103 protein-coding genes (2 of these 103 only partly in view) are annotated in these 112,874 nt (G+C 66.1%); 49 read left to right on the plus strand and 54 right to left on the minus strand.

All coding sequences use genetic code 11. The features are described from left to right. The 4 genes in view from AC5P5W_RS00550 to purM are tightly spaced (at most 41 nt apart) and all read right to left on the minus strand, a layout consistent with a single transcriptional unit that may run on beyond the window. Positions 1-52 carry the 5' end (the start) of a DUF2238 domain-containing protein gene (locus tag AC5P5W_RS00550; RefSeq protein ID WP_069117523.1) on the minus strand. The gene continues 611 nt to the left of window position 1, outside the view, so 52 of the gene's 663 nt are visible here — the first part of the coding sequence; it begins with the start codon at positions 50-52; its stop codon lies beyond the left edge, outside the window. Between the two features lie 41 nt (positions 53-93). Continuing rightward, positions 94-516: a hypothetical protein gene (locus tag AC5P5W_RS00555; RefSeq protein ID WP_014646242.1), complete on the minus strand. Its 423-nt coding sequence runs from the start codon at positions 514-516 to the stop codon at positions 94-96. Next, positions 513-1,001 (minus strand): hypothetical protein, encoded by a 489-nt coding sequence (locus AC5P5W_RS00560; RefSeq protein ID WP_032957615.1) that lies wholly within the window; start codon positions 999-1,001, stop codon positions 513-515. Before AC5P5W_RS00560 ends, AC5P5W_RS00555 begins: the two co-directional genes overlap by 4 nt. A 21-nt stretch (positions 1,002-1,022) precedes the next feature. Continuing rightward, entirely contained in the window at positions 1,023-2,081 is a 1,059-nt protein-coding gene (gene purM, locus AC5P5W_RS00565; protein WP_014646244.1) for a phosphoribosylformylglycinamidine cyclo-ligase, read from the minus strand. Between the two features lie 99 nt (positions 2,082-2,180). Between purM and AC5P5W_RS00570 the strand changes: the two genes are divergently transcribed. Genes AC5P5W_RS00570 through hda form a run of 3 tightly spaced genes read left to right on the plus strand, consistent with a single transcriptional unit; the run spans position 2,181 to position 5,193 of the window. Then, positions 2,181-3,320: a DUF2066 domain-containing protein gene (locus AC5P5W_RS00570; RefSeq protein ID WP_032957235.1), complete on the plus strand. Its 1,140-nt coding sequence runs from the start codon at positions 2,181-2,183 to the stop codon at positions 3,318-3,320. Beyond that, positions 3,317-4,486 (plus strand): AI-2E family transporter, encoded by a 1,170-nt coding sequence (locus tag AC5P5W_RS00575; RefSeq protein ID WP_014646246.1) that lies wholly within the window; start codon positions 3,317-3,319, stop codon positions 4,484-4,486. The genes AC5P5W_RS00570 and AC5P5W_RS00575 overlap by 4 nt, the downstream gene beginning before the upstream one ends. Continuing rightward, positions 4,486-5,193 (plus strand): DnaA regulatory inactivator Hda, encoded by a 708-nt coding sequence (hda, locus tag AC5P5W_RS00580; protein WP_014646247.1) that lies wholly within the window; start codon positions 4,486-4,488, stop codon positions 5,191-5,193. The genes AC5P5W_RS00575 and hda overlap by 1 nt, the downstream gene beginning before the upstream one ends. Before the next feature lie 469 nt (positions 5,194-5,662). Here hda and murU read toward each other — a convergent pair whose 3' ends face one another. The 4 genes from murU to AC5P5W_RS00600 all read right to left on the minus strand — a co-directional run bounded on the left by murU (position 5,663) and on the right by AC5P5W_RS00600 (position 9,292). Next, entirely contained in the window at positions 5,663-6,373 is a 711-nt protein-coding gene (murU, locus tag AC5P5W_RS00585) for an N-acetylmuramate alpha-1-phosphate uridylyltransferase MurU (protein ID WP_049408158.1), read from the minus strand. Beyond that, the gene (locus AC5P5W_RS00590; protein ID WP_197575434.1) at positions 6,370-7,395 is read right to left on the minus strand and encodes a phosphotransferase; all 1,026 of its coding nucleotides are present in this window, start codon (positions 7,393-7,395) and stop codon (positions 6,370-6,372) included. Before AC5P5W_RS00590 ends, murU begins: the two co-directional genes overlap by 4 nt. Before the next feature lie 64 nt (positions 7,396-7,459). Next, positions 7,460-7,729, minus strand: coding sequence for a GlsB/YeaQ/YmgE family stress response membrane protein (locus AC5P5W_RS00595; protein ID WP_005415577.1), 270 nt, complete (start codon positions 7,727-7,729; stop codon positions 7,460-7,462). A gap of 69 nt (positions 7,730-7,798) precedes the next feature. Further along, entirely contained in the window at positions 7,799-9,292 is a 1,494-nt protein-coding gene (locus AC5P5W_RS00600; protein ID WP_495220869.1) for a M20 family metallopeptidase, read from the minus strand. Positions 9,293-9,491: 199 nt separating this feature from the next. On the opposite strand from AC5P5W_RS00600, the gene AC5P5W_RS00605 reads away from it, so the two are divergent. The 4 genes from AC5P5W_RS00605 (at position 9,492) to AC5P5W_RS00620 (ending at position 12,638) form a co-directional block, all read left to right on the plus strand. After that, positions 9,492-9,818, plus strand: a complete 327-nt coding sequence (locus AC5P5W_RS00605) for a ComEA family DNA-binding protein (RefSeq protein WP_014036262.1) — start codon at positions 9,492-9,494, stop codon at positions 9,816-9,818. A gap of 351 nt (positions 9,819-10,169) precedes the next feature. Continuing rightward, positions 10,170-11,252, plus strand: a complete 1,083-nt coding sequence (locus AC5P5W_RS00610; RefSeq protein WP_041863141.1) for a L,D-transpeptidase — start codon at positions 10,170-10,172, stop codon at positions 11,250-11,252. A gap of 17 nt (positions 11,253-11,269) precedes the next feature. Beyond that, complete coding sequence (locus AC5P5W_RS00615) at positions 11,270-11,995, plus strand: murein L,D-transpeptidase catalytic domain family protein (RefSeq protein ID WP_032957373.1); 726 nt, start codon at positions 11,270-11,272, stop codon at positions 11,993-11,995. A gap of 34 nt (positions 11,996-12,029) precedes the next feature. Next, positions 12,030-12,638, plus strand: coding sequence for a HutD/Ves family protein (locus tag AC5P5W_RS00620; RefSeq protein WP_046429337.1), 609 nt, complete (start codon positions 12,030-12,032; stop codon positions 12,636-12,638). A 147-nt stretch (positions 12,639-12,785) separates the two neighbouring features. On the opposite strand, the gene AC5P5W_RS00625 is transcribed toward AC5P5W_RS00620, so the two are convergent. The 13 genes from AC5P5W_RS00625 to AC5P5W_RS00685 all read right to left on the minus strand — a co-directional run bounded on the left by AC5P5W_RS00625 (position 12,786) and on the right by AC5P5W_RS00685 (position 26,209). Next, complete coding sequence (locus AC5P5W_RS00625) at positions 12,786-14,390, minus strand: flavodoxin domain-containing protein (RefSeq protein WP_197575432.1); 1,605 nt, start codon at positions 14,388-14,390, stop codon at positions 12,786-12,788. Then, complete coding sequence (locus AC5P5W_RS00630) at positions 14,387-15,358, minus strand: FAD:protein FMN transferase (protein ID WP_197575430.1); 972 nt, start codon at positions 15,356-15,358, stop codon at positions 14,387-14,389. Before AC5P5W_RS00630 ends, AC5P5W_RS00625 begins: the two co-directional genes overlap by 4 nt. Positions 15,359-15,410: 52 nt before the next feature. Next, complete coding sequence (locus AC5P5W_RS00635; protein ID WP_134808582.1) at positions 15,411-16,214, minus strand: DUF4198 domain-containing protein; 804 nt, start codon at positions 16,212-16,214, stop codon at positions 15,411-15,413. A gap of 122 nt (positions 16,215-16,336) precedes the next feature. Then, positions 16,337-16,855 carry a DUF2271 domain-containing protein gene (locus tag AC5P5W_RS00640; protein WP_005408420.1) on the minus strand — a complete coding sequence of 173 codons (519 nt, stop codon included), beginning with the start codon at positions 16,853-16,855 and terminating at the stop codon, positions 16,337-16,339. A 26-nt stretch (positions 16,856-16,881) separates the two neighbouring features. Further along, complete coding sequence (locus tag AC5P5W_RS00645) at positions 16,882-17,520, minus strand: PepSY-associated TM helix domain-containing protein (protein WP_014646258.1); 639 nt, start codon at positions 17,518-17,520, stop codon at positions 16,882-16,884. Positions 17,521-17,711: 191 nt separating this feature from the next. Continuing rightward, positions 17,712-20,132: a TonB-dependent receptor domain-containing protein gene (locus AC5P5W_RS00650; RefSeq protein ID WP_197575216.1), complete on the minus strand. Its 2,421-nt coding sequence runs from the start codon at positions 20,130-20,132 to the stop codon at positions 17,712-17,714. Positions 20,133-20,277: 145 nt separating this feature from the next. Continuing rightward, entirely contained in the window at positions 20,278-20,679 is a 402-nt protein-coding gene (locus AC5P5W_RS00655; RefSeq protein WP_075077025.1) for a hypothetical protein, read from the minus strand. 163 nt (positions 20,680-20,842) lie between these two features. Continuing rightward, positions 20,843-21,520 (minus strand): Fe2+-dependent dioxygenase, encoded by a 678-nt coding sequence (locus AC5P5W_RS00660; RefSeq protein WP_032957365.1) that lies wholly within the window; start codon positions 21,518-21,520, stop codon positions 20,843-20,845. A gap of 10 nt (positions 21,521-21,530) precedes the next feature. Further along, entirely contained in the window at positions 21,531-22,250 is a 720-nt protein-coding gene (locus AC5P5W_RS00665) for a tetratricopeptide repeat protein (RefSeq protein ID WP_014646262.1), read from the minus strand. 68 nt (positions 22,251-22,318) lie between these two features. Further along, complete coding sequence (locus AC5P5W_RS00670; protein WP_197575215.1) at positions 22,319-24,613, minus strand: TonB-dependent receptor domain-containing protein; 2,295 nt, start codon at positions 24,611-24,613, stop codon at positions 22,319-22,321. 151 nt (positions 24,614-24,764) lie between these two features. Then, positions 24,765-25,166 (minus strand): hypothetical protein, encoded by a 402-nt coding sequence (locus AC5P5W_RS00675; RefSeq protein WP_197575214.1) that lies wholly within the window; start codon positions 25,164-25,166, stop codon positions 24,765-24,767. 174 nt (positions 25,167-25,340) lie between these two features. After that, positions 25,341-25,673 (minus strand): non-heme iron oxygenase ferredoxin subunit, encoded by a 333-nt coding sequence (locus tag AC5P5W_RS00680; RefSeq protein ID WP_014646265.1) that lies wholly within the window; start codon positions 25,671-25,673, stop codon positions 25,341-25,343. Continuing rightward, entirely contained in the window at positions 25,670-26,209 is a 540-nt protein-coding gene (locus AC5P5W_RS00685) for a GNAT family N-acetyltransferase (RefSeq protein ID WP_197575213.1), read from the minus strand. The genes AC5P5W_RS00680 and AC5P5W_RS00685 overlap by 4 nt, the downstream gene beginning before the upstream one ends. A gap of 102 nt (positions 26,210-26,311) precedes the next feature. On the opposite strand from AC5P5W_RS00685, the gene AC5P5W_RS00690 reads away from it, so the two are divergent. Then, positions 26,312-26,962: a transposase gene (locus AC5P5W_RS00690; RefSeq protein WP_197576174.1), complete on the plus strand. Its 651-nt coding sequence runs from the start codon at positions 26,312-26,314 to the stop codon at positions 26,960-26,962. A gap of 15 nt (positions 26,963-26,977) precedes the next feature. Here AC5P5W_RS00690 and AC5P5W_RS00695 read toward each other — a convergent pair whose 3' ends face one another. From AC5P5W_RS00695 to AC5P5W_RS00715, 5 genes are all read right to left on the minus strand, one after another. Further along, entirely contained in the window at positions 26,978-28,234 is a 1,257-nt protein-coding gene (locus AC5P5W_RS00695; protein WP_046429365.1) for a cysteine desulfurase, read from the minus strand. Then, positions 28,231-29,493 (minus strand): Fe-S cluster assembly protein SufD, encoded by a 1,263-nt coding sequence (sufD, locus tag AC5P5W_RS00700; RefSeq protein ID WP_495220761.1) that lies wholly within the window; start codon positions 29,491-29,493, stop codon positions 28,231-28,233. The genes AC5P5W_RS00695 and sufD overlap by 4 nt, the downstream gene beginning before the upstream one ends. Continuing rightward, positions 29,493-30,257, minus strand: a complete 765-nt coding sequence (sufC, locus tag AC5P5W_RS00705; protein WP_032957818.1) for a Fe-S cluster assembly ATPase SufC — start codon at positions 30,255-30,257, stop codon at positions 29,493-29,495. The genes sufD and sufC overlap by 1 nt, the downstream gene beginning before the upstream one ends. A gap of 74 nt (positions 30,258-30,331) precedes the next feature. After that, positions 30,332-31,807 (minus strand): Fe-S cluster assembly protein SufB, encoded by a 1,476-nt coding sequence (gene sufB / locus AC5P5W_RS00710; protein WP_014646271.1) that lies wholly within the window; start codon positions 31,805-31,807, stop codon positions 30,332-30,334. Between the two features lie 16 nt (positions 31,808-31,823). Then, on the minus strand, positions 31,824-32,279 hold the full coding sequence (locus AC5P5W_RS00715) for an SUF system Fe-S cluster assembly regulator (protein WP_005408436.1): 456 nt from the start codon (positions 32,277-32,279) through the stop codon (positions 31,824-31,826). Positions 32,280-32,488: 209 nt separating this feature from the next. On the opposite strand from AC5P5W_RS00715, the gene AC5P5W_RS00720 reads away from it, so the two are divergent. Both AC5P5W_RS00720 and AC5P5W_RS00725 read left to right on the plus strand, forming a co-directional pair. Then, positions 32,489-32,956 carry an SET domain-containing protein gene (locus tag AC5P5W_RS00720; protein WP_197575207.1) on the plus strand — a complete coding sequence of 156 codons (468 nt, stop codon included), beginning with the start codon at positions 32,489-32,491 and terminating at the stop codon, positions 32,954-32,956. A 163-nt stretch (positions 32,957-33,119) separates the two neighbouring features. Continuing rightward, positions 33,120-33,662: a type 1 glutamine amidotransferase domain-containing protein gene (locus AC5P5W_RS00725; RefSeq protein WP_032957815.1), complete on the plus strand. Its 543-nt coding sequence runs from the start codon at positions 33,120-33,122 to the stop codon at positions 33,660-33,662. A gap of 72 nt (positions 33,663-33,734) precedes the next feature. Here the strand turns inward: AC5P5W_RS00725 and AC5P5W_RS00730 are convergent, their stop codons facing one another. The 4 genes from AC5P5W_RS00730 to AC5P5W_RS00745 form a co-directional block, all read right to left on the minus strand. After that, the gene (locus tag AC5P5W_RS00730; protein ID WP_197575286.1) at positions 33,735-34,331 is read right to left on the minus strand and encodes a DUF1439 domain-containing protein; all 597 of its coding nucleotides are present in this window, start codon (positions 34,329-34,331) and stop codon (positions 33,735-33,737) included. A gap of 82 nt (positions 34,332-34,413) precedes the next feature. Beyond that, entirely contained in the window at positions 34,414-34,959 is a 546-nt protein-coding gene (locus AC5P5W_RS00735) for a hypothetical protein (protein WP_014646274.1), read from the minus strand. 56 nt (positions 34,960-35,015) lie between these two features. After that, entirely contained in the window at positions 35,016-35,324 is a 309-nt protein-coding gene (locus tag AC5P5W_RS00740) for a DUF3861 family protein (protein ID WP_495220762.1), read from the minus strand. A 254-nt stretch (positions 35,325-35,578) separates the two neighbouring features. Continuing rightward, a complete protein-coding gene (locus AC5P5W_RS00745; RefSeq protein WP_010483539.1) occupies positions 35,579-35,977 on the minus strand; it encodes an HU family DNA-binding protein in 399 nt (132 codons plus the stop codon). A 371-nt stretch (positions 35,978-36,348) separates the two neighbouring features. On the opposite strand from AC5P5W_RS00745, the gene AC5P5W_RS00750 reads away from it, so the two are divergent. Further along, on the plus strand, positions 36,349-36,780 hold the full coding sequence (locus AC5P5W_RS00750; protein WP_014646276.1) for an OsmC family protein: 432 nt from the start codon (positions 36,349-36,351) through the stop codon (positions 36,778-36,780). Positions 36,781-36,946: 166 nt separating this feature from the next. Here the strand turns inward: AC5P5W_RS00750 and AC5P5W_RS00755 are convergent, their stop codons facing one another. Together AC5P5W_RS00755 and AC5P5W_RS00760 are read right to left on the minus strand one after the other, a co-directional pair. Then, entirely contained in the window at positions 36,947-37,825 is an 879-nt protein-coding gene (locus AC5P5W_RS00755; RefSeq protein WP_049441090.1) for a PhzF family phenazine biosynthesis protein, read from the minus strand. Positions 37,826-37,955: 130 nt separating this feature from the next. Then, positions 37,956-38,828 carry a PhzF family phenazine biosynthesis isomerase gene (locus AC5P5W_RS00760; RefSeq protein ID WP_197575285.1) on the minus strand — a complete coding sequence of 291 codons (873 nt, stop codon included), beginning with the start codon at positions 38,826-38,828 and terminating at the stop codon, positions 37,956-37,958. Between the two features lie 75 nt (positions 38,829-38,903). On the opposite strand from AC5P5W_RS00760, the gene AC5P5W_RS00765 reads away from it, so the two are divergent. The 4 genes from AC5P5W_RS00765 (at position 38,904) to AC5P5W_RS00780 (ending at position 44,938) form a co-directional block, all read left to right on the plus strand. Next, on the plus strand, positions 38,904-41,498 hold the full coding sequence (locus tag AC5P5W_RS00765) for a bifunctional aspartate kinase/diaminopimelate decarboxylase (protein WP_046429381.1): 2,595 nt from the start codon (positions 38,904-38,906) through the stop codon (positions 41,496-41,498). A 76-nt stretch (positions 41,499-41,574) separates the two neighbouring features. Beyond that, positions 41,575-42,927 carry a UDP-N-acetyl-alpha-D-muramoyl-L-alanyl-L-glutamate epimerase gene (gene murL, locus AC5P5W_RS00770; protein ID WP_014646280.1) on the plus strand — a complete coding sequence of 451 codons (1,353 nt, stop codon included), beginning with the start codon at positions 41,575-41,577 and terminating at the stop codon, positions 42,925-42,927. Continuing rightward, positions 42,908-44,317 (plus strand): UDP-N-acetylmuramoyl-L-alanine--D-glutamate ligase, encoded by a 1,410-nt coding sequence (murD, locus tag AC5P5W_RS00775; RefSeq protein WP_197575284.1) that lies wholly within the window; start codon positions 42,908-42,910, stop codon positions 44,315-44,317. The genes murL and murD overlap by 20 nt, the downstream gene beginning before the upstream one ends. Positions 44,318-44,404: 87 nt before the next feature. Then, entirely contained in the window at positions 44,405-44,938 is a 534-nt protein-coding gene (locus tag AC5P5W_RS00780; RefSeq protein ID WP_134808590.1) for a hypothetical protein, read from the plus strand. 60 nt (positions 44,939-44,998) lie between these two features. Here the strand turns inward: AC5P5W_RS00780 and AC5P5W_RS00785 are convergent, their stop codons facing one another. Both AC5P5W_RS00785 and AC5P5W_RS00790 read right to left on the minus strand, forming a co-directional pair. Then, complete coding sequence (locus AC5P5W_RS00785; RefSeq protein WP_134808591.1) at positions 44,999-45,589, minus strand: SMI1/KNR4 family protein; 591 nt, start codon at positions 45,587-45,589, stop codon at positions 44,999-45,001. A 70-nt stretch (positions 45,590-45,659) separates the two neighbouring features. Further along, a complete protein-coding gene (locus tag AC5P5W_RS00790; protein ID WP_423179619.1) occupies positions 45,660-46,895 on the minus strand; it encodes a hypothetical protein in 1,236 nt (411 codons plus the stop codon). A gap of 153 nt (positions 46,896-47,048) precedes the next feature. On the opposite strand from AC5P5W_RS00790, the gene AC5P5W_RS00795 reads away from it, so the two are divergent. Continuing rightward, positions 47,049-47,840, plus strand: coding sequence for a dienelactone hydrolase family protein (locus AC5P5W_RS00795; RefSeq protein ID WP_197575280.1), 792 nt, complete (start codon positions 47,049-47,051; stop codon positions 47,838-47,840). Between the two features lie 173 nt (positions 47,841-48,013). On the opposite strand, the gene AC5P5W_RS00800 is transcribed toward AC5P5W_RS00795, so the two are convergent. Next, a complete protein-coding gene (locus AC5P5W_RS00800) occupies positions 48,014-49,012 on the minus strand; it encodes a polyprenyl synthetase family protein (RefSeq protein ID WP_126411812.1) in 999 nt (332 codons plus the stop codon). A gap of 214 nt (positions 49,013-49,226) precedes the next feature. Between AC5P5W_RS00800 and AC5P5W_RS00805 the strand changes: the two genes are divergently transcribed. Next, positions 49,227-50,840, plus strand: coding sequence for an alpha-glucosidase family protein (locus AC5P5W_RS00805; RefSeq protein ID WP_032957799.1), 1,614 nt, complete (start codon positions 49,227-49,229; stop codon positions 50,838-50,840). A 211-nt stretch (positions 50,841-51,051) separates the two neighbouring features. Here the strand turns inward: AC5P5W_RS00805 and AC5P5W_RS00810 are convergent, their stop codons facing one another. Both AC5P5W_RS00810 and AC5P5W_RS00815 read right to left on the minus strand, forming a co-directional pair. Further along, positions 51,052-53,805, minus strand: a complete 2,754-nt coding sequence (locus tag AC5P5W_RS00810) for a TonB-dependent receptor (protein WP_185741874.1) — start codon at positions 53,803-53,805, stop codon at positions 51,052-51,054. 275 nt (positions 53,806-54,080) lie between these two features. Continuing rightward, positions 54,081-56,135 carry a glycoside hydrolase family 97 N-terminal domain-containing protein gene (locus AC5P5W_RS00815; protein WP_197575316.1) on the minus strand — a complete coding sequence of 685 codons (2,055 nt, stop codon included), beginning with the start codon at positions 56,133-56,135 and terminating at the stop codon, positions 54,081-54,083. A 237-nt stretch (positions 56,136-56,372) separates the two neighbouring features. Here AC5P5W_RS00815 and AC5P5W_RS00820 point away from each other — a divergent pair, with 237 nt between their 5' ends. From AC5P5W_RS00820 to AC5P5W_RS00840, 5 genes are all read left to right on the plus strand, one after another. Next, positions 56,373-58,565 carry an MGH1-like glycoside hydrolase domain-containing protein gene (locus AC5P5W_RS00820; protein ID WP_495220764.1) on the plus strand — a complete coding sequence of 731 codons (2,193 nt, stop codon included), beginning with the start codon at positions 56,373-56,375 and terminating at the stop codon, positions 58,563-58,565. Continuing rightward, on the plus strand, positions 58,562-60,049 hold the full coding sequence (locus tag AC5P5W_RS00825) for an MFS transporter (RefSeq protein ID WP_049404963.1): 1,488 nt from the start codon (positions 58,562-58,564) through the stop codon (positions 60,047-60,049). Before AC5P5W_RS00820 ends, AC5P5W_RS00825 begins: the two co-directional genes overlap by 4 nt. Beyond that, positions 60,049-61,764: an alpha-amylase family glycosyl hydrolase gene (locus tag AC5P5W_RS00830; RefSeq protein ID WP_197576159.1), complete on the plus strand. Its 1,716-nt coding sequence runs from the start codon at positions 60,049-60,051 to the stop codon at positions 61,762-61,764. The genes AC5P5W_RS00825 and AC5P5W_RS00830 overlap by 1 nt, the downstream gene beginning before the upstream one ends. A 121-nt stretch (positions 61,765-61,885) precedes the next feature. After that, positions 61,886-62,272: an SseB family protein gene (locus tag AC5P5W_RS00835; protein ID WP_062606668.1), complete on the plus strand. Its 387-nt coding sequence runs from the start codon at positions 61,886-61,888 to the stop codon at positions 62,270-62,272. A 142-nt stretch (positions 62,273-62,414) separates the two neighbouring features. Continuing rightward, positions 62,415-62,732, plus strand: a complete 318-nt coding sequence (locus AC5P5W_RS00840; protein WP_197574586.1) for a hypothetical protein — start codon at positions 62,415-62,417, stop codon at positions 62,730-62,732. Positions 62,733-62,847: 115 nt separating this feature from the next. On the opposite strand, the gene AC5P5W_RS00845 is transcribed toward AC5P5W_RS00840, so the two are convergent. The 3 genes from AC5P5W_RS00845 to AC5P5W_RS00855 all read right to left on the minus strand — a co-directional run bounded on the left by AC5P5W_RS00845 (position 62,848) and on the right by AC5P5W_RS00855 (position 68,509). Further along, on the minus strand, positions 62,848-66,432 hold the full coding sequence (locus tag AC5P5W_RS00845; RefSeq protein ID WP_197574587.1) for a M1 family aminopeptidase: 3,585 nt from the start codon (positions 66,430-66,432) through the stop codon (positions 62,848-62,850). Between the two features lie 12 nt (positions 66,433-66,444). After that, positions 66,445-67,347: an ABC transporter ATP-binding protein gene (locus AC5P5W_RS00850; protein ID WP_046429400.1), complete on the minus strand. Its 903-nt coding sequence runs from the start codon at positions 67,345-67,347 to the stop codon at positions 66,445-66,447. Between the two features lie 130 nt (positions 67,348-67,477). After that, positions 67,478-68,509, minus strand: coding sequence for a LacI family DNA-binding transcriptional regulator (locus AC5P5W_RS00855; RefSeq protein ID WP_014646297.1), 1,032 nt, complete (start codon positions 68,507-68,509; stop codon positions 67,478-67,480). A 291-nt stretch (positions 68,510-68,800) separates the two neighbouring features. Between AC5P5W_RS00855 and AC5P5W_RS00860 the strand changes: the two genes are divergently transcribed. The 13 genes from AC5P5W_RS00860 to AC5P5W_RS00920 all read left to right on the plus strand — a co-directional run bounded on the left by AC5P5W_RS00860 (position 68,801) and on the right by AC5P5W_RS00920 (position 87,592). Continuing rightward, positions 68,801-69,373 (plus strand): single-stranded DNA-binding protein, encoded by a 573-nt coding sequence (locus AC5P5W_RS00860; protein ID WP_043034165.1) that lies wholly within the window; start codon positions 68,801-68,803, stop codon positions 69,371-69,373. A 126-nt stretch (positions 69,374-69,499) separates the two neighbouring features. Further along, complete coding sequence (locus AC5P5W_RS00865) at positions 69,500-70,786, plus strand: tyrosine-type recombinase/integrase (RefSeq protein WP_262238502.1); 1,287 nt, start codon at positions 69,500-69,502, stop codon at positions 70,784-70,786. Further along, positions 70,783-72,327 carry a site-specific integrase gene (locus tag AC5P5W_RS00870; RefSeq protein ID WP_495220767.1) on the plus strand — a complete coding sequence of 515 codons (1,545 nt, stop codon included), beginning with the start codon at positions 70,783-70,785 and terminating at the stop codon, positions 72,325-72,327. Before AC5P5W_RS00865 ends, AC5P5W_RS00870 begins: the two co-directional genes overlap by 4 nt. Positions 72,328-73,135: 808 nt before the next feature. After that, positions 73,136-74,386, plus strand: coding sequence for a hypothetical protein (locus AC5P5W_RS00875; protein WP_239504603.1), 1,251 nt, complete (start codon positions 73,136-73,138; stop codon positions 74,384-74,386). Beyond that, the gene (locus tag AC5P5W_RS00880; protein ID WP_164124417.1) at positions 74,383-74,784 is read left to right on the plus strand and encodes a hypothetical protein; all 402 of its coding nucleotides are present in this window, start codon (positions 74,383-74,385) and stop codon (positions 74,782-74,784) included. The genes AC5P5W_RS00875 and AC5P5W_RS00880 overlap by 4 nt, the downstream gene beginning before the upstream one ends. A gap of 215 nt (positions 74,785-74,999) precedes the next feature. Beyond that, positions 75,000-76,763, plus strand: a complete 1,764-nt coding sequence (locus AC5P5W_RS00885; RefSeq protein WP_495220768.1) for a hypothetical protein — start codon at positions 75,000-75,002, stop codon at positions 76,761-76,763. 663 nt (positions 76,764-77,426) lie between these two features. Continuing rightward, complete coding sequence (locus AC5P5W_RS00890) at positions 77,427-81,980, plus strand: RHS repeat-associated core domain-containing protein (protein WP_495220770.1); 4,554 nt, start codon at positions 77,427-77,429, stop codon at positions 81,978-81,980. Further along, on the plus strand, positions 81,970-82,362 hold the full coding sequence (locus AC5P5W_RS00895) for a tetratricopeptide repeat protein (RefSeq protein WP_152906969.1): 393 nt from the start codon (positions 81,970-81,972) through the stop codon (positions 82,360-82,362). Before AC5P5W_RS00890 ends, AC5P5W_RS00895 begins: the two co-directional genes overlap by 11 nt. Positions 82,363-82,594: 232 nt before the next feature. After that, positions 82,595-83,140, plus strand: coding sequence for an Imm57 family immunity protein (locus AC5P5W_RS00900; RefSeq protein WP_160314160.1), 546 nt, complete (start codon positions 82,595-82,597; stop codon positions 83,138-83,140). 510 nt (positions 83,141-83,650) lie between these two features. Continuing rightward, positions 83,651-84,547: a hydroxypyruvate isomerase family protein gene (locus AC5P5W_RS00905; protein WP_049404955.1), complete on the plus strand. Its 897-nt coding sequence runs from the start codon at positions 83,651-83,653 to the stop codon at positions 84,545-84,547. 26 nt (positions 84,548-84,573) lie between these two features. After that, positions 84,574-86,259: a GMC oxidoreductase gene (locus AC5P5W_RS00910; RefSeq protein ID WP_046429409.1), complete on the plus strand. Its 1,686-nt coding sequence runs from the start codon at positions 84,574-84,576 to the stop codon at positions 86,257-86,259. After that, positions 86,259-86,834, plus strand: a complete 576-nt coding sequence (locus tag AC5P5W_RS00915) for a gluconate 2-dehydrogenase subunit 3 family protein (RefSeq protein ID WP_014646300.1) — start codon at positions 86,259-86,261, stop codon at positions 86,832-86,834. The genes AC5P5W_RS00910 and AC5P5W_RS00915 overlap by 1 nt, the downstream gene beginning before the upstream one ends. Next, positions 86,834-87,592 carry a 3-keto-disaccharide hydrolase gene (locus tag AC5P5W_RS00920; protein WP_046429464.1) on the plus strand — a complete coding sequence of 253 codons (759 nt, stop codon included), beginning with the start codon at positions 86,834-86,836 and terminating at the stop codon, positions 87,590-87,592. Before AC5P5W_RS00915 ends, AC5P5W_RS00920 begins: the two co-directional genes overlap by 1 nt. Positions 87,593-87,622: 30 nt before the next feature. On the opposite strand, the gene AC5P5W_RS00925 is transcribed toward AC5P5W_RS00920, so the two are convergent. From AC5P5W_RS00925 to AC5P5W_RS00945, 5 genes are read right to left on the minus strand one after another with little or no spacing between them, the layout of a single operon-like run. Continuing rightward, entirely contained in the window at positions 87,623-87,919 is a 297-nt protein-coding gene (locus AC5P5W_RS00925; RefSeq protein WP_032961525.1) for a c-type cytochrome, read from the minus strand. 18 nt (positions 87,920-87,937) lie between these two features. Next, positions 87,938-88,801 carry a sugar phosphate isomerase/epimerase family protein gene (locus tag AC5P5W_RS00930; protein ID WP_032961528.1) on the minus strand — a complete coding sequence of 288 codons (864 nt, stop codon included), beginning with the start codon at positions 88,799-88,801 and terminating at the stop codon, positions 87,938-87,940. Between the two features lie 19 nt (positions 88,802-88,820). Next, positions 88,821-89,945 carry a Gfo/Idh/MocA family protein gene (locus AC5P5W_RS00935; protein ID WP_197574588.1) on the minus strand — a complete coding sequence of 375 codons (1,125 nt, stop codon included), beginning with the start codon at positions 89,943-89,945 and terminating at the stop codon, positions 88,821-88,823. A 12-nt stretch (positions 89,946-89,957) separates the two neighbouring features. Further along, entirely contained in the window at positions 89,958-91,175 is a 1,218-nt protein-coding gene (locus AC5P5W_RS00940; protein ID WP_197574589.1) for a nucleoside permease, read from the minus strand. A 27-nt stretch (positions 91,176-91,202) separates the two neighbouring features. Beyond that, positions 91,203-92,255, minus strand: a complete 1,053-nt coding sequence (locus AC5P5W_RS00945) for a sugar phosphate isomerase/epimerase family protein (RefSeq protein WP_197574590.1) — start codon at positions 92,253-92,255, stop codon at positions 91,203-91,205. A gap of 95 nt (positions 92,256-92,350) precedes the next feature. Here AC5P5W_RS00945 and AC5P5W_RS00950 point away from each other — a divergent pair, with 95 nt between their 5' ends. The 4 genes from AC5P5W_RS00950 to AC5P5W_RS00965 all read left to right on the plus strand — a co-directional run bounded on the left by AC5P5W_RS00950 (position 92,351) and on the right by AC5P5W_RS00965 (position 97,600). Continuing rightward, entirely contained in the window at positions 92,351-93,358 is a 1,008-nt protein-coding gene (locus AC5P5W_RS00950) for a LacI family DNA-binding transcriptional regulator (RefSeq protein ID WP_046429416.1), read from the plus strand. A 150-nt stretch (positions 93,359-93,508) separates the two neighbouring features. Further along, a complete protein-coding gene (locus AC5P5W_RS00955; RefSeq protein ID WP_197574591.1) occupies positions 93,509-94,561 on the plus strand; it encodes a diguanylate cyclase in 1,053 nt (350 codons plus the stop codon). 106 nt (positions 94,562-94,667) lie between these two features. Next, on the plus strand, positions 94,668-95,693 hold the full coding sequence (locus tag AC5P5W_RS00960) for an AI-2E family transporter (protein WP_032961540.1): 1,026 nt from the start codon (positions 94,668-94,670) through the stop codon (positions 95,691-95,693). Positions 95,694-95,857: 164 nt separating this feature from the next. After that, entirely contained in the window at positions 95,858-97,600 is a 1,743-nt protein-coding gene (locus AC5P5W_RS00965) for a GGDEF domain-containing protein (RefSeq protein WP_164109901.1), read from the plus strand. A gap of 9 nt (positions 97,601-97,609) precedes the next feature. Here the strand turns inward: AC5P5W_RS00965 and AC5P5W_RS00970 are convergent, their stop codons facing one another. After that, positions 97,610-98,116 (minus strand): PaaI family thioesterase, encoded by a 507-nt coding sequence (locus AC5P5W_RS00970; RefSeq protein ID WP_046429424.1) that lies wholly within the window; start codon positions 98,114-98,116, stop codon positions 97,610-97,612. Between the two features lie 36 nt (positions 98,117-98,152). Beyond that, the gene (locus tag AC5P5W_RS00975; protein ID WP_049441137.1) at positions 98,153-98,590 is read right to left on the minus strand and encodes a hypothetical protein; all 438 of its coding nucleotides are present in this window, start codon (positions 98,588-98,590) and stop codon (positions 98,153-98,155) included. Positions 98,591-98,875: 285 nt separating this feature from the next. On the opposite strand from AC5P5W_RS00975, the gene AC5P5W_RS00980 reads away from it, so the two are divergent. After that, entirely contained in the window at positions 98,876-99,307 is a 432-nt protein-coding gene (locus AC5P5W_RS00980; RefSeq protein WP_046429427.1) for a pyridoxamine 5'-phosphate oxidase family protein, read from the plus strand. A 38-nt stretch (positions 99,308-99,345) separates the two neighbouring features. Here AC5P5W_RS00980 and AC5P5W_RS00985 read toward each other — a convergent pair whose 3' ends face one another. After that, on the minus strand, positions 99,346-100,740 hold the full coding sequence (locus tag AC5P5W_RS00985; RefSeq protein ID WP_197574592.1) for a DUF2867 domain-containing protein: 1,395 nt from the start codon (positions 100,738-100,740) through the stop codon (positions 99,346-99,348). Between the two features lie 24 nt (positions 100,741-100,764). Then, positions 100,765-101,076: a metalloregulator ArsR/SmtB family transcription factor gene (locus tag AC5P5W_RS00990; RefSeq protein WP_197574593.1), complete on the minus strand. Its 312-nt coding sequence runs from the start codon at positions 101,074-101,076 to the stop codon at positions 100,765-100,767. Positions 101,077-101,205: 129 nt separating this feature from the next. On the opposite strand from AC5P5W_RS00990, the gene AC5P5W_RS00995 reads away from it, so the two are divergent. From AC5P5W_RS00995 to AC5P5W_RS01015, 5 genes are all read left to right on the plus strand, one after another. Beyond that, positions 101,206-101,787: an NMCC_0638 family (lipo)protein gene (locus AC5P5W_RS00995; RefSeq protein WP_032960801.1), complete on the plus strand. Its 582-nt coding sequence runs from the start codon at positions 101,206-101,208 to the stop codon at positions 101,785-101,787. A gap of 209 nt (positions 101,788-101,996) precedes the next feature. Beyond that, positions 101,997-102,464 carry a DUF2975 domain-containing protein gene (locus tag AC5P5W_RS01000; RefSeq protein ID WP_495220871.1) on the plus strand — a complete coding sequence of 156 codons (468 nt, stop codon included), beginning with the start codon at positions 101,997-101,999 and terminating at the stop codon, positions 102,462-102,464. Then, positions 102,464-102,688 carry a helix-turn-helix domain-containing protein gene (locus AC5P5W_RS01005; protein WP_012479411.1) on the plus strand — a complete coding sequence of 75 codons (225 nt, stop codon included), beginning with the start codon at positions 102,464-102,466 and terminating at the stop codon, positions 102,686-102,688. Before AC5P5W_RS01000 ends, AC5P5W_RS01005 begins: the two co-directional genes overlap by 1 nt. Before the next feature lie 43 nt (positions 102,689-102,731). Beyond that, on the plus strand, positions 102,732-104,273 hold the full coding sequence (locus tag AC5P5W_RS01010; protein ID WP_197574594.1) for a TerC family protein: 1,542 nt from the start codon (positions 102,732-102,734) through the stop codon (positions 104,271-104,273). A gap of 120 nt (positions 104,274-104,393) precedes the next feature. Next, the gene (locus tag AC5P5W_RS01015) at positions 104,394-105,530 is read left to right on the plus strand and encodes a metallophosphoesterase (protein WP_197574595.1); all 1,137 of its coding nucleotides are present in this window, start codon (positions 104,394-104,396) and stop codon (positions 105,528-105,530) included. Positions 105,531-105,585: 55 nt separating this feature from the next. On the opposite strand, the gene AC5P5W_RS01020 is transcribed toward AC5P5W_RS01015, so the two are convergent. The 5 genes from AC5P5W_RS01020 to AC5P5W_RS01040 form a co-directional block, all read right to left on the minus strand. Then, positions 105,586-106,224 (minus strand): ferric reductase-like transmembrane domain-containing protein, encoded by a 639-nt coding sequence (locus AC5P5W_RS01020; RefSeq protein WP_049441148.1) that lies wholly within the window; start codon positions 106,222-106,224, stop codon positions 105,586-105,588. A gap of 83 nt (positions 106,225-106,307) precedes the next feature. Next, entirely contained in the window at positions 106,308-107,042 is a 735-nt protein-coding gene (locus AC5P5W_RS01025; RefSeq protein ID WP_197574596.1) for an HvfC family RiPP maturation protein, read from the minus strand. Continuing rightward, on the minus strand, positions 107,035-107,880 hold the full coding sequence (locus AC5P5W_RS01030) for an HvfB family MNIO-type RiPP peptide maturase (RefSeq protein ID WP_197574597.1): 846 nt from the start codon (positions 107,878-107,880) through the stop codon (positions 107,035-107,037). The genes AC5P5W_RS01025 and AC5P5W_RS01030 overlap by 8 nt, the downstream gene beginning before the upstream one ends. Before the next feature lie 54 nt (positions 107,881-107,934). Beyond that, positions 107,935-108,411, minus strand: coding sequence for an HvfA family oxazolone/thioamide-modified RiPP metallophore (locus tag AC5P5W_RS01035; RefSeq protein ID WP_197574598.1), 477 nt, complete (start codon positions 108,409-108,411; stop codon positions 107,935-107,937). A 95-nt stretch (positions 108,412-108,506) separates the two neighbouring features. Beyond that, positions 108,507-109,151, minus strand: coding sequence for an HvfX family Cu-binding RiPP maturation protein (locus AC5P5W_RS01040; RefSeq protein ID WP_197574599.1), 645 nt, complete (start codon positions 109,149-109,151; stop codon positions 108,507-108,509). 342 nt (positions 109,152-109,493) lie between these two features. Here AC5P5W_RS01040 and AC5P5W_RS01045 point away from each other — a divergent pair, with 342 nt between their 5' ends. The 4 genes in view from AC5P5W_RS01045 to AC5P5W_RS01060 are tightly spaced (at most 57 nt apart) and all read left to right on the plus strand, a layout consistent with a single transcriptional unit that may run on beyond the window. Next, positions 109,494-110,285, plus strand: coding sequence for an alpha/beta fold hydrolase (locus AC5P5W_RS01045; RefSeq protein WP_197574600.1), 792 nt, complete (start codon positions 109,494-109,496; stop codon positions 110,283-110,285). 3 nt (positions 110,286-110,288) lie between these two features. After that, positions 110,289-110,834, plus strand: a complete 546-nt coding sequence (locus AC5P5W_RS01050; RefSeq protein WP_046429445.1) for a redoxin family protein — start codon at positions 110,289-110,291, stop codon at positions 110,832-110,834. Positions 110,835-110,891: 57 nt separating this feature from the next. Continuing rightward, positions 110,892-111,632: a response regulator gene (locus AC5P5W_RS01055; protein WP_032960784.1), complete on the plus strand. Its 741-nt coding sequence runs from the start codon at positions 110,892-110,894 to the stop codon at positions 111,630-111,632. Then, positions 111,629-112,874, plus strand: partial view of a sensor histidine kinase gene (locus AC5P5W_RS01060; RefSeq protein WP_197574601.1) — the 5' portion only. 68 nt of this gene lie beyond the right edge of the window; only the first 1,246 of its 1,314 coding nucleotides appear in the window; it begins with the start codon at positions 111,629-111,631; its stop codon lies beyond the right edge, outside the window. Before AC5P5W_RS01055 ends, AC5P5W_RS01060 begins: the two co-directional genes overlap by 4 nt.

The raw sequence follows: 112,874 nt of genomic DNA on the forward strand, positions 1-112,874 counted from the left end.
AGAAACGGAAGGCGCTGGGCGAAGCGGTCGTGGGGAGGGCAGGCGCGGACATGGGAAGTCGATCAGGAAAGGGCGGGGCGTCTGCCGGCAAGTTCAGACGCGGAGATGGTCGCCGCGGTCGAACAGGGCGGCCATGTCAGGCTTGGACAGGAACACCCAGGCATAGGCGGTCAGGGCCATGCCCAGCGGGCCGGCCAGCACCGCCAGCCAGGCCGCGCGCTGGCACCAGGCCAGCCCGGTGCGGCGCGACAGCAGGCGCGCGGTGTGCAGCTGCACGAAGCCCAGCGCGGCAGCCAGCGCTGAAACGACGCCGTACACGGTGGCCAGTACCGCGCCATCGTCCAGCCCGCGCGAGCTGGCAACCAGGCCAATGAAACCGAGGAAGGCCAGCGCGGCCATCCAGTGGAAAACCGCCAGCGCGTAGAACAGCACCTTCAGCGTCTGCAGGTGGCTGCCCAGCTGAAGGTGCGCCAGGGTCTGCTGCGGCAGCGGCGGCGGTGCGCCCGGGCTCGTCATGCCGCCGTGCCCGCTGTGTCGAACGCGGCCTTGACCTGCGGACGCAGCAGCGTGATCAGGCTGAGTACTCCCAGCACGGTACCGATCGGCGTGAACAGACAGGCCAGCCCGGCCACGATCAGGCACAGCAGGTAGCGGCGGCGGCGGGCCAGGCAACGGCCGGCGTAGGCCACGAACGCGCCCAGGGTGACGCCACCGAACACGATGACACAGCCGATCACGACGAACATCCAGCCGAACACGCGCTGTTCGGCCGGCGACGAGGGCTGGCCGCCGGAGTTCATCGGCAGGTTGCCGGTGAGCGCGGTGACGCCGAGCACGATGTGGACGATGAAGATCAGCGAGAACAGCGCGATCAGGCCGCCGACCACGTAGTGCGCGATTGACAGCATGCGCAGGTGGTCGGCGTCCTGGGGGCTGAACGCCGGTACCGCCGTCGTTGGCGGCGGCACGGGGGTAGGGGGCAGCGGGGGCATTGCGTCCATGCGGGCTCCTCGGGGCCGGGTTCAGCCGATGTGGACGCGCTCGGCGCCTTCAGCAGTGACCACCTGGCCGATGGTCCAGTGGTCCAGGCCCTGCGCCTTGACCGCCTCGGACACGGCGGCGACCTGGTCGGCTGCCACGATCAGCACGAAGCCGATGCCGCAGTTGAAGGTGCGCCACATCTCGCTGTCGGCCACGGCGCCTTCCTTCTGCAGCCACTGGAACACCGGCGGCAGGGTCCAGGACGAGGCCTGGATGTCCAGGCCGAGGCCGTCGGGCACCACGCGGATGATGTTCTCGGTCAGGCCGCCACCGGTGATGTGGGCCATGCCGTGGATGGCCTCGCCGTGCGACTTCAGCAGTGCCAGGATCGGCTTCACGTACAGGCGGGTCGGTGCCATCAGCGCGTCGACCAGCTTCACGCCGCCCTCCAGCTCCAGGTCGGCCGGGCGGCCGGCGCGGTCGTAGATGCGGCGCACCAGCGAGTAGCCGTTGGAGTGCGGGCCGGACGAGGCGATGCCGATCAGCACGTCGCCGGCGGCCACGCTGGCGCCGTCCTTCAGCTCGCTCTTCTCGACCGCGGCGACCGTGAAGCCGGCCAGGTCGTACTCGCCCGGGGCATACATGTCGGGCATTTCAGCGGTTTCGCCGCCGATCAGCGCGCAGCCGGCCTCGGTGCAGCCGTTGGCGATGCCGCCCACGACCGCTGCGGCGGTGTCGATGTCCAGCTTGCCGGTGGCGAAGTAGTCCAGGAAGAACAGCGGCTCGGCACCCTGCACCAGCACGTCGTTCACGCACATGGCGACCAGGTCGATGCCGATCGTATCGTGGCGGTTCAGCTGGTGGGCCAGCTTCAGCTTGGTGCCCACGCCATCGGTACCCGACACGAGCACCGGCTCGCGGTACTTGTTGGACAGGTCGAACAGGGCGCCGAAGCCGCCCAGGCCGCCCATCACTTCCGGGCGGAAGCTGCGCTTGACCAGGGGCTTGATCCGCTCGACCAGCGCGTTGCCGGCGTCGATGTCGACACCCGCGTCACGGTAGGTGAGGGGGGAAGGGGCGGAAGACGGGGTGTTGGTCACGGGCGTCGGCGCTGGCAGGGGTTGAATGAGCGATTTTAACAGGCCGCATTGGCGCAAAGGCCGTATTCGGGCAACAATTCCCCCGGATTCGTCGAGCCAATGGATGTCCTGATGCGCCGCAGCCTGATTCTGACCCTGCTCCTTGCACTGAGCCTGCCGGTGGCCACGATGGCCCAGAGCGGCCTGCGCACCGAGGGAGATGTCGCCACCGCTTCGGGGGCCTACGAGGCCGAAGTGCCCGTCAACAGCCAGGCCGAGGCCGATCGCAACGGTGCCCTGGCCCGTGCCCTGAGCGTGGTGCTGGGCAAGCTGTCCGGCGACCGCAACGTGATGTCACGCCCCGGCGTGGTGCAGGCGCTGCGCAATGCCAAGGACTACGTGGCCAGCTACGACTACAAGCAGGACCAGAGCGTGGGTGCCAGCGGCGCACCGAGCTTCCGGACCCTGCTGGTGGCCCGCTTCCGCGAGGATGACGTCGATTCGCTGGTCTCGGCGCTGGGCCTGCCGCTGTGGCCGCAGCCGCGACCGAAGCCGGTGCTGTGGCTGGCCGTCGACGACGGCAGTGGCCCGCGCCTGGTCAGCGTGCAGCAGGCCAATGCCGCCCGCCCGCTGCTGAACCGCGCCATCGAGCGGGGTTACAAGCTGGGCCTGCCCAGCGGCGGTGCTGCCGAACAGGCCCTGGCCGGTGCCATCTGGCGCCAGGACAGCGCCGCCGTGGCCCGTGCCTCCTCGCGCTACTCACCGCCGATGCAGCTGATCGGCAAGCTTTACCGCGCCAACGGTGGCTGGCAGGCGGACTGGGTGTTCGTCGACAACGGCCGCGAACTGAACAAGTGGACCAGCAAGGACGCCAACGCCATGCGCGCGATGGCCGCCGGTGCCGACGGTGCCGCCGATGCGCTGGTCAAGCGCTATGCCAAGGCCGGCGTGGCCGTCGGCCAGGCCGGCACCTACCGCCTGGTGGTGACCGGCATCAACAGCGCCGATGACTACCTGCGGCTGGCCGCTGGCCTGCGCGAGGTGCCGGTGGTGCGCAACGTCACCCCGCTGCACGCCTCGGCCGGCCAACTGGAGCTGAGCGTGGAGATGACCACCGGCCTGGCCGGCTTCAACCGCATGCTTGGCGACAATGGCGTGCTGGTGCCAAGCGCGCCGCTGCCGGCCCTGCCGACCCCGATCGATGACACCACCGGTGCCCCGGTGGCCGCGCCGGTCAGCAACGAGTACCGCCTGCGATGATCCTGAGCCCGGAAGCTGAAATCGCGCAGTTCCTGCGCCGGCTGAAGTACATCCTGTTCGCCGGCCTGATCGGCTGGGTGGTGTGGCTGCTGGCGCCGATCCTGACCCCGTTCGTGCTGGCACTGGCGCTGGCCTGGCTGGGTGACCCCCTGGTGGACCGCATCGAGGCCACCGGCCGCTCGCGCATGACCGGCGTGGTGCTGGTGTTCGCAGCGATGGTGCTGGTGATCGTGGCACTGCTGCTGGTGCTGGTGCCGATGATCGAGCGCCAGATCACCACCCTGATCGCGGCCGCGCCGCAGGCGCAGGCGTGGCTGATGCAGACCGGCATCCCCTGGTTCGAGCACAAGACCGGCCTGGAAGTGATGCAGTGGCTGGATCCGGACCGCCTGATCGAATGGGTGCGCAGCCATTGGCAGCAGGCCGGCGGCTTCGCCACCACGTTCATGGGCTACGTCTCGCGTTCGGGCTTTGCGATGGTGACCTGGGTGGTCAACATCCTGCTGCTGCCGATCCTGGCGTTCTACTTCCTGCGCGACTGGGACAAGCTGGTCGAGCGGGTGGCCTCGGTGATTCCGCGCAACCAGATCGGCACCATCAGCGCGCTGGCGCGTGAATCCAACGAGGTGCTGGGTGCGTTCATCCGTGGCCAGTTCCTGGTGATGCTGGCGCTGGGCGTGATCTACGCCGGTGGCCTGTCGCTGGTCGGCCTCAAGCTGGGCCTGCTGATCGGCCTGATTGCCGGCCTGATCAGCTTCATCCCGTACCTGGGCGCGACCACCGGCGTGCTGATGGCGGTGATCGCCGCGCTGGTGCAGGCGCAGGGCTTCGACCTGAAGCTGCTGATCCTGGTCGGCGTGGTGTTCACCGTGGGCCAGCTGCTGGAAAGCTACGTGCTGACCCCGCGCATCGTCGGCGACAAGATCGGCCTGCACCCGGTGGCGGTGATCTTCGCGGTGATGGCCGGCGGCCAGCTGTTCGGCTTCCTCGGCATGCTGCTGGCGCTGCCGGTAGCGGCGGTGACCAACGTGCTGCTGCGCTATGCCCACCAGCGCTATCGGCAGAGCGAACTGTACGTGGGCGAGAAGCCGGCGATCGTGCTTGATGGCGTGGTCGACGCGCCCCATATCATCGTTCCGGACGACAAGGGCCCCGACCTGAAGTGATGGGTGTGCCGCAACTGCCGCTGGCCCTGCATTACCCGCGGGACCAGCGCCTGGAGACCTTCATCGGCGCGCCGGATGGCGCGCTGGCGCAGCTGCGCGCGATCGCGGTTGGCGCCAGCCACGACTGGGTCTACCTGGAAGGTGCGGCGGGAACCGGCAAGACCCACCAGGCGCTGGCGATGTGCTCCAGCGCCGAGCAGGCCGGACGGTTGCCGACGTACGTGCCGCTGGCCAGCGCCGCCGGCCGTGTCCGTGCGGCGCTTGATGGGCTGGAAGCGCGCGAACTGGTGGCGCTGGACGGCCTGGACGAGGTTGCCGGCAACCGCGAGGATGAGATCGCGCTGTTCGATTTCCACAACCGTGCGCGCGCTGCGGGCGTGACCGTGCTGTACACGGCACAGAAGGCGCCGGGCGAACTGGGCTTGGTGCTGCCGGACCTGCGCTCGCGGCTGGGCCAGTGCGTACGCGTGCTGCTGCAGCCGCTGGATGAGGAAGGGCGGGCGGCCGTGCTGCGCGAGCGTGCACTGCGACGCGGCCTGGCCATCGACGAAGCGGCCATCGAGTGGCTGCTGTCGCACACCGGCCGTGAGCTGGGTGGATTGATCACCCTGCTGGACTGGCTGGACCGCGAATCGCTGGCGGCGAAGCGGCGGATCACCGTGCCGTTCCTGCGCCAGGTGCTGGAAGAAGGCCGGCCTCGTTACTGAGGGATGTTGTTCGGCAGGGCTGCGCCCTGCACCCGCGGTAGTGCCGGCCGCTGGCCGGCAACGTCAACGTCAACGGCAGAAGTGGCTTCCTGAGGGGGGCGGGGTGGGTCAGGTTGCGGGGGACGGCGCAAGTACGTCCCTGTAGCCTCGGTCGCGCCATCCATGGCGCTCACGCCCCCGCAACCTGAGCCACCCCGCCTTCGACAGGTTCCCGCGGCTGTTGGTGGGTGTCGACCTTGGTCGACACCCGAGCAAGCGCAGCGAAGCGACCCGCTTTTGCTTTTCTTTCTTTCTTCCGTGGCTGGACGCGCACGGAAACTGTCAGAGGCCGGGCGGGTGGGCCATGCAGGGGCGTTGGCGCCATGGATGGCGCCATCGAGCTTACAGGGACGTACTTGCAGCGTCCCCTGCATGGCCCACCCGCCCGGCCAAGCACGCGATCCGCTCTACGCGACCAACCACGAGGGGCTCAGCCGTTCGCCGCCAACTCCGCATCCAGCGCGCGCAGGCGATCCACCGTGCCGACGTCGGTCCAGCGCCCGCGATGGTGCTGCCCGGTCATCAACCCCTGCGCCATGAAGTGCTTCTGCAGCGGCACCACCGAGAACTTCGGTGGCAGCCGCTCGCTGCCCGGCGCATCGCCGATCACCGCGCGCCAGTCGGCCACGATCGAAGGACGGTACACGCCGATGCCGGCATAGGTCAGGCATGGTCCTTCGCGGTCGTGGTGCAGGAACCCCTGTGCATCCAGGCGGTAGTCACCATTCGGGTGCTGAACCGGATTGTCGACCAGCACCAGGTGCGCCTGGCCCTGCGGCTCGCGCGGCAGCGTGGCGAAATCGAAATCGGTCCAGATGTCGCCGTTCACTACCAGGAACGGGGCATCGCCCAGCACCGGCAGGGCGTTGAGGATGCCGCCGCCGGTTTCCAGCGGGGTCTGCCCTTCGTACAGGAAATGCAGGCGCAGGCCCCACTGGCTGCCATCGCCAAGCGTCGCCGGGAACTGTTCGGCCAACCATGCGGTGTTGACCACCACCTCGCGCACGCCGAGTGCGGCCAGGCGTTCCAGGTGCCAGACGATCAACGGCTTGCCAGCCACTTCCAGCAGCGGCTTCGGCGTGTGCAGGGTCAAAGGGCGCATGCGCTCGCCGAGGCCGGCGGCAAAGACCAGTGCCTTCATCGGGCTACGCGCATCGGTGCACCCAGCTCGGCCAGCGCCGGCTTGATGCGGTCGTCCAGCAGCTGCTGCAGCGGTGCCAGCTCGCGGTAGCGCGGCAGCACTTCATCCAGATAGGTGATGAAGCGCGGTGCGTCGTCGAGGTAATGGCCCTTGTTGTCGCGGTAACGCAGCCGGCAGAACAGGCCCAGGATCTTCACGTGGCGCTGGATGCCCATCCAGTCGGCATCGCGCAGGAAGGTGGCGCGGTCGGGCACCGGCAGGCCGGTGTCGCGGGCGCGCTCGTGATACTGCGCCAGCCATTCGTCCACGCGTTGCAGTGGCCAGCTCAGGAAGGCGTCCTTGAACAGGCTCACCGCATCGTAGGCGATCGGGCCGCGCACCAGGTCCTGGAAATCCAGGACCGCGGGGCCGTCGTCGACCGGCATCAGGTTGCGCGGCATGTAGTCGCGGTGGGTCACCAGCTGGGCCTGGCCCAGCGCGTTGTCCATCAGGCGGCGATGCACCAGCTGCAGGCCTTCGATCTCGCCGCAGTCCAGTTCAAGGTTCAGGTGGCGCTGCAGGAACCATTCGTCGAACAGGCCGGCATCGCGCTGCAGCAGTGCTTCGCCGAACTGGCCGAAGTCGGCCGGCACCGGGATCGCCTGCAGGCGCAGCAGCTGCTCGATCGAACGACCGAACCATTCGTCAGCGTTGCGCTCGTCGAGGATCCTGGCCAGGGTCGGGCCGCCGAGATCTTCCAGCAGCAGGAAGCCGGCATCCAGGTCCTGCGCGAGCAGCATGGGCACGCGCAGACCGTTGTCGTGCAGCAGGCCGCGCATGCGCAGCCACGGCCGCGGATCTTCCAGCCCCGGCGGGGCGTCCATCACGATGTGGCTGCCGCGCGTGCTGGTGGCGCGCCAGTAGCTGCGCATGCCGGCGTCAACCGAAGCGCGTTCGACCACCGCGTTGGCATCATCGAGCTGGGTGCGGGCCCACTGCAGGCGCTGCGCGCTGCGCTGGGGATCGGAGGCGGGTTCGGTCATGCGGGCATATCCGGGCGCGCCGGGCGCGCCAACGTCGGCAACAGGAAGGGAAGGGGGAGCGGCGTCAGCGGCGACCGCTGAACAGGCGCAGGACGGCCAGCACGGCCACCGCGCCCACCACCGCGCCGAGGAAACCGGCCGGTTCGCCGGGGGCGTACCAGCCCATGTACTGGCCGAACCAACCGGCCAGCAGGGCACCAAGGATGCCCAGCACGATGGTCAGCAGGCAGCCCATGCGGTTGTTGCCGGGCATGAAGAAACGCCCGAGCAGGCCGACGAAGAAGCCGACCAGCAGGATGTACAGCCAGCTGCTGCTGCCGAACAGACCATTCATGCGCGCGGATTCCGCTTGAGTGTGGACGCAGCCTAGCAAGGCCAGGCTGCGTCCGTCACGAGTGCCGGATCAGCAGCAGCCGTGGTCGCCGTGGCGGGTGCCGCTGTCGGCAGCCACCGGCGAGCCGCTGGTCTCGCCGCGCAGGCTGGCGGCGTAGTGCTCGCTGATCACCTTGGACACGCAGGCGGTGACCTTCTTGCCCATCGGGATGTGCAGGAACTCGTTCGGGCCATGCGCATTGGAGTGCGGGCCGAGCACGCCGGTGATCATGAACTGCGCGCCCGGGAACTTCTCGCCCAGCATGCCCATGAACGGGATCGAGCCGCCTTCGCCCATGTACATCGCCGGCTTGCCAAAGAAGGCCTGGCTGGCGTCGTCGATGGCCTGGGTCAGCCACGGCGCCATCGCCGGGGCATTCCAGCCGGTGGAGGCCTTTTCCAGGTCCAGGGTGACCTGCGCGCCGTTCGGCGGGTCGCGCAGCAGTGCTTCCTTCAGCAGCTCGCCGCAGGTCTTGCCATCGGCGGTCGGCGGCAGGCGCAGCGACAGCTTCACCGAGGTCTGCGGACGCAGCACGTTGCCGGCCGATTCCAGCGGCGGCATGCCCCCGACGCCGGTGACCGACAGCGCCGGGCGCCAGGTGCGGTTGAGCACCAGCTCGGTCAGGTCCTCGTTCATGGGGCGCAGGCCGTCGACCATCGGGAACTTCTCGAAGATCTCGGTATCCACCACTTCGGCGGCACGCCTGGCCTGTTCCAGGCGCTCGGCCGGGATCTCCACGTTCATGCCGTCGATCAGGATGCGGCCGGTGTCCTGGTCCTCGATGCGCGAAAGGATCTGGCGCAGCAGGCGGAAGCTGGACGGGATCACGCCGGAGGCATCGCCGGAATGCACGCCTTCGTTGAGCACCTTCACGGTGAAATTGCCGCCGGTCAGGCCGCGCAGCGAGGTGGTGCACCACAGCTGGTCGTAGTTGGCGCAGCCCGAATCCAGGCAGACCACCAGCGACGGCTTGCCGATGCGGTCGGCCAGGTGGTCGACGTAGGCCGGCAGGTCATAGCTGCCGGACTCTTCACACGCTTCGATCAGCACCACGCAGCGGGCGTGCGGCAGGCCCTGGGCCTGCAGTGCCAGTACCGCAGCCAGTGAGCCGAAGATCGCGTAGCCGTCGTCCGCACCGCCGCGGCCATACAGCTTGTCGCCGCGCAGGACCGGGGTCCACGGGCCGAGGTCGTCGTCCCAGCCGGTCATTTCCGGCTGCTTGTCCAGGTGGCCATAGAGCAGGATGGTGTCGTCGCCGGTTTCGGCGCCGGTAGCCGGAATTTCCAGGAAGATCAGCGGGGTACGGCCTTCCAGGCGCACCACCTCAACCTTCAGGCCGGGCAGCTGCTGGGCCTTGGCCCAGTTCTCCATCAGGGTGACCGCCTGTTCCATGTAGCCGTTCTGCACCCAATTGGCGTCGAACATCGGCGACTTGTTGGGAATGCGGATGTAGTCGGCCAACTGCGGGACGATTTCGCTGTCCCACTTGTCATTGACGAATTGGCCGAGCTTGGCGCTGTCCATCTGAAACTCCGGTTGCATGGGCTGATCCGGCCATTCTACGCCTGTGCCGCGGGTAGGGTTTTTCCTACATCACGTCGGGTATTTGGCTGGCTTACGGAAATCCGGGAAACCGATAGGCTGTGCACATGTGGTGACGGACACTGTTCCTGCCGACGGGATTGCCGGTCGGGGCGGCCAGAATCACAGGGAGATACACGTCGTGCCTTGGTTTGTCGTGTTGAGGGCGCTGGTGCTGGTAGTGGGGATCGCTGGGGCGCATGCCGCCGAACCGATCGACATCAACCGCGCCGATGCCCAGGCGCTGCAGCAGGGATTGACGATGGTCGGAGCCGCCAAGGCCGAGGCGATCGTCGAGCACCGGCGCAGACACGGCCCGTTTCATCGCGTCGAGGACCTGACGCAGGTGAAAGGGATAGGGAAAGCGATCGTCGAACGGAATCGACAGCGGATCACCGTAGGCAACAGGTTGTTGCCGGCGGATCCGGTACCCGGATCGGTACCGGTGCGGACCGTACCCAGGCGCTGACAGCAGGAATCGTCGGAACCGGCAGGAGGCTGGTTCACCGGTCACGGACAGGAAGGCCGTGACCACCGACCGCCGCAGGACGCGGCACCAATCACCAGGATGGTGGCATCACAGACCTGTGGAAGGGGCTGAGATACAAACAGGACAGACGCGGCCGCGTGCAGGATGCAACGCTACCCCCACAGCGCAGGATGCGAGGGGGCGGCAGCAGGCCGACAAGGACGTAACGATTGCCCGGTACGACACATGGCTGTGTCGCCGGGCAATTTCATTTCCGGCGCCTGGTTTTGCCGCGGCCACCACGGGCCGATGGTGTACGGTGGCCGCTCCGCATGGAAAGGACCCCGCTGGATGCTTGTGCACCGCCCCACGACCCTGATGCTCGCCCTGGCACTGACCCTGCCACTGCTGGCCCATGCCGCTGCGCCGACGCCGACAGCCAAGCCTGCGGCCGAAGCCAGCACCGCCGACGTGCGCGGGCCGACCGACCTGAAACCGGGCGAGTACCTGTGGCATCCGGAAATCTCGCCGACCGGCCCGATCGTGCTGGTGGTCAGCCTCGATGAGCAGCGTGCCTACGTTTACCGCAACGGCATCGCCATCGGCCTGACCACGATCAGCTCGGGCAAGGCCGGGCACGAGACGCCGACCGGCGTGTTCACCATCCTGCAGAAAGACAAGGACCACAGGTCCAACCTCTACAACAGCGCGCCGATGCCCTACATGCAGCGGCTGACCTGGGATGGCATCGCCCTGCATGGCGGCAGCCTGCCCGGGCATCCGGCCTCGCATGGCTGCGTGCGCCTGCCGCAGGCGTTCGCGCAGAAGCTGTTCAGCGAAACCCAGCGCGGCGATACGGTGGTGGTGGCCGACGCCAAGAGTTCGCCGATGACCCTGGCCTATCCTTCGGTGCTGGCCCCGGTCAACGCGCGCGGCCAGGCTTTGCCGGAAACCGAGGGCGGGGCCCCGGCGCAGGCCTGGTGGGACGACAGCGCAGCCCCGGCCGGGCAGGTCGGCATCCTGGTCAGCCTGCATGACCAGCGCCTGTACGTGCTGCGCGATGGCGTGATGATCGGCGAGTCGCCGCTGAAGGCCGACGCCCTGCCCGCATTCCAGGGCACCACGCTGTTCGTGATGGGGCAGGGCTACAGCGATACGCCCAGCCCGCTGGACGTGAACCAGCGCCTGCACCAGTGGACGGCCTATCCGCTGCTGGGCCAGGATCGTGCCCAGGCCACCCCGGACCTGCTGGCCACGCCCTCGTTGCCAATGGCGCTGCCGGCCGATTTTGCCCGCCAGCTGTACCAGGTGCTGGTGCCGGGCACGACCCTGCTGGTGACCTCGTTGCCGGCGGTCCGCCCAAGCCCGGCTGAATCCGGAATGCAGCCGGTCTTGGAATCCGAGCCGCCAGGGTCCACCCTCAAGGGCAACTGAGTCCCCTCGTTGTGCCCATGACTGCATCCCGCCTGTGCCGGCTGGCCGCGTTCGGCCTGCTGGCGACCTCGGCCAGCGCCCCGGCGCTGGCACAGACGCCCGCCCTTGCCACCAGCGCTGATGATCTGGCTGCCTTGCTGTCGCGCAGTGCGCCCAAGGCCGACCGCCACGTGTTGCAGCTGGCGGCGCACGCCATGCGCTGTGCGTTGCAGCGGCCGGAGCTGGGCATCAACGGTGATCGTCTCAGCGTGATCGATTATTCGCGGCCGTCCACCGAGCCGCGCCTGTGGGTGTTCGACCTGGCCCACCAGCGCCTGCTGTTCGAGGAATGGGTGGCGCATGGCCGCAACAGCGGCGAGAACCGCACCCAGCACTTCTCCAACCGCGATGGGAGTTTCATGTCCAGCCTCGGCGCGTTCACCGCGCAGGAGACCTACATGGGCGGTAATGGATATTCGCTGCGCCTGGCCGGGCTGGAGCCGGGCTTCAACGACCGTGCGCGCGAACGCGCGATCGTCATCCACGGTGCGCCGTACGTGAACCCGGCCACCGCGCAGCTGCAGGGGCGCTTGGGTCGCAGCCTGGGTTGCCCGGCGGTGCGCCTTTCGGTGGCCAAGCCGCTGATCGATGCGTTGCGTGGCGGCACGATGGTGTTTGCTTACTACCCTGACCAGGATTGGCTGAAGCACTCGCAGCTGCTGGCCGGCGGATGCGGTGGCCAGGGCACGCTCGCTACGCGGTGATGCATGATGGCGCGTGGCGTGATGCAATGCGCCGATGAACGTCGACTCCCTGTTGCACACTCCGAGCCAGGTCATTTCCAGCCTGGACTATCGTCGCGAACGCTGGCGGAATGGACTTGGCTGGACCCGCGAGATCCTGCGCCTGCCCGCGCAGGGTGATGACTGGGCGCTGCGCCTGTCGGTGGCCGAGATCGAGCAGGACGCTGCGTTCTCCACCTTCCCCGGCGTGGAGCGCGAACTGGTGCTGCTGCAGGGCAATGGCGTGCGCCTGCGTTTCGAGGATGGCCGCGTGGCCCAGGTGCTGCCGCCACACGGGCGGGCGCGCTTTGCCGGTGAGGAAACGCTGCACGGTGAACTGGTCGATGGCACCACCCACGACTTCAACCTGATGTGGAAGCGCGAGCTGCTGCAGGCCGAACTGCTGCACCGGCCGCTGGTGGGGTCGATGTTCTTCTTCTGCGAACCGGGCGTTGCGTGGGCGCTGCATCTGCTGGCCGGACAGGCGCAGTTCGGTGCCGATAGTGGCCTGCCGGCGCTGCAGGCGGGAGACACCGCGTGGTTGGCGGGGGGCGAGAGGCAACGGCATGCGCTCAGCGGTGGTGGCGAGTTGTTGGCGATACGGGTGAGCGCGGCGGGGGCATGATTTCTGGGCGCCGGTGGGCGCCATCCACGCATGGCGTGGATCTACTGCCGTGCGGTTGCCACCATGCCTGGACACGCCGTCATGGTGCGGCTGTGGTTGGGGTCAGAGCCCTTTCCTGCGGAAAGGGAACCGACCCCGATGGTTCGTTCAATACACATCGCGCCGGTAACGACCGGCCAGCAGCAGCGCTTCCCTGCCTGCGGTACCCAGCACCCGCTCGATCACTGCATCCACGCCCGGGGCCATGCCCTGCAGGCTGCCGCAGACCAGGATCGTCGCGCCTTCATCGACCCACTGCCGCAGCGTCGCCGCTTCGGCCTGCAGCCGGTCCTGCACATAGCGATGCGCGCCGCCGTCGCGGCTGAACACTGCATCCAGCCGTGCCAGCGTGCCGCTGGCCAGCATCGCCTGCAGTTCTTCGCCGAAATGGAAGTCGTGCGCGGCGGTGCGCTCGCCGAACAGCAGCCAGGTGCGGCGAGCGCCGCGCTGGGCACGTTCGTGCAGGTGCGCGCGCAGGCCGGCGATGCCGGTGCCGTTGCCGATCAGCAGCAGCGGTACATCGGTGGGCACGCCATGGAAATTGTCGTTGCGGCGCAGCCGCAGTTGCACCGGTTCGCCGATGGGCGCGTGGTCGCACAGCCAGCCGCTGCCGATGCCGGGTGTACCGTCGGCGCGCAGTTGGCGGCGCACCAGCAGCTCCACCGCGCCGTCGGCTATCACCGAGGCGATCGAGTACTCGCGATGCGGCAGCGGTTGCAGGGTTGCCAGCAGTGCGGGCAGATCACCCGGGGGAACCAGCGATGGCAGATGTGAGCGCTCGATACGGGCCAGCAACGCCTGCCCGTCATCCAGCATGGTGTCTGCATTGAAGCCCTGTGCATCGAGCCAGGCGCGCGCGCTGTGGCGTGGGTGCTGCGGGCCGATCTCGGCGATGTCGCCGGCCTGCCACTGCACATCGACGCCAGGCGGTGGCTGCAGGCGCACCCGGTACACCGGGCCGCCGGGGCTGCCCGGATTCAGATGCTGGCGTTGCAGCAACGTCCACGGCTGATACTCGGCCGGGCTCCAGTCGGGCAGTTCGGTGGCGCCTCCGCCAAGTTGTCCCAGCAGCTGCTGCCAATGTCGCAGCGCCGCCGGATCGGCATTGTCGACCTCGATCGCATCGAACAGCGGGTGCGCGCCGTGCTGGCGCAGCCACTGGTCCAGCTGGTGGCCGAATCCGCAGAAGTGGCCATAGCTGCGGTCGCCCAGCGCGAGCACGCCGTACTGCAGATGCTGCAACGGAGGCGGCGCGGCCATCACCCCGCGCAGGAACGGCAGGGCGTGGTCGGGCGGATCGCCTTCGCCGGTGGTGCTGGCAATGAACAGCGCGCGCTGGCTGTCGGCCAGCAATGCGGCGTCGACATCATGCAGCCCGCGCACACGCACCGGCACGCCGGCACCACGCAGGGCCTCGGCACTGCGTTCGGCCAGTTCGCGGGCAAAGCCGGTCTGGCTGGACCAGACCAGCAGGAGCGGTGCGGTATCGGCGGACGCCGCATCATCGCGCGGACGAGTGCGCCACCACAGGGCTGCGCAGGCCAGCGCGTACAGCGCGGTGGCGATGATGGCGATCTGCGATTGCCGTGCCGGCGGTGCGCCCTGCCACCAGGCTTCGCCGAGGTGCAGGCGCAGCAGCGCACAGGCGATCAGCGCCAGTACGATCAGTACAAGTGTGTTGCCGAGCCACGCACGCGATGGCCGAGTGCTCATGCGTCCTGCCCGTCGAGCAGGCGCTGGAAGGCGCTGCTGAGAAATTCCTGCGGGCCGTCTGCGGTGCGTTGCAGGTAGCGCGCGGCCAGTCCTTCGCGCTCGGCCAGCGCCATGCCCTGTTCGCGACCCAGCACGGTCAGTGCGGTAGCCCAGGCATCGGCGTGCATGGCGTCGTCGGCCACGACGGTGACCGCTGCGGCGACCTGCTGCACCGGCCTGCCCGTACGCGGGTCGAGGCTGTGGCTGTAGGCCTCGCCATCGGCCTGGTACTGGTGCCAGCGATCGCCCGAAGTGGCCACCGCCTTGCCGTCCAGCGCCAGCACCCGTGGCGGGGTTTCGGTGTGCACATCCTCTTCCGGTGCGGATTCCACCAGCACGCGCCACGGTTGGCCGTCCGGTTTGCGGCCGTAGCCGGCCAGTTCGCCGCCGACTTCGATCAGCGCCGCCCCAATCCCTTGCCTACGCAACCAGGCGGCTACGTGATCGACGCCGAAGCCCTTGGCGATCGCAGAGAGATCCAGTTCCAGCCGGCCCGGTTGCAGCAGCGCATCATCCTGCCACTGCAGGCGCTGCCAACCGCAACGCTCACGGGTGGCCTGCAGGGTAGCGGCGTCGGGCTGGCGGCGTTCACCGGCATGTGCACCGAAGCCCCACAGTGCAACCAGCGGACCGATGGTGGGATCGAAGGCGCCGTCACTGGCGGCAGCGATGGCCTGTGCGCAGGTCACAACGTGGCGGGTCTCCGCCGGCAGCACGCACCATTGGCCAGCGTCGGCGCGGTTGTAGCGGCTCAGATCCGAGCCGGGCTCCCAGGTGCTCATCTGCGCGACCACGTCGTCCAACCGCGCCTGGATGCCGGCGTGCAGCGGGTGCAGGTCGCGCTGGCGCGACGCGACCAGCGACACGCTCCAGGTGGTGCCCATGGTGGTGCCACCGAGGCGGGCGATGTCGAGATGGGAATCGGTCATGGTGATGCGTTGCGGTGGCGATGCCGGGGAATGCCCGGCATCGCGGTCCACATTACTGCGGCAGCACTTCCAGCGTGGCGACGTAGCTCAGGCGGCGCTTGGCGGCCTGCTTCACCGACGTCTTGTTGTCCTCGGTGCCGGTCTCCAGCCAGTACATGCCGGCTTCCGGCCAGGTCACCTTGATCTCGCCCTTGGCATCGCTGGTCAGCTTCAGCTCGTCCTGCGCGTTGCGGTAGCGGGTGGCGCCACGCACGATCTCGAACTGCAGGCCGGCGGTCGGCTTGCCATCGACCAGCACGCGGAAGGTGGCTTCCTCGCCGGCGAACAGGTCATTCGGGTGGCCGACGGCGACCAGCTCGATGCCACGGTTGGTCGGCTTCAGCGCGGTGTCGTTCGGCGCACCGTTGGTGACAAAGGTCTCCACGCGGCCGATCGACTGGCTCACTTCCAGCTTCTTCGCGTCCTTCGGCAGTTCACCGAAGGTAGCCACGCTGCCGCGCCAGCGCTTGCGCTCGCCGTTCTGCTCGTACGTGGCGAACAGGCCGTCATTGACCGACGCGATGCGGTAAGTGCCCGGCTGCTTCAGTTCGATGTCGAACACGCTGCGGTACTTGCCGGTCGACGCGTTCTGCGGCTGCACGGTGCTGCCGTCCGGCGCGGTGATCACCAGCGATTCCAGGCGCAGCGGCACGTGGTTGAAGTAGAACAGATCGTTGGAGACCGCACCGTCGACGGTGATCCACGGCGCGTTGCCGGCGATCACGGTCTGCGAGGGCAGCAGCCAGGCCTTGTGGGCCAGGGCGGAGAAGGGAAGGGCAGCGGCCAGGGCGGCGGCGAGGACGAGCGTGCGCTTCATGCGGAAGACTCCAGTTGGAAGGGGTCGGATCCCTTTCCAGCGGAAAGGGCTCTGACCCCGAGGGATAGGGCGATGGGGTCAGAGCCCTTCCTGCGGAAGGGATCCGACCCCGGCTCAGGCAGTTATGGTTTGACGGCGAGGGTGACCTGGCCCAGTTCGGTGGCGCCCTGCGCCTTGCCGTTCTGCGCGGCGGTGGCCGGCCAGGTGAAGGGGATTTTCAGCAGTTCGCGGCCACCGACTTCGCGCACCGCTTCCACCACCAGGGTGTAGTTGCCCGGGGCCAGTTGCTTCAGTGCCGGCTGCCTGTCGTTGAACGACAGCGCGTGCTTGCCGGCCGGGCGGGTCGGGCCGGTCACGCCGTCCACCGGCACCTGCAGGGTGCGGCCGCTCTTGCGCCACCACTGGCGCAGGTCCGGCAGCCATTTGGTGCCGTGGCCTTCGCTGTTGCTGGTCTGCTGGTACCAGACCGACAGGTTGGCCGCGACCTTCTGGTCGGCGCCTTCCAGCCACACCGCCACGTACGGGCGGTGGTACTCGGCCACGTTGAGCTTGGGCACTTCGACGTTGATGTCGAGGGTGGTGGCGTACGCCGGCGAGGTGGCCAGCAGGCCGCTGAGGGCGATGGTCAGGGTGACGCGCATGGGGCGGCTCCGGAAACGAAGGAAAGTCAGTGGATCAGCAGCAGGGCGATCAGCAGCGGAATCATCAGGCCGAGGCCGACCAGCGGCCAGGTCATGCGCCGCTGGCGTGCATGCAGGTGCAGCAGGAACAGGCCGGTGATGCAGAACACCAGGCAGGCCACGGCGAACAGGTCCAGGAACCAGCCCCACGCCGGGCCCGCGTTGCGGCCCTTGTGCAGGTCGTTGAGGTAGGACACCGCGCCGCGCGAGGTTGATTCGTACTCCACCGCGCCGGTCCCGCGATCGATGCTCAGCCAGGCGTCGCCGCCGGGGCGCGGCAGCGACAGGTAGATCTCCTCGGCCGACCACTCTGCCGGGCGCCCGCCGATGGCGATGCCCAGCTGCGTGTCCAGCCAGTGCCGGGCCGGGCGCGGAATCGGTGCATTGCCGTTTTCGCGCGTGCCGAGCTGGCCGAGCAGATCGGCCGGCAGTTCCAGATGCTGGTTCTGCACCTGGGGTTTGGCTTCGATCTTCGCGGCGTGGTTGAGGGTCAGGCCGGTCACCGCGAACAGCAGCATGCCGATCAGGCACACCGCCGAGCTGATCCAGTGCCACTGGTGCAGCGTCCGCAGCCAGAAGCCACGGTTCTGTTGCTGCGCCACGGTGGAAGAGGCAGGACGGCTCACGGCACGGTTCGAGGCGGACGGGGACTGCCCATTACATCATTGATGAGAATAGCTCGCAATTGCGTGTCGTTCTGTATCGCTGGAGGGCGATTGCCGGCCAGCGGCCGGCACTACCGATCGGTAGATCCACGCCACGCGTGGATGAAGCGGTGCCGACCAAGGTCGGCACCCACCGGGGCCGGGCGCGGCGATCAGAACTTCGCGTTCAACGAGATCCAGTAGCTGCGGCGCTGGTCCTTGGTCGCGTAGTCGTCCACGCAGTTGAACTCGCTCTGGCTGATCAGCAGGCACGACTGCGAAACGAAGTCCTTGTCGAACAGGTTGTTGACCCGCGCGTTCACCGTCAGCCATGGCGTGGCCTTCCAGCTGCCACCGAGATGGAAGATGGTGTAGTCCTCGTAGTAGCGGGTGTGGCTGGCGCCGTTGGCGTCCAGCAGCGTGTCGCGGTAGCGGTCGTAGCGGCCTTCGCCGATCAGCGACAGGCTGATCGCTTCGTTGACCTGCCAGTTGAGGCTTGCATTGGCCATGTGCCTGGCCGGCATCGTGCCGCTGATCGGCAGGCCCTTCTGCGCGCCGCTGGTCTGCTCGCTCCTGGTCCAGGTGTAGTTGCCGCGCAGCTGCAGGGTGTCGAGCAGGTCGACATGCGCGGCCAGTTCGGCACCGCGGGTCTCGGCCTTGTCGATGTTCACGCTCTGGGTGAACGTGCTGTAGCCCAGTGCCGCCCAGCCCGGGCCGATGTCCACGCAGTAGCCGCTGCCGGCGCGGGCCACTTCGCAGTTCGCAAAGGTGCCGCCGCTGGCGATCTTGTCTTCGAACGTGTTGAAGAAGCCGGTGACGTTGAAGCCCCAGCGCTGGCCTTCGTAGTAAGCGGCCAGCTCGTAGTTGGTGCTGGTTTCCGGCTTGAGGTTCGGCGAACCGACCAGTGGCAGCACGCCCTGGCCACCGAAGCCGGTGATGCCCGGGAACAGCTGGTCCGGACGCGGGGTCTTGTAGCCGGTGCTGACGCCGCCCTTGAAGGTCCACGCATCGCTGGCATTCCACACCAGGTAGCCACGCGGACTGACATGGCTGCCGAATACGTTGTGGTCGTCGTAGCGCAGGCCGAAGGTGGCGGTGAGGGTGTCGGTCAGCGCCCAGTTGTCCTCGGCGAACAGCGCCCACATGCGGTGCGTCTGCTTGACGTTGCTGCGGTAGCCGGCGCCATCCATGCCGAACACACCGTCGACCATGTCAGTGTCGTTGTACTGGCCGCCCACGGTCAGCGTGTGCGCGCCGAAGTCCAGGTCGAGCATCGTGTCGAGCACGTAGCCTTCCAGTTCCATGGTGCGCAGCGGGCGCGGCAGGAACGCCTGCAGGCGCGCCATCTCGCTCGGGTTGAGGGCAGCCAGGGCGTTGCCGCGGCCGGCCGCACAGTTGTTGGCAGCACCGGTGCGGCGGCAGACGTCATTCCATAGCGTCTGCAGGTTGGCGCGCTCTTCCAGGGTCAGCGGCAGCGAACGGCCCAGGTTGCTGCTCTTGCTGTGGGTCAGCGAGGTCTGCCAGGTACCGAAGCTGTAGCGGCCCTGATGGGTCAGCGACAACTGGTCGCGTTCGTAGCGCTGGTAGGCGGTGTAGCCCACGCGCGGCTGCACCACGCGACGGGTGACGGTACCGCTGCCGTTCGGGTTGGGAATGACGGCATTGCCGACGCGCCACAGGCTGGCCAGGCTGTCGAGGGTGCCGGTCTGGCCTTCGCTGTTGTCGAACTTCTGCCGCGACACGTCGTAGTCCAGCCACAGTTCGTGATCGTCGTTGATGCGGACGTCCAACCGCACGCCGCTGTTCCAGTTGGTGTTGGCCACCGACTTGCCACCACCGCCGAAGCCGATGCTGCGCTCCCACAGGGTGCCGTCGGGCAGGGACAACGCATCCCATTCCGGGTTGGAAGCCTTCGCGTCGTAGTAGCTGCCGCGTACTGCCAGGCTGAGGCGCTCCTTCAGCAAAGGGCCGCTGAGGTAGAGGTCGGTGGTGCGTGCATCGCCGAACTGGTCGTCCTGCTGCACGGTGAAGCCCTGGCTGACCGAACCGTGCCAGCTGTCCTGGTTGCGGCGGGTGATGATGTTGATGACACCGCCCATCGCGTCCGAACCGTACAGCGTGGACATCGGCCCGCGCACGACCTCGATGCGTTCGATCGCGTCCAGCGGGGGCAGGTAGGCGAACTGGCCGCCACCGAAGTTGTTCGGATAGATCTGGCCGACATTGCTCTGGCGGCGGCCGTCGATCAGCACCAGGGTGTACTCGGACGGCAGGCCGCGCAGCGACACGGTGGCGCGGCCGTTCTTGTCGGTCGCTTCCAGGCCGACGTCGATGCCTTCGACGTCGCGCAGCGCATCGACCAGGCTAGTGTACGGGCGCTTGCTCAGTTCCTCGCGGCTGACCACGCTGATGCTGGCCGGGGCATCGATCACCTTCTGCTCGAAGCCGGCGGCGGTGACCACCACCTTGTCCAGCGTCTGCGGCGCGCCTGCGGCGTCACCGTGGGCGAAGGCGGGGCTGGCGAAAGCCGCCAGCACGGCGCTGGTCAGCAGGGTACGGGACAGGGACGAACGGACACGATGGCGCTGGGCCATGGCAGTTACCTCGAAGGATGCAGGGTGGCGCGGTGCCGTGCGCGAAGGGCGCGGCAGGCACGGAAGGGCCGGCCAGGGGCGGCAGGGATGAAGCAGGCAGCGGCGTGCAGGCGCGACCGCGCAGGCGGTCACGTCGGGCCGTGGATCAGGCGAGCGGCGGCGCCTGGCCGCGTTGCTGACGGCGCCCGGGCGCATCGGCCCAGGGCGTGTCCGGAGCGGCCAGCGGCCAGTCCGGGCGCACGCCGGGCATGGCCGGCATGGCGGGTACGAGGTCGAGCTCAGTGCGCAGCCAGTGGCTGGCCAGCAGCAACGGCGGGCGTGCCTTCTCGGCCGCCTTCACCGGAGCGGAGGCGCAGCGGCGCAGCTTGGCCGGCGCCTCTTCCTGCAGGGGTGTTTCGCCGCCACGTTCTTCCAGTGGCATCTGCACGGCCATTCCGGCCTGGGCCTGTGGCAGCAGCGGCAGGGTGCCCAGCAGCAACGCCAGCATTGCCACCCACGCCAGCAGGCTGGCCAGCGCAGGACGCTGGCCGCGCATGGCGGTGCCCATCTTGCGATGGATGAGTGGGCGAGGGCGAAGCGGGCGCAGCAAGCGGGGGTTCCCTGGGGCTGCCGGCAGCAGCCGGCATCAACGGGGCGTGATTGTAATGAGAGCTGTTAGCTGTTGCAAATGAGAATGATTGCCAAAATGTCGCAGGCCGGCCCGGCAAGGCTCAGACTTCGCTCCAGCGCCGCAACAGGTTGTGGTACACGCCGGTCAGCTGCAGGACCGCCTCGGCGTCGCCGCCGGTCTGCCGCAGGCGCTCGATCGCGCCATCCATTTCCCACAGCAGGCGGCGCTGCACATCGTCGCGGATCATGCTTTGCACCCAGAAGAACGAGGCCACGCGCGCGCCGCGGGTGACCGGCCGCACCTGGTGCAGGCTGCTGGACGGATACACGACCAGGTCGCCGGCCGGCAGCTTCACTTCGTGCTCGCCGTAGGTATCGCTGATGATCAGCTCGCCGCCTTCGTATTCGTCCGGCGCCGACAGGAACAGGGTGCAGGAGATGTCCGAACGCAGCTGTTCGCCATTGGCCAGGTTCATCACCGCGCCATCGACGTGGTAGCCATAGGTGCCGCCACCGCTGTAGCGGTTGAAGCGTGGTGGCAGGTACTTCAGCGGCAGCGCGGCACTGAAGAACAGCGGGTGCCGGGCCAGCGCGACGAGGATGATCTCGCCCAGTTCGCGGCGCAGCGGCGAAGCCTCGGGCAGCTGCTGGTTGTGCTTGGCCTGTGCGCCCAGATGCCCCACGGTTTCGCGGCCATCGGTCCAGTCGGCGGCGTCGAGGCGGCGGCGGAAGTCGGCGACCTGGTCGGCGCTGAGAATGTCGGGGATGTGCAGCAGCATGCGGGACTCCTCAGAGGGACGGCGGTGCGACCAGGGCGCGCACCTGTGGATGCGGTGACGCGGCCAGCTCCGGCACGATGTGCGCCATGAATGCCGGGCTGCCGTGCGCCAGTGCGAGCCGCAGCCAGTGCACGGCCTGCTCGACCTGGCCGGCCTGCAGCAGGATCGAGGCGTAGTTGGCCTGGCCGCGGAAATCACCGGCCTCGGCCGCGCGCTGGTACCAGGCCAGCGCCGCCTGCGGATCGGGTGCGGTATCCAGCCCGTCTTCGAGGTGGCGGGCCAGCAGGTTCATCGATTTGGCGTGGCCCAGGTGCGCGGCACGGGTGTACAGGGCCAGTGCCTGCGCGCGGTCCTGCGCAATGCCGCGGCCGGTGGCCAGCAGGTTGGCCAGGTTGTACAGGCCCCAGTCCAGGCCGGTGTCGGCCGCGCGCCGGTACCACACCGCCGCCAGCGCCAGGTTGACCGCCGTGCCGTGGCCCAGCTCATGGCAGCGGCCGAGCATGTTCATCGCCATCGGCGCGCCGTTGTTGGCGGCGGTTTCGTACCAGAGCAGCGCCGCCGAGGCGTCCTGCGCGGTGCCTTTGCCTTCCATGTGCATCTGCGCGAGCAGCAGTTGTGCATCGACCTGCCCAGCCTGCGCAGCGTCGCGCACGCGTGCGAACGCGGCCTGCGGATCGTGCTGCAGCAGTTCGGCCAGGGCGTCGCTGTCGATGGGGGTACGGGTTGCCATGGGGTGAGTATCGCCGGAAACAAAAACGGCGGCAGGAGAGCCTGCCGCCGTGGTGGAGCGAAGCTACATCAGAACTTCACGTTCAGTGCCAGGGTGGTCGAGCGACCCGGGGCGATGCTCGCGTAGTGCGAGGCATAGGCCTTGGTGAAGTAGGTCTTGTCGGTCAGGTTCTGCACGTTGAGCTGCAGGCTGATGTTGTCCTGGATCGCGTAGCTGGCCATCGCGTCGAAGCGGGTGTAGCTGGCGATCCACTTGGTGTTGGCGACGTCACCGTACTGCTTGTCCGAGTAGAACGCACCGGCACCGACGGTCAGGCCGATGGGGAAGCGGTAGGTGGTCCACAGGTTGGCGCTGTGCTTGGCGGTGTTCGGGAATACGTTGCCGTTGTACGGCGAGGGCACGTAGACGTTGGACGGGCAGGTGCGGCCGACCGGTGCACCACAGACGAAGCCGTTGTCCTTCAGTTCCGAGTCCAGGTAGGTGTAGCCGCCGTACAGGCTCCAGGCGTCGGTCAGCTGGCCGGTGAAGCCCAGCTCGAAGCCGTTGATTTCCTTCTTGCCGGCATTCTGGCTGGTGCCGTTGTCGACCGTCACGCGCGCGTTGTTCATCACCGTGTGGAAGATCGCCGCGGTGAGGTTCAGGCGCTGGTCGAACAGGTCCCACTTGGTGCCCAGCTCGAGGTTCTTCGTATCCTGCGGCTTGAGGTCGGCCACGGCGGCGCTCAGGCCGTCCGAACCATCACCACCGTCCATGCCCGGCGGAGTCGAGGAGGTGCCCCACGACAGGTAGATGCTGCCGTTGGCGGCCGGCTTGAACACCACGCCGGCCTGGTAGTTCAGGAAGTCGTTGCTGTTGCGCACGCGGGTCGGTGCCTTGCCGGCCACCGGGGTGGTCAGGGTGGTGCGGAAGTCGTCGTAGCGCAGGCCGAGGTTGATCATCCACTGCTCATTGAGCTCGATGGTGTCGAACACGTAGGCCGAGGTGGTCCTGGTGCGCTGCTCTACGTCCAGTGCCTTGTCGCTGCGGTACACCGAATGGGTGGCCGCCCACGGATCGCGCGGGTTCGGATTGGCGAAATCGGTGCAGTTGTAGCCGGTGGCTGCGCCGGTGGTCGGGCACTTGCTGTTGCCGGTGAGCGGGTTGCTGGTGCCCGGGGTCATCAGATAGCTGCCGCGGGTCATCTTCTCGTCGCTGTATTCCACGCCCGCGCTGTAGCTGTGCTTGAGCGCACCGGTCTGGAAGGCACCGGTCAGGCCCAGCTGGTCGGCGAAGCTCTTGACGTCGACGGCACGGCTGTTGGTCCGGCGCCACAGGGTGCCGTAGTTGTTCGGGTTGCCCTGGCTGTCGTCCGGCTGGGTCCACAGGTAGTCGTTGCTGGTGTTGCCCAGGCGCGCGATGTTGCGCAGCTTGTGGCCGCCGAAGTCGTAGCTGGCATCCAGGGTGCTGATGTCGGCGCGGGTACGCTGGAAGTCACGGTCGACCAGGCCGTAGTAGTTGTTGCGGTCCGGCACCATCGGGTGGCCGTCGACCCACTTCGAGGCCGGCGCACCGTTCGGGTTGCCATACGGGAAGCCACCCGCGTCCGGCAGGTCATCGCTCTGCATGTGGTAGTGGCTGGCGATCAGCTGGGCCGGGCCGTTCAGGCCGAACGCGATCGACGGCGCGATACCCCAGCGGCTGACATTGGCGGCGTCACGGCCAGCGATGTCCGATTCGTGCTTCATCAGGTTCAGGCGCGCGGCGATGCCATCGCCCAGCACGTAGTTGGCGTCCACGGTGCCGCGCGCGTAGCTGTCGGTGCCGATGCCCATGCTGGCGCTGGTCTCGTTCTTCAGCTTCGGCGTCTTGCTCACAAGGTTCAGGCTGCCACCGCCGGAATCACGGCCGCCGTAGGCCGAGCTCGGGCCCTTGACTACTTCCACCTGCTCCAGGTCGAAGATCTCGCGGGTCTGCGAGCCGACGTCGCGCAGGCCATCGACGAAGACGTTGCTCTGCGAATCGAAGCCACGGATGAAGGGGCGATCACCGGTCGGATTGCCGCCTTCGCCGGCACCGAAGGTGATGCCCGGCACCATGCGCAGCGCATCCTGCAGGTTGGTCGCACCGGTTTCGGCGATCAGCTTTTCCGAGACGATCGACACCGACTTCGGGGTGTCCAGCAGCTCGGCGGTGAACTTCGGTGAGGACGGATTGAACCAGCTGCCGCGCACCTGCACCTTGTCCAGGTCGGTGGCCTTGCGGGAGGAGGCTGCGTCAGCGCTGTCGGCCGCCTGTGCGGCCAACGGCGCGAAGCCGGCGGCCAGGGTGGCGGTGGCGAGCAGGGAAACGCGCGGGGCGCGCTTGCGGGACGTGATGTGGGTCATGGCTTGGGTGGTAGTGGCTGGGATCGGAAAAGGGCGAGGGCCGAAGCGCAGACAGCGCGACGGCATGTAGAGGGCGTCTTCTGTAGAGCCGAGCCGATGCTCGGCTACGCAGCGGACGACTCCAGGCGCACGGCAATGGCCGCAGGGCGCCTCAGCTGGCGTGCGGTGCGGGCGGTGCGTGGCCGGGGTTCAACCGCAGTGCGGGATCGTGCAGCTGCCAGTGCAGGGCATCGGAGCGCCACAGCGGAACATGCGCGACCAGGGCGGCGCGCGGGGGAGCCAGTCCGGTACAGGGCGTTGTGCCCTCGCCATCCAGCGGCGGCTCCGGTACTGGCACCGCATGGCGCGGGCACTCGTCCGCCGGCGGGGCCGGCATCGGCATGGCCTGCTGAAGATCTTCAGCGTGTGCCTGCCAGCCGTAGGTGGCGGGTCCATCGCGCCCTTCGTGCAGGGCCGACCAGCCCAGCAGCAGCGTCAGCAGCAGGGCCACAGCCAACGGCCACCCATGGCGGGGAAGCTGGCACAGCGTGGCGGCGGGCGCGGGCAAAGCCATGGCGCAGGGGGCGGAGTCGTTACGAAGATGTTACGTAGGATAACATCAACGATAATGATTCGCATATGCGCGGGCGAACGAGCGGTCTGGAGGCCCGGGGAGGCCCCTGAACGCCTCTCAGCGCGCTCCGCTGGCTTCCACCCCTGGGCGGAGTCGCCGGCGGCCAGGGGCGCTTCAATCGCGGTCGTCGCGGGTCCAGACGGCGTCGTGTTCGCGCTTCACCGGGAACTTGGGTACCGGCGTATAGGCCGGGGCGCACAGGGCGCGGCCATCGCGCACGTCGAAGCGCGCGCCGTGCAGCACGCATTCCACGCTGCCTTCGTCGGTGTTGAACTCGCCCGAGGACAGCTCGAACTCCTCATGCGTGCACTGGTCTTCCAGCGCGTACAGCTCGCCGTCGAGGTTGAACACCACGATCGGCGTGCCGGTCACTTCGTCGAACACGCTCTTCATTTCACCGGGCAGCAGCTCGTTGCCGGCACACACGAAGGTCCAGGTATCGCTCACGCGGCGGCTCCGGCCAGTGGCTTTTCCAGGACCTCGAAGCGCAGGTCGTCGCGCTTGGGGATTCCGAAGCGTTCGTCGCCATATGGGAACGGCTTCTTGATGCCGGTACGCTGGTAGCCGCGGCGCTCGTAGTAGGCGATCAGTTCGTCGCGTACGTCGATCACCGTCATCTGCATCACCGGCACCTTCCATTCGCGTGCGGCGTGCGCTTCGGCGGCGTCCATCAGCTGCTTGCCGACGCCGCCGCCCTGCTGGGCCGGATCGACCGAGAACATGCCGAAGTAGCCGTTGCCGTCGACGTCGGCAACGTGGGCGCAGGCCACAAGAACGCCTTCGCGCTCGGCCAGCAGGATGGTCGAGCGCGGGCGGTCGAGGTCGGCCTGGATGCCTTCGGCGTCGATGCGGGCGCCATCCAGCAGGTCGGCTTCGGTGGTCCAGCCAACGCGGCTGGCGTCGCCACGGTAGGCCGAGGTGACGAGGGCGATCAGGGCGGGGATGTCGGCCGGCGTGGCGGCGCGGAAGGTCAGGGTGCTCATGGCCCCATTCTAGGTGGGGCGTGGGCGGGCGCAAATGGGGGAGTGGGGGCAGATCCCTTTGCGCAGCGAAGGGCCCTGACCCCCTGCTACCAGGAGCAGCCCATGCCAAGGCCACGGCGCATCGATGCGCCCGGATATCCGCAACATGTCGTCCAGCGCGGCAACAATCGTCAGCGCGTGTTCTTTGCGGATGGCGACCGCGTCGCCTACCTGCGCCTGCTGTGTCATCACGCAGACCAGCAGCACTGCCGGGTCCACGCTTATGTGCTGATGGACAATCACGTCCATCTTCTGGCAACGCCTGATCTCTGCGGCGGGCTGTCGCGGATGATGCAGGCCGTGAACCGGACCTACGTACGTCGGGTGAATGATCGGCAGGGCCGCACCGGCACGTTATGGGAAGGGCGCTTCCACTCCACGGTGGTGGATACGGATCGCTATCTGCTGGCCTGCCAGCGCTACATCGAGCTCAATCCGGTGCGGGCGGGGAGGGTGGCGCATCCCGGCGACTATCGCTGGTCCAGCTATCGGGCCAATGCGCGGGGAACGTGCAACGCGCTGCTTACACCACACCCGGCGTTCGATTTGATGGCCTTCGATGTGGAAGAGCGGCGAAGGCGGTATGTGGAGTTCATCGCGCAGGGCATTCCTGCGGGTGATCTGGTCGCGATCCGGGCAGCGTTGCAGTCACAGCGCCGGTTGGTGGGGACGTTGCTGGGGTCAGATCCCTTTCGCGTCGCGAAAGGGATCTGACCCCGGTGTGCCGGCTCAGCCCAGAAGCTTGCGCACCTTGGTCAGCGCGGTCATGAAGCGCTCGATCTCGGCGTGCGTGTTGTAGAACGCCAGCGAGGCACGGCAGGTGGCGGCGACGCCGAAGTACTGCAGCAGCGGGTGTGCGCAGTGCTGCCCCGAGCGCACGGCCACCCCTTCCAGGTCGAGCAGGGTGGCCAGATCGTGCGCATGCGCGCCATCGATCAGGAACGAGACCACGGCGGCCTTCTCCGGCGCTTCGCCGATGATGCGCAGGCCGTCGACGCGGCGCAGCTCCTCGGTGAAGTGCGCCAGCAGTTCGGCTTCGCGGGCTTCCACGTTCTCCTGGCCGAGCTGCTGCAGGTAGTCGGCGGCCACGCCCAGGCCGATGAAACCGGCGATGTTCGGGGTGCCGGCTTCGAACTTGTGCGGGGCATCGTTGAACACGGTGCCGTCGAAGCTGACTTCCTTGATCATCTCGCCGCCGCCGAGGAACGGCGGCATCGCGTCCAGGTGCTCGCGGCGCGCCCACAGCGCACCAGTGCCGGTCGGACCGCACATCTTGTGGCCGGTGATGGCGTAGAAGTCGCAGCCGATCGCGGCGACGTCGACCTTGCGGTGCGGCACCGCCTGCGAGCCATCGACCACGGTGATGATGCCGCGCTTGCGCGCTTCACGGCAGATCTCGCGCACCGGATTGACCGTGCCCAGCACGTTGGAGACATGGGTGACCGCCAGCAGCCTGACCTCCGGGGTCATCGCCGCGCGCAGCGCATCCAGGTCCAGCGCGCCATCGGGCGTGATCTCGGCCACGCGGATGGTGGCGCCGGTACGTTGCGCGACCAGCTGCCACGGCACGATGTTGGCATGGTGTTCCATGCGTGTGATCAGGATCACGTCGCCGGCCTTCAATCGCGGCAGCGCCCACGAGTAGGCCACCAGGTTGATGGCGAAGGTGGTGCCGCTGCACAGCACCAGGTCGCTGGCGCGCACGTTGAGGAAGCGTGCCAGCTTGTTGCGTGCGCCTTCGTAGGCGTCGGTCGCTTCGCTGCCCAGTGCATGCACCGCGCGGCTGACGTTGGCGTTGTAGCGGCGGTAGAACTCATCCACCGCGCCGATCACCTGTACCGGCTTCTGGCCGGTGTTGGCGTTGTCGAAATAGACCAGCGGCTTGCCGTGCACTTCACGCATCAGCAGCGGGAAGTCGAGGCGGACGCGATCCCAGTCCGGGGCGCCGGTGCGTTCTTCGATCGGGCGTGGCGTGGACAGGTTCATGCCACACCCGCCTCGGCCAGGGCCTTGTCCAGGCGGCGTGCCAGCTGCTCGCGCAACGCGTCCGGCAGGATCTTCAGCGGTTCATGGCAGAACGCAGCGCTCAGCAGTGCCTGCGCCTGGACCTGGGGCAGGCCACGCGAGCGCAGGTAGAACAGCGCATTGGCATCGAGCTGGCCGACGGTCGCGCCGTGCGCGGCCTTCACTTCATCGGCGTCGATCACCAGCGTCGGCTGGGTATCGATCTCGGCATCGGCCGACAGCAGCAGGTTCTTGTTGGACAGGTTCGCGTCGGTGCCGTCGGCGCCTTCGCGGATCTGGATGCCGCCATGGAACACCACGCGGCTGCGGTTGGCGGCAACGCCGCGCCACAGCAGCTCGCAGGCGGTATCGCGCGCGATGTGGTCGATGCCCAGGCGGGCCTCGACGTGGCGGCGGCCATTGCCGAGCAGCACGCCGTTGGCGGTCAGCCGGGCGTTGTCGCCTTCCAGGCGCACGTTCAGTTCGTGGCGGCTGAGCGCGGCGCCCAGTTCCAGGTCCACGCGGTGGTACTGCGCGTCGCGGGCCAGCACCGCGTCGGTACGCAGGAAGCTGGTCTGGCGGGCGCTGCCGGCCTGCACGCGGGCGTGCTTGAGTACGCCGTCGCGGGCGACGTGGGCATGCAGCACGGTGTTGTCCAGGTGGGCGGAGTCACCCACGCTGAAGCGGTGCTCGACCACGCCCAGGCTGGCGCCGGCGCGGAGTTCGATCAGGTGGCGATGGTGCCAGGCCAGGTCGGCTTCGCCGGCGACGCTGGCGAATACCAGCTGCAGCGGCGTTTCGACCTGCACGCCTTCATCCACGCGCAGCACGACGCCTTCATCGGCCAGTGCGGCGTTGAGCCGGGCGAAGATCTCTTCGCTGCGCTCGTAGCGACGGCCAAGGAAACGCAAGGCGTCTTCGCCAGCGGCCAGCGCGGCCGACAGCGGCTGCAGCTGCACGCCGGACGGCAGGGCCTGCACATCGCTCAGCGTGGCATCCAGGCGGCCGTTGACGAATACCAGGCGCGGCGCCGGGATGTCGTCCAGCAGCGCGGCGTCCAGCGCCGGGCCCTGCAGCGGCGCTGCAGCGAACGCACGGCGTTCCAGCTGGCGCAGCGAGGTGTACTTCCAGGCTTCATTGCGGGCGGCGGGCAGGCCGTCGCGCAGGGCCGCATCCAGCACTTCGCGGCGCGCATCGCTGCCACAGAAGGCCTGGGCCATGGAATCAAGCAGGGCGCTCATCAGACCGCCGCCTCGGGCACGACCCGGTCCTTCAGGAAATCATAGCCGTGCGCTTCCAGCTCCAGCGCCAGCTCGGGGCCGCCGCTCTTGACGATGCGACCATCGGCCAGCACGTGCACGACGTCCGGCTTGATGTAGTCCAGCAGGCGCTGGTAGTGGGTGATGACCAGGAACGAACGGTCGGCGCCGCGCAGTGCGTTGACGCCGTCGGCCACGCTCTTCAGCGCGTCGATGTCCAGGCCTGAGTCGGTCTCGTCCAGGATCGCCAGCTTCGGTTCCAGCACGGCCAGCTGGAAGATCTCGTTGCGCTTCTTCTCGCCGCCGGAGAAGCCTTCGTTGACGCCACGGTGCAGCAGTTCGTCCTTCAGGTGCAGCACGGCCAGCTTCTGCCGCACCAGCTTGAGGAACTGCATGGAATCGAGTTCTTCTTCGCCGCGCGCCTTGCGCTGGGCGTTCAGTGCCGCGCGCAGGAAGTAGGTATTGTTCACGCCCGGGATTTCCACCGGGTACTGGAACGCCAGGAACAGGCCCGCGGCGGCACGTGCTTCCGGGTCCTGCTCCAGCAGGTCGACGCCGTCGAACTGCACGCTGCCTTCGGTCACTTCGTAGCCGTCGCGGCCGGCCAGGACGTTGCCCAGGGTGGACTTGCCGGCGCCGTTCGGGCCCATGATGGCGTGCACCTGGCCGGGCTTCACATCCAGCGACAGGCCCTTGAGGATTTCCTTGTCGCCGATGCGGGCGTGGAGGTTTTCGATCTTCAGCATGGTGGGGGTTTCCGTGGGGCGGGCCAGGGCCCGCCGGTAAAGAGAATGCGTTTGCGAGGGGCAGGGGCGGGCGGTCAGCCCACCGAACCTTCCAGCGAGACTTCCAGCAGCTTCTTGGCTTCCACCGCGAACTCCATCGGCAGTTCGCGGAACACCTGCTTGCAGAAGCCGTCGACGATCATCGACACCGCGTCTTCCTGGCTGATGCCACGGGCGCGGCAGTAGAACAGCTGGTCATCGGAGATCTTGGAAGTGGTCGCCTCGTGCTCGACGGTGGCGCCCGGGTTCTTCACCTCGATGTAGGGGAAGGTGTGCGCGCCGCACTGCTTGCCGATCAGCAGCGAGTCGCACTGGGTGTAGTTGCGCGCGCCCTCGGCGTTGCGGTCCACCCGCACCAGGCCGCGGTAGGTGTTCTGGCCACGGCCGGCGCTGATGCCCTTGCTGACGATCTTGCTCTTGGTGCGCTTGCCGACATGGATCATCTTGGTGCCGGTGTCGGCCTGCTGGCGGTGATGGGTCAGCGCGACCGAGTGGAACTCACCGACCGAATCGTCGCCCAGCAGCACGCAGGACGGGTACTTCCAGGTGATCGCCGAGCCGGTCTCGACCTGGGTCCAGGTGACCTTGCTGCGCGCGCCACGGCATTCGGCACGCTTGGTCACGAAGTTGTAGATGCCACCGACGCCGTTCTCGTCGCCCGGGTACCAGTTCTGCACCGTGGAGTACTTGATCTCCGCATCTTCCAGCGCGACCAGCTCGACCACCGCGGCGTGCAGCTGGTTCTCATCGCGCATCGGCGCGGTGCAGCCTTCCAGGTAGGAGACGTAGGCCTTGTCCTCGCACACGATCAGGGTGCGCTCGAACTGGCCGGTGTGGCCGGCGTTGATGCGGAAATAGGTGCTCAGTTCCATCGGGCAGCGCACGCCCTTGGGAATGAACACGAAGCTGCCATCGGAGAACACCGCCGAGTTGAGCGCGGCGAAGTAGTTGTCACCGACCGGCACCACGGTGCCCAGGTACTGGCGCACCAGCGCCGGGTGTTCCTTGATGGCCTCGGACATCGAGCAGAAGATCACGCCCTTCTCGGCCAGTTCCTTGCGGAAGGTGGTGCCCACGGATACCGAGTCGAACACCGCATCCACCGCCACGCCGGCCAGCTTGGCGCGCTCGTGCAGCGGCACGCCCAGCTTGTCGTAGGTGTCGAGCAGTTCCTTCGGCACATCATCCAGCGAGGCGTACTTCGGGCCCTTCGGCGCGGAGTAGTAGCTGAGCGCCTGCAGGTCGATCGGCGCGATCTCCAGCTTGGCCCAGTCCGGCATCGGCAGGGTCAGGAAGTGGCGGTAGGCATCCAGGCGCCACTGCGTCATCCACTCCGGCTCGTCCTTCTTGGCCGACAGGGCACGGATGGTGTCCTCGTCCAGGCCCGGCGGCAGGGAGTCCGACTCGATCTCGGTGATGAAGCCGGCCGAATACTTGCGGCCGAGCTGCTCGTGGATCTCGCGGTTGGGGGTGTCGTCGTGGGCGACGTTTTCGATGGTTTCGGTGGCCATGGGGGCTGCCTACGGATCAGGAGACGACGTCGACAGCGATGGTGCGGCGCTGTTCGTCATCGGCAAGGGGGAGAGGGGGCAGGATCTGCGCGAGGGTGACATCGCGCAGGGCCTCGGAGACCACGTCGTTGATCAGCCGCCAGCTGCTGCGCGCGCCGCACTTGGGCGCCATGCCGCACTGGTGGTGGTCGTGGCTGCATTCGGTCAGGGCCAGTGGCCCTTCCATCGCTTCGACCACTTCGAACAGCGAGATCTCGATGGCCGGGCGGGTCAGGCGGTAGCCGCCACGGACGCCACGCAGGCCTTCGACCAGGCCGGCCTGGGCCAGTGGCTTGAGCACCTTGCTGACGGTGGGCGGCTCCAGACCGGTGAATTCGGCCAGCTCGGTGGCACTGAGCACTTCGCCCGGACGGGCGGCCAGCACGGTCAGCACGACGGTGGCGTAATCGGTGAGTTTGGTGACGCGCAACATGGGGATGCGAGTGGTTCTTAAAGCGGACTGAAATTGTACGCTTTTATTCGCCACCATCCAACCCGGGCATTCAGCCGGCGCTTGGGCCAGGCCGGGAGGACACACCGCGGCCGTTGCCGGGGCGCAATGCTGCGCCAACGGGGTGATTTTCGCAATCACCCGGAATGGGCGAGAATCCCCATTCCATTCGCTGCAAACAGCCCGCGCCGATGCCGAAGAAGATCCAAGCCCGCAAGTCCGCCATCCATGGCAACGGCGTGTTCGCCGTGGCCCCGATCAAGCAGGGCGAGCGCGTGATCCAGTACAAGGGCCTGCTGCGCAGCCACGGTGATGTCGATGCCGATGACAGCGGCGACGTCGAAAGTGGCCATACCTTCCTGTTCACCCTCAACGATGACTGGGTGATCGACGCCAACTACAAGGGCAACGACGCGCGCTGGATAAACCACAGCTGCGACCCGAACTGCGAGGCGGTGATCGAGGAGGACGAGGACGGCGACAGCCGGGGCGACAAGGTGTTCATCGAGGCACTGCGTGATATCAAGGCCGGCGAGGAGCTGACCTACAACTACGGCATCACCCTGGCCGAGCGCCACACCGCCAAGCTGAAGAAGATCTGGGAGTGCCGTTGCGGCTCGTCCAAGTGCACCGGCACGATGCTGCAGCCCAAGCGCTGATCGGTACCGGGTAGTGCCGGCCGCTGGCCGGCAAGGCGCAATCCAGGTGCCGGCCAGCGGCCGGCACCACCCGGGCGGCTCTCCACCTGCCGTGCACGACAGGGTCACCGCCGCGCAAGGGCCGTTCTTCCATCCTGTGGGCTCCCCCAACCGGAGTGCCTCCATGGCAGAGCGATTGAAGGGCAAGCAGATTGCCATCCTTGCCACCCACGGCTTCGAACAGTCCGAACTGATCGAACCCAAGCGTTTGCTGGAAGCGGAAGGGGCGCGCGTCAGCGTGGTCTCGCCCGCAAAGGAAGCGACGATCAAGGGCTGGAAGGAGAAGAACTGGGGCGACGCCGTCGCGGTGGATATCCCGTTGGATGAGGCCGATCCTGCACGCTTCGATGCGGTGGTTCTGCCCGGCGGGGTCATCAATCCGGACACACTGCGCACCGATGATGCCGTACTGGCCTTCATCCGTTCAGTGGATGAAGCCGGCAAGCCCGTGGCGGCGATCTGCCATGGCCCGTGGCTGCTGATCAACAGCGGCCTGGCCGATGGCCGCGAGCTGACCTCCTGGCCTTCCCTGCAGCAGGATCTGGCGAACGCGGGTGCGACATGGCGCGATGCCGAGGTGGTGGTCGACGGCAACGTCATCACCAGCCGCAAGCCGGATGACATTCCGGCTTTCAGCGAGGCGGTGGTAAAAGCGCTTGCCGCCTGATGCGCTACCGGTAGTGCCGGCCGCTGGCCGGCAGATGCAGTGACGTGCTGCCGGCCAGCGGCCGGCACCACCTCATTTGCCCAGCAGGCCTGCCGGTACCAGGTTGCCCAGGTTCTGGTTGAAAGTGACCACCAGCTTGCCGTTCTTCACCTGTGCCGACTGCACCTGCAGGGCGCCGAGCACCCCGGCCACGGCCGGGTCCAGCTTGTAGATCGGTTCGCGCTGGGCGTGGTCGCTCAGCCACGCATTGAGCAGGCCACGGGTGCGCGAGTCGAGGCGGCCGCCCTGGTTGGCCGGGGTGAAGTCATCCACGCTCGGCTGCTGCAGGTGAAAGCCCTGGGTCTGCGCGTCGTAGCGCAGGCCGCTGCTGAGCTTCACCGTGCCCAGTCGGGCCGGGTTGCCGCCGGCGGTGGCCAGCGCGACGTCCATGCCCAGGTTCAACCGTTCGCCGGCCGGAAGGCTCAGCTGCGGGTGGCTCATGGTCAGGGCGATCAGGCCGCCGAGGGCGTCCTGGGTGCGCGGGAAGCTGCCATCGAGGTACTGCTGCACGTCGCTGGCGCCCACCGACAGTTCGCGGCCGGAAATGGAGGGAGCCGCCTGTGCACCGATCGCAGCGGCGATCAGCACGGTGGAGGCCGCGAGGCGGGTCATCAGGGAACGCAGGCGCATGTCGGTGACCGTTGGGAAGCAGATGGATGGATCAAAGAGTAGCCGCGCAGGCTGAATCGCGCGTGCATGCCGCTGCAACGGTTCAGTCCAGCGTTGGACGCAGCTGTGCCGACTGGATCTGCCAGGCGCTGCCGTCGCTGCTGGGCTGCACGCGGTACCAGCCGCCGAAGCGGAACGTGCCATTGGCGGTGACCGCACGGATCTGCACAGGGACTTCAAGCAGCCGCGGTGGCTGCCGGTCATCTCGGGCGATCGGGGTATCGCTGTGCAGGCGCAGCGTGCGCAGGTCCTGCAGCTGCCGCAGCGCGGCGTCGTCTGCATGCCGCGGGTCGCCGGGTGGGATCGTCCAGGCAGCATCGCTGGCGGCGCGGTCGCGGTTGAGCAGTGCGGCGACGTAGCGGTTGAGCATCGTCGACGGCGGCTCTGCGCCGTCGTCGACGGCGGACAGCAGCGTCATATCGCTCGCCTGCAATGCTGCGGGACCGGGACCGGGACCGGGGCCGGTACCGGTGTCCGCTGCTGCGGCGACGGGAGCGGACGCTGCCGTGATGTGATCATTCGTCTGTGCCGCCGGGCGTGAACAACCCAGCAGCACCAGTGGTGCGATCAGGAACAGGATCCTGCGCATGCCCGCCTCCTCCCCGAGGCAACCTGGAGGGCGGCAGTGTATCGGTTGCGCCGCTATCAGCGGGAGGAGGGCAGCTGCTCCAGCGCGTCCAGCGCCGGCAGGACCTGACCGGCGATGGCGGCCAGTGCGTGGCCGTCGGTCTCGGCGTGGCGTTGCACGATGTCGCGCAGCAGCTGGGTGGCGATCACCAGGGTCGCGCGCTCGTCGCCACTGATGCCGGCGGTACGCGGGGCCGCTTCCACCAGGCGCATCAGGTCGCGGCCGGCGCGGTGTTCCAGTTCGATGGTGCAGCGCCCGGTGCACTGCAGCCCGTCCTTTTCGATCGGGGTTACCGAGATCCGGTAGCGGGTGGAGGGGCTGGCCATGAGGGTGTGCTCGCCGTAGCTGTGGAGGATGTGCCCACCATAGGCAAGGCCACGGCTGGCGGCGACGGCCGGCGCTGCACGCAGTGTTCCACCCGGTACGTTCCGCGCCCTTTGCGGAGCACCGGCAGCCAATGCTGGCGGGCCTGTACGGGGATTGCCGGGGCCGCGGCAACGCTGTGTTGCGGGGTGTGGTGCGGACAAAAAAAACGGGACGGCCAGAGCCGTCCCGTCGGAATCCGCGTTGGGGCGCGCGCTTACAGCGCGGCGTCCTTCAGCTTCTTCAGCGGACGCACCTTCAGCTTGGTGGTGGCCGGCTTGGCAGCGAACCACTGCTCTTCCTTGGTGAACGGGTTGATGCCCTTGCGCTTCGGCTTGGCCGGCACATTGACGGTGGTGATCTTCAGCAGGCCCGGCAGGGTGAACGAGCCAGCGCCCTTCTTGTGCACCGAGGAGGCGACGGCGCTTTCCAGCGAGGCCAGCACAGCGCGGACGTCCTTGGCGATGACGCCGGAGGCTTCAGCGATGTGTGCAACCAGGCCGGACTTGGTCAGCACTTCCTTGATCGGCTTCGGAGCGGCCGGCTTGGCGGCTGCCTTCGTCGCGACTTTCTTCACTGCCTTCTTCGGGGCAGCCTTCTTAGCGGTCTTTGCCATGGTTTCCTGTTCCGTGAACGGTTGGTTGTGTGGTCGGCGCCGAACCCCGTCGGCAAGCGCAATGTAGGGCAACTCTCGGGCGCCGCCAATAGCCCGAAGCGCGGAAAGTGCATGTTTTTTCATATCCAGGCCGATTCAGTACATGGCCGGCGGTGGGGGACGGGGGCGCTGCAGCGTGCGCGATGGCTGCTTCCTGCCCGTTGCTGGAATGTGCGAAACCACTGAAAACAAGGGAAAAGTCCACGTCGGTCTGGCGAAGAAGTGACCAGCTGTCCGATGTCCGGCGGACGTGCGGCATGCGGCGGAGCGACGCAGGGCTAACGCGTCCCGTGCGAGAGTGGCCGTTCATCACCGCCACGCAGGAGCAGCACATGGGAATCTCGCGACACGCCACCGCGCACTGGGAAGGCGATCTGAAGTCGGGCAAGGGACAGCTGAGCACGCCGCAGAGCGGGCTGCTGGACAAGACCCGCTACGGTTTCAACAGCCGCTTCGGCGACGAGAAGGGCACCAATCCGGAGGAGCTGATCGCCGCCGCGCACGCCGGCTGTTTCACCATGGCGCTGTCGGCCAAGCTTGGTGAGGCCGGCTTCACCCCGACCTCGCTGGACACCGAGGCCAAGGTCGATCTGTCCCTGGAGGGCGGGCCGCAGCTGTCGCAGATCCGGCTGAAGGTGAAGGCCGTGGTGCCGGGTATCGACGCCGCACAGTTCCGTGCCATTGCCGATGACGCCAAGCAGAACTGCCCGGTGTCCAAGGCGCTGAGCGCGGTGCCGATCAGCCTGGAAGCCGAACTGGGCTGAGCCACGGTAGTGCCGGCCGCGGGCCGGCAACCGCATGATGCCGGGGTCCATGTAGCAGCCGGCCAGCGTTATGGCGGCCTTCCTGGCCGCCACCCTCCGGGCCGTCGCGTCCGACGTTGGCAGCGGCTCCTGCCGCTGCCTTCGGCTCTACCACCCGCCAGCGCGATCACCAATCAAGGGTGCCGGTAATCACCGTCTGCACCTGCCCGCCCGACCAGACCTCGCCGTCTTCATCGACCCGCAGGGTCAGGCGCGCGTCATGGCCGACTTCGCGGCCCTGGCTGACTTCGAACGGTGCACGGCCTCGGGGCAGCGCATCGCGCAGGTCCAGCCACGCGGCCAGCACGGCATTAGCCGCGCCGGAGGCGGCGTCCTCGAAGCGGCGTCCATTGCCGACGAAGGCACGTACTGCAAGATCGAAGCCCTCGCTGCCATCGCTGAAGGCGTAGGCAAACACGCCCATGCTGTCGGTGGATTCGGCCAGAGCCGCGACCGCGTCCCAGTCCGGGCGCAGTGCGCGCAGTGCCGCTTCATCGGCCACCTGCACCACCCACCAGCTGCGCCCGCCCTGCATGCGCGCCGGCGGCAGCGAGCCCAGCGGCCAATCCTTCAGCGCCGCCTGCAGGCGCGGGTCGGTGGCCTCGGCGATCTCCGCCAGCTGCGCGCGCGGGGTGCGGATGGCAATGCGCTGCTGCGCGCCCTCGCCGCTCACGCGCAGCGGCAGCGCACCGGCGATGCCGTCCTGCACGAGCACGCCGTCGACTGGCGCGGCCAGGCCCGCCTGCAGCACCGCATGCGCGGTGCCGACGCTGGGATGGCCGGCGAACGGGACCTCCTTCTGCGGGCTGAACATGCGCAGCCGGTAGCTGGCGCCTGCGACCTGCGGCGGGAACACGAAGGTGGTCTCGGGCAGGCGCGTCCAGCGCGCAATGGCCTGCATGCTGGCATCGTCCAGGCCTTCGGCATCAAGCACCACGGCCAGCGGATTGCCGGCACCGGCGCGCGGGGAGAACACATCCAGCTGCAGGAAACGGCGGGTGGACATCAGGCAGGACTCCAGTAAACAGGCGGCATAGCGTAGCGCGGGGCACAAAAAAGGGGACGGAGGGAATTAAGTCGCTTGTGCCCCAAGTGCCATAAGCGACTTAATTCCCTCCGTCCCCTTTTTTCGTGCGCTACCAGCGAAGGTGGCCGTCGATGACCGGCTGCACCTGGCCGCCGATCCAGACCGTGCCCTGCGCGTCGACCTGCACCTGCACGTGGCCATCGCGGCCGACTTCGCGGCCCTGGCTGGCCACGTAGTGGCCCTCGCGGCCGGGCAGGGCGTTGCGCTGCCGCAGCCAGGCAGCGATCAGGGCATTGGCGCTGCCGGTGACCGGATCTTCCGGCACGCTGGCCGCATCGGCGGGGCAGAATGCGCGCACCACACGGGTGTGGTCGGTACCGGCTTCGTCGGCGAATACGGCCACGCCGGTGGCCTCGGTGGCAAGGCTCCAGTCGCGCAGGGCGGCCATGTCCGGCGCCAGGCCGCGCACAGCGGCGGCATCGCGCAGCGGCAGCAGCCACCAGCGCGCGCCGTTGTCCCAGAGTTCGGGCACGTGCCCGTTGGCGGCGAGGGCCAGCAGTGTTTCGGGTGCCGCATCTGCGCCAGTCGCCAGTTGCCGCGCCGGTGGGCTGGCCAGCTGGATCTGGAGTGCCTCGGCCGGGCCGCTCACCCGCACGGGCAGCACCCCCGCCGCGCACTGCTGCAGCAGGGCGCCGTCGCGAGGCTGGGCCAGGCCGCAGCTCACCGCCGCCCAGGCCGCGCCGACGCTCGGGTGGCCGGCGAACGCCAGCTCTCGGGTCGGGGTGAAGATGCGGATGTGGTAGTCGGCGCCGGGCGCGCTGGGGCGCAGGAAGAACACCGTCTCGGACAGGTTCAGCCAGGTGGCCAGGGCCTGCATCTGCTCGCCGGAGAGCGCATCGGCGTCCAGCAGGGCACCCAGTGGATTCCCGGTTCCGGGGCGGGAGGCGAAGACATCGAGCTGCAGGTAACGGAGGAGGGCCATCTACGGGGATATTGCGCTTAGAATCAAAGGTTCCGCCCCCGAGGGCGGCTTCCCCACATTCTACATAGCCAATCCATGTCAGCTTCCCCCCTTGTCGATCGTTGGATCGTACTGAAGTTCGGCGGCACTTCGGTGTCGCGTCGTCACCGCTGGGACACGATCGGGAAGCTGGCGAAAAAACGCGCGGAAGAGACCGGCTCGCGCGTGCTGGTGGTGGTGTCGGCGCTGTCCGGGGTCACCAACGAACTGACCGCGATCGCCGATGGCGCGCCGGACAGCCGTGATCGCGTGGCCGCGCTGGTCGAACGCCATGAAGGCTTCCTGGCCGAACTGGGCCTGGGCCGCGAAGTACTGGCCGAGCGCCTGGCGGCACTGCAGGGCCTGCTCGACGACCCGCGTGCGGCCACCCGTCCGCTGCAGTGGCAGGCCGAAGTGCTGGGCCAGGGCGAACTGTTGTCGTCCACGCTGGGCGCGGCCTACCTGCACGCCTCGGGCCTGGACATGGGCTGGATGGATGCCCGCCAGTGGCTGGACGCGATGCCGCCGCAGCCGAACCAGAGCGACTGGTCACAGCGCCTGTCGGTGAACTGCCAGTGGCGTGCCGACGCGGAGTGGATGCAGCGCTTCCGCGCGCAGCCGACCCGCCTGCTGATCACCCAGGGTTTCATCTCGCGGCATGCCGATGGCGGTACCGCCATCCTCGGCCGTGGTGGCTCGGATACCTCGGCGGCGTACTTCGGCGCGCTGCTCGGCGCCAGCCGCGTGGAAATCTGGACCGATGTGCCGGGCATGTTCAGTGCCAACCCGAAGGATGTGCCGGACGCGCGCCTGCTGACCCGCCTGGACTACTACGAGGCGCAGGAAATCGCCACCACTGGTGCCAAGGTGCTGCATCCGCGCTCGATCAAGCCGTGCCGCGATGCAGGCGTGCCGATGGCCATCCTCGATACCGAGCGTCCGGAACTGCCGGGCACCAGCATTGACGGCAGTGCTGCACCGGTACCAGGCGTCAAGGCGATCAGCCGCCGCAACGGCATCGTGCTGGTGTCGATGGAAGGCATCGGCATGTGGCAGCAGGTCGGCTTCCTGGCCGATGTGTTCAACCTGTTCAAGAAGCATGGCCTGTCGGTGGACCTGATCGGTTCGGCCGAGACCAACGTCACCGTGTCGCTGGACCCGTCCGAGAACCTGGTCAACACCGATGTGCTGGCCGCGCTGTCGGCCGACCTGTCGCAGATCTGCAAGGTGAAGGTGATCGTGCCGTGCGCGGCGATCACCCTGGTCGGCCGCGGCATGCGTTCTCTGCTGCACAAGCTGTCGGACGTGTGGGCCACCTTCGGCCGCGAGCGCGTGCACATGATTTCGCAGTCGTCCAACGACCTGAACCTGACCTTCGTCATCGACGAGGCCGATGCCGATGGCCTGCTGCCGATCCTGCATGCCGAGCTGATCGACAGCGGCGCGATGCCGGTGGAAGAAACCGAAGTGTTCGGCCCGCGCTGGCGCGAGATTGCCGGCACCGTGCGCCCGCGCGGCACGCCGTGGTGGCGCGGCCAGCGTGCGCACCTGCTGCAGCTGGCCGATGCCGGTACGCCGCGCTATGTCTACCACCTGCCGACGGTACGCGCCCGCGCCCGCGCGCTGGCCGCGATCAAGCCGATCGACCAGCGTTACTACGCGATCAAGGCCAACAGCCACCCGGCCATCCTGCAGTTGCTGGAAGCCGAGGGCTTCGGGCTGGAGTGCGTCTCGTACGGCGAGCTGAAGCATGTGTTCCAGCACCTGCCGGAGCTGTCGCCGCGGCGCGTGCTGTTCACTCCCAGCTTCTGCCCGCGCAGCGAGTACGAGGCGGCGTTCGCCCTTGGCGTGACCGTCACCGTCGACAACGTCGAAGCGCTGCAGCGCTGGCCGGACCTGTTCCGCAACCGCGAGCTGTGGCTGCGCGTCGACCTGGGGCGTGGCGAAGGCCACCATGCCAAGGTCCGCACCGGCGGCAAGGAGTCCAAGTTCGGCCTGCCGATCGCCCGCGTGGACGAGTTCGTGCGCGCGGCCACCGAGCTGGGCAGCCGCGTGGTCGGCCTGCATGCGCACCTGGGCAGTGGCGTGGAAACCGCGCAGCACTGGCGCCTGATGTGCGATGAGCTGGCCGGCTTCGCCCGCCGCATCGGCAGCGTGCACACCATCGACATCGGTGGCGGCCTGCCGATTCCGTACAGCGACGAAGACGAGCCGTTCGACCTGGACGCCTGGGCCGAGGGCCTGGCCGAGGTCAAGGCGCTGCACCCGGCATTCCGCCTGGCGATCGAGCCGGGCCGCTACCTGGTGGCCGAATCGGGCGTGCTGCTGACCCATGCCACCCAGGTGGTGGAAAAGGACGGCGTGCGCCGCGTGGGCCTGGATGCCGGCATGAACACGCTGATGCGCCCGGCGCTGTACGACGCCTGGCACGACATCGAGAACCTCAGCCGCCAGGGCGGTTATGCCGAAGCGGCGTTCGATGTGGTCGGGCCGATCTGCGAATCCAGCGATGTGTTCGGCAAGCGCCGCAAGCTGCCGGTGTCGACCGCGCCGGACGACGTGATGCTGATCGCCGACGCCGGCGCGTACGGCTATGTGATGGCCAACACCTACAACCAGCGGATGCTGCCGCGCGAAGACGTGATCGAATGACCACCGCGCGCGCCCTGCACCCGCCCACCGACACGCCCCGCGCCATCGCGCGGGCCCGTGCCTGACCGGATACACCATGACTGCTTTCGACAAACACCAGGTTTCCCGCTTCCGCTTCGTCCGCTGCGAATTCGCCGCGGATACCGGCGTGGCCAGGCTGGTCTACGCCTTTGATGACGGCCCGGAGATGGTGGAAACCATCACCGTGCCCGGCGCCCCGTTCGTGCTGGACGAAGCGCGTAGCGCCGCCGTGCAGCGCGCGCTGCAGCTGCTGCACCTGATCGCCGGTGTCAGCTACTACAAGGCCGGCGTACCGGATACGGTCAGCATCGACAGCTACAGCATCGATGCCGATACCGCCGCGCTGGTGGAGACCATTTACCTCAACGGCCTGGGCGAATTCGCCTACCGCAACGGCCTGAACCTGCGCGGCCGCTTCCGGTTGCCGGTGCAGGGCGTAGCTGCGCAGGCGCCGGCGCTGGGCCTGCAGCCGCACGCGCTGGTGGCCATCGGCGGCGGCAAGGATTCGCTGGTCAGCATCGAAGCGCTGCGCCGTGCCGGCGTGGACGAGACCGTGACCTGGATCGGTGGCTCGCAGCTGATCCGTGCGTGCGCCGAGCGCACTGGCCTGCCGACCTTGAACCTGGGCCGCACGCTGGCACCGGAACTGTTCGAGTTGAACCGCCAGGGCGCCTGGAACGGCCATATCCCGGTGACGGTGGTGAACTCGGCGATCATGGTGCTGGCCGCGTTGCTGCACGGCGTGGACCAGGTTGTGTTCTCCAACGAGCGCTCGGCCAGCTACGGCAGCCAGATTCCAGGCACCGGCGAAGTGAACCACCAGTGGTCCAAGGGGTGGGCCTGCGAGCAGGCCTTCGGTAGCCATGTGCAGAAGTACGTGGCGGCGGACCTGCAGTACTACTCGCTGCTGCGCCCGATGTCCGAGCTGGCGGTGGCCCGCCAGTTCGCCAAGAGTGACTTCTACGACGCGCATTTCTCCAGTTGCAACCGCAACTTCCACATCCTCGGCGAGCGCCCGGTGAACCGCTGGTGCGGCGTCTGCCCGAAATGCCATTTCGTGTTCCTGGCGCTGGCCCCGTTCATGCCCAAGACGCGCCTGGTGCGCATCTTCGGCCGCAACCTGCTGGACGACGCCGAGCAGGCCGGTGGCTTCGATGCGCTGCTGGAATTCCAGGACCACAAGCCGTTCGAGTGCGTGGGCGAAGGCCGCGAATCGCGTGCGGCGATGGCGACCCTGGCACAGCGCCCGGAGTGGAAGGAAGACGTGCTGGTGAAGCGCTTCTGCAACGAGATCCAGCCGCAGCTGGATGCCGCCGAACTGGAACTGGCACCGCTGCTGCAGCTGCAGGGTGAGCACCGTGTTCCAGCTGCGCTGTGGGAACGGGTGCGTGAAGATTTCGAAGCTTGAAGGAAAGCGCGTCGCGCTGTGGGGCTGGGGCCGTGAGGGCCGCGCCGCGTTTGCGGTGCTGCGCGCGCGCCTGCCCACGCTGGCATTGAGCCTGTTCTGCCCGGTGTCCGAGGTCGAGGCGGCGCGTGCGGAAACGGAGGGCGCGCTGGACGTGCGTGGCGAGCCTTCCGCTGAAGCGCTGGCCGCGTTCGACGTGGTGATCAAATCGCCCGGCATCAGCCCGTACCAGCCGATCGCGCTGGCGGCTGCAGTGCAGGGCACCAGCTTCATCGGTGGCACCGCGCTTTGGTTCGCCGAACACGCGGCCGACGATGGCATCGTGCACGACACCGTGTGCGTGACCGGTACCAAGGGCAAGAGCACCACCACCGCGCTGGTTGCGCACCTGCTGCGTGCCGCCGGCCATCGCACCGGCCTGGTCGGCAACATCGGCCTGCCGCTGCTGGAAGTGCTGGATCCCCAGCCCGCGCCCGAGTACTGGGCGGTGGAACTGTCCAGCTACCAGACCGGTGAGGTGGCACGCAGTGGCGCCCGCCCGCAGGTGGCGGTGGTGCTTAACCTGTTCCCGGAACACCTGGACTGGCACGGCAGCGAACAGCGTTACATCGAAGACAAGCTGCGGCTGGTGACTGAAGCCGCACCGCGCATCGCTGTGCTCAACGCCGCCGATCCGCACCTGGCCGCGCTGTCGCTGCCCGACAGCGAAGTGGTCTGGTTCAACCAGCCGCAGGGCTGGCACATGCGCGGCGACATCGTGCATCGCGGTGAGCAGGCCGTGTTTGATACCTGCAACACGCCGCTGCCAGGCCGCCACAACCGCGGCAACCTGTGCGCGGTGCTGGCCGCGCTGGAAGCGCTGGGGCTGGATGCCGTAGCGCTGGCACCGGTGGTGCAGGACTTCCGTCCGCTGCCGAACCGCCTGCAGCGCATCGGCGTGGCCGATGGCCTGACCTACGTCAACGATTCGATCAGCACCACGCCGCATGCCAGCCTGGCCGCGCTGGAGTGCTTCGCCGGGCAGCGCATCGCGCTGCTGGTGGGGGGGCATGACCGTGGCCTGGACTGGACCGATTTCATGCAGCACATGGCGCGCGATGTGCCGCCGGTGGAGATCGTGACCATGGGCAGCAACGGCCCGCGCATCCACGCGATGCTGCAGCCGTTGGCCGACGCCGGTCGCTTCGGCCTGCATGCGGCGGGCGATCTCGCCGAGGCGATGGCCTTGGCGCGCGCCGCGCTGGGCGAACAGGGCGGGGTGGTGCTGCTGTCGCCGGGTGCACCGAGCTTTGGTGCGTACCGCGACTACGTGGCGCGTGGCCGTCATTTCGCCGCGCTGGCCGGGTTCGATCCGGACAGCATCAGCGCGATTCCGGGGTTGGGCATCGGGTAAGGGGTCGGATCCTTTTCCGCAGGAAAGGGCTCTGACCCCATCGTGCATTTATCATGCAGGCATCCCCGGACGGACCCGGATGCCCGCATGTGCACCTTCATCACCGTGTTCCTGCCCACGTCATTGCCGCACGACGCGGCCGCCGCGGTCTTCACCCGTAGCGGCCGGCGCCTGTTCGCGCAGGCATCACCGAGCCTGCAGGCGGCGGTGGGCCCGGATTGGCAGCCGTGGCTGAGTGCCGCGTACTGCGATTGCGGCACCGCGCTGGCCTCGACGAGTGTGCAGCCGGAATGGAAGGGCGATGCCGAACGTTGGCGGAAGAAGGGCTGGAGTGAGGCCAGGATCGCTCGCGCGCTGTCCGAGCAGTTGGCGCGGCATGAACAGGATCAGCAGGTGTGCCGCGATAGAGCTCTTGCCGACGCCGGCCAATGGCTGCAGCGCATTGATGCCCTGCTGGGTGTGGGTGCGGCGCGTATCGGACTTCTGGTGCGTGTTTACGACGGCTCGGTGGGGGCCCGGCAGCCGAAGCCGCCGGAACATCATTGGTCGCGGGATCAGCTCGCCGCGGCGGATCTGTTGGCGTTCGCGCCCGGCACGTTGCACTGGATCGAACGCGGGTGAGAGCGCCATCCACGCATGGCGTGGATCTACTGTAGAGTCGAGCCCATGCTCGGCTGGGTTTCAATCCTCGTCCTGGTCGATGAACGCGTAATCGCGATCAATCATTTGTTGCAGGTAGGCGTCGAAGCTGGGCGCGATCACCGCGTAGCTGTCCGGATCGTGCAGGTAGCGCACCACCTGGCCGACCGTGCCGCCCGACCCCGGGTCGAAATCCAGGTACAGCATCGACGTGCCGCCGTTGTTCATGCAGTGCGAGAAGCACAGGCGGCGGTTCATCGGCAGATCGGCGTCGATGCCCTCACCCAGGATCTCCGGTTCGTCATCCAGCCACTCTTCGTAGATCGAACGGATGCTGTCGTCCCACTGCTGCTGGTCTTCGAAGATCTGTGCGACCGAGCGCAGGTAGTACGGATAGTCGCCGACATCGGAGCCGAGCATCAGCACGCACACCTCGCCGCCTGGATACTCGCGGAAATGGGTGCCATCCACGCGCGACAACAGTTCCATCAGGCTGTCAGGGACCTGTGGCCACTGCGCCCGCAGGCGCTGTAGGTCTTCGACAGTGGCACCCTGTACCCGCGCCCATTGCGGAGCATCCTCGGCGGGCAAGCGCGGAATCAGGCCAGACAGAAAGCGATCAACAAGGGTCATCGGAAGATGCCAAGAGCAGGGCAGGCACAGCCGGCTTCGCGCATCGAGGCCGGCCGTGCGGCGCGGCGTGTCAGCGTACCACCTGGAAATCGATGATGTCGTAAACCGATGAGCCGTACTTGCCATGCGATTCCAGGGAGATCGCGATGCCGAGGTCCTCGATGAAGGCACGAACACTGCGATCGCCGTCGACCTTGCACTCCAGCCGGATCGCATCGCCAGAAAGCGAGGCTGATACATCGCGTGCCGGGAAGCGTTCTCCGATCACGCAGGACAGCGTGGTGGTGAGTGGCTTGGAAGTGCTGCGTTCCGGATAGAAGACCATCGTCGTCTCTGCGCGGAACCGGCTGCCGGGTGTCCACGCTGCGGGAAGATCCTGCTTCAGCGACCGGGTCTGCAGGGTCATCGCAGCGTCGCGCATGGATGCCAGCTGGAAGAGATTTGCCTTTGACAGCCGATGCATGGTGAACGAGGTGTAGTCCTCGGTGATCTTCAACAGGCCGTTGTCGGCCACCATCGTAATGGTGGTCGGAGTAGTGGAGGGGGCCCTTCCCTTGATCCGGTAGCGGTAGGTCAGCGATGTGAACCGGGGGGCCAGCAACGGGTTGTCCACGCCATCAACAACAGCCTTGATAACCGGCACATCTTCCAGTCGCCGGCCGGCCGCCTGCGGCTGCGGGCGATCGGCAGCGGGTACGTCGGGGCGGAGCTGGGCCATGACATCGGCATCTACCGCCCCTTGCAGCGAACATCCCACCATGGTCCTGCCGCCGCTGGATTCCACCATCAGCACCCGTTCCAGAAGCATGCGTCCGGAGGCAATGCCGCCACGATTGGAAGTGGGCAGCCACTGATCGCCTGCGCGGACCTCGCTACGGGCATGCATTCCGCGATCGCCCTGCAGGCGCTCGGCATGTTCGATCAAGGGCGACAGCTGCTTGACAACCGTGTCCAGTGGCGCATCGAAGGTGAACCCCCAGCTCATATAACGACCCAGGACGCCCAGGTCCGACGTGTTGTCGAAGTAGGTGGCGACCGGCAGGCCGCCGATGCGAGGTCCGTCACGGAGCTGGACCTCGTTGGTGGTCTCGGAACGATCCTTGGTCTCGATCCAGTTGATCGTGCCTGTCCCACCCAACGATGCGTGCGCGGCCCATGCATCTGCGTGCGTGTGCAGGCTGGAGAAGAAGCTGGCGTCGCAGCGGCTGAACGCGGTGAAAGTCTCGTCCAGCGGACTGGCGCTCAGCTGGGCAGCAGGCAGCAGAAGGGCAAGCGAGGCAAGCGAAGTGGAACCCAGGTTTTTCACGAAACGGGACATCCTTGTTGGGGAAGGGGGGGGCACACAGCTGGACACTAGCTATCGGCCTGTTTGTCTGGATCTGAAGTGGGGGCTGCATTGCGTGCTTCGGCTTCACGCCGGCCCCGTACACTCCGGGTTCCCTCTCGGTGGAGCAGGCGCATGAATCGTTGGCGATGCGGTGTGGCGGTGATCCTGGGGCTGGCGGCGATGCCGGCGTGGGCGGCGATGAAGACCCAGCCGGTGGAATGGAAACACCAGGGCACGACCTTCAGTGGCGTGCTGGTCTATGACGACGGCGACAACGACAAGCGCCCGGGTCTGGTGATGGTGCCGAACTGGAAGGGCGTGAACGAATCGGCGGTCGAAAAGGCCAAGCAGCTGGCCGGCGATGATTACGTGGTGCTGGTGGCCGATGTCTACGGAAAGGGCGTGCGGCCGAAGACCGATGCCGAGGCCGGGCCGGTGGCAACCAAGCTGCGCAATGACAGGCCGCTGCTGCGCGCACGTGCGCTGGAGGCGGTGAACGTGCTCAGGGCGCAGGCGGGCAAGGTGCCGCTCGATGCCGGCCGGATCGGCGCGGTGGGCTTCTGTTTCGGCGGCACCACGGTGCTGGAACTGGCCCGTGCCGGTGCGCCGCTGGCCGGTGTGGTCAGCCTGCACGGTGGGTTGGGTTCACCGCTGCCGGCGCAGGCTGGTGGCAGCCATCCGTCGGTGCTGGTGCTCAACGGCGCAGACGACAGGAGCGTGACTGCCGAGGACATCGCTGGCTTCCAGAAGGAAATGGACGCGGCCAAGGTCGATTGGGAGTTCACCAACTACAGCGGTGCGGTGCACTGCTTCGCCGAGCGCGATGCCAACAGTCCGCCGGGGTGCCAGTACAACGAGCGGGCGGCGAAGCGCGCGTGGAAGGCGCTGGGTGAGTTCTTCGAGGAACGCTTCGAGAAACGTTGATTCGTGCAGTGGTAGTGCCGGCCGCTGGCCGGCAACCTCATGATGCTGCGGATGTCATCGGGAATGCCGGCCAGCGGCCGGCACTACCGATGCTTCAGTGCCGACCAACGGTCGGCACCCACCGGAATGCCGGTTTGGTGGGTGCCGACCGTTGGTCGGCACACCTCAGCCGGTCAATGCGAGCGCTGCACCGCGTAGCGGGCCAGGCCGCGCAGGGCGGCCACGGCATCGTTGTCGCCCAGGCCGTCGAGCGCGCGCTCGGCGGCTTCGGCATATTCCTCTGCACGCGCGCGGCTGTACTCCAGGCCGCCGGTGGCACGGATCGCGGCCAGCACTTCCGGCATCGCCGAGGCGTCACCGTCCTGCACGATGGTGCGCAGGCGCTCGCGGGTGATGTCGTCGGAGTGGGCCATCGCGTGGATCAGCGGCAGCGTGGCCTTGCCCTCGGCGAGGTCGTCGCCCAGGTTCTTGCCCAGCTCCTCGGCGTTGGCCGAGTAGTCCAGCACGTCGTCGGCGATCTGGAACGCGTAGCCCAGGTGCATGCCGTAGTCGAACAGGGCCTGCTGGGTCGCTTCATCCACGCCGCTGGCCAGCGCGCCCAAGCGGGTGCCGGCGGCGAACAGCACCGCGGTCTTGCGCTCGATCACGCGCAGGTAGGCGGCTTCGTCGGTGTCCGGGTTGTGTACGTGCAGCAGCTGCAGCACTTCACCCTCGGCGATGCGGTTGGTGGCGTCAGCCAGGATCTGCATCACCGGCATGCGCTCCAGCTCGACCATCAGCTGGAAGCTGCGCGAGTACAGGAAGTCGCCGACCAGCACGCTGGGCGCGTTGCCCCACAGTGCGTTGGCGGTGCTGCGGCCACGGCGCAGGCTGGATTCGTCCACCACGTCGTCGTGCAGCAGGGTGGAGGTGTGGATGAACTCGATGATCGCCGCCAGCTGGTGGTGCTCCGGGCCGGCCTGGCCGACCGCATGGCCGGCCAGCATCACCAGCATCGGGCGCAGGCGTTTGCCGCCGGCGGAAATGATGTGGTCAGCGATCTGGTTGATCAGCACGACGTCCGAGGACAGCCGGCGCCGGATCAGGGCGTCGACGGCGGCCATGTCGGCCGCGGCAAGCGACTGGATCTGGGGCAGGCCCAGGGCGGGACGGGTGTCTTCGGTGATGGTCATGCGATCAGGCTTTCAGGCTCACCACCGATTATAGGCGCTGGCCGTGAATTCGGGCGCAAACCGGCCCGAGCGGCAATTCCAGCCCGGCCTGCGCGGCCCTCCGCGTGAATACGTATGCAGGTTGCGCCATGCCCGGGAGCCCGCCGCTAAGCTTGCCGGATCAGGATTTCGGCCCGCTGCCGGCGGGTCCCGCATGCCCGGAGGGGGGCTGTCGATGTCGCACTATCCATGGTGGCGCGGAGCCGTCATCTACCAGATCTACCCGCGCAGTTACCTCGATGCCAACGGCGATGGCGTGGGCGATCTGCCCGGCATCATCCAGCGCCTGGACCACATTGCCGCGCTGGGCGTGGATGCGATCTGGATCTCGCCGTTCTTCAGGTCGCCGATGGCCGACTTCGGCTACGACATCGCCGATTACCGCGATGTCGACCCGCTGTTCGGCAGCCTGGACGACTTTGACCGCCTGCTGGCCAAGGCCCACGGCCTGGGCCTGAAGGTGATGATCGACCAGGTGCTGAGCCACACTTCGATCGAGCATGCGTGGTTCCGTGAGAGCCGCCAGGACCGCAGCAATCCGAAGGCCGACTGGTACGTCTGGGCCGACCCGCGCGAGGATGGCACCCCGCCCAACAACTGGCTGTCGCTGTTCGGCGGCTGCGCCTGGCAGTGGGAGCCGCGCCGTGAGCAGTACTACCTGCACAACTTCCTGGTCGACCAGCCGGACCTGAATTTCCATCACCCGGACGTGCAGCAGGCGACCCTGGACAACGTGCGCTTCTGGCTCGACCGCGGCGTGGATGGCTTCCGCCTGGATGCGATCAACTTCTGCTTCCACGACGCACAGTTGCGTGACAACCCGGCCAAGCCCGCCGACAAGCGGGTGGGGCGCGGCTTCAGCCCGGACAACCCGTACGCCTACCAGTACCACTACTACAACAACACGCAGCCGGAGAACCTGCCGTTCCTGGAGCGCCTGCGCGCGCTGCTGGACGAATACCCGGGGGCGGTCAGCCTGGGCGAGATCTCTTCGGAAGACTCGCTGGCCACCACGGCCGAGTACACCCGCGATGGCCGCCTGCACATGGGCTACAGCTTCGAGCTGCTGGTGGACGACTACAGTGCGGCCTACATCCGCGATACGGTCTCGCGCCTGGAAGCAGCGATGACCGAAGGCTGGCCGTGCTGGGCGGTGTCCAACCACGATGTGGAGCGCGCGGTCAGCCGCTGGGGCGGCCACCCCGCCGACCCGCGCCTGGCGCGGATGCTGGTGGCGATGCTGTGCTCGCTGCGCGGTTCGGTCTGCCTGTACCAGGGCGAGGAGCTGGGCCTGGCCGAGGCCGAGGTGCCGTTCGAGGCCCTGCAGGACCCCTATGGCATCACCTTCTGGCCGAATTTCAAGGGCCGTGACGGCTGCCGTACCCCGCTGCCGTGGACCGATGCACCGCTGGCCGGCTTCACCACTGGCCAGCCCTGGCTGCCGATCCCGGCCGAACACCGGGCCGCGGCGGTCGCCGTGCAGGAGCGCGACCCGCATTCGGTGCTGGCGGCGTTCCGCGCGTTTCTGGCCTGGCGGCATACCCAGCCGGCCCTCCTGCATGGCAGCATCAGATTTCTTGAAAGCGCCGAGCCCGTGCTGCTGTTCGAGCGTATGCTTGCAGATGAAACCCTCCTGCTGGCCTTCAACCTGTCGGCCGAAGCGGTGAGCCATCCGCTGCCGCCGGGCAACTGGCAGCAGGTGGTGGTACCGGGCCCGGATGCGGGCACGGTGCAGGGCAATGAACTCCAGCTGCCGCCACGCGCGGTGTATTGCGCCCGACGCAGCTGACCGTTTTCTCCGGTGGCGGTACTTGCGGGGACGGGGCCGAAGCGCCCCGTCCCTTTTTTGTGGGTGGGCCTTGCCGACCAGCGGCCGGCATCCGCGCAAAGGAAAACCCGCTGCCTGCGCAGCGGGTTTCCGGTCCTGCTCCCTGTTTTCTGTTGCCGGCCAGCGGCCGGCACTACCGGGTCGGGGCTGCCGGGCAGGGCCCGGCGCTGCCTCAGAACTTGTAGTTCACGCCCAGCATGTAGGTGCGGCCCCATTCGATGTACTCCAGCGGGCGGTCCTTGCTGCCGGCGTAGGTGCGGTACGGCTCGTTGGTCAGGTTGCTGCCCTGCAGCAGCAGGGTCAGGCCACGCAGGGCGCTGCTGTCGCTGAAGGTGTAGCTGACCTGCGCATCGGTCACGTTTTCGCCGACGACATAGCGCAGGCTGCGGTTGCCGTTGAAGTTGCCGATCTCACCGATGAAGTCCGACCGGCGGCGCTGGCTGACGCGTGCTTCAAAACCGCTGCGCTCGTAATAGGCAGTGAAGTTGTACACGCGCTTGGACAGGCCCGGCAGGCTGATCGGGTCACTGCCCACGCTGGAGGCGCTCTCCGGATCCAGGATGGTGATGTCGCTCTTGTTGAAGGTCGCGCTGGCCTGCAGGCCGAAGCCACGCAGGCTGTCGGTCAGCATGTCCAGCGGGAACGATGCGGTCAGTTCCAGGCCCTTCAACGTGCCGCCCTTGCCGTTCTGCGGCGCGGAGAAGGTGCCGGTGGTCAGCACCGGCGCATCACCTGGTTGAGAAACCCAGTTGGCCACTTGGTCGCTGAAATCATAACCATCAATTGTCTGCGTATAGACGTAACTCTTCAGGTCCTTGTAGAAGATCGCCGCCGCTACGTAGGCCTTCTCGCCGAAGTACTTCTCGTAAGACAAGTCGACCGCGGTTGCACGCCAGGGATCCAGCAGGGGGTTGCCGCCGCTGGCCCCGGGCTTGCCGGTTTCTCGGGCAACACCAAAATCCAGACCGGCGCGCATCTGATCCACGCGCGGGCGTGCGACCTGCTTGGCGACGGCGAAGCGAAGGGTCTGCTGGTGCGGGAACAGGAAGGCCAGGTTCAGGCTCGGCAACCAATCGTTATAAGTTTTCCCGCTGGCGATAGGAAGAACGTTCTCGCCCGCTGGGCGGGAGCGGTCAAAGTAGCGCGAATCCGAGCTCTGGTCGGTGTGCTGCATCTGCACGCCGATGTTGCCGCGCACGCCCACTTCACCGATGTCGGTGTTGATGTTCAGGCGCGCCCAGGCGGTGGTGATCTTCTCTTCGACCGTCCACGACTTGGGGATCAGGTAGTCCAGGTTGTCGACCGGGTTGAAGGTCATGTAACGACCCACAGCGGCCGGTACGTTCCAGGCCGGGATGGTGCCGAGGCCGGCGAAGCCCAGGTCCACCGGACGGTACTGCAGGTCCGAGGCGATGTTGGCATCGCCCTGTGCGCCGAGCAGGATGTTGCCTTCGGACTGGGTCTTCACCTTGCGGCGGTCGGCATAGTTCACGCCGATGTCGATGTCCGGTGCCCACGAGGCGATGGCATCAGGAAGGGCGATGGTGGCAGCCAGCTTGCCGCCCTTCAGGCGGTCTTCCACCTGCGGCACCTTGCCGTAGCCGGAGCCGTAGATCGTGTTGGTCAGGAACAGTGCATCGGGGTTGGAGTAGTTCAGGCCCGGGGTGATCTGCGAGAAGCCGTCCTGGCGGATCGACACGCCGACCGTATCCAGTTGCGGCATCGGGGTCAGCTGCAGGTTGTTTTCCAGGTTCAGCTCGTCGCGCGTGGCCTTGGAGTAGTTCAGGTCGGCGACCAGCTTGACGCCGCCGAAGTTGAACTCGTTGTTCCAGCCGAACGCATCGATCTTGTCCTTGCGCTTGTTGTACATGCCGCGCACCAGCGGATACACGCCGCTGGCGGTGCCGCCGGTGAACGAGCCGTTGGCGTTGACCTGCGGGTTGCTGACCAGCAGGCCCGGGGTGTAATTGCCGTTGTAGTTGCTGAGGTTCAGCTCGAACTGGTTGGCGGTGTCGATCTGCTCCGCTTCGGTGTGGAAGGCATCGAAGGTGCTGGTCCAGCTGTTGTTCGGGCGGAACTGGATCGTGGCCATCACGCCGTCGCGCTTGTTGTTGCCGGTGCGGCGCAGCGCCTTGATGCCATCGGAGAAGTAGGTGCCGGCGCCCACGCCCGGGCGGTCGCCCTTGTCGGTGTGCTCGGTGGTCCACGGCTCGTACAGGCCGACCTGGTTCTCCTGGATCGGCATGTCGCTGTGCGCATAGCCGATGGCGATGCCCAGGGTCTTGTCCAGGAACTGGTCGATGTAGCTGGCGCTGAAGCGGTTGCCGTACGGATCGGTGTTGGCGGCGCGGCCCAGCGAGCTCTTCTGGTAGCGGCCACTGACCGCGATCACGCGCTCGCCGAAGCTGAGCGGGCGCGCGGTCTGCATGTCGATGGTGCCTGACAGGCCCTGGCCGACCAGCGCCGCGTCCGGGGTCTTGTACACCGTCACGCCGTTGACCAGCTCGGACGGGTACTGGTCGAACTCGACGCCGCGGTTGTCGCCGGTGCTGACCACTTCGCGGCCATTGAGCAGGGTGGTGGCGAAGTCCGGCGACAGGCCGCGCACGCTGATCACCTGCGCACGCCCGGCCACGCGCTGGGCGGCCAGGCCGGGCAGGCGCGAGATGGATTCGGCGATGCTGACGTCGGGCAGCTTGCCGATGTCTTCAGCGGAGATTGCCTCGACCACCGAGGTGGCGTCCTGCTTGACCGCGATCGCGCTCTCGATGCCGCGGCGGATGCCGGTGACCTGCACCGTATCCAGGTTGGTGGCGGCGGTGCCGGCCGGCGTGGTGGTGTTCTGCGTGGACTGTGCCGACGCCAGCGTCGGCGCCAGGACAACGGCCAGCGCGATGCTCAGCGCGCTGCGCTTGTGGTTCAACATTTTCCCCTCCCAGGCAATGTTGCAGATCGATTTGTGAGCGTTCCGGCGGGGCCGTGAACGTGCGACGCGGTGGCCGCTGTCGTCGCCGCTATGGTAGGCAGCGCGTTCTTCGCGGGAATCACCCTGCATACGTATTCAATGGCGTCTGCAGGGTTGTAATCGCTTTCAGGTGCCTTGTTCGGTAGAGCCGAGCCCATGCTCGGCTGCGTTTCGGTGCTACGCACCGCCGCCCGAGCATGGGCTCGGGCGCTACGGGAGCGCAGGTAGGAAAACGTTCAGTGGATGGGCGTGAAGCGAATGGCCTGCCCACCGCCCGGTGCCAGCACCAGTGTCAGTGCATCGGCACTGGTCACCTCGCGGGTTTCGCGTGCGAACGCGAACGGGTTGCTGCGGAAATCAGCGCCTTCACCATCGCGGTAGATCTCGGCGCGATAGCGCACGCCTGGCTCCAGGAAGCCCAGCGGTACCGGCAGCACGCGGCCGTGTTCGTCGGTGATGCTGCCGAGGAACCAGTCGCGGCTGTTGCGGTCGCGGCGCACGATCGTCACGTAGTCACCCACTTCGCCATCGAGCACGCGGCTCTGCTCCCAGTCCACCGCCACGTCCTCGATGAAACGGAATGCCTCGCGATGCTGCAGGTAGTGATCGGGCAGGTCCGCGGCCATCTGGATCGGGCTGTACAGCACCACGTACAGGGCAAGCTGGCGGGCCAGCGTGCTGGGAATGGCCTGGCCGTGGCGGCCCTTCAGGCTGAGGATGCCGGGGGTGTAATCCATCGGCCCGGCCAGCATGCGGGTGAACACCAGGTTGACCTCATGCTCCGGCGGGTTCGGTGGCTGGCCCCAGGCGTTGTACTCCATGCCGCGCGCGCCTTCGCGTGAGATCCAGTTGGGATAGGTGCGGCGCAGGCCGGTATCCTTTATCGGCTCATGCGGGTTGACCGACAGGTGCCGGCGCGCGGCTTCCTGCACCACCTTCAGGTGGTGGCGGGCCATGAACTGCCCGTCGTGCCACTCGCGCCACAGTGGGCCCCCGGCCGGATTGCGGCGGTCGACCTGGCCGTCGTCGCAGACGTAGCCGGTCTTGAACTGGTCCACGCCCAGTCGTGCGTACAGGTCCAGCGCGGCGCCCAACTGGTCCTCGTAGTGCTCGATGGCGCAGCCGGTTTCATGGTGGCCGATCAGGTGCACACCCTTTTTCAGGCCGTACGCCGACAGCGCTTCGATATCGAAATCGGGCGTGGCACGGGTGAAATCGAAGTCGTAGCCATTGCCCACCCAGTTGCCGTCCCAGCCCGGGTTCCAGCCTTCCACCAGCACGCCACGGAAGCCATGCGCGGCGGCGAAGTCGATCACCTTCCTGGTCTTGGCGGTGGTGGCCGCGTGCTTCGGTCCGGTTGCCCAGCTCTCGTTGTCCAGGTGCATCGACCACCACACGCCCAGGTACTTGGCCGGCTTCACCCAGCTCACATCGCCCAGCGCGTTGGGTTCATTGAGGTTGAGGATCAGGTCCGATTCGACCAGGCCACCGGCACGATCGGCGATCTGCAGCGTGCGCCACGGCGTGGCGAAGGGCAGGGTGCGGCGTACCTTCCAGCCTTCGGTCGAGGGCGACAGCTGCGCGCGCAGGCGCTGCCCCTCGGTGCGCCGCAGCCACATGCCGGCATAGTCCACCAGCGCTGCCTCGTGGATCGCCAGATGCAGGCCATCGCGGCTGCGCAGGGTCATCGGCGTATGCACCAGCGGCACTTCGCGCAGCGGCGTGCGCTGATACAGGTATTCGTAGTGGATCGGTTCGCCGGCGGGAATCCACCAGGCGGTTGATTCGGGCGCGATGGCGAACTCGGTCAGTTCGTCATCGATGATGGCTTCGCGCAGGTTCGGTTGTTCAGGGAACACATAGCGGAAGCCAAGGCCATCATCGTAGACGCGGAACACCACATCCAGCCGCCGCTTGCTGCCGGTGGTTTCAGCCAACTGCACGGTCAGCTCGTTGAAGTGGTTGCGGGTGAGCCGGCGCTCGCCCCACGGCTGCTCCCAGGTGTCATCGACGCTGCGCCGCTGCTGGCCAAGCAGGGCGAAATCGCCGTCCAGGCGACCGTCGCGCAGGGCAAAGCCAAGCTTCGAATCCTCCACCACGGTGTCGCCCAGGCGCTCGACACGGTAGCGGGCGGTGCCGCCGTCCAGCAGCAGACTGACCTTCAATACCTTGCCCGGCGATTCGACGCTGGCCACCTGTGGCGCGGCCTGTACCAGCGTGGCCCACCCGATCAGGGCCAGGCCGAGCATGTGCGCGAACACCGCGCGTACAGCAGTGGATGACATCGGCAATTCCCCTCCCAAGGCGCCGTTGGCAGACCCGGACCATAAGCCAGCGCGGCGGGCGCGCCACCGCGCGATGCCATGAATACGTATGCAACTGGACGCAGCCGACAGCCCCGCGTCTACCATGGGGCCCAGGCACCTTGAGGGAGGGGCCGCGCCCGCCCGCCGGCAACGACGGTGCGGACCTACAACGCGTGCAGAGAGGGAGGGAGGCCGACGGGCGCAAGCCGGTCCGCCGCTTCGATGCTGAAGATCATTTGCCTGACCGCTGCCCTGGGGGCAGCGCTGGGATCGACCGCGCAGGCGGCCGACCTGCAATTCGACGGTCGCCATGCGCGCGCCGAAGCCGCTGCCAAGGGCAGCTTCGTGCTGCATGCGCCGAAGGGCGCAGTGCAGATCGCAGCCGCACCGATGCGCAGCCAGACCGGCAGCGTGATGTTCGATGCCCTGTTCGCGCTCGCCCAGCAGGAGATGTCCCAGGACCGCGTGGACGCGATCCGTGATCCGGCGTTCGACGAGGGCCGGCCGGTCCCGTGCGAGTGCTTCCAGACCGGTGCACGCTGGCCCTATGTGTGGACCCGTGATGTCAGCTTCGCCGCCGACCTGGCGCTGGCGCGGCTGGACCCGCAGCGCACCCGGCAGTCGCTGCAGTTCAAGCTGTCGGCAGCCCGTGACGGGCGTACGCCCGGCCTGTTCGTGGCGCAGGACACCGGTTCCGGCGGCAGCTGGCCGATCAGCAGTGATCGCGTGGTGTGGTTCCTGGCGGCACGCCATCTGCTGGAGGACCGAGCGTTTGCCGATCAGGTCTGGCAGGCGCTGCAGGGCACGCTGGCGCAGGACCGCGCGATGGTGTTCGACGCGCAGATGGGCCTGTACCGCGGCGAGACCTCCTTCCTGGACTGGCGCGAGCAGACCTATCCAGACTGGACCCGCGAGGACGTGCGTTTCATCGGTGATTCCTACGCACTGTCCACCAACGTGCTGCACTACCAGGCACTGCGCCTGGCCGAACGCCTGGCCGAGCAGCACGGCGATGCCCGCGCGACCGACTACAGGGCCTGGGCCGATGCGTTGGCGCAGCAGATCAATGCGCGCTTCTGGCGCGAGGATATCGGCCAGTACATGAGCTACATCGGCGAGGCCGCGCACCCGGTGCCGTACGCCAAGGTCGATCTGCTCGGCCTGTCGCTGGGCATCCTGGCCGAGGTGCTGCCGCCCGAGCGCGCGCGGCGTGCGCTGGCGGCGTATCCGATGGGCCCGGCCGGCAGCCCGGTGGTGTGGCCGCAGGAGGCGCAGCAGCCGATCTACCACAACCGCGCGATCTGGCCGTTCGTCAGTGCCTATTCGCTGCGCGCGGCGCGCCAGCTGGACGATGCACCGCGCATCGCCGCCGAGATCCGCTCGCTGATGCAGGGCGCCGCGCTGGCCGGTTCCAACATGGAGAACTACGAGCTGGTCAGCCAGGCGGTGCATGTTGACGAGGGCGTGCTGAGCGGCCCGGTGGTCAACTCCGAACGCCAGCTGTGGTCGGTGGCCGGCTATCTGTCGATGGTGGTCGAGGGCGTGTTCGGCGTGCAGGACGATGGCCGCGTGCAGCCCAAGCTGCCGGCCGTGCTGGTGCCCGAACTGTTCGGCAATCAGCGCCGCATCTCCCTGGAGGCCGATGGCAGGCGTTATGTGCTGGAGCGACCGAAGCAGGTGGGTGATGGCCTGCTGGTGGCGGGCAAGGTGAAGACCCGTGGCGCCACCACCACCGTGCAGCTGGTGCCCGCCGCAGCGGCGCCACGCAGCGCGGCGACGACGGCCGACGCAGATGCGCGCGCACCAGCCACGCCGGCCGCACCGCAGGTGCAACGCAAGGGCAGGGGCTGGAATGTCGTGGTCGCTGCAGGCCAGGTGCTGTGGCAGGACGGCCGGGCGCTCGCCGCCAGCAATGGCCTGGCACGCATCGGTGACGATGGCCTGCAGCATTGCCTCAGCCTGACCCGGCGCGACGGTGCAATTGAATCGCTGCACAGCCCGATGGTCTGCGTCGGTCCGCAGCAGCGACTGAAGGGTACGCAGCGCTGGCAGTTCACCTCCGCCAGGGCCGGGCAGGTGCGCCTGCGCCTGCAGTACCGCAATCCGAACGGGCCGATCAACACCGGCGTCACCGCTGCGGTGAAGCAGCTGGTGCTGCAGTGCCCGGGCCAGCCGTTGCAGCGGCACACCGTCACCCTGCCGCACAGCGTGGCCGTGCAGGACTCGACCTCGGCGACATTCACGGTGCCCAAGGGCCGATGCACGGGCACGCTTGAAGAAGGCTTCAACATGAGCGCGCTGCACCACTTCGCGCACTACACCGGGGGCAAGGGCGGACGCGATGGCGTGCTCAACCAAGCCCAGGTGCAGGCGCTGATGGTGGCGCCGGTGGCCGCGGCAGAGGGCGCACGATGAATCGTACCGCCAAGCCGCAGCTGTCGTTCTGGCAGATCTGGAACATGTGTTTCGGCTTCCTGGGCATCCAGTTCGGCTTCGCCCTGCAGAACGCCAATGCCAGCCGCATCTTCGAGACGCTGGGCGCGGACATCGACGCGGTGCCCGGGCTGTGGATCGCCGCGCCGCTGACCGGCCTGCTGGTGCAGCCGGTGATCGGTTACCTGTCCGACCGCACCTGGACGCGCTGGGGGCGCCGCCGTCCTTATTTCATGATCGGAGCGGTGCTGACCACGCTGGCGCTGCTGGTGATGCCGAACTCGCCGACGTTGTGGATCGCCGCCGGCACGCTGTGGGTACTCGATGCCTCGATCAACGTGTCGATGGAGCCGTTCCGCGCCTTCGTCGGCGACCAGCTGGCGCCGCGCCAGCGTCCGGCCGGTTATGCCATGCAGAGCTTCTTCATCGGCGTGGGCGCCATCGTCGCCAGCTTCCTGCCGTTCATCCTGGCCCACTTCGGGGTCGCCAATACGGCCGCCGCAGGTGAGGTGCCTGATACCGTGCGCTATGCGTTCTACTTCGGCGCGGTGGTGCTGTTGGCGGCAATCACCTGGACGGTGGTCAGCACCCGCGAATACTCACCGGCGGAGCTGGCCGGTTTCGATGACGCCGAACCTCCGGCACATCACGCAGCGGCGCCGATCAGCGGCCCGGCGCCCTGGGTGCAGGTGGCTGCATGGCTGGGGCTGGGCGTACTGCTGGCGCTGCTGATCACCTGGCGGCAGGGCGACCGGATGCTGTACGTGCTGGCCGGCCTGTGTGCCGGCTATGGCCTGCTGCTGGCGCTCGCGCGTACGCTGCCGGCCACGCACATGCTGGCCGCCATCGTCGGCGACCTGCGCGCGATGCCGGTCACCATGCGTCGCCTGGCGTGGGTACAGTTCTTCTCGTGGTTCGCGCTGTTTGCGATGTGGATCTACACCACCGCCGCGGTGGCTGGCGCCCATTTCGGTTCGACTGAACCAGAGTCGGCGGCCTACAACGAGGGCGCCAACTGGGTGGGCGTGCTGTTTGGCGCCTACAACGGGTTCGCCGCGTTGGCGGCGGTGCTGATTCCACTCATGGTGCGTGCGATCGGCCTGCGCTGGAGCCACCTGGTCAACCTGTGGCTGGGCGGTGCCGGCCTGGTCTCGCTGATGTTCATCCGCGACCCGCACTGGCTGCTGCTGTCGATGGTCGGCGTCGGCTTCGCCTGGGCGTCCATCCTCTCGCTGCCGTATGCACTGCTGTCCGACAGCGTGCCGGCGTCGAAGATGGGCGTGTACATGGGCATCTTCAATTTCTTCATCGTGATCCCGCAGCTGGTGGCGGCCAGTGCACTCGGCTTCGCCCTGCGCACGTTGCTGGGCGGCCAGCCGATGCATGTGCTGGTGCTGGGCGGCTGCAGCCTGTTCATTGCCGGCCTGTGCGTGTTGTGGGTTCCGTCCCGTCCGGAGGTGGTGTGATGCGTGCTGCGTTGTCTGTTGCTGTTTCCTTGATGCTGCTGGCCGGCCATGCGGCGGCCGCGCCGCGCCCGGACTATGTGGGCACCACCGAACCGTTCGCCAGCGATGCGGTGTACTTCGTGGTCACCGACCGCTTCGTCAACGGTGATCCGTCCAACGATCACCGTGACCAGGGCGGCGTGCACCGCACCTTCGATATTCCGGTGCCATGCCCGGACAAGGTGGACGGCAACATCGGCTATCTCGGCGGCGACTTCCGCGGCGTGCTCGACAATGCGCAGTACATCCGCAACCTCGGCTTCGGCGCGGTGTGGATCACGCCCATCGTCGACAACCCGGACGAGGCCTTTACCGGCAGCAAGCCGATCAGCTGCACCAGCACGCTGACCGACCGCGGCAAGACCGGTTATCACGGCTACTGGGGCATCAACTTCTACAAGCTCGATGAGCACCTGCCCAGCAAGGACCTGGATTTCGCCGGGCTGACCAAGGGCCTGCACGGTGCCGGCTTGAAGGTGGTGCTGGACATCGTGGGCAACCACGGTTCGCCGGCCTGGACCATGCCGACACGGCAGCCGCAGTTCGGCCAGATCTTCGACAAGGACGGAAAACTGATCGCCGACCACCAGAACCTGCCGCCGCAGGAACTGGATCCGAAGCACAACCCGCTGCACGCGTTCTACAACAGCATTGGACCGGTCGACAGCAAGGACGGCTCGATCTTCGACGGCAACCTGGCCGAGCTGTCCGACTTCAACCAGGACAATCCGGCGGTGATGGACTACCTGGTCGGTGCTTACCTGCAATGGACCGCGCAGGGAGTGGATGCGCTGCGCATCGACACCATCGGCTGGTTGCCGCACCCGTGGTGGCATGCCTTCGTCAAGCGCATCCGCGCCGAGCACCCGGGCATGTTCATGTTCGGCGAAGCGTTCGATTACGATGCCGCGCGCATTGCAGAGCACACCTGGCCGGCCAACGCCAACGTCAGCGTGCTCGACTTCCCGTTGCGCGGTGCGCTGGAGCAGGCGTTCGGCACCGCCGGCAAGGGCTTTGAAACCCTGGCCGAGCCGCTGCACCTGAGGGGTGGGCCGTATGCCAACCCGTACGAGCTGATGAGCTTCTACGACAACCACGACATGCCGCGCCTGCAGGCCAGTGACAACGGCTTCATCGATGCGCACAACTGGCTGTTCACCGCGCGCGGCATTCCGGTGGTCTATTACGGCTCGGAGACGGGCTTCATGCGTGGCCGTGCCGAGCATGCCGGCAATCGCGCTTACTTCGGCCAGCCGCGTGTGGATGCTGCGCCGAAGAGTCCGATCTTCGCGCCGCTGCAGCGTATCGCCCGGCTGCGCGCAGCCACTCCGGCGCTGCAGCGCGGCCTGCAGGTGAACGAGCGCCTGCAGGGTGATGAGGCGGTGTTCTTCCGCGTGCTGCAGCATGGCGAGGTGGCGCAGACCGCGCTGGTGCTGCTGAACAAGGGCGACAGTGCGAAGACCTTCACCGTGGCGCGGTACGTCCAGGCGGGCCGCTGGCGTGATGCGCTGGACGGCGGTTCGTTGCAGGTGGATGCTTCCCTGAAGGCCGAAGTGCCGGCGCACGGGGTGAAGGTGTACGTGCTCGATGCCACCGTGCAGCACCCGGCGCTGCAGGCCGAGCTGGACAAGGCGATGGCCGACCAGCGGGCGCGGGACGTGCGGCTGGGGCGGTAGTGCCGGCCGCTGGCCGGCAACCCATGAATCCATGGCACCTTCAGGTGCCGGCCAGCGGCCGGCACTACCGGGGTGACCATATCCGGCACAATAGGCCCCCCTCACGCCCCGCCGTATCGCCATGACCGACCTCGCCCCGCAGACCCCGATCGAAACCCTGCTGAAGGCGGCGATGGACGGGTCGGTGCCGATCCGCGCCTTCATGGAGGCCTTCGTCGCCTCCGAGGTGGTACTGCTGACCGGCAGCCTGGTGACCCCCGATGGCAGCGGCTTCGACCCGCTGCTGTTCGACAAGCAGGGCACCCTGCACGTGGCCGTGTTCACCGATCCGTCGCGGGTGGGCATCTACAGCCAGCAGGCCGAACACCAGATCCGCTGGCGGATGCTGGACGTGCTGCGCCGGGTGCCGGGTGGCTACGGCGTGGTGATCAACCCCGGTACCCCGCTGGGCTTCGAGATCTCGCCCAGTGGCGTCGGCGAGATCCTGAAGGACTTCGCCCAGGGTTGATTGTCATGTAGAGCCAAGCCCATGCTCGGCTGCCGTTCGCGCAATGCCGGATCAGTCGAGCACGGCTCGATACTACAGAGAGCTTCCCTTCGGGCACCGTACGTGATCCCCTTTGGACTACATCGGGATCGAGGCTCTCTCCATGGAATTCAGCGAATCACCCGCCGACGCACCGGCACGATCGCGCCATTCCCGCTCCGCACTGGTCTTCCTGTTCGCGGCCATCGTCGCCGCACTGGTGTCCATGCCTGTTCTGCGTGCGGTGGGCCTGGTGCTGTGGCCGGTGTTCGCCATTGCCTGGCTGATCAACCTGGGGGCGGCCTGGCATCTGGGCCAGTGGGCGCGCCAGCAGGGCCGTCCGGCGTGGGCATTCGGGTTGCCGGCGGTGCTTGGCACCGTCGCCTCGATCGTGGTCTTCGTGCTGCTGGCGTTGCTGGGGCCGAAGGCCCCGGTGCGCTGAACCTTCGCGGTTGTCGTGGACGGTGTGCGGGGCAGGGCTCGGCATTACAGCAAGGCCAAGCCAAGCCCGCACGCGTCGCGCGGAGCACCGGCACATCGGCCGGCGCCCCGTTGCTTCACATCGTCACCTTGCGCCGGTTGTCATCGCTCACCCGGTCGATCAGCTTGTTGTAGGGATCGAAGCCTGCTTCGTCCGGCTTTTCATCCACCGTCACCGTGATCTTCGGCGCGGCGCTGGTGATGTGGTGGCGCTGCAGGTACAGCACCTTCTGGTCGCGCTCCTTGCCCGACGGTCCGGTGGCGAACACGCCGATCTCGACCCAGTCATCCATCTTCGCGTCGCTCTCCCTGCCCTTGCCATCGGCGTACTGCTTGGCGGCATGCAGGTCCAGGGTCACGTCGTAGCGGCCGTCAGCACGTTTGCGGGCGCTGGCGGCCATCACCCGGTTGTCGTAGAAGCTGATCTTCTCGAACAGGTCGGTGACCAGCTGCTGGCGGTCGGCCGGGGTCTCGGCGCGGATGTAGCCCAGCAGCTCGCGTGAGGTGGTGTACGGCGGCTGCTGGTAGCCCTTGTCCTGCAGGAAGCGCTTCAACGCACGGTTCAGCGCCTGCTCGCCGATTTCCTCGCGCAGGCGGTAGAACACCAGCGAACCCTTCTGGTAGTGGATGTACTGCTGGTTTTCTACGCGTTCCAGCGGCTGTTCCTCGATGGCTTCGCCACCGCGGCCGGACAGGTAGCCGTCCAGTTCGCGCTTGAGGAACTGGCGCATGTGCTGGCGGCCGTATTCCTGCTCCATCACCATCAAGGCCGAGTACTGCGACAGCGATTCGGACAGCACGGTCGCGCCCTGCACGTTGGCGCCGATCACCTGGTGCGCCCACCACTGGTGCGCGATCTCGTGCGCGGTCACGTAGAACACGTAGTCCACCTTGTCCGGGTCGCGCAGGTCGGCGATGAAACCGATGGCCTCGGAATAGGGGATGGTGTTGGCGAAGGACTGCGCGAAGCGGGCATAGCCCGGGAATTCGATGATGCGTACCTGGCGGTGCTGGTACGGGGTGAAGTTCGCCTCGTAATAGGCCAGCGACTTCTGCACCGCCTCGATCATCCGGTCCACGTTGTAGCCGTGCGCCGGATCGAAGTAGACCTCGATCGGGATGTCCTTGTACTTCGCCTTGCGCACCTCCCAGCGTGCCGATAGATAGGCATAGAAGTTCAGCATCGGCCGGTCCATGGCGTAGCTGAAGCAGCGCCGACCGTTGACCGTGGTCTCGCGCTGCAGGTAGCCCGGGGCCAGCGCCACCTGGTCCGGTGCGGTGCAGACCGTGGTGCGGAAGTCGAGCCAGTCGGCATCATTGGCAATGTACGTGTTGGCACGCGCGGCGTCGTCCTCCAGCCTGGGCATGCGCCGCGGCTCACCCAGGCCGCGCTTGCGCCGCTCGTTGCGGTCGCTGATCTCGGCGCCCTCGTTGTAGCCGAACGAGGGCAGCACGCGGCTGTTGAAGAAGGTGCCGTTGTCCACGATGTTGCTCGGCGCCAGCCCGGCGGTGATGCCGTTGGGTTTCTGCACCACCCGGAAATGCACGCTGCGGGTTTCGCCCGGCTGCAGCGGCTTCTGCAGGCGGTAGATGCGGTAGCCGAGATCGGCATCGTGCAACGACAGCGTCTGCCCACCCAGGTCGACGTCGACCAGCTGCTTGTCATCGCCTATCGAGACATGCACGTCCTGGATCGGCGTGGCATGGGTATTGCGCACCGTCCAGTTCGCATCGATCACCATCGACTGCGATTCCGGGAACAGGTCCACGCGGTTGTCCACCGCCACGATGCGCGGCTGCGGCTGGGTGCGGTACTTCGACAGCTCGCGCTCGTAGCGGGCCTGCAGGTCCAGCTGCTGGTCGGGCGAGATGAACTCGTTGCGGATATTGGTGCTCCAGTACAGCCAGCTGCCCACGCCGGCGAAGGCCAATGCCGCAAGTCCGGCGAAGACGCCGGTCGGGCCGCGCAGGCGGCGGCCGGCCAGGGCCAGGCGCTGGCGCAGGCCCTGGCTGACACCGCGCACCCAGAGCGCCGATGCCAGGCACATCAGGGTCAGCAGGAACAGCGCCCAGTAGCCCTGGAACGCCAGCTGCCCCGGCAGGAAGTGGCCGTAGCCGTTCATGTCCGAATAGGGAGCGTTGGGCCAGCCACCGAAGGTGTACAGGTTCTGCGTGTAGTCCAGCATGCCGAGCACGCCCTGGCCGATCATCACCACGATCAGCAGCGCGTAACCGACGAACTTGTTGTTGGTGAGCACCTGCAGCACCAGTGCCAGGCCCCCCATCAGGATGTAGATCACCGAGTCCAGCGCCAGGCTGCGCAGGTACAGCAGCGGCTCCAGGTGGGTGTAGCCCTTGACCAGCTGCACGCCCATCGCCGCCAGTGCACCGGCGGCCTGGAAGCAGATGATCACTGCCAGCAGTGCGGTGAACTTGGCCAGCAGCGGTACCCAGTTCGGCACCGGCATGGCATCGGTCACTTCGTTGATGCGCGCGCTGCGTTCCTTCCACACTAGCTCACCGGCGAAGAACAGCACGATGATCACCAGCAGCCAGCTGAAGGCCCCCTGCAGGCCCATGATCATCTGCGAGGTGACCGGCCAGATCGAGGTGCCGTACAGGGTCTGCCGGAACAGCGCGTTGGGCAGGAAATTGGCCAGGCCCAGCACCAGCAGCACGATGAACGGCACGCTGCGCAGGACGCCGCGCGTGTCGAAGCGCACCTGGCGCAGGAACTGTTGCCACGCGGTGGTCGCGCTGAATGCCGGTACCACGCGCGGCAACGGGTTGCGGTTGGGCCGGAGGGCGGCGGCGTCGGCAACCGGCTGCGCCTGCCGGCGGCCCCAGCGACGACGGCCGCTGCCGCTGCGCTCGGTGCGGAACAGGGCGAACGTGGCGGCGAACAGCAGCGCCGTCACGCCCAGCCACAGGGCACGGTTGGCCAGCAGGTAGCCCGCCAGGCCGGGAACGCCGCTGTTGTGCTCGGCGGTGGACCAGTAGCGGATGGTGCGCGACAGGGCGCGCATGCCCAAAGGCTCGCTGAGCACCGCCAGCCAGGTGTTGTCGATGTCGCGCAGCACCGCCGCGCTGGCGCCGAACAGGACCAGGTAGGCCACCAGCCCGATGTAGACCCACAGGATTGAACGCGTGACCGCTGCCAGCAGTGACAGCAGCGCGGTGGTGAACAACAGGTTGGGAATGACGATGACCGCAAAACTCCAGGCATAGCCCTGCCAGCTGATCGGCCCCATGCGCTCGGCGTCCACCCAGGGCATGAACGGTGCCAGCCAGAGCCCGAAAGCGACCAGCAGGTAGAACAGCAGGCCGGTAGCCAGGGCGGCGGCGATGCGGCCGGCCAGGTAATCGCGGCGTTTCACCGGGCTGGCGAAGATCAGCTCGGCGGTGCCCAGTTCGAAGTCACGCAGCAGCGCATTGCTGACGAACAGGGCGGTGACCAGCATGCCGAGCAGGGTGAAGATGCCCAGCATCTGCGCGATCACGGTGGGCGCGTTGCTGTGCACGTTGCCGCTGCCACCACCGATCTGTACGGCGTCGCTGGACGCAGCGGCGAAGGCGAGCAGGGCGAACAGCCCGGCCAGCAGCCACAGCAGCGGGGAACGCAGCTGCTCGCGCAGCTCGAAACGGAAGAAATCGAGGATCATGGCGTGCTCCGCTCAGGCTGCTGCGCGAGCACGGGCCTGCAGGCGCAGGCGCTGGAAGTACACGTCTTCGAGGTCGGGAGCCACGGCCGCAAAGCCGTCGCCGGGGTCGTTGGCGCTGTGCACATGGATCACCGGGCGGCCACCGACCAGACGGGTCGACAGCACCACGTAGCGCGCTTCATGGTCGGCCAGCTCCGAAGGATCGACCTGCTTGCGCCAGACCTGGTGCTGCAGGGCGTTGATGGCTTCGCTGGGGCGGCCGGTCAGCAGCACCTGGCCCTTGTTCATGATCGCCATCGTCGGGCACAGGTCGGTCACGTCCTCGACGATGTGGGTGGACAGGATCACCGCTACGTTCTCGCCGATCGCCGCCAGCAGGTTGAGGAAGCGGTTGCGTTCCTCCGGGTCGAGGCCGGCGGTGGGCTCGTCGACGATCACCAGCCGCGGGTCGCCCAGCAGAGCCTGGGCAATGCCGAAGCGCTGGCGCATGCCGCCGGAGTAGGTGCCCAGCTTGCGCTTGCGGGCATCCCACAGGTTCACCTGCTGCAGCAGCCCATCGACCACCTCGCGGCGCTGCGCGCGTTGGGTCAGGCCCTTGAGCACTGCGAAATGCTCCAGCAGGTCCAGCGCGCTGACTTTCGGGTACACGCCGAAATCCTGCGGCAGGTAGCCCAGCCGACGGCGCACCGCGTCCTTGTCGCGCAGCACGTCGATCGGCGCCTCGCCCGGAATGCTGAGCGTCACCGTGCCGCTGTCGGCCTCCTGCAGGGTGGACAGCGTGCGCATCAGCGAGGACTTGCCGGCGCCGTTCGGGCCGAGCAGGCCGAACATGCCCCGCGGGATGTCCAGGGTGACGTTGTTGAGGGCATGCACGCCGTTGGCGTACGTCTTGGACAGCGAATCGATCTTCAGCATGCGACGTACACCTTTCCATGGGCAATGTCTGCGCGTTATCCGCGCAACCGCCTCCGTGCGCATCCGCCGTTGGTCATGGGGGGAGAATCCCGCCGTCGTGCGTTGGCCAGCGCGCCGGCCCAGCGGCGCCTTACCCGCGCAGGGATGATTCGCGCACCACCAGCTTCACCGGGATGCTCTGGCTGTCCACCGGCTGCCGGCCGATCAGCGCCAGCAGGCGTTCCACCAGCAGCTGGCCGGCCTGCTTGGTGTCCTGCTGCACCGTGGTCAGCGCGGGGGACACCGAAGCGGCCAGCGGGATGTCGTCGAAGCCGGTCACCGCCACGTCCTGCGGCACCCGCAGCCCGGCCTCGCGCAGGGCGCGCATCGCACCGATGGCGATCAGGTCGCTGGCCGCGCAGATCGCATCGATCGGCTCGCCGCGCGCCAACAGGGCCTGGCAGGCTTCCTGGCCGGAGGCTTCAGTGGTGATCGCATCGTGCTGCAGCGCCGGTTCGGCGGCCAGGCCGTGGTCCTGCAGGGCCGCGACGTGGCCGCGGTAGCGCTCCTGGAATTCGGGGTAGTGGCTGGAGGCATGGCCGAGGAAGGCGATGCGGCGGCAGCCCTGCTGCAGCAGGTGGGTGGTGATGTCATGCCCGCCCTGGAAGTTGTCGCTGCCGATCGAGACACCGGGCTGGCCGGGCAGGGCGGCGCCCCAGCGCACGAAGTGCGTGCCCTGTTCGACCAGCCGCTGCAGGCGGTCGCGCGATTCGTGATAGTCGCCGTAGCCAAGCAGGATGATGCCGTCGGCCTTGTTGCTGTCCTCGTAATCGGCCTGCCAGTCGGTGGACAGCTGCTGGAACGAGACCAGCAGGTCCTGCCCGTGCAGGGCGCAGGCGCGGGTGATCGAGCCCAGCATCGAATGGAAGAACGGGTTGATCAGCGAGTCGTCGTTGGTCGGGTCCTCGAAGAACAGCAGGGCCAGCGTGCCGGCATTGCGCAGGCGCAGGCTGGAGGCATTCTTGTCGACCTTGTAGTTCAGCTCGCGGGCAATGCGCAGGATGCGCTCACGGGTCTCGGCGTTGACCATCGGGCTGCCACGCAGGGCCCGCGACACGGTCGGCTGGGAGACCCCGGCCAGGTGGGCGATGTCCAGGGAGGTGGCTTTGCCTTTGATCGTCATGTGTGGGCGGAGCGGGCAGGTGGGAGGTGCCCGGGCATGATGCCATGCGCAGACGCGAATGCCCCTCCGGGCGTCGGCCTGGGCGCAGGTAAGTTATTGCCGGACAAGGAAATCAGCCTGATCCTTCGGTGCGGTCGGGGTCTCCTGACCGGGCGGAAGGCGGCGGCAATGGTAAGATGCGTCGTTCTCGCATTCCCCCAAATTTCACCAGGGGCGGCTCAGCGTACTGCACCCCGCCCGGGGCTGTGCTATCACTGGCGGTCTGCCCCTGGACAACGGACGAAGGTACCTATGGCGCGCGGCATCAACAAAGTCATCCTGGTCGGCAATCTCGGCAACGACCCGGACGTGAAGTACACCCAGGGCGGCATGGCGATCACCCGCATCAGCCTGGCCACCACCAGCGTCCGCAAGGACAAGGATGGCAACCAGCAGGAGCGCACCGAATGGCACCGCGTGGTGTTCTTCGGCAAGCTCGGCGAGATCGCCGGCGAGTACCTGCGCAAGGGCAGCTCGGTCTACGTCGAAGGCAGCCTGCGCTACGACAAGTACACCGGCCAGGACGGCGTGGAGAAGTACTCCACCGACATCATCGCCGATGAAATGCAGATGCTGGGCGGCCGCGGTGAAGGCGGTGGCGGTGGTGGTGGCAACTACGGCGGCGATCGTCCGCAGCGCCAGCAGGCGCCGCGCCAGGAGTACGGTGGCGGCGGTGGTGGCCAGCGTGGTGGCCAGGGCGGCGGCTATGGCAACCAGGGCGGCAACCAGGGCGGGGGTTACGGCAACCAGGGTGGCAACCAGCGCCCGCAGCCGCAGCAGGCGCCGCCGATGGACGACTTCGCTGACGACGATATTCCGTTCTAGAGGATACCTTTTAGTATCTGTTAACAAGGGCTCTTGGCGCATTTGCCAAGGGCCTTTTTTTGTTGTTAACGTTTTCCAGCGGCTGCCGATTTCCCGGCTTACCGACTACCTTTCGGAAACGTCAACATGGCCGCTGGCTACAGGGTGAAAACAGTTCGGTTCGAGTCTGGAGAGCGACTTCCGATGCTTCTCTGCAAGGAGTCGGGATCCCCTCTCTGGCATCCAAACCTATTTCTGGTTACCGAGCTTCGGGCAGTTGGCCTGGCCACGAACACGCTCGAGCACGCGGCCAGGGCTGTGATGATTGGCCATCAAGTGTTTCGTCATCTGGGTATAGACATTCACGATCGAATCAATGACGGTCGGCTCTTTACCCTAGGAGAGGTGGAGTTGCTCACCAAGCTGGTTGGATTGCGGCAAGAGGAACTCGACGCTCTGAGCCAGATGGATGAGTCAGCCCGAGCAGTGGTGTCTAGGGTCGTAACACTGGAGCAGGCCCGAATGCGCCCCACTGTGAAAGCGCCAGCGCAGGTGGGCGCCAACACGAAGGGAACCCGCATGGCATACATCCGGGACTACATCTCCTGGCTGACAGCAGGTCGGCGCCTGAAGCTAGAAGTGGGACATCCTCACAGCCACAGCTTGCTCGAGGCCACTCAAACATTCGTAAGCCTTATCAATGCCAGAATGCCCAGCCGCCAGTCCGCGCAGGCTAGCCGGCAGGGGGTAGACGCGGAGGTCCGTGCACGAATCCTAGAGGTCATTGATCCCGACAGTGCGGACAACCCGTGGAAGAACAGGCACGTCAGGGTTCGTAACCAACTCATCTTCCTCTGGCTACTCCTTCTGGGAGTTCGCAACGGCGAGCTGCTTGCTACCTACGCCAGTGACGTCAACATTCGGACCGGGGAGGTGACGATCGTTCGGCGGCCCGGCAATCCAGAAGAGCCGCGAAACAGCGCGCCGCTTGTTAAAACGCGAGGTCGCCTACTTGCACTGGGTCCTGATCTGGCGGAGTTGATTAAAAGTTACATCATGGGAGAACGAGCGAAGTTCAAAGGTGCGCGTCGCCATCCCTATCTGTTCGTGGCCACGGGAACAGGCCAGCCGCTGTCAAAGCCGGCGCTCAACAAGCTATTCAGGGAGCTGCGTAGCAAGGTGCCCGGTCTTCCTGATGACCTCTCCCCGCATGTCTTGAGGCACACCTGGAACGACGACTTCTCAGATCTCATGGATAGGCGAGGTGTGGCTGCAGGAGACGAAGAAAGGATGCGGACCCAGACGATGGGCTGGTCACCCAGGTCGAAGATGGCTTCGCACTACACGAAAAGGCACGTGCAGCGAAAAAGCAATGAGGCGTCGCTGGAGATGCAAGCCAAGTCCTTTAGTCGCCCAGTGAGGAGGAGCAGGTGAAACATGGCTCCGTATATCAGGAAGAAGCTGGCGAGGCGCGTGTACTCACTGTATGGGGAGGCAGTCGCACTAAGTCGGGCATCGAGTTCGATCCAAGTGCCGATATCTGGGCATACCGCGATGGTGTCAATAACGTTCATTTGGACTTCAAACAACTGCCAAACGCTTCGCCAGTGCTGGTCAGTGGTGCCAAGTCCGTATTGACGTGGTATGCAGAGAATCGCTCTCCCGACCATCTAAAGAACATGTTTCAAAGGCTGCAGCACTTCCTGCGTGCTACGCCTAAGGAAATTTCCAGCATCATAGCCGTAGATTTGCTGAACTATCGTGCAGGCCTCCATCAGTCGACGGAATGGTACTTGGGGGCCTTCGCAGGGTTCCTCCGCAAATGGGTCCAACTGGGCTACCCAGGGGTCGGTGAAGACGTCGAGCTGCTTCTCAAGCAATTGCGGCTCAAGGGCAATGACAAGGGTGTGTCTGTACTTACATGGGATCCACATGATGGTCCTTTCACCCATGTCGAAGAAGAAGCGCTGCAATCAGCGCTCAATCAAGCATATGCAAGAGGTGATGTGTCTACGGCAGATTTCACCCTTGCGTGGCTTTTTATACTATTGGGTCAGCGTAGCAAGCAGTATGCGTCCTTAAAGGTCTGCGATGTTAGGGTGGAAACAGATACTGATGGGATGCTGAAGTATTCTATTCAGATGCCAAGCGCCAAGAAAGGTGCCACGTTTTCGCGTGCTCAGTTCGTAGAACGCCCGCTTGTCGAGCAGTTTGGTGAGCATCTCAGTTCGTACGCTGAGAGCGTTCGCGCACGCTTCTGTTCGATCCTAGACGATGCGGGGCAAGCCCCTCTCTTTCCCTCTGTGCGCTCGAAGGGGGGTGCCCAAGGATTTGAATTCCATCGGACTTCCGTCATGATTGGCCGGACGATTACGGCCGTTCTCGAAAGCCTGTCAGTCGTCTCCGAGCGCACGGGTAAGGCGATGAGCATAAGCGGTGTCCGATTCAGGAGAACGATCGGAACGCGAGCTGGAGAAGAGGGCTACAGTCCTTTGGTCATCGCCCGACTTCTCGATCACACAGACACCCAGAATGTTGGCGTTTACTCGGCCAGTTCGCCTGCAATCATCGAGCGCATTGATCGTGCCATTGCCATGGAGATGGCTCCCCTGGCCCAGGCGTTCGCGGGAACGCTTGTGGAGGGATTGGGCGAGAATACGTCGAAGCGCGTAATCGATCTGCGTATTGATCGAAGCGGTTCCCCTATGGGCGATTGTGGAACACACGGATTCTGCGGATTCAATGCTCCGATCGCCTGTTACACCTGCACCAGCTTCGAGGCGTGGATGGATGGGCCACATGAGGCGGTACTACAGCACCTGCTTGACCAGCGTGAAAAGCAGCTCAGGGATTCTGATAAGCGCATCGCTTCCATCAATGACCGAACCATATTCGCAGTTGCGGCCGTGATAGAGGAATGCCGCCAGGCTAAGGTGCGTCGTTGCTCACTCGGTGGAGCTAAAGCCTGTGGCTAAAGTAGTTCTCTTCCAGCCGCGTAGTGAGCGAAATGCCGAGCAAAATGTCTCTGCGTTTATCGCTCTGTGCCGGAATGAGTTGACCATCTTTGGTGCCGAGCTTGCCTTCGATGAAATGGCATGGGAGATCACGGATTCTGTCAGAATCAAAGCTAAGCGAGGCGCGTTTCGCGCTATTTTTAGCTCATGGGAATCAGTTAACGAGCGCGTACCACGCCCGATGCCCGAGCCCTTCGGTTCGTTCGCCAAGTCCTACCTTCGATATCAGCATGGGATGCGGCCAACGAAGTGTATAGGGTTTCGGCTCGCCTCCCTGCGAGCATTGGCGGCTGTACTGGAAGATCAGGGGGCTTGTAACGTCGCATCTGTCACTGCGGCGACCTTTAATAGAGCGGCTCTACTCATCCGGGCCAAGTTCAGCCCATCTGCGGGCTATCGAGTCGGTTCACAATTGGAGATGCTTGCGTCGTTCATTGATGACAATCGCTTAGCGGCTGTCCCATTGCGGTGGTCCAATTCCATACCTCGCCCGACGGACGCGAACGGTAGGGTAGGAGAGGAGTTTGAGGCTGCACGACAGGCTAAGCTTCCCAGCCCCCGCTCGTTGGAATGCCTAGCGCTGGCCTTTCGCGCGGCGAGCGAACCTGCTGATCTGTTTGTAACGTCGGCGGCGGGGATCATGTGCTCGGCCCCGGATCGGGTGAATGAGGTTTTGCTGCTTAGGGCGGAGCCTGAGGTCACAAAAGCTCGTCCCGATGCGTCGCCGGCATATGGGCTGCGGTTCTGGCCTTCCAAGGGTGCAGACCCCATGGTCAAGTGGGTTGTGCCATCTATGAGTTCGGTCGTGCGCGAGGCCGTGAGAAGACTCAATGAACTATCTGCAGAGGCGCGTCGCGTGGCGCGCTGGTACGAACGCAATCCCAAGTCGATGTTCCTCCCATCACATCTCGAGCATTTGCGCGGCGGTGACTTGTCAATTGCAGAGCTCGGCGAAGTCCTTTTCGCAGAATCGGCGTCGCCCGCGAGCACTAGGGCGTGGTGTTTGGGTAATGGCGTGCCTCTCGAGAAGCGTCGCGGCAGAACTGTGGTCAAGTTCTCGGATGTTGAGGCTTCTGTCATCAGCTTCCTGCCCAGAGGATTCCCATGGTTGGATGTCGATTCTGATCTGCGGTACAGCGAAGCGCTTTGCGTGGTTCGGCGTAATGAGTTGCATCGGACCAGGCGTACGTTCCGTTGCGTCATCGAGGCGCCAGATCAGAACTTTATTTCTACTGGTCTTGGTGGTCGTACAGAGCACGGAGTCAAGTCCGTCTTCGATCATCTGGGCTACTTCGATTTGGACGGATCTCCAATCGTCATTCGTACTCACCAATTCAGACACTATCTGAATACCTTGGCTCAGGCCGGTGGCATGAGTGAACTCGACATCGCAAAGTGGTCGGGTCGGAATGATGTTCGTCAGAATGACTCATACAACCACGTCTCTGATCGCGATGTTCAGGCGCGGCTTGTGGGGCTGCGGCAGGAAAGGCAGCGCGAGTCGGTGACTGAACTGGCGGTCGAGCCGCTGCCGCAGGTCCGCGTTAGCCTAATTCCTCGAGAGAAGTTCGCGGAAATGGGCATCCAAGCCGCCCACACGACCGATTTCGGATTCTGCGTCCACGACTTCGTCATGTCTCCTTGTTCCTTGCATCGGGACTGTGCGAATTGCAACGAGCAAGTCTGCATTAAGGGGGATGAGGTGGGCGAAGCAAACGCGCGATCTAAGCTGGCTGAAACTGCAGCTCTTCTGGGTGAAGCGGAAGTCGCCGAGGCTGGTGGAGCCTACGGCGCATCACGGTGGGTTGAACACCAGAGATTGACGCACTCCAGACTTCTAGAGCTGATCAAGATCTTGGACGATCCCGCGGTGGCACGCGGCGCGTTGATTCGATTGAATCATGTAAGGCCTGCATCACGGTTGCAGCAAGCGAAAGAGGCACGCCGGTCACTAACGCATCGAGACGAGCGCTCAGTGCTTATGGAGTGGAAGGTTGAAGTGGAGGGGTCTGCATCATGAGTAGAGCAAAGAACCTCAGTGATTCGGATGTTGCGAAGATTGTCGGGATCCTTGACGGCTGGTCTGGCCGTTTGACCTGGGAGGGACTGCTGGATGCCGTCGAAAAGCATCTCTACGCAAGGTATACGCGGCAAGCCTTGCATAAGCACGCTCGAATTCAGGCTGCTTTTGAGCAGCGCAAGCTTGCACTAGCTAACGGTGATCGTCGCCAGCGATCCTTCGAGAACTTGCCAGAGATGCAGGTGGCGATGGATCGTATTGCCCGGTTGGAGGGCGAGCTCGCACGGCTCGAAGCGGAGAACGCTCGCTTACTTGAACAGTTTGTCAGATGGGCATACAACGCCAGTGTCCGAGGCCTAGATGACGTGTACCTTAATTCGCCGTTGCCAGTGGTCTAGCATGCGGGTGCGGGTGCGGGTGTCGTTAGCAAAGCAGAGCGCTCCGTCACTAAGAAGGGTTGATTTTCCCCATAGGTGAGCGGTGCGAATTCCTGGGCGCATGTCTTCCCTTTATGTGTGTAGAAGCAATGATTCTTTTTGGGTCTACGAGGTGCAAGTCGATTCGTGTTTCGGAAGTAAATTTGCACTTGCCCACAACCGATAGGATTTAGGTCATGAAGAGAGAATGGATCCTCCAGACCCGGGAGACGCGTCGGCGTTTCGACAACTCCACGTGGGTTCCCTTGCGCGCATTGGAGACGCTGGAGGACGGCGGAGCCGACCCGCAGACTGTTGGGTACGTCAGCGAGTTCTTTGGCTGCGGATCTGTCGCATTTCCTCCGGAGCACCGTGAGAGAGCAGAGCGCTTGAGTTGGGGGCAGATAGGGATATCGCACAGCGTTCGGCCGTATGCCTACGATGATGGGCACTATTCTCCTGTCGATGAGTTCGAGTACAACGACAGGGAGCCCCTCGGGGTTGAGCTTGTGTACGAACATGACCAGCCAGTGGTTGGCGGTAGGAAATGGATACTTAGCCCTGATCTGGTGATCGCACTTCGCTTAGTGAAGGATGGAAACAGCTGGGTTCGTCCTGAGGAAGACTTCGTTGAGGTGGTTCGTGAGAAGTTGGAGGAGGATGGAAGTCATACGTCCATCGAGATTAAGCGTGAGTTCCTGCTCGACTACTTGGCCGCGAGGGGCTTGGCGCTGCGGCTGTCGTACTACCGCAGGCGCATTGAGAACGTTCCATCGTTGATCGGGACCGAGTACGAAGAACTCGTAGATGTCGATGAGGAAAGGGACGGAGGGAGGTTCGAGCTCAGGCTTCGCGAGCTGGACCGCGTCTTTGGAGGGAGCTGGGCTTCATTTCGCGTCTGGAGGACGGATGTGGACCCAGAAGAAGATGCGCCTGTGATGGGGCCGGAGCGCGACGACAATACCGAGTCTGAGCAGAGGCAGGGGCAGAGAGGTGGATATGTGGGGGTCAGGGTCGAGGGAGAGTTCTGGCGAGACGAATGGATCGATCACAAGGGACTTAGCGTGCGTGTCAGAGGTGACGCTGACTCTGCGCTCCCGCACTTCGTGACGGAAACGGACGGTACTCGCGTAGCTTCCCAGGACCTGAAGAACGAGGATATCGGCCGATGGCTCTGGTTCCGTCCAGGTGTGGTAAATGAGCTACTAGCCCACAGAGGATTCTCCTTAAAGTGGTACACCCGGGAAACTGGGGCGATCATATCCACATCGGGGTATCAGACGCATTTTGGGATCAACTCAGCGGATTTGTTGACCATCTATGCGTACGACATTGCAAAATTGCCAACTTGGGAGCAGCACGTATGGGCGTCTAATAATGTTGCTCCGGAAGGGAAGGTATCTCCAGAGCTCTTGATGTCCCAGGTCGAGGCGCGTCCTGCCTCGACAGATGCATTCGAGGAGCTGCTGTTCCAGACTATGCGGCTGCTTGAGAGAAGCTTTAAGGAGCGCTATGGGATATCTCTTTTCACTCATGAAATAGATGATCAAGCCGCGATGCAGGTCGTGACGAGGTTTGTTAGCGCGGATAGGTCAACACTTCTTCGGCTTGCAAAAGAATTAGTGCGAGTGTTTTCCGACCGACTCAACGTGCGTGAGCTGCGTAAGATCGCTGCACGCCCAGACAAAGACAAGCTGGGATCCAACAAGCTGCTTGAAGATGTGCTTGCTCAGAAGGTCGGCGTTGACAAGGCACGAGGCGTGTTTAGCGTGGTAGCCGGGGTATACGACATGCGCCTAGCCGACGCGCACCCAGCCAGCGACAAGGTGGCCGATGCTCTGAAGCTAGCAGGGATTGATACAAGCCAGTCGTTCCTGAAACAAGGGGAGCAACTCATCTACAACTTTGGGAGCACGATCTACATGGTCGGCAAGCTGATCTTTGGGGAGGATGAACGATAGAGGCTCCGCAGAGCCCGATGCTCCAGCTGGGAGGCGAGGATCAGTCAAAGCGTTAACAACCATCCGCTAATTGGGTAGTCTGTTGACAGTATTTCGCCGCCTCGGGACAGAATGTTCATCTGTCCAGGGTTTTTTGCTCTTGTTGTCAAAAAAGGTAGCCACTTCCGTTCTGATTCCTACTTGACGGTTTTAGTGTTGATAGAGGCCCTCATCGTTGTGGATGGGGGCCTTTTTTTCGTTAGGCAGAATCCAGCCGTGATCTAACCTTCTACTTGCGGCAGGGTGTTGATGGATGACTGGCGACACACCATAGCGAATCAGAATGGAGAGCGGCACGGGAAAGCCGTCTGCTCGAGCCCATCGCTGGTGCATGGCTTCGTCGGGTCTTGATACGGCGTGCGAAGGACAGGCATAAGCCTAACGAGCTGGCGCGTGGCTGTCGCACACCCTGTGGACACGGTTACCGCGGGCCTATGCTCAATTGCGGTGTGCTTCTCCAAAGATTGTCTTGTCGCACAAAATCTGTCATTAGCTTGCTCTAGGATTTGCCCATCCCCAGCAAGGTTGGGGGGACAAGATGTTCGTTCCGCGCATTAAGGACTGATGTCGGATGGAATCCTTTGGCCGGACTTGCCAGTTGTCTTTCACATGGAGTGTGTACCAATGGCATTTGCAATGCCCCTGCGCAGCCACAAGGCTGCCGCAATTCTCTCCTTCTGCCTAGCATTAGGCGGTACATCGACTGCAAGTGCAGCCACCTACTACGGCCCTCCCTATAAGGTCCAGTCGTTCCGCGGGGTTGGCTCGTTTGAGAGCGTCGGCGCTGCGGTCAACTTCCTGGTCGGGAAGATCCAAGCCCCTTGCCAACAGGACCCTAAGTGCACCAAGCCGCCCGTTGTTACCGTGCGATACGGCAACGATGGCTGGGCGGCGACGATCTACGTCAACGGGAGTGCAAGTGACAATGTTTTTGCTTCCGAGATATTGATTGGACAGCCCCAGAAGAATTTCGGAGGGTGTCAGAAACGCTGTTCAGCCGGGCTTGGCTCTGCAACCGATGGAACCGGGGCTCGTGGTGCTGCTGACAGTGCTTCAAAGGCCAATGCCCGTGACCCAGGGAGCCCGTTTGAGGGCGATCCGATCAATACGTCTACCGGCAACTTTTACCGGCAGGAAACCGACTTCGAATCTCCGTCAGGCCTGATGTTCCGGCGGTTCTACAACAGTTCTCCCCGTGCTCCGGGTTCTTCCTTGGGGCCTCAGTGGCGCCACCTGTTTGATCGGCGACTTGAGGTGCTAGCTTCCAATACTGGAGCGGCCGGAGAATACACGTTCATCCGTGCTATTCGGCCGGATGGCAGTTCAGAGCGGTTCACTCGAACCTCAAGCGGCTGGACTGTCGACGCCGATGTCGCAGACGTGCTCGTTGATCGAGAGGCGGGCACCGGCTATGCATTGCAGTTGGCGGCGAACCGCCAAACCGAAATCTACGATGCGACAGGCTTGCTGAAGGAAGTCTACGACGCTGCTGGCAAGAAGCTTCTGTCCTTGCAGTATTCGGACGCAACCACGCCGGCGGACGTGGCGCCAGTCGCTGGACTCCTGTTGACCGTTGGCGACGCCAGCGGGCGCACGTTGAGCTTTAAGTATGATGCCTCATCGCGATTGACCACGATGATGTTGCCAGACGGTGCATCGCAAACATTTGGCTACAACCCCGCAGGACAGCTTGCCTCGGTGACCTATCCGGACGCCACAAGCAAGGGCTACATCTACAACGAAACAGCCAACAGCCCCACTGTCGCAGGCACGTCCTTCCTCACAGGGATTGTGGATGAGAAAGGCGTCCGTTACGAGACCATCAAATTCGACTACACCCATCGCGCTTATCACGCGGAGTTCGCCGGCGGCGTTGATACCACAACCCTGGACTATGCCGCTTCCACGTGGAAGGGAACGCTGCCAGTAACTGTCAAGGGGCCACTCGGAGCAACTTCCAAGTTGGGCTTCGTGGATACAGGAAAGGGGCGTCTGATGCCCGCGGGCGGTTCGGCCGCCTGCGGTGACCAATGCAACCAACCCTACAAGGCCATGACCTATGACGTGAACGGCTACCCGGCGTCGGTCACGGACTTCAAGGGAATCACTACAAGGACCACTTACACGGCAGACGGGTTGCTGGCCGAACAGGTTGACGCCGCCGACACCCCCCAGCAGCGCACCACGACGACCACGTGGGATAGCGCACTGCGTTCGCCCCTTAGTCGGGTGGTAAAGAACTCTGCGGGCGTGGCCGTTTCCAGCAGCTCATGGAAGTACAACGCATTGGGCCTGGAGGTCGCGCGGTGCGAGGTGGATCCTGCCAATTCGGCTGCGGTCGGGTATGTGTGCGGAACTGCAACCAATGCACCCGCTGGGGTTCGTCAATGGACCACCGCCTACTGCTCGGCGGTGGATGCCACCCACTGCCCGCAAGTCGGTCTTGTCCTTGCCGAAGACGGGCCGCGGTCCGATGTTCAGGACGTTACCGGGTACAGCTACTACCTGACCGCGGATGAGTCGGGTTGCGGCGTTCTCGGGGGCTCCTGCCACCGCGCTGGTGACCTTCAGACCGAGACCAATGCCTTGGGTCAAGTGACGACACGGCTGGCCTACGACCGAAATGGACGTGTCAGCCGCCTTCGAGACGCGACCGGCACGATCCATGATTTTGGCTATTCCACTCGAGGCAAGCTCACCTCGATAACCGAGCGGAGCAGCGTGGACGGAACTGCGTCTACCAACGATCGAGTGACCTCCCTTTCCTATGATGCGACAGGCAATGTCGCATCGGTTGTTGACCCCGACGGAGTATCCCTCAGCTACACCTACGATGATGCGCACCGTCTCGTCCAGATCAATGACGGGGCCGGGAACCACATTCGCTACACCCTCGATGTGGCAGGCAATCGCACCAAAGAGGAGGTGTTCGACGCAGGTGGTGGACTGAAGCGTTCGCTCTCTCGCGTTTACAACAAGTTGGGGCAACTGGTGTCCCAGAAGACGGCAGCGGGGAATTCAACCGACTTTACTTATGACCTGGCGAACAACGTCCAGCTCATCACCGATGCCCTGAAGCGCAAGACACAGTTTGACTACGATCCCTATGGAAGGCCCAGCAGGGTGCTTCAGGATGTTGCCGGGTTGGCGGTCGAGACGCGATACGAGTATGACGCCGAAGGCCGGACCACCAAGGTTGTCGATCCCAAAGGCCTGGCGACCATTTACGGCTATTCAGGATTGAGCGACTTGTTGAGCCGTCAGAGCCCCGACACGGGCGCAACCACTGCCAGTTACAACAGTGCAGGGCAGCCGGCGAGGCAGGTTGACGCCAATGGCACGGCTAGCAGCTACACATACGATGCCCTGGGGCGCGTGGTGCGCAAGGTTTATGGGAACGAAGCGATTGTTGCGTCATACGTGTATGACCAAGTCGAGACCATCTGCTCAGCTGGTGAGTCGTTTGCAAGCGGGCGGCTCTCATCCATGCAGGATGACGGCGCTAAAACCCAGTATTGCTACGATCGCGCCGGAAATGTGACGCGCAAGGTGCAGACGTCATCGGGGCAGAGCGTAGGCGTCAGCTATACCTATACCAATGCCGGCCGACTTCGTTCTGTCACCTATCCTGACGGAACGGTGGCGGACTACAAGCGAGATGCAGCCGGCATGATTACCGAGATCGGCGTGACTCGACCGGGTGCTGCTCGTGTCGTGTTGCTTTCCAGTGCAAAGCGCCATCCCTTCGGCCCCTCTGCAGGCTGGGCCTACGGCAACGGGCGTACACTGGCGCGAGACGTTGACCAGGATTACCGTCCGTCGGCGTTGATCGGCAGTGGCTCGGGAGCACTGAATGCAGCCTTCTCGTTCAGTGCTGTGGGCGAGTTGACCGGCCTTACCGCCGGCGGGACTGGGGCAGCGTCTGTATCGCTGACCTACGACGCCTTGAGCCGACTGACTGCTTTCAAGGATGCGGCCACTGGCTCGATCATCGACAGCTACTCCTACGACGCCACGGGCAATCGCATGTCTGCGAAGGTCAATGGAGCTGATCAAGCCTACGTCTATCCGTCCGACAGTCACCGCCTGCAAAGCGTCGGGGGCGTGTCGCGTGCCTACGATGCGACTGGCAACACGCTTTCGATCCAAGGCGTGGAACGGGAGTTTGCTTACAATGCAATGGGACGCCTGAGTGCGGTGAAGCGAAACGGCACGGTTGCTGCGGAATATCATTACAACGATCTTGGCCAGCAGATAACCCGCAAGGCTGGAGGTGCCTCAGCACTGAGTCTCTACGATGAGCGCGGGCAATGGCTGGGGGAATACGACCAGGCGGGTATTGCGCGTCAGCAGGTGATCTGGTTGGACAACCTGCCTGTCGGATTGCTGAAGGGTAGCGCGCTCTACTACGTTCAGCCGGATCATCTGGGCACCCCTCGCGTTGTCGTTGACCCAGCCCGTGACGTCGCAGTTTGGAGTTGGGATCTGAAGGGGGAAGCGTTCGGTGTGACGGCACCAAACGAGGATCCGGACCAGGACGGCACGCTTTTTGAGTTCGCGATGCGCTTCCCTGGGCAGCGATACGACGCTGAGAGCGGCCTTCACTACAACGTTCAGCGTGACTACGATCCCGCCAGTGGCCGCTTCGTGACGTCAGACCCGCTCGGATTGCAGGGGGGAATCAGCACCTACGGCTACGTGAAGGGCAACCCTCTCACCTCGGTTGACCCCGATGGGATGCTGGCCATTCCTTTACTGCCCCCGCCCCCGGTGGTCACGGGCGCCCCGGGGGGCGTTGGGGCGTACAATGGGGGCGACCTCAGCAATCCGAACGGCAATTGGGATTTTGGTCCAAAGTTCAACAGCGATAGCCTTAGGAATGCTCTTAAGGCGGGTGAGATGCTGGGGGTTGGTCCGAACGGTATTCTGAATCCGAATAGCCCAGCGTCGCAGATGGCTGTTGCATTGATCAGATCTGCGTGTGCCGACGGAGATGACGATGACTTCATTGCTGATTGCCAAAGCCATATTCAGGGCTGTAAGACTACCTGCACGCGCGCTAAGGGTGATTTCGATCAGCCGGGCGTCTGGGGTGGGAACTTGGCGCGCTGCATGCTTGGGTGCGTTCCCTATCGGTGTCAGAAGTTAATGAAGCAGAGCGATCTTGATGGATATTAATGAAATTACCAAGATGCTTGAGGCGGGTGACGACAATGGCGCGCGTTACCACCTTTTGAATCTTGTAAGGCGCGAACCTGCTTGTGACGCCGCGTGGTTGTTTCTTGTTGGGATTGGGTTTCGGAGCGATGATACTGAGTTGTCCCTGTGGGCACTTCGTGGGCTTGAGAAGCTTCGTCCTCACGATGTGTTGGTCGCGTCTGGATTGGTGGATTGCTTGCTTCGGTTGGAGCGATACGAGGAGGTTAAGGAGGTCATTCATGCCTTCTCTAAGGTTGCTCGTCCTGGAATGCCCGCTCACGACACGGTCCTTGAAGAGCACCGCAAGGCACTCCAGTTCATCAACAATAGCGTTGAGGCTGCAGGTGACGAAGACGAATAGCTGAAGCGTTCGCTAATCGCGAAGCCTTGGATTGATCGATTACTTTCGCTCGACGTCACGAGCTCTACGCTTTGGTTAGGTTGCTCTCCGAGCCGTGCCTGGCTGGCAGCGTTGTCTTCGATGAGTTTCTCAAGTTTTTGCGCGAGAGTGCTGTTCTTGATTCGCCCCCGAGCAGGAGTGGGGAGTTAAGATGTGTCAGTTTGCGCGCCTTTCCGACGTTTCTGGTGAGTCGATGAAAACCACCGCGCTGATTTCGTGCTTCGTCTTTTGTGCTCAATTTGGGTCCTCGCTAGCTGCCCGTCCGCTGTCAGAGAGACTCGCGGCGGACATTGAGATGGCCGAACACTCTATTCTTGCCTCGCTGGTGGTGCACAAAAGTTCCGAGAGCAAGTCACTGTGCTCTCAGACGCCATATGCTTGTGCAGGAGCAGACGGTGCTGAGCTTGGTCTCGCCTTGATAGGGGGCAGCAGGAGTGCTGCCGCTCCTCTGCACTTGGTTGAACTGTCGCGATTCCGTATGGATGGAGCGCTTTCAGAGGACTACAAGTGCTACCTCGCTGCGCAGGGCAATTCAGTGGTTCAGGCCGCGTCGAAGCTGGATGCCAAGAAGCTGGCAGGGCAATGCATGTCCGAATTTGCTGCTTTCAAGCGTCGGGCCGGCCCTGCAAAGTTCGACGTGGCGCCCGAGAACATTTGCAGCTCAGTGGCGGACATCCAGGGTTCCCTGCGTGAAGTTATCCGACTAGCCAATGCAGGTGGTGACTGTGACGGCGTCTGAGTCGGTCATCGGAAAAAGCTGATGCGTACGCGTTTCGCGAAGCCTTGGCTTGGTTGACTACTGTCGCTCGCCGTCGCGAGCTATGCAGTTCTGCAATCCGCCGTCTCCGAGGCAGGGCTGGGCCCTGGCGGCGGGGTGCACCCGGATGCAGAACGAAGACATCCAGGAACTGGTTGATATGGTTCGTGAGCCTACGAACGCCCAGTGATCATTCAATGCTTCCGAGAAAAGGGCCAATGCATAGGCTCGGGGCGTTGAAGAAGTACTGATTTTGTTCGCTCGCTTGAGCAAAAACCAGTAGATTTCATCTCAGGCGACTGATTTGGTTAGAAAAGAAAGCCCCGCCAATGCGGGGCTTTTCTTTCTGCGCGATGTCGTTGGCATTGTGCTCCGCAGCATCAGTTTTCGTGCGCCGCGACTTGCAAACAGGCAATTTCCTCCCCTATGGTGCAATCGATTGCATTGCTGTGAATCGTTGCGTTTGATACCGGTTGGGAGGCCGGTAGGTGGATGTCCATCCATTCGATCAGACCGGCTCCGGCGACGGGCCTCACGCGGCGCGATGCGTTGCGCATGGCGGTTGCTGGAGGCGTAGCGCTGGGTACTGCGGGAGCGTTGCCTGCATTCGCCGCCACCGCAGCGCTCAAGGGCAACCTGAAGCACTCCGTCGCACGCTGGACCTTCCCGCAGCTGTCGGTCGCCCAGCTCTGCACGACGGTGAAGGACATCGGCTTCGCCGCCATCGACCTGGTCGGCCCGGAAGACTGGCCCACGCTGAAGGCGAACGGCGTCTACAGCTCGATGTGCAATGGCGCGGAGCTGGGCCTGACCAAGGGCTTTGCCGGCCGCGAATTCCACGACCCGCTGGTGGAGCGCTACACGCGGCACATCGACCTGGTCGCCGATGCCGGTTACCGCAACCTCATCTGCTTCTCCGGCAATCGCAACGGCATGGACCCGCAGGACGGCATGGCCAATGCCGAGGCGGGCCTCAAGCGCATCCTCGGGCATGCCGAGAAGCGCGGCGTGGTGCTGGTGATGGAGCTGCTGAACTCCAGGGTCGATCACCACGACTACCTGTGCGATCACTCGGCCTGGGGCGTGGAGCTGTGCCAGCGGCTCGGCTCGGACAACTTCGGCCTGCTCTACGACATCTACCACATGCAGATCATGGAGGGCGACATCATCGCCACCATCGGCAAGCATCACGCCTGCTTCAAGCATTACCACACTGCAGGCGTGCCGGGCCGGAACGAGATTGGAGACCAGCAGGAGCTCCACTATCCGGCCATCTGTCGCGCGATCCGCGACACCGGTTTCAAGGGGTATCTGGCGCAGGAATTCACGCCTGCAGCGCCCGATCCCGTTGCCTCATTGCGCGAGGCGATCCGCCTCTGCGACGTCTGAAACGATATCCACCCAGGTGAGAGACCATGGCAGATAATCACTACGACGCCATTGTTGTTGGCTCGGGAATCAGTGGCGGTTGGGCAGCGAAGGAGCTGACCGAGAAGGGCCTGAAGGTCCTGATGCTGGAACGCGGGCGCAACATCGAGCACGTCAAGGACTACGTCAATGCGATGAAGGAAGCGTGGGACTTCCCGCATCGCAACCGGCCGACGCAGGCGATGAAGGCCGCCTTCCCGGTGCTGATGCGCGACTACGGCCTGGCCGAGAACCTGGAAGGAATGTGGGCCAACGAGCAGGACTCACCCTACATCGAAACCAAGCGCTTCGACTGGTTCCGTGGCTACCACGTAGGCGGGCGCTCGCTGATGTGGGGCCGGCAGAGCTATCGGTTTTCCGACCTGGACTTCGAAGCGAACCTCAAGGATGGCATCGCCACCGACTGGCCGATCCGCTATGCCGACATCGCGCCGTGGTACGACCATGTAGAGAGGTTCGCCGGCATCGCCGGCACGCGCGAAGGACTGGACGTGCTGCCGGACGGCGAGTTCCTGCCGCCGATCCCGTTGAACATCGTCGAGAAGGACGTGGCCGCGCGGATCAAGAAGGCCTTCGGCGGAACGCGGCACATGATCCACTCGCGCACCGCCAACATCACCCAGCCGATGCCCGAGCAGGGGCGCGTGAACTGCCAGTACCGCAACAAGTGCATCCTGGGCTGTCCCTTCGGTGCCTATTTCTCGACCCAGGCGGCGACGCTGCCAGCGGCGATGAAGACCGGCAACCTGACCTTGCGACCGTTCTCGATCGTCAAGGAAGTGCTCTACGACAAGGATCGCAAGCGTGCGCGCGGCGTGGAGGTGATCGATGCCGAGACCGGGCAGACCTACCAGTACACCGCCAAGGTCATCTTCCTCAATGCATCGTCGTTCAATTCGACCTGGCTGCTGATGAACTCGGCGACCGATGTGTGGGAGGGGGGACTGGGTTCTTCGTCGGGCGAGCTGGGGCACAACGTGATGGACCATCATTTCGGTGCGGGCGCCTCGGGCCGGGTCGAGGGCTACGAAGACAAGTACTACTTCGGCCGCCGTCCGTGCGGTTTCTACATTCCGCGCTTCCGCAACGTCGCGGCCGACAAGCGCGGCTACCTGCGCGGGTTCGGTTACCAGGGCGGTGCCAGCCGCACCGGCTGGTCGCGCGAGATCGCCGAGCTGAACATCGGTGCCGACCTGAAGGAGGCGCTGACCGTACCGGGCGACTGGCGCATCGGCATGACCGGGTTCGGTGAAATGCTGCCGCACCACGACAATACGATCCGCCTGGACCACGACCGCAAGGACAAATGGGGGCTGCCGGTGCTGGCGATGGACGTGTCCATGCGCGCCAACGAACTGGCGATGCGCAAGGACATGGCCGCCGATGCTGCCGAGATGCTGGAGGCGGCTGGCGTCAAGGACGTGAAGATGCACGACCACGACTATGCCCCGGGCAAGGGCATCCACGAGATGGGGACCGCACGCATGGGACGTGACCGGAAGAGCTCGGTATTGAACGCGCACAACCAGGTCTGGGATGCGCCCAACGTCTATGTGACCGACGGTGCCTGCATGACCTCCAGCGCCTGCGTGAATCCTTCGCTGACCTATATGGCGCTGACCGCGCGCGCGGCCGACCACGCGGTACGCGAACTGAAAGCGGGGAACCTCTGATGGATCGCCGCGAACTGTTGAAGATGATCGTTGCCGCCACCGGCGCGGCCATGGTCGGCCTGCCTGCGCTCGCGCAGGGAAACGCCGCTGCGGCACCGGTGAAGACCCTGTTCTCCGATGCCGACATCGGCACGCTGGACGAGATCGCCGAGACCATCCTGCCGCGGACCCGGACGCCAGGGGCGAAGGATGCCGGCGCTGGCCTGTTCATGGCGACCTTCGTCAGCGATTGCTACACCGCCCGGCAGCAGGCAACGTTCCGGGCAGGCCTGGTCGATATCGACAAGCGCGCCGGCGGCCGGTTTGTGGCGCTTGCGCCGGAAGCCCGCACCCAGTTGCTGCGAACGCTGGACGCCGAAGCCAAGGCGCGCTCTGCCGACGTGACCGAGACCGGTACGCCTGAAGAGGGCGAGGCGATGCCGCATTACTTCACGATGATCAAGCAGCTGGCCATCTTCGGCTTCTTCACCTCCAAGGTCGGGGCGACCGGCGTGCTGCAGTACGTCGCGGTGCCCGGCCGCTACGACGGCGACCTCGCCTATGTCCCCGGTACGCCCGCGTGGGGGACCAGCTGATGGACACCACCCTGATGATCCGCCCTGCGTTGATCACTGTTGGCCTGCTGGCCGCTGCATCTGCATTCGCGCAGGACAGTGCCGACGCTGCGCGCGACCCGAAGAAGACCGAAGTGTGGACCCCCGTGCCCGCTGTCGTGGCCACGCCGCCAGGCAAGGCCCCCTCCGACGCGATCGTGCTGTTCGATGGCAAGGATGTCTCCGCGTGGGAATCGGAGCAGGGCGGACGCGTGCCCTGGAAGGTTGCCGGGGGCGCCATGACCGTCGTTCCGGGCAGCAAGGGCATCCGCACCCGGCAACGCTTCTGCGATGTCCAGCTGCATGTGGAGTGGCGCACGCCCACTGACACGAAGGGCTTCGACGGCCAGAACCGGGGCAACAGCGGGATCTTCCTGCAGGAACTGTATGAACTGCAGGTGCTCGACAGCTACAACAACCCGACCTATGCCAATGGCCAGGCGGGCTCCATCTACAAGCAGGCCATGCCGCGGGTGAATGCCTCGCGCGCGCCGGGCCAGTGGCAGGCCTACGACATCATCTGGAAGGCACCGCGCTTCTCGGTGGGCGGTGGGCTTGTGTCGCCCGCGCGCATCACGGTGCTGCACAACGGCGTGCTGGTGCAGGATGACACCGTGCTGGCAGGCAAGACCGAGTACATCGGGGCGCCCTCGTATTCGCCCCATGCGTGTGCGCCGCTCTATCTGCAGGAGCATGACTCCAGGGTCAGTTACCGCAACATCTGGGTGCGCGAGCTGTAGTGGCATGCGGCTGGCGTGGCCGCCGGCCGCTTACTTCGCCAGGTAGCTGGCGATATCGTCTATCTCCTGCTGTGACAGCTGGGAGAAGGGCGGCATCAGGCCGCCGCCCTTGCTGATCTTTTCCTTGATCTGTGCAGGTGCCATGCGCTTGCCGATGTCGGTGAGTGCCGGGAACGCGCCCGGCATGCCCGCGCGATCGGCGCCGTGGCAGGCCACGCAGTTCGCGGTGTAGAGCTTTGCTCCCGCAGCCGGGTCGCCCTTGCACCAGGCGGCTGTCGCAACACTCATGCCGCCCAGGGCCACCGCCATTGCCAGGATCATTTTCATGTGGGGCTCCTTGATGCGTCAGCGCCGCGCACGGGCAGGCGTATTGGTGGTCAGGTGTTCACGCAGATAGTCGGCGCCGGCCTGGACGACCTTGGCCGGCTCGCGTGGCTGGTCGTGCTCGATGATGTACCAATGCACGCCGGCGCCCCTCGCAGCAGGCAGGATCGTGTTCCAGTCCAGTACGCCCTGGCCGACCGCAGCGAATCCGCCTTCGTCTTCGGCCTGGCCCTTGAGCGCATTGTCCTTGGCGTGTACCGCGAATACGTGGCCGCGGAACTTTCCCAGCATCACCGCCGGGTCCAGGCCCGCACGCGCGACCCAGGCCAGGTCCAGCTCGGTCTGCAGGTCGGGGCCGGCGGCGGCAAACAGCAGTTCCAGCCCGGTCCTGCCATCGAAGTCGACCAGCTCGAAGTCGTGGTTGTGATAGGCCAGGCGCATGCCCTTGCCGCGCACCTGTTTCGCGATCCGGCCCAGTTCCTGTCCCAGGGCGGTCCAGCCGGCGGCATCGCTCGGGCGTTCCTTCCTGTCCAGGTACGGCACCACCAGCGTGGTGTTGCCGATCGACCGGTTGAAGGTCACCACCCCATCCAGGTTGCTGCGCAGCTCGGCCAGCGGCACATGCGATGAAATGGCCTTGATCGAATACCGGTCCAGCAGCTGCTTCAGTTCCGCGGCACTGACGTTCTGCGTGCCGACGGTTTCCACCGCGTGCACACCGGCATCGTGGACGATCTTCAACTGTTGCTCGAGCGAGCCGGCATTGCGCAGGGTGTACATCTGCACCGCGATCGGCTTCTGCGCGCTGGCGGCTTCGACTGCGAAGGCGGGCAGCGCCGCGAGCAGCAGGACGAGGCTTGCACTTCGACGGACAAGGGCTTTCATCAACAGATCCTCCCGGGATTCAAACGATGGTGGTCCAGGCGCGTGACCTGGCCGATGCAATGACACGATCAACGATCCGCGCCGAACGCATGCCGTCCTCGAAGGTGGGCAGGCCGTCCGGTTGCTCGCCGTCGATGGCGCGATAGGTGTCGGCGACAAACGCCTCGAAGCACTGGGCGTAGCCCTGCGCGTGCCCGGCCGGCAGCACCGACAGCCGGCGCTGTTCGGCAGTGCCCGCGCCGGGCCCGCGCACGAAGATTTCCTCGCGCTGGTCGGGCAGGCCGATCCACAGCCGCTCGGCGTCCTCCTGGTCGAAGGCGATGCTGGCGTTGGCGCCGTCGATCTCGAACCAGAGGCGGTTGCGGCGTCCGGCCGAAACCTGGCTCACCGTCAACGACGCCAGCGTACCGGCGCCGGTCCTGAACATCGCCGTTGCCACGTCCTCGCTCGCGACCGCCTGCGTCGCGCCGTTCGCTGCCGGTGTGCTGAAGCTCTGGCCGGTGACGGCGCTGCGTTCGGCGATCACCGTGGCAAACGCCGCGTTCACTTCGGTGAAGCGCTCGCCACTGACCCATTCGACCAGGTCGCACCAGTGCGAACCAATGTCGGCGAACACGCGCGAGGTGCCGCCCAGCGCCGGGTCCACGCGCCAGTTGTTGCTGGCCGGGTCCAGCAGCCAATCCTGCAGGTAACTGCCATGGATCAGGTGCAGCGGCCCCAGGTCACCCTGGGCGATGCGTGCACGGGCCTCGCGCACCACCGGGTGGTAGCGGTAGACGAAGGGGACGGTGGCAACCAATCCGGTCGAGGCGGCCAGTACCGCCAGCGCCTGCGCATCGTCCAGCGTCGTCGCCAGCGGCTTCTCGCAGATCACGTGCTTGCCGGCTTCCAGCGCAGCCTGTGCCATGGCGCGGTGCAGATGGTTGGGCGTGCACACGTGCACCACCTGTACCTGCGGATCGGCGATCACCTCCTCGATATCCCGGTAGGCGCGCGGGACATTCCAGGAGTGCGCTGCCTCATGCGCGCGCTGCGGTGACGAGGCGGCCACGCCGCGTACCTCGGCGCCGGCGAGCAAGGCCGCGCGGCGGTGCACGGCGCCGATCATGCCGGTGCCGACGATGGCGATTCCAAGCTTGGGCATCGACGGGGATCCTCAGGGTGTGGAGGGCGCGGCCGCAGCCGCCGGCCGGTCGCGGAACAGCAGCAGGAAGGCGACCAGCACCACCAGCGCAACAGCGGCCGGGAACAGCCAGATCTGCTGCCAGTCGGGACCGGCCTCGGTGGTGAAGTGCTCCACCACCGCGCCGGACAGGAAGGTGCCGATCAACATGCCCACGCCATAGGTGGCCAGGGTGATGAACCCCTGTGCGCTGCTGCGCGCGGCAGGGCCGGCATGTGCATCGGTGTAGATCTGGCCGGTGACGAAGAAGAAGTCGTAGCAGATGCCGTGCAGCACGATGCCGATCACCAGCAGCGGGAAACCGCCACCTGCATCGCCGAAGGCGAACAGCGCGTAGCGCACCACCCAGGCGGCCATGCCGACCGCCAGCATGGTTTTCACCCCCAGCCGAACGAACAGGAACGGCATGGCCAGCATCAGCAGCACTTCGGAAACCTGGCCCAGCGACTGCAGGCCCGCCGCGCCGCGCACGCCGAGGTCGTTGAGATAGGGATTGGTGAAGTTGTAGTAGAACGACAGCGGGATGCAGATGGCGATGGAGGCCAGGAAGAACACCAGGTAGGCGCGCGACTTCAGCAGCCGCAGCGAATCCAGCCCCAGGATCTGCCCCAGCCCGGCATCGCGCTGCTGCGCCAGTGGCGGTGTGTGCGGCAGGGTGAACGCATACAGCCCGAGCACCAGCGACGCCGCCGCCGCCATCCGGAACGTCAGCTCAAGCCGATGCGCCTGTTCCCAGCCCAGCCAGCCGATCAGCACGCCCGCCACGATCCAGCCGATGCTGCCGGCCACGCGGACCAGCGGGAACTGCTTCTCGGGTGAGTGCATGTGCCGCATGGCCACGCTGTTGGACAGTGCCAGGGTCGGCATGAACAGCAACATGTAGCCCATGACGCACGCAGAGAACATGCTGAAGCTGGTCGCCGTGGACGCCAGCCACATCAGCGCGGCACCGGCCAGATGCAGTACCGCAAGAATGCGCTGCGCCGCGAAGTAGCGATCCGCGATCAGCCCGACCAGGAACGGCGCCACGATGGCACCGATCGACTGGCTGAGGAACGCGGTCGCCACCTGGCTCGCGCTGGCCTGCAGCGGGCCCTGCACCAGGTAGGTGCCCAGGGTGACGAACCACGCCCCCCAGATGAAGAACTGCAGAAACATCATCGCGCCCAGGCGCGACATGGCGTGCGTCATGGCTTGCCCTCCCGGGGCGGTCTTGGCTCAGATTCCCAGCATGCGGTGCAGTGATGCGGCGTCGGTGCCACTGTCGGCGAAGTCATCGAAGGCGCGTTCGGTCACGCGGATGAGGTGGTCGCGGATGAAGGCGGCACCCTCGCGCGCGCCGTCTTCCGGGTGCTTCAGGCAGCACTCCCATTCCAGTACCGCCCAGCCGGGGAAGTCGTACTGCGCGAACTTCGAGAAGATCGCCTTGAAGTCGATCTGGCCGTCACCGGGTGAACGGAACCGGCCCGGACGGTCGATCCAGTCCTGGTAGCCGCCGTACACGCCGCTGCTTGCGCTGGGGCGATGTTCCGCGTCCTTGACGTGGAAGATGCCGATGCGCGCGTGGTAGCGGTCGATGAAACCGAGGTAATCCATCTGCTGCAGCAGCAGGTGGCTGGGGTCGTACAGGATCTTCGCGCGGGGATGGTGGTCGACCTCATTGAGGAAGCGCTCGAAGGTCGCACCATCGTGCAGGTCCTCGCCCGGGTGGATCTCGAAGCACAGGTCAACGCCGCAGGCATCGAACGCATCCAGGATCGGGCGCCAGCGACGGCCGAGTTCGGCGAAGGCTTCTTCCACCAGTCCCGGCGGGCGCTGCGGCCAGGGGTAGAAGTAGGGCCAGGCCAATGCACCGGAGAACGTGGCATGCGCGGTCAGCCCCAGGCGCTGGCTGGCCTGCGCCGCCAGCCGAAGCTGCTCCACCGCCCAGGCCTGGCGGGCGGCCGGGTTGCCGCGCTTGTCCGGTGGCGCGAATCCGTCGAACAGGCTGTCGTAGGCAGGATGGACGGCAACCAACTGCCCCTGCAGGTGGGTCGACAGTTCGGTGATCTGCAGGCCGTGCCCGGCCAGCATGCCGGCGATATCGTCGCAGTACGCCTGGCTGCGCGCCGCCTCCGCCAGGTCGAACAGGTGGGGCGCGGAGGTGGGGACTTGTACGCCAGAATAGCCCAGACCCGCGGCCCATCCGGCCAGCGTGTCCAGCCGATCAAAAGGAGCCGTGTCGCCGATGAACTGCGCCAGGAACAGCGCTGGACCCTTGAGCGTCTTCAACGTGATTCGCCCTCGATGCAATCGATTGCATTATCCTAGCAGGGGCTCACGCAGGACCTGTTGTGCACTGCACAGCGGACAGGAGAACTAACGCCATGGCCACCATCTACGACATCGCAAAGCACGTCGGCGTCTCCGCAGGCACGGTGTCGCGGGCACTTTCGCGGCCGGACAAGGTCCTGCCGGCCACCCGCGCGCGCATCGAGCAGGCCGCCGCCGCACTGGGCTATGTGCCCAACACGGTGGCCCGCACGCTCAAGACCCAGCGCAGCGGCAAGATCCTGGTCACCGTCCCGGACATCGCCAATCCGTTCTTCGCACAGATCCTGCAGGGTGCGGAGGAGGCTGCGCAGGCGGTCGGCTACGCGGTCCTGCTGGGCGATACCCAGCATCAACCCGACCGTGAGGAACGCTACGCGCAGATGCTCCGGCGCAACGAGGCCGACGGCATGATCGTGCTGGGCCATCGCCTGCCACCGACCGCGCGCGAGATCGTCGAGCAGCGCGGCGCCGCCGCACCGGTGGTCAACGGCTGCGAGTTCGACCCCGCGCTGGGCATCCCCAGCGTCCACATCGACAACGCCGCCGCCGCACGCGCGGTGATGGAGCATCTGTACGGGCTGGGACACGAACGGATTGCGGTGGTCGGGGGGCCGCCTGACAATCCCCTGCACCAGCAACGGCTGGAAGGGGTCCGCGCGGCCGGCAAGGCGCGTGGCCGCCTGCGCCAGCTGAGCATCGTGCCGGGTGACTTTTCCGTGGAATCCGGCCATGCAGCGGCGATGGCGCTGCTGGATGGCACGGCCGCGCCGACCGCGGTGTTCTGCTTCAGTGACCAGATGGCACTGGGTACCCTGGCCGCTTGCCGGGACCTGGGCATCCGCGTGCCGGACGAGCTGTCCGTGGTCGGCTTCGATGATCTGGCGTCCTCCCGCTACCTCACGCCCCCGCTGACGACCATCCGGCAGCCGATGCGGGAGATTGGCGAGCGTGCGGTCAACCTGCTGCTCGCCATCATCGAGCACGTCGATGTGCCGCTTCAGCAGACGCTGGAGTTCAGCTTCAAGCTGCGTGGCTCGACGGCTGCGCCCCGCCCCGGGTAACCACGGGGAGCGGGAGGGGCAGCGGCAGCGGCAGAGGCCCGCGCGATATCGCGCAACCTTGATCCCGAATTGACGCAAAGCTGTCAGACTCATCGCAGGCAGCCCGGCAAGGGCCGTAGCACCAGGTGCGATCGCGCAAGGGGGTCGGCAATGCCATTCTTCACCGATTCGGCGGAAGGCGCGGTCGAAGGCATTGGCGCGGCACGTCGCATCGGCTGGATGCGTTTCGTCGGCAATGGGCTGGGGGCGATCCCCATCGCTTCGATCATGCTTGAACGCCAGGACGGCGGGCTGGCCTGGCTCCTGCTGCTGCTCAACGCGCTGGCGTGGCCGGCACTGGCACTGCGGCTGACCCAGCGCTCCCGCCAGCCGGCGGTCGTCCAGTTCCGTTGCATGGTGGCCGACTCCTTCTTCGGCGGTGGCTGGATCGCCTTCATGGCGTTGAGCGCGGTGCCCAGTGCACTGTTCGCCGCACTGCTGGTGGCCGACAAGATCGCTGCCGGTGGCGTGCGCCTGGCGATGCGCGCCACCCTGGCCCTGCTGCTGGGTTTCGCTCTCGCCTGGTGGCTGCTCGGCTTCCCTTTCCAGCCGGTCACCTCGCAGCGCACGATCGTGCTGAGTGTCCCGTTCCTGTTCGTGTATGGCATCGGCCTCAGCATTCTCAGCTGGCAGCTGGCGCGCCGGGTCAAATCGCAGAACCGTCAGCTGCAGCGGCTCAGCCGGATGGACCCGCTGGTCGAGCTGGCCAACCGTGGCTTCCTGATCCTGCGTGCGCAGCAGGCGCTGGACCGGGCACAGGGCCAGGGCGGTTTTGCCTGCCTGCTGATGCTCGATGTGGATGATTTCAAGCGCATCAATGACTCGCATGGCCACCGCGCCGGTGACGAGGTACTGCGGCATATCGCGGCGACATTGCGCACCTTTGCCCGGCCCGGTGATACGCCCGCGCGGCTGGGGGGCGATGAGTTCGTGGTGCTGCTGCGCGACTGCGCGCCCGTCGATGCGATGCACGTGGCCGAGCGGGTGCGCCTGCACCTGCTGGAGGCCGCGCAGCAGGCCACGCCGGGCGTGGAGTTCAGCGTCAGTATCGGCATTGCCGCCACACCGCGTGGCGGCAGTGTCGAGGACTGGTTGGCACTGGCCGACCGCGCGCTGTACCACGCCAAGCGGCAGGGCAAGAACACGGCCAGCTACGGCGAGTGAGTGCGGCACCGCCGCCGCCGAACGAGGGTGAAATGCCGGTTCATCCTGCACGCGGAATCGGCATGCCAATCCTCTACCATGGGCCACCCCGCCCGGACGCGCTCCCATGCAAGACGCTCTCGTCGCCCAGCCCAAACCCCCCATTCCAAGGATCGCGGCGTGGCTGATGATGCTGCTGGGCATGTGGCTGGCGCTGAAGCTGGGCCTGGTGGTGACCCTGCTGTCCGGCCTGCTGGTGTTCCAGCTGACGCACGTGCTGGCCTCCACCGTGGAGGGCAAGCTGCCGCCGGGGCGGGCACGGGCGATCGCAGTGATCGTGCTGTCGGCGATCATCATCAGCGGGCTGGTACTGGCCGGCATCGGCGTGGCCTCGTTCTTCCGCAACGAGACCGGCGGCCCGGACGCATTGCTGGCGCGCCTGATGGAGATCCTCAACACTTCGCGGCACCAGGTGCCGGCGCTGCTGCAACCCTACATTCCCGAAGACATGCCGGCGTTGCGCGCGGCGCTGAACGACTGGGCTGCCGAGCACCAGCGGCAGCTGGGCGTGGCCGGTACCTCGGTGGTACAGGTCGGTGTACGCGTACTGATCGGTATGGTGCTGGGCGCGATGATCGCGCTGTATGACGAACTGCCGCTGCCGAAGATGGGCCCGCTGGCGCAGGAGCTGGTCGGGCGCACCAGCCGCCTGGCCACCGCGTTCCGCCAGGTGGTGTTCGCGCAGGTGAAGATCTCGCTGCTGAACACCGTGTTCACCGCCATCTTCCTGCTGGGCGTGCTGCCGTTGTTCGGCGTGCACCTGCCGCTGTCCAAGACCCTGGTGCTGATCACCTTCCTGGCCGGCCTGCTGCCGGTGGTGGGCAACATCATTTCCAACACGATCATCGCCATCGTCGCGCTGTCGGTCTCGTTCTATGTGGCGGTGGCGGCGCTGCTGTACCTGATCGTGATCCACAAGCTGGAGTACTTCCTCAACGCGCGCATCGTCGGTGGCGAGATCCAGGCGCGTGCCTGGGAGCTGCTGCTGGCCATGCTGGTGATGGAGGCGGCCTTCGGCCTGCCGGGCCTGGTCGCCGCACCGGTGTTCTATGCCTACGTGAAGCGCGAACTGGTCGACCAGCGCTGGATCTGACGCGGCGGGGCATGACGTAATTTGCCCCGATTCGACAACCCGTGCGGCCTTTGTCGGTGTGTTCGCGGCGGGCGCGGTATACCCATGGCAACGATTGATCCGGTAGCGGCTTGGCGCCTGTGCAGGCGGCCGCTACAGTGTTGTGCACTACAGGGGAAATGTGCATGGCCCGCAAGGCGTCGCCCATCGGATTGCGGACCTGGGTCTGGATCCTGGCCGGGCTGTTCGTAGTCTGTACGCTGCCATTGATGGCCATCGCGCTGGTGCAGGGCACGCTGCGCTTCACTGCCGCCGAGGACAACCTGGTCAGCCTGCGCCAGCTGCGGCAGACCTTCGACCTGGCCAACCTGGTGTCGGCCGAGCGCGGCCCCGCCAACAGCCTGCTCGGGGCCAACACGGCCGATGCGGGCGAACAGGCCCGGCTGGCGGCGGAGCTGGCAGTCGCGCGCAAGCGGGTCGATACCGCCCTGCAACGCCTGGACACCGTGTTCAACGCTGACCCGGGCGTGGTCGACGAACACGGGCTGCTGGCCGATGCGCAACGTCGCCTGCAATCGGCGCGGGCCGCGGTGGACCGGGTGGCGGCACAGCCGCATGGCGCGCGCCAGGTGGAGGACGTGGAGCGCGCGATCAGCAGCATGTTCGCCGTGGTTGATCGCCTGCACGTGCTGACCTCGGCGCAGATCAACGTGCTGGTCAGCGCCGACCGCGAAGCGGCGATTCCGGCGATGCAGGGCCAGGTGCTGATCGACCTGCGCGAGCATGGCGGCCGCCTGGCCTCGAACGTGATGGCGCCGGTGGCGGTACCGGGGGCCTGGCGTGACGAACAGGTGCGGGCGGCATTGCAGACCGAAGGCCGCCTGCTGGAGCTGTGGCGGCTGGCAGGCAGCCATGAAGCGGTGTTCCGCAGTGATCCGGCGCTGTCCTGGCATTGGGACATGGCGCGCCGGCAGTTCTTCGGCGAATCGCTGCCGATGATCGAACAGTTGATCGAGGATGGCCGGCGCGGCGTGCCGCCGCCGTGGACCACCGCCGAATTCACCACCCGCTACGTGCCGACCCTGCGGTCGCTGGAAGCGCTGCGGGACGGCTACCTGAGCGTGTCCATCGCCCGTTTCGAACGCACCCGCAATCGCGAAGCGACGCGCCTGGTGGTGCTGGTGGCGACGGTGCTGGGCACGCTGGTGGTGCTGGGCGTGGCGCTGCGCATCGCGCATCTTCAGATCCTGCGGCCGCTGCTGCAGGCGCAGAAGCAGGTCATCCAGATCGCCTCGGAAGCGCCCGGCCCGGAGCAGCATGTGACCCACCCGCTGGCCGAGATGCAGCGCCTGTTCGATGCCATCGAAGTGCTGCGCGAGAAGTCGCGCGAGCGCTCGGCATTGACCAGCGAGCTGCGCCAGCTGGCCGGCACCGATGAGCTGACCGGGCTGTTGAACCGGCGCGCGCTGGACGAGTTGGTGCAGCAGCGTCATGCCGACGGCGGCAACAGCGCGGTGGTGATCCTGCTGGACGTGGACCGCTTCAAGGCGATCAACGATGGGCACGGGCATGACGCCGGTGACGAGGTGCTGGTGCAGGTGGCGCAGCTGCTGCAGCGCCACCTGCGCCGCAGCGACAGCATTGCCCGCTATGGTGGCGAGGAGTTTCTCGTGTTGCTGGCCGACGGGGATCTGGCCGGTGGCCGCCAGCTGGCCGAGTCGCTGCGGGTGGCGCTGCAGCGGCTGGACATCGCCCTGGTCGGTGGCAAGGTGCTGCGCGTCACCGCCAGCTTCGGTGTGGCCGAGGGCGGCACCGACGCGCTGGGCTGGCGCACCCTGCTGCGTGCCGCCGACGCGGCCATGTACCAGGCCAAGGCGCAGGGCCGCGACCGCGTGCGCGTGGCTGGCGGCGGCCGCAACGCACGTTGACGGCACCCATCAGCCGATCTGCGCATGCACGCGCCGCAGCGTGCGCGCAATCATCCGGCGCGCGATGGGACGCGGCACCGAGAGTCCACGCCAGCGCAGCGCACCCACGCGGAAGGTGGCGCTGGCAGTGGCCAGCACCTTGCCGGCCGGGTCGGTCAGCCAGCCGCGGGTGAAGGCGATGCTGCCCTTGCTGTGCTCGACTTCGCCCCAGCCGATGATCCGCCCGGGCCGTGCGGGGCTGACGAAACTGGTCTTGGATTCGACCGTGACCGCGATGCGGTTGGCAGGCAGGGTGGCGTAGATCGCTGGCCCCATGCAGTCGTCCAGCATCGCTGACAGGAAACCGCCCTGCACGTTGCCCATCGGGTTGGTGAGCACCGGCCCGGCCTCGAACTCGACCTGGATGCGGCGCAGTGCATCGTCGTAACCGACGAAGCGCCAGCCGAGCAGGGTGCCGGCCTGGGAGCGTGGAAGATCACCGTTGACCACGCTGTAGAAGATCGATTCGGGATTCATCGTGGAGCCTCGCGGGGGAGAGGGGAGAAAAAGAACTCACTGCGGTAGCGACAACAGGGCCAGCACGAATCCGATGACCGACAGCAGCACCACCGCGGCGCCGGCGGGCACCGGTGTACGCGCACCGGTGCGTCGCCGCACGCCGGAAGCGACCAGGACCGGCGGCAGGGTGGCGACCAGGCAGAACAGCTGGAACGCCAGCAGCTGCGGCAGTGCGAAGTGACCTCCGAAGAAGATCAACCAGGCCAGCATCACGCCGGCACCGGCCAGTGCGATCCAGGCAGCGCCGACCACGCGGATGAGTGCCATCAGCAGCACCTGCATGCGGGGGTCGATCTGTGCCCACGGCCTGTCCACGGCCTGGCCGTGGTAGGGCATGAAGTCGGAGCGTTTCAGATAGGCCGCAGCAAACAGGGTGACAATGAAGAACGCCAACAGGTAGCAGCCGAACGCGAGCCAGGCGGACAGGTCCATGTGGAGGCCATGCGGTTGCGGAGGAGAGGCCGCGTTTGTACCGGCAGCCATGCCGGTCGCGCCACGGGGTTGCGCGATTCTGGGGCAGCACGCCGTTAGGGGCGTGTCGCGGCTTGCAGGGCCGTTCCTCCATCTGCCGTTAACGCCAGTGTGGTGGTGAGGAATGCGTCACGTACGCGCCATGCGCTCTATCTCGTTTCCTGTGAAGAGGCCGCAACTACCCGTCCACGCCCAGGTCACCGCGCTGCGCAGACGCTGGGATTCCATTCCATGAAGGACGACGCCATGACCCAGCTCACCCTGCCCGAACTGGCCAGGAAAATGGCCGGCATTGATTTCAGCCTGCTGCAGACCCACGCCGGTGGAGAGATTGCCGGCCGTCCGATGAGCAACAATGGCGACGTGGACTATGACGGTGACAGCTGGTTCTTCACCACCGAAGACACCGACATGGTGCGCGAGATTGAAGCTGACCCCGCCGTTGCGCTGGGTTTTTCCGGCAGCAAGTCGCTGCTGGGCAAGCCGCCGTTGTTCGTGCACGTGCAGGGCAGGGCTGTGCTGGTGCGCGACCGGGCCACGATGAGCCAGCACTGGGTGAAGGACCTGGAGCGCTGGTTCGAACAGGGTGTGGATACACCGGGGCTGGTACTGATCCATGTGCGTGCCAGCCGCATCCACTACTGGGATGGCGAGGACGAGGGCGAAATCGTGATCTGACCGGAACCGCGCAGCGCCCGGCGCATCGCGTTCCAGGGTCAGCAGTGCGCAGGGTGTGCTGCCGGATCCTCAAGGTTGGCCAGTTCCGGTGCCAAGGCGTGCTCCACCGCGCGCCGCAGCAGTGCCGGTGCGACATAGTGCCGGTGCCCGGCGTCGATCAGGGCCATGTACATGCCGCCGAACGCATTGAGGGTCTGCACGCGTGAGCCCAGGCTGATCTCGACATGTCCATCGCGATGCCGCTGCACGCGCACGCTGCTGCGGAAACGCAGGTGCCGATCGTCGGCGCCGAGCAGGACTTCGGCGTCGTTGTCCTGCGTATCGATGTGCGAATCCAGCACCGGGAATCGACCAGCGAACAACCGGCTGCGATCGGTCGACAGCAATGACGACACCGGGCATCCCAGCGGCGACGTGCGCAACCGCAACGGTGCCACCAGTCGGTTTCGCAGCGCCATCAGCTGGCCTACGCCGCTGGGTGGATTGCGCAGGAAGCCCTCCAGTACGTCGGCCAGCAGCGCCGACGCGGAACGGTGGAGCACCTGCGAGGGTTCCAGGCACAGGGTGGTCAGGTCCTGGTAGTGGCTGTGCGGCAGCGCAGTGGTCAGCAGGCCATCGGTGGGCGCGGGCCGCGAATGGATGGGATAGGCCGGTGTGGCACGTTCGACGAACCCGCGCAGCGGCCGTATTGGGATGCGGCGCAGCGGGCCGAGCACGGCACGGGTACGCGCGCACAGGAGCGCGCACACGCTGGGAGGTGCCGCCTGCAGCGACAGCTGCAACAGCGGTGCCGCCGCAAGCGAGGCGCACGAAGGCCAGTACGATTCCGGAAGCACCTCGGTCAGGCTGGGGATATCGGCGGCATTGCGCTCCACCTGCGCACGGGTCTGCTCGCTCATTCGGCCTGCCAGTTCATCGCTGTGGCAGGACAGCGCAAACAGCGCCGGATGTGCAGGATGGTTTGACGCGAACTGGTGCCAGGTGCCGCCGCCGAAGCGCACGGTAAACAGGCAGTCCGGTGGGATGCGGACGCGCCGAAGCGTGCGCGCGAAGGCACCAGGATCTGCTGCCAGCTGCGCGTCGGAGGCGGTAGCGAAACGCAGCTCGGCTCCCGCGCTGCCGGCGATGGCGGTGAACATGCGCGGGCCTGCATGGCGATGAAACGGGTGGCCACCGGCACCGACGGTGAAGCTGTACAGCGAGGAGGCATCCCCGTGCTGCAGGTGCATGCCACCCAGTCGCGCCGAAGGTTCATCCAACGCATCGATGAAGGCCGGGTGGTGGCGCTGACGCTGGCCGGCGTCACTCACCAGCGCGTCGCCGGCACCGATGCCGAGCTGCGCGATCAGGGTGACTTCGGTCGGACTGCCGCCGTCCTGTGCCGGAAGCTGCACTGCTGGAAACGAACGGCGATCGCGGGTCGAACCAGGCATGGTCATGCTCCTTGGCGGGGCGGATCAGCGGGCGGGGGACCCGCGGCGGGCGCGGGCTTCACGCTTGAGCGGGCCGCCGACCGGGCAGACTTCGGCCGCCCACGAGAACAACGTGTTGGCCAAACGGTCGGGTACCTGCCTGAAGTACACGAACTGGCCGCGCTTCTCGCGTTCGATCAGTCCGGCATCCTCGAGGATGCGCAGGTGGCTGGACAACGCCGGCTTGCTGAAGTCGAAGCGCTCGGCCAGCTCGCCCGCGCTGAGCTCGCCGGCGCTGAGATAGGCCAGGATCTGCCGGCGGGCGGTGGAGGCAAGGGCTTCGAAGATGCGGTCCATTGAGAGCTAGTTAACTAATTCGTTAATTCATGTTGCTCCCGCCGCTTAGGACTGTCAAGCCATGACCCATTGCGCGGCGCGCCCGGGCTTTGCCATCCTCCCTGCTGTTTTCCGTAGCGTGGAATCCCGATGCGTCCTGCGTTCTGGCTGGCTTTGGCCCTGCTGCCCACCCTGGCGGTGGCGCAACCCGCGCGTACTCCCAAGGCCAAGGCCCCGGCGCAGGATCCCTTCAGCGAGTTGTTCGATACCGCCTGCATGCAGCACATCGGCGCGCCGGCGCGGTTGCAGTCGCTGATGGAATCCAACGGGCTGTCACCGCTGCAGCCTGCCGAAGCGGCAACGTTGCTGCAGGGGCAGTCGGGCGTGGCCTGGATGGTGCCGCTGGCCAGCGGCCGTTATGCGGTCAGCTGGGCCGACGATGGCACCTGCTCGGTGTATGCGGAAAAGGCCGAAGCGGCGGTGGTGCAGAAGGGCTTCGCACGGCTGGTGCAGGCGGCACCGAAGCCATTGCAGGCGCGCTCGCTGCCGGGCCGTGGTCCGCTGTCGGCCGACCAGGTGGCGATCCAATACGGCTGGGCCACGCCGGGGCAGGCCAAGCTGCAGGTGCGCTTCCGGCTGGTGACGCGGCAGGCGGCCGAGGCCGGCGTACAGGCGATGGCCTCGGTGACGCCGGGGGACGCGATGCTCGAACCCGCGGCGCCCACCCGATAACGCCTGCCGGGGCCCGCGCCCAGCCGGGGGACCATGCTCGCGATTCAGCCTTTCACGCAGGATGTGGTATATCGTTTATCGATAAATCCACCCTGGGGCGGCGAGGCCACCCCAATGCCGGAGGCCGCTTGACCGCTCGTCCCGCCCGCGCCAGACCCGCGCGAGGCTTGTTCACCCTGGCCCAGGCCGCCGTACAGGCCGTCCGGGCGATGTGCTGGCTGGGCATCCTGGCCGCACTGCTGGCGGTGCCCCTGGTCGCCCATGACCGCCGCTGGCTGCTCGACAGCGTGCATGACGCCGAGGCCGCCGCCGCGCATGGCAACGACCTGTTCCTGCACTTCTGCCTGGGCCTGGGCGCGATCGTCGCGCTGCTGGTGCTGTGCCTGCTGTTCCTGCGCCATCTGCTGAGGCTGCTGAAGTCGGCGGCGCGCGAGCGGCCGTTCACCCATGCCAATGCACAGCGCCTGCAGCGCATGGCCTGGCTGATGCTGGCAATGGAACTGCTGTCGATCCTGATCGGTGCCTACGCGGCCTGGATGGGCCCGGATTTCACCTGGATGGAGGTGGGCGGCGGCATGTCGATCACCGGGCTGGTGGCGGTGCTGATCCTGTTCGTGCTCGCACGCGTGTTCGCCGTGGGCGCGGCGATGCGCGATGACCTCGATGGTGTCATCTGATGGCGATCGTCATCACCCTGGACCGCATGCTGCAGGCACGGGGCATGACCTTGTCCGAGCTGGCCGGGCGCATCGACATCACCCTGGCGAACCTGTCGATCCTGAAGACCGGCAAGGCGCGAGCCATCCGCTTTTCCACGCTGGATGCGATCTGCCGCGAGCTGCAGTGCACGCCCGGCGACCTGCTTGGGCATGACCCGGCGCAGGCGCAGGATGCCGACTGAGTGGACGCCCTTTTCCCTTACCCACTGACGAAACGGACCTGAAATGGAATGGTTGGCTGACCCCTCGATATGGATGGGCCTTGCAACCCTGGTCGTGCTGGAGATCGTTCTCGGCATCGACAACCTGGTGTTCATTGCGATCCTTGCCGACAAGCTGCCGCCGCACCAGCGCGACCGCGCGCGGGTGATCGGCCTGGCGCTGGCACTGCTGATGCGGCTGGTGCTGCTGGCGGCGCTGGCCTGGATCATGAAGTTGACCGAGCCGCTGGTGACCTTGTTGGACCACAGCTTCTCCGGGCGCGACCTGATCCTGCTGGGCGGTGGCCTGTTCCTGCTGTTCAAGGGCACCATGGAACTGCACGAACGGCTGGAAGGCCGCGCGCATCACGAGGATGGCAAGAAGGTCTATGCCAGCTTCGCGATGGTGGTGGCACAGATCGTGGTGCTCGACGCGGTGTTCTCGCTGGACTCGGTGATCACCGCCGTCGGCATGGTCGACAACCTGGGCGTGATGTATGCGGCCGTGACCATCGCCATGGCGCTGATGCTGCTGGCCAGCAAGCCGCTGACCCGCTTCGTCAACAAGCATCCCACCGTGGTGGTGCTGTGCCTGGGCTTCCTGCTGATGATCGGCTTCAGCCTGGTGGCTGAAGGCCTGGGCTACAAGATCCCGAAGGGCTACCTGTACGCAGCGATCGCTTTCTCGATCCTGGTCGAGGCGTTCAACCAGTGGGTGCGTTTCAACCGTGAGCGCAACGAGCGCCGCCAGCCGTTCCGCCAGCGCACCGCCGATGCCGTGCTGAGGATGCTGGGCGCGCGTCCAGCGAACGGCCACGACGACGAAGGCGTGGACGAGCAGGTGGACGCCGACGAGCGCCTGCAGCCGGCGGAGCACGAAATGATCCGCAGCGTGCTGGGCCTGGCCGATCGTCCGGTGTCCAGCGTGATGACTGTGCGTGCCGACGTGCAATGGATCGACCTGGCGCGTGGTCAGGAGGATGTGGTGGCGCGCCTGGTGGCCTCGCCGCATACGCGCCTGCTGGTCGGTGACGGTGACCTGGACAGCCTGCGTGGCGTGGTGCAGAGCCGGGACGTGCTGGCCGACCTGCTGCAGGGCAAGCCACTGCAGCTGGAGGGCAACCTGCGCGAACCGCAGTACGTTCTGTCCACTGCCAGTGCGCTGCAGGCGCTGGAACTGATCCGCCAGCATCCGGTGCCGCTGGCGGTGGCGGTGGACGAGTACGGCAGCGTGGAGGGCCTGGTGACCGCCAACGACCTGCTGGCGGCGATTGCCGGTGACCTGGTCGATACCCAGGACGAGCGCTATGGCGTGGTGGCGCAGGGCGAGGATCAATGGGAGGCCGATGGTGCGCTGACCCTGGACGACCTGCAGCGTTTGGCGGGCGTGTCGCTGCCCCGCAGTGCCGACTACATGACCATCTCGGGTCTGGTGCTGGAGCAGCTGGGCCGCCTGCCGGACGTCGGCGACGCGGTGGAGGTGGCCGGCGTGCGCATCACCGTGCTGGCAATGGAGAAGCGCCGTATCGCCCGCCTGCGGGTGGAGCGCCTCGACGGAATGGCCTGACCGCCTGTTGTTGTAGAGCCGGGCCCATGCCCGGCTGCGTGTTGAGAAGCCGAGCATGGGCCCGGCTCTACACAACACGACCCGCAGCCGTCACCATGGCGGGCCCGCTTTCTGTCATGGATGGTTGCAGTGCTGAGTACGATCGGTTTGTTGATGGGCCTGTATGTGGCCTGGCGCCTGTTCTGGCCGCTGCGCATGCCCATCGGGTTGAAGGTCGTGCTGTCGCTGCTGGTGGTGGCCATGGCCGTGCAGCTGCGCATCGTGGCCACCTTCTGGGGCACGATGGCATCACCGGAAATCCCGAGGATGGCCATCGCCGTCCTGGCCACCGGCTCCACGGCGGTGCTGCTGCTGGCGTTGCTGATGCTGGTGCTGGATGTGGGCCTGCTGCTTTCGCGCCTGCTGCGTTGGCCGCGCATCGTATCGGCCCTGCGCGCCTCGAAGCTGCGGCCGTTGGCCGGCCTGCTGGCGCTGCTTGTGAGTGGCTATGGCGTCAGCCAGGGCATGGCCGTGCCCCAGCCCAGGCAGATCGACGTGGCGATCAAGGATCTGCCTGCTGCGTTCGACGGCTATCGCGTGCTGCAGCTGACCGACATCCACGCCAGCCGCCTGCTGACCGGCGACTGGGTACGCAGGGTGGTGGACGAGAGCAACGCGCTGAAGCCGGACCTGATCGTGATCACTGGCGACCTGATCGACGGCAGCGTCGAGGCCCGCCGTGACGACGCGCGTCCTCTGGCCGATCTGCGAGCGCCGGACGGTGTCATCGCCATCACCGGCAACCACGAGTACTACGCGCAGTACCAGGACTGGATGCAGGCATTCCGCGCACTGCGCATGCAGGTGCTTGAGAACAGCCACCTGCAGGTGCGGCGCGGCGACGCGGCGCTGACCATCGCCGGTGTCACCGATCCGGTGGCGGCGCGCTATGGCCTGCCGTTGCCGGATCTGGATGCTGCGCTGGCCGGTGCCGATCCGTCCGCACCGGTGATCCTGCTCGACCATCGCCCGCGCAATGCACGCGAGGCGGCGGCGCGTGGGGTGAAGCTGCAGCTGTCCGGGCATACCCACGGCGGGCAGATCATCGGCATGGACCAGCTGGTGAAGCGGGCCAATGGCGGTTTCGTGTCCGGCCGCTACGACGTGGAGGGGATGACGCTGTACGTGGGCAACGGCGCGGGCCTCTGGGCCGGTTTCCCGGCGCGCATCGGCGTGCCGTCGGAGATCACCCTGATCACGCTGCGCCGCGCGCCTTGACCTGATGTGGGGTCAGATCCCTTTGCCTTTGGCAAAGGGATCTGACCCCGGCCCGTCAGGCCGCCCGCAGCGGCGGCCGCGCATGCGCACTTCGACGCAGGGCCTGCGCCCGCTTGGCGATCCAGCGCACCACGAAGGCGGTGAACAGCAGCGCCGACGGCACCGCATACCAGAAGTTGCCGGGCACGCGCTTGAAGTACGAGTAGGTGAACACCGCCGCGATGATCCACATGCCGGTGACGTGCAGGCGACGCCAGGCGGTGGGTCCCATGCGCCGGGCGAGCCCCCGGTGCGAGGTGATGGCCAGCGCCAGGATGGCGATGTAGCCCACCGTGCCCGGGAGGTTGGCCAGCGCGGAGCGTGCTGGCCAGAACGCCGGGTTGAGGATGCCGAAACTGGTGATGGCGACTGCGTGCAGCAGGTGCGAGAACGCGAAGGACAGGCCGATGATGCGCCGTTCACGCAGCAGGAACCGGGTGAACGGGCCGGGCAGCAGGGTGGCGAAGGAGGATGCCGTGAATGCCGCCAGGAACAGCAGGAACGATGTGCGGGCGGTGAGCCGGATCGCCGCGCGGCTGCCTTCGGCTGCATCGGGATTCAGGGCGAAGGCGGTCAGTGCGAACGCGATCAGGACCACGGCGATGGCTACGAACAGGCGCCAGCCGTGCAGGAAGGAAATGTTGGAAGCAGCCATGATGAGACCTCGAAGTAGGGGGCGGGTAGTGCCGGCCGCTTGCCGGTCAATGAACGGGTAGTGCCGGCCGCTGGCCGGCAACCTCAGAAAGCAGGCAATGCAACCAGCACCCCCGCCGTGCACAGCTCGCCCAGAACGGGCACGCAGGCAGCACGCAATGCGTCCGTTGCCACGTCATGTGTTTCGGACAGCGCCTGCAGTGCCTCATCCACACGCGCGCCGTCGTCACCGAAGACCGAAAGCAGCGCGTAGGCCAGCGGTGACGGTTGCTCGACCTTCAGGCTGAAATCGGCGCGGCGCTGGATCACCAGCAGCGTGGGAGCTGCGCCCAACACCGGTTCCAGCCCCTCGTCCCCATGCACCGGCCACCGGTACCCAAGCACCCGCACCAGCGGCGAAACCGCCAGCACATCACTGTCCTCGGGTACGCGCTGCAGCAGACACCCAGTGCCACGCGCTTCAATGTGCAGCGACTGCTGCGTGCTCTCGTAGTGCGCCAGTTCCGCCGCCCAGCCCGGCAGTGCCAGCGTGTCCTGCACTGCCAGCCAGGCCGCGAACTCGCCGGCGATCCGTGGGAACAACGGGGTCTGGCAGGCGTGGTGGGCGTAGTAGTACGCCACGGTGTCGCGCCAGCGCGACGTGCCCAACTGCTGTTGAAGTCGCGGCAGGCTGCCGGCCAGCAGGGTCTCCAGGCTGTCGATGCACAGGCGGCGGTATACCGCCAGCCTGCGCGCCTCCACGCCATCGGGTGCGGTCTTTGCAGGGTCCCGCACATGATCGGCCCAGCGCCGTTGCAGGGTAGCCAGCGACTCAGCCATGGGCCGCCTCCGGCCAACGTGCCTCAGCCTGTGCCTGGCGGATCTGCGCGACCTCGGCCAGCAACCCGGCCAGCGGCGGGAAGTTGAAGTCGCGCTCGAGCAGCGTGGGACGCACGCCCACCCGCATGTAGGCCTCGCGCAACAGCGCCCAGACCACGCCTTTCACCGGCGCACCATGGGTATCGATCTTGAAGCCGTCGTCTTCATCGAAGTGGCCCGCTACGTGCAGCGAGGCGACACGGTGGGACGGCACGTGGGCCAGGAATTCGAAGGCGTCGTAACCGTTGTTGCAGGCATTGACGAAGACGTTGTTGACGTCCAGCAGCAGGTCGCAGTCGGCTTCGGCGAGCACGGCGTTGATGAAGTCGATCTCGCTCATGTCCGCGCCGGCAACGGCGTAGTAGGAAATGTTCTCCACGGCGATGCGCCGGCCCAGCGTGTCCTGCACCTGGGCGATACGGCCGGCGACATGGTGAACGGCCTCGGCGGTGAACGGCAGTGGCAGCAGGTCGTAGACATGGCCACCGGCGGCGCAGTAGCTCAGGTGTTCGCTGTACAGCTGCACCTGGTGCAGGTCGAGGAAGGCACGGGTCTGTGCCAGCAGGGTGCGGTCCAGCGGATCAGGACCGCCCAGCGACAGCGACAGGCCGTGGCAGGTCAAGGGGTGGCGCTCGCTGAGTTGGCGCAGCGCGTTGCCGTGTGCACCGCCGACGCCGATCCAGTTGTCGGGGGATACTTCGAGGAAGTCGATGGCACCGGCCGGCATGGCCAGCAGTTCGTCGATCAGGCCACGGCGCAGGCCAAGACCGGCGGCATGGGTGGGCAGGGGCAGGGACATGGCGGATGCTCCACAGAGAGCGCCGCCTTGAAGGCGGCGCCGGGTGAACGTCGATCAATCGGCAACGCGGGAGAACAGGCCCTTCGGCATCGGCTTGCCGTTGGCGGTGTAGACGCTGCGCAGGTAGTCGTGCGCTTCCTGCTCGCTGATGTAACCGTCGTGGTCGGTGTCGATGCGGTCGAACTCGGCGGCACGCTTGGCGGCCACAGCGTTGAATTCGGCACGCGAGACCTTGCCGTCGTGGTCGCGATCAGTGCGGGCAAACGAGGCGTCGCCGCACTTGCCTTCGCCACACTGGCCCTCGGCCACCTTGGCCTTGCCGGCGGGCGTGCCGGTGGTGGCCTTGTTGGCCCCGCACTTGCCTTCACCGCACTTGCCTTCGGCGGCGGCGCTCATGGCCACCGCGCTGATCGACAGCGGCTGGATCGCCGCGGCCTGGCCGGCCAGCAGCAGGCCACCGGCCAGGGCGATGCCGATGGCACCGATGCGCGGCAGGCGGGAGGAAGAGGTGTTCTTGGTCGAGATGGACATGGTGGTGACTCCTTGGGAAAGCACGCGGGGCGTGCGGGATGGACGCCGCCGAAGAGGCGACGGAAAGCGAAACGCGCGGGAACAGGGGAGTCGGCTCAGGCGGCGCGGCGACGGCGCAGCAGATGGCCCAGCACCAGCACACCGCCGAGCAGGGCACCGCCGAAGCCGATGCCGGGCAACAGCGCGGCAACCGGCAGCAGCAGGGCGATCAGGCTGACGCCCCAACCCAGGCCGTCATTGCGTGCCGTGGCACGGCCGGACCCGGCCAGCAGCCGGTCCACGCTGAGTGCGCCACCGCCGTTGAGGATCAGTGGCAGCAGCATGGCCAGGAACAGCAACGGCAGCTTGAAGTTGCCGTAGCCCTGGTCGGTGATCGCATAGCCCTGCCAGAGTTCACCCAGGCCGTTCCATTGGTCGGGCCAGTGCACGGCGGCGATGGCAACGATGGTGAGCACCCAGAAGACGTAGGCCACCGAGCGCGTGGCCAGGCCGAGCAGCAGCATCACCGCACCCACCAGTTCCAGCCACGTGGCCAGCTGCCAGTTCAGCGACGCGGGCAGTGTGGAGAACGGGAACGGGAAGCGGCCTTCCAGGTCGGCGAACCAGTTCTGGCCGCCCAGCTTCTCGCGGCCGGATTCAAAGAACTCCCAGGCCAGCAGGGTGCGCAGCGCCAACGGCGAGAGCCAGCGGCCGACGGCGTTCAGGCGGGGCGTATACACGGAAGAAGCGGTGCTGATCATGGTGGTGTCCTGCGGGCCAGTGGTCGATGGAAGCCATTCCAGGCGGCGCAGGTATCGGCAACGTGTGCCGTTGCCCGGGGTTTTGTCAGCGACTGTGGCCGCGGCCGGGGTTTCGTACAGTCAGATACAAAGACGATGCGCTGATGCGCATCGGGGCGTTGCGCGCCCGCGTGCGGGCAGCGATATCCACCCGAAAGCGCCCGGCCAGGACCGGCGCGCGAATGTATCCCACTGTAGAAACCCGCCTGCGCCCTACAGTCCGGTACAACTCCGCGCTGCGGAGAAACAGCGCCGATACACCGGCAGGCGGAAATGGCCACTCCCAACTCCGGAGTGCCCCCCATGATCCGTACCTGCTTGCTGGCCGCCGCTCTCGCCCTTGCCGCCGCCGCCCCTGCCTTCGCTGCCCGGGCCGATACCGCTGCACCGCCCACCGTCATCCTGGTGCACGGCGCGTTCGCTGATGGCTCCAGCTGGAGCAAGGTCATCAGGACCCTGCATGACTGGAAGCTGCCGGCGGTGGCCGTGCAGAATCCGCTCACCTCGTTGGCCGACGACGTCGCCGCCACCCGTCGTGCGATTGCCGCTGCGCCTGGCAAGGTGGTGCTGGTCGGCCACAGCTGGGGTGGCACGGTCATCACCGAAGCGGGCAATGACCCGAAGGTGCAGGCGCTGGTGTATGTGGCGGCGTTCGCACCGGATGCAGGGCAATCATCGGCGCAACAGGGCGAAGGCTTCCCGGTCGGTCCGGGCCTGGCCCGCCTGCAGGAAAGGGACGGCTACCTGACGTTGCCGGCTGACGCTGTCGCCCAGGACTTCGCGCCGGACGTGATGAAGAAGTCGGCCGCACTGCTGTACAGCACGCAGGTCCCGTTGAAGGCCAGCGCGCTGGGCGAAGTAGTGAACGTTGCGGCGTGGCGCAGCAAGCCGAGCTGGTACGTGCTCAGCCGTGACGATCGCATGCTGTCGGCGCAGCTGCAGGCCGCCACCGCAAAGCGCATTGGCGCGCAGCTGCAATCGATCGGCAGCAGCCATGTGTCGCTGCTTTCGCATCCGGCGCAGGTGGCCGACAGTATCCTCGAAGCGGCGGGGGTGAAGCCGGCGGAACTGCCACTGGCCGAGCAGGGGGGCTGAGCGATGGCCGGCCTGCGTGCGTACGTGCTGCCGTTGCTGATGGGCGTGCTGGGTGGGGCTGCTCTGTTGATGGCCTGGCCCAGCCCGGAGGCCGATGCGCAGCCGGCACAGGCCGTTCCCGCCGCCGGGTTCGACGGTGGCGGGCCCTGGCACAACAGCCCGCCGCTCACACTGGAGCAGTTGCGGGGGAAGGTGGTGCTGGTCGAGTTCTGGACCTACACCTGCAGCAACTGCCTCAACGTGGCGCCGTATGTCCACCAGTGGCATGCGCGCTACGCGTCGCAGGGCCTGAGGGTGATCGGCGTGCATACGCCGGAGTTCGCCTATGAAGGGCTGCCTGGCAACGTGCGCAAGGCCATCGCACGGTTGGACATCGCCTGGCCGGTGGTGCAGGACAACCAGTACCGGATCTGGAACGCCTGGGGCAACCGCTTCTGGCCCGCACTGTACCTGCTCGACCGGCAGGGGCGGGTGGTCTACCGCCATTACGGCGAGGGCGACTACGCACGTACCGAAAGCGAGATCCAGCGCCTGCTGGGCAACCCCTGAGCCGCGCTACCATGGCCGCACCGCGCGGCCTTGACCTTCGTCCTCATCGAGAACGCAATGAACCACGTACCGCACATCCTGGTCGTCGACGATGACAGCGAGATCCGCCAGATGCTGGCCGATTACCTGCAACGCAACGGCCTGCGCGTGAGCCAGGCCGACGGTGGCCGGGCCATGCGCGCGCTGATGGATACCCATGCCGTGGATCTGGTCGTGCTGGACGTGATGATGCCGGGCGAGGACGGACTGAGCCTGTGCCGTAACCTGCGCGCCGGCAAGCATCGTGCGGTGCCGGTGGTGCTGCTGACCGCCCGCGACGACGAAACCGACCGCATCATCGGCCTGGAAATGGGCGCTGATGACTACGTGACCAAGCCCTTCTCTTCGCGCGAACTGCTGGCACGCATCAATGCGGTGATCCGCCGTACCCGGATGTTGCCGCCGAATCTGCAGGTGAGCGAAGCCGGTCGCCAGCTGGCCTTCGGCGAGTGGCGCCTGGACACCACCGCACGCCATCTGCTGGATGCACAGGACACCGCGTATCCACTCAGTGGCGCCGAATTCCGCCTGTTGCGCGTATTCCTCGATCACGCCAATCGGGTGCTCAGCCGCGACCAGCTGCTCAGCCTCACGCAGGGCCGCGATGCCGAACTGTTTGACCGCTCGATCGACCTGCTGGTCAGCCGCGTGCGGCAGCGCCTGGGTGATGACGCACGCGAGCCGACCTACATCAAGACCGTGCGCAGCGAAGGCTATGTGTTCAGCGTGCCGGTGCAGTTGCTGGGGCCGGACGAATGAACGCCACCGCACGCCGCCCACGCTGGCCGCGCACGCTGTCGGCGCGGCTGCTGCTGGTGCTGCTGGGCGGACTGGCGCTGGCCCACGCACTGTCCTTCGGCCTGCTGTTCTTCGAACGCTACCAGTCCACCCGCAGCATGATGCTGCGCAACCTGGACGAAGACGTGGCCGTGAGTGTTGCGCTGCTGGAGCACCTGCCCGCGGACCAGCGCGATGCCTGGGTGCCGCGGCTGGAGCGGCGCACCTACCGTTACCTGCTGCGCCCGGCCGCGGCCGGACCGGGGCTGCAGACCGATCGTGCACGCCAGGTCACGGCGATCATCGATGACAGCCTGCAGCACCGCTATCCGTTGCAGGCGCGCCAGGTGGCTCGCCTGCCGGAGCGGTTCGAGGTGGAACTGCGCCTGCACGACGGCACTCCCTTGACCATTGAAGTCACCCCGTCGGGCCTGCCGCTGGCGCGCTGGCTGCCCGCCGTGCTGCTGGTGCAGCTGGCGCTGCTGCTGGTGTGCGCGTGGCTGGCGGTGCGCCTGGCCATGCGCCCGCTGCAGCAGTTGTCGCATGCGGTGGAGCATCTGCAGCCGGGCAAGGACGGGCCTGCACTGCCTGAAGATGGCCCGGCCGAAGTGGGCGGCGCAGCAGCCGCGCTCAACGCACTGCAGGCACGCATTCGTGGCCATGTCAGTGAACGCCTGCAGATCCTGGCCGCGATCTCGCATGACCTGCAGACCCCCATCACGCGCATGAAGCTCCGGGTGGAGACCCTGCCTGAAGACAGCACCCAGCAGCGGCTGCTGGCCGACCTCGACCACCTTGGGCAACTGGTGCGCGAGGGTGTGGCCTATGCGCGCAGCAGCCACGTCGCCAGTGGCGCGCCGGTGTCGATGGACCTGGGCGCGTTCCTGGCCAGTGTGGTCGGCGATTACGAGGACATGGGCAAGCCGGTCAGTGGCGGTGCGCCCGCTGGACTGGTCGTGCAGACCTGGCCGCAGCTGCTGCGACGGGTGGTCGGCAATCTGGTCGACAATGCACTCCGCTACGCCGGCGCTGCCGAGATCGAGGCCGGCCGTGACGAGGCCGGAAGGGTATGGATCAGAATTTCCGACCGTGGCCCGGGCATCCCCGAGGACCAGCTGCAGGCAGTGCTGGCGCCGTTCCATCGGCTGGAAAGCTCGCGCAATCGCGATACCGGTGGCACTGGCCTGGGACTGGCCATCGCGGTGCAACTGGCGCAGTCGCTGG

Source organism: Stenotrophomonas sp. YJH_SMC_123 (assembly GCF_059368215.1).

Coding starts and splice junctions, on each gene's coding strand:
- sufB (WP_014646271.1), bottom strand. CDS start 31,807: ATGGCCACCGAAACCATCGAAAACGTCGCCCACGACGACACCCCCAAC.
- AC5P5W_RS01050 (WP_046429445.1), top strand. CDS start 110,289: ATGGCCGGCCTGCGTGCGTACGTGCTGCCGTTGCTGATGGGCGTGCTG.
- AC5P5W_RS00955 (WP_197574591.1), top strand. CDS start 93,509: ATGCCATTCTTCACCGATTCGGCGGAAGGCGCGGTCGAAGGCATTGGC.
- AC5P5W_RS00925 (WP_032961525.1), bottom strand. CDS start 87,919: ATGAAAATGATCCTGGCAATGGCGGTGGCCCTGGGCGGCATGAGTGTT.
- AC5P5W_RS00840 (WP_197574586.1), top strand. CDS start 62,415: ATGGAATTCAGCGAATCACCCGCCGACGCACCGGCACGATCGCGCCAT.
- AC5P5W_RS00860 (WP_043034165.1), top strand. CDS start 68,801: ATGGCGCGCGGCATCAACAAAGTCATCCTGGTCGGCAATCTCGGCAAC.
- AC5P5W_RS00970 (WP_046429424.1), bottom strand. CDS start 98,116: ATGAATCCCGAATCGATCTTCTACAGCGTGGTCAACGGTGATCTTCCA.
- AC5P5W_RS00745 (WP_010483539.1), bottom strand. CDS start 35,977: ATGGCAAAGACCGCTAAGAAGGCTGCCCCGAAGAAGGCAGTGAAGAAA.
- AC5P5W_RS00965 (WP_164109901.1), top strand. CDS start 95,858: ATGGCCCGCAAGGCGTCGCCCATCGGATTGCGGACCTGGGTCTGGATC.
- AC5P5W_RS00765 (WP_046429381.1), top strand. CDS start 38,904: ATGTCAGCTTCCCCCCTTGTCGATCGTTGGATCGTACTGAAGTTCGGC.
- AC5P5W_RS00625 (WP_197575432.1), bottom strand. CDS start 14,390: ATGAGCACTCGGCCATCGCGTGCGTGGCTCGGCAACACACTTGTACTG.
- AC5P5W_RS00980 (WP_046429427.1), top strand. CDS start 98,876: ATGACCCAGCTCACCCTGCCCGAACTGGCCAGGAAAATGGCCGGCATT.
- AC5P5W_RS01045 (WP_197574600.1), top strand. CDS start 109,494: ATGATCCGTACCTGCTTGCTGGCCGCCGCTCTCGCCCTTGCCGCCGCC.
- AC5P5W_RS01020 (WP_049441148.1), bottom strand. CDS start 106,224: ATGGCTGCTTCCAACATTTCCTTCCTGCACGGCTGGCGCCTGTTCGTA.
- AC5P5W_RS00780 (WP_134808590.1), top strand. CDS start 44,405: ATGTGCACCTTCATCACCGTGTTCCTGCCCACGTCATTGCCGCACGAC.
- AC5P5W_RS00795 (WP_197575280.1), top strand. CDS start 47,049: ATGAATCGTTGGCGATGCGGTGTGGCGGTGATCCTGGGGCTGGCGGCG.
- AC5P5W_RS00615 (WP_032957373.1), top strand. CDS start 11,270: ATGACTGCATCCCGCCTGTGCCGGCTGGCCGCGTTCGGCCTGCTGGCG.
- AC5P5W_RS00865 (WP_262238502.1), top strand. CDS start 69,500: ATGGCCGCTGGCTACAGGGTGAAAACAGTTCGGTTCGAGTCTGGAGAG.
- AC5P5W_RS00730 (WP_197575286.1), bottom strand. CDS start 34,331: ATGCGCCTGCGTTCCCTGATGACCCGCCTCGCGGCCTCCACCGTGCTG.
- AC5P5W_RS00735 (WP_014646274.1), bottom strand. CDS start 34,959: ATGCGCAGGATCCTGTTCCTGATCGCACCACTGGTGCTGCTGGGTTGT.
- AC5P5W_RS00950 (WP_046429416.1), top strand. CDS start 92,351: ATGGCCACCATCTACGACATCGCAAAGCACGTCGGCGTCTCCGCAGGC.
- hda (WP_014646247.1), top strand. CDS start 4,486: ATGGGTGTGCCGCAACTGCCGCTGGCCCTGCATTACCCGCGGGACCAG.
- AC5P5W_RS00830 (WP_197576159.1), top strand. CDS start 60,049: ATGCGTGCTGCGTTGTCTGTTGCTGTTTCCTTGATGCTGCTGGCCGGC.
- AC5P5W_RS00850 (WP_046429400.1), bottom strand. CDS start 67,347: ATGCTGAAGATCGATTCGCTGTCCAAGACGTACGCCAACGGCGTGCAT.
- AC5P5W_RS00590 (WP_197575434.1), bottom strand. CDS start 7,395: ATGACCGAACCCGCCTCCGATCCCCAGCGCAGCGCGCAGCGCCTGCAG.
- AC5P5W_RS00785 (WP_134808591.1), bottom strand. CDS start 45,589: ATGACCCTTGTTGATCGCTTTCTGTCTGGCCTGATTCCGCGCTTGCCC.
- AC5P5W_RS00895 (WP_152906969.1), top strand. CDS start 81,970: ATGGATATTAATGAAATTACCAAGATGCTTGAGGCGGGTGACGACAAT.
- AC5P5W_RS00720 (WP_197575207.1), top strand. CDS start 32,489: ATGCCGAAGAAGATCCAAGCCCGCAAGTCCGCCATCCATGGCAACGGC.
- AC5P5W_RS00985 (WP_197574592.1), bottom strand. CDS start 100,740: ATGCCTGGTTCGACCCGCGATCGCCGTTCGTTTCCAGCAGTGCAGCTT.
- AC5P5W_RS00670 (WP_197575215.1), bottom strand. CDS start 24,613: ATGACCCACATCACGTCCCGCAAGCGCGCCCCGCGCGTTTCCCTGCTC.
- AC5P5W_RS00820 (WP_495220764.1), top strand. CDS start 56,373: ATGCTGAAGATCATTTGCCTGACCGCTGCCCTGGGGGCAGCGCTGGGA.
- AC5P5W_RS00600 (WP_495220869.1), bottom strand. CDS start 9,292: ATGGACAGCGCCAAGCTCGGCCAATTCGTCAATGACAAGTGGGACAGC.
- AC5P5W_RS00675 (WP_197575214.1), bottom strand. CDS start 25,166: ATGGCTTTGCCCGCGCCCGCCGCCACGCTGTGCCAGCTTCCCCGCCAT.
- AC5P5W_RS00560 (WP_032957615.1), bottom strand. CDS start 1,001: ATGGACGCAATGCCCCCGCTGCCCCCTACCCCCGTGCCGCCGCCAACG.
- AC5P5W_RS00825 (WP_049404963.1), top strand. CDS start 58,562: ATGAATCGTACCGCCAAGCCGCAGCTGTCGTTCTGGCAGATCTGGAAC.
- AC5P5W_RS01000 (WP_495220871.1), top strand. CDS start 101,997: ATGTGCTGGCTGGGCATCCTGGCCGCACTGCTGGCGGTGCCCCTGGTC.
- AC5P5W_RS00920 (WP_046429464.1), top strand. CDS start 86,834: ATGGACACCACCCTGATGATCCGCCCTGCGTTGATCACTGTTGGCCTG.
- AC5P5W_RS00880 (WP_164124417.1), top strand. CDS start 74,383: ATGAGTAGAGCAAAGAACCTCAGTGATTCGGATGTTGCGAAGATTGTC.
- AC5P5W_RS00630 (WP_197575430.1), bottom strand. CDS start 15,358: ATGACCGATTCCCATCTCGACATCGCCCGCCTCGGTGGCACCACCATG.
- AC5P5W_RS00845 (WP_197574587.1), bottom strand. CDS start 66,432: ATGATCCTCGATTTCTTCCGTTTCGAGCTGCGCGAGCAGCTGCGTTCC.
- AC5P5W_RS00620 (WP_046429337.1), top strand. CDS start 12,030: ATGAACGTCGACTCCCTGTTGCACACTCCGAGCCAGGTCATTTCCAGC.
- AC5P5W_RS00595 (WP_005415577.1), bottom strand. CDS start 7,729: ATGAATGGTCTGTTCGGCAGCAGCAGCTGGCTGTACATCCTGCTGGTC.
- murU (WP_049408158.1), bottom strand. CDS start 6,373: ATGAAGGCACTGGTCTTTGCCGCCGGCCTCGGCGAGCGCATGCGCCCT.
- AC5P5W_RS00570 (WP_032957235.1), top strand. CDS start 2,181: ATGGATGTCCTGATGCGCCGCAGCCTGATTCTGACCCTGCTCCTTGCA.
- AC5P5W_RS01055 (WP_032960784.1), top strand. CDS start 110,892: ATGAACCACGTACCGCACATCCTGGTCGTCGACGATGACAGCGAGATC.
- AC5P5W_RS00660 (WP_032957365.1), bottom strand. CDS start 21,520: ATGCTGCTGCACATCCCCGACATTCTCAGCGCCGACCAGGTCGCCGAC.
- AC5P5W_RS00800 (WP_126411812.1), bottom strand. CDS start 49,012: ATGACCATCACCGAAGACACCCGTCCCGCCCTGGGCCTGCCCCAGATC.
- AC5P5W_RS00690 (WP_197576174.1), top strand. CDS start 26,312: ATGCCAAGGCCACGGCGCATCGATGCGCCCGGATATCCGCAACATGTC.
- AC5P5W_RS00900 (WP_160314160.1), top strand. CDS start 82,595: ATGAAAACCACCGCGCTGATTTCGTGCTTCGTCTTTTGTGCTCAATTT.
- AC5P5W_RS00685 (WP_197575213.1), bottom strand. CDS start 26,209: ATGAGCACCCTGACCTTCCGCGCCGCCACGCCGGCCGACATCCCCGCC.
- AC5P5W_RS00725 (WP_032957815.1), top strand. CDS start 33,120: ATGGCAGAGCGATTGAAGGGCAAGCAGATTGCCATCCTTGCCACCCAC.
- AC5P5W_RS00935 (WP_197574588.1), bottom strand. CDS start 89,945: ATGCCCAAGCTTGGAATCGCCATCGTCGGCACCGGCATGATCGGCGCC.
- AC5P5W_RS00940 (WP_197574589.1), bottom strand. CDS start 91,175: ATGACGCACGCCATGTCGCGCCTGGGCGCGATGATGTTTCTGCAGTTC.
- AC5P5W_RS00960 (WP_032961540.1), top strand. CDS start 94,668: ATGCAAGACGCTCTCGTCGCCCAGCCCAAACCCCCCATTCCAAGGATC.
- sufC (WP_032957818.1), bottom strand. CDS start 30,257: ATGCTGAAGATCGAAAACCTCCACGCCCGCATCGGCGACAAGGAAATC.
- AC5P5W_RS00930 (WP_032961528.1), bottom strand. CDS start 88,801: ATGAAAGCCCTTGTCCGTCGAAGTGCAAGCCTCGTCCTGCTGCTCGCG.
- AC5P5W_RS00740 (WP_495220762.1), bottom strand. CDS start 35,324: ATGGCCAGCCCCTCCACCCGCTACCGGATCTCGGTAACCCCGATCGAA.
- AC5P5W_RS00555 (WP_014646242.1), bottom strand. CDS start 516: ATGACGAGCCCGGGCGCACCGCCGCCGCTGCCGCAGCAGACCCTGGCG.
- AC5P5W_RS01030 (WP_197574597.1), bottom strand. CDS start 107,880: ATGTCCCTGCCCCTGCCCACCCATGCCGCCGGTCTTGGCCTGCGCCGT.
- AC5P5W_RS00575 (WP_014646246.1), top strand. CDS start 3,317: ATGATCCTGAGCCCGGAAGCTGAAATCGCGCAGTTCCTGCGCCGGCTG.
- AC5P5W_RS00890 (WP_495220770.1), top strand. CDS start 77,427: ATGGCATTTGCAATGCCCCTGCGCAGCCACAAGGCTGCCGCAATTCTC.
- AC5P5W_RS00990 (WP_197574593.1), bottom strand. CDS start 101,076: ATGGACCGCATCTTCGAAGCCCTTGCCTCCACCGCCCGCCGGCAGATC.
- AC5P5W_RS00835 (WP_062606668.1), top strand. CDS start 61,886: ATGACCGACCTCGCCCCGCAGACCCCGATCGAAACCCTGCTGAAGGCG.
- AC5P5W_RS00610 (WP_041863141.1), top strand. CDS start 10,170: ATGCTTGTGCACCGCCCCACGACCCTGATGCTCGCCCTGGCACTGACC.
- AC5P5W_RS00975 (WP_049441137.1), bottom strand. CDS start 98,590: ATGGACCTGTCCGCCTGGCTCGCGTTCGGCTGCTACCTGTTGGCGTTC.
- AC5P5W_RS00810 (WP_185741874.1), bottom strand. CDS start 53,805: ATGTTGAACCACAAGCGCAGCGCGCTGAGCATCGCGCTGGCCGTTGTC.
- AC5P5W_RS00640 (WP_005408420.1), bottom strand. CDS start 16,855: ATGCGCGTCACCCTGACCATCGCCCTCAGCGGCCTGCTGGCCACCTCG.
- AC5P5W_RS00650 (WP_197575216.1), bottom strand. CDS start 20,132: ATGGCCCAGCGCCATCGTGTCCGTTCGTCCCTGTCCCGTACCCTGCTG.
- AC5P5W_RS00695 (WP_046429365.1), bottom strand. CDS start 28,234: ATGAACCTGTCCACGCCACGCCCGATCGAAGAACGCACCGGCGCCCCG.
- AC5P5W_RS01025 (WP_197574596.1), bottom strand. CDS start 107,042: ATGGCTGAGTCGCTGGCTACCCTGCAACGGCGCTGGGCCGATCATGTG.
- AC5P5W_RS00995 (WP_032960801.1), top strand. CDS start 101,206: ATGCGTCCTGCGTTCTGGCTGGCTTTGGCCCTGCTGCCCACCCTGGCG.
- AC5P5W_RS00910 (WP_046429409.1), top strand. CDS start 84,574: ATGGCAGATAATCACTACGACGCCATTGTTGTTGGCTCGGGAATCAGT.
- AC5P5W_RS00715 (WP_005408436.1), bottom strand. CDS start 32,279: ATGTTGCGCGTCACCAAACTCACCGATTACGCCACCGTCGTGCTGACC.
- AC5P5W_RS00885 (WP_495220768.1), top strand. CDS start 75,000: ATGAAGAGAGAATGGATCCTCCAGACCCGGGAGACGCGTCGGCGTTTC.
- AC5P5W_RS00635 (WP_134808582.1), bottom strand. CDS start 16,214: ATGAAGCGCACGCTCGTCCTCGCCGCCGCCCTGGCCGCTGCCCTTCCC.
- sufD (WP_495220761.1), bottom strand. CDS start 29,493: ATGAGCGCCCTGCTTGATTCCATGGCCCAGGCCTTCTGTGGCAGCGAT.
- AC5P5W_RS00805 (WP_032957799.1), top strand. CDS start 49,227: ATGTCGCACTATCCATGGTGGCGCGGAGCCGTCATCTACCAGATCTAC.
- AC5P5W_RS00855 (WP_014646297.1), bottom strand. CDS start 68,509: ATGACGATCAAAGGCAAAGCCACCTCCCTGGACATCGCCCACCTGGCC.
- murL (WP_014646280.1), top strand. CDS start 41,575: ATGACTGCTTTCGACAAACACCAGGTTTCCCGCTTCCGCTTCGTCCGC.
- AC5P5W_RS01015 (WP_197574595.1), top strand. CDS start 104,394: ATGGTTGCAGTGCTGAGTACGATCGGTTTGTTGATGGGCCTGTATGTG.
- AC5P5W_RS00755 (WP_049441090.1), bottom strand. CDS start 37,825: ATGTCCACCCGCCGTTTCCTGCAGCTGGATGTGTTCTCCCCGCGCGCC.
- AC5P5W_RS00905 (WP_049404955.1), top strand. CDS start 83,651: ATGTCCATCCATTCGATCAGACCGGCTCCGGCGACGGGCCTCACGCGG.
- AC5P5W_RS00915 (WP_014646300.1), top strand. CDS start 86,259: ATGGATCGCCGCGAACTGTTGAAGATGATCGTTGCCGCCACCGGCGCG.
- AC5P5W_RS00655 (WP_075077025.1), bottom strand. CDS start 20,679: ATGGGCACCGCCATGCGCGGCCAGCGTCCTGCGCTGGCCAGCCTGCTG.
- AC5P5W_RS00750 (WP_014646276.1), top strand. CDS start 36,349: ATGGGAATCTCGCGACACGCCACCGCGCACTGGGAAGGCGATCTGAAG.
- AC5P5W_RS00665 (WP_014646262.1), bottom strand. CDS start 22,250: ATGGCAACCCGTACCCCCATCGACAGCGACGCCCTGGCCGAACTGCTG.
- AC5P5W_RS01040 (WP_197574599.1), bottom strand. CDS start 109,151: ATGATCAGCACCGCTTCTTCCGTGTATACGCCCCGCCTGAACGCCGTC.
- AC5P5W_RS01010 (WP_197574594.1), top strand. CDS start 102,732: ATGGAATGGTTGGCTGACCCCTCGATATGGATGGGCCTTGCAACCCTG.
- AC5P5W_RS01005 (WP_012479411.1), top strand. CDS start 102,464: ATGGCGATCGTCATCACCCTGGACCGCATGCTGCAGGCACGGGGCATG.
- AC5P5W_RS00760 (WP_197575285.1), bottom strand. CDS start 38,828: ATGGCCCTCCTCCGTTACCTGCAGCTCGATGTCTTCGCCTCCCGCCCC.
- AC5P5W_RS01035 (WP_197574598.1), bottom strand. CDS start 108,411: ATGTCCATCTCGACCAAGAACACCTCTTCCTCCCGCCTGCCGCGCATC.
- AC5P5W_RS00875 (WP_239504603.1), top strand. CDS start 73,136: ATGGTCAAGTGGGTTGTGCCATCTATGAGTTCGGTCGTGCGCGAGGCC.